The following is a 115,343-nucleotide window of genomic DNA, read 5'->3' on the forward strand; positions in this document are numbered from 1 at the left end:
TTTTGTAAGGTATCAGGCCGATTCGGTCAAGTTTCAGATTTGTTACTTATATCGTTTGAGGTGTTTTCTATGCTATTCATGCAGGTATATCAAAATGCATGCGTTTGATGCGTGGCTTATCTGCTATACAGGTTTTCTCATCCGGAGGAAATTATGAGTGTAAGTACAGTATTTACCGCGGCAGTCAGAGGACTTGGCGTGGAGTTTATCCGTGTGGAGGCGGATATAAGCAATGGACTTCCGGTATTCCATATGGTGGGGTACCTTTCATCGGAAGTAAAAGAAGCGGCGGAGCGAGTGCGGACTGCGATAAAAAATACGGGGATAGAATATCCGCCGAAGAAGACAGTGATCAACCTTTCCCCGGCTACGATACGAAAAAAGGGAGCTTCTTTTGATCTGCCAATCGCGACAGCGGTTCTGACTGCGCTGGGGAAGATACCACAGGAGAGACTAAAAAGTACGCTGCTTATCGGAGAACTGGGACTGGATGGAAGAGTTTTAAAAGTACCGGGTATTCTGCCGATCGTAACAGAGGCGAAAAAGATACAAATAAAGACCTGTATCCTGCCGAAAGAAAATGCGGCGGAAGGCGCTCTTACAGGCGGCGTGGAGATAATCGGGGTAGAGACGCTGGAAGAGGTATATAGATATTTGAAAGGAGAGAAACAACTCCTTCCCTTTACGAAAAGCGCAGAAGATCAAAGAGAATGCCTGGGGCAGGAAATATTGGATTTTGCGGATATACAAGGGCAGGAAGTTGTGAAAAGGGCAGCGCAGATCGCCGTTGCCGGCGGACATAACCTTCTGTTGGTAGGTCCTCCGGGAAGTGGAAAATCTATGACGGCAAAGCGGATATCGACGATCCTGCCGCCTATGTCATTTAAAGAAAGTGTAGAGGTGACGAAGATATATAGCATAGCAGGACTTGTGGATACGGAACGTCCTCTTCTTGAAAAACGGCCTTTCCGCAGTGTGCATCATACGGCCACGAAGGCGGCTCTGACAGGAGGGGGTGTGATCCCCTCGCCGGGAGAGATTAGTCTGTCGCATGGAGGCGTTTTGTTTCTGGATGAGCTTCCTGAATTTAAAAAATCTGTTCTGGAAGTGCTGCGCCAACCTTTGGAGGAGAAGAAGATTGAAATCAACCGTGTGCATGGAAGCTATACCTTTCCAGCGGATTTTATGTTAGTTGCGGCGATGAATCCATGCCCCTGCGGATGTTATCCAGATATGGAACGGTGTACGTGTACACCGGCACAGATACAGAATTATTTAGGCAGGATCAGTCAGCCATTTCTTGACCGTATAGATATATGTGTCGAGGCACCGCGAGTCACGTATGAGGAACTGACTGAAAAAAAGAAGACGGAAACGTCTGCAGACATGAGGCAGAGGATCATAAAAGCAAGAAAGATACAGAAAAAAAGGTTTGCGAGGCAAGGTTTAGGAATTTATACAAACGGCAGCATGGGAATGAAAGAGACAGAACAGTTTTGTCCTTTGGATCAGACGGGACGGGCTATTTTAGAACAAGCATTTGAGACAATGAAACTGACGGCACGTTCTTATCACAAAATACTGAAAGTTGCCCGTACGATCGCGGATATGGAGGCGAATGAAAAGATTTGCGCGAGACATCTGACAGAGGCGATCGGATATCGAACGCTGGATAAAAAATATTGGGGAAGGTGATGGGAAATGATAGAAGCAGGAAGAGAATATGAATATTGGCTGGCACGTATAAAGCATTTATCCAATCAGAAAAAGTGTCTCCTGCACACACAATTTGCGTCGGCAGAGAAGGTATATTATATAGAAGAAACAGAGATAAAAAAAGTGTCGTTTTTAAATGAAAAAGAACAAAATACGGTCATACAGGCGCAAAAAGAAAAGAATTTGAAAGATATGTATGATAGGATAAAAAGCATGGGGATCAGGGTGATCACTTGTTTTATGGACACGTATCCACAAAAGTTAAAAGAAATCACAGATTTTCCATATGTACTGTATGTAAAAGGAAATCTGCCGGATGAAACGAAGAAACAGGCAGCCATTGTAGGAGCGCGCAGGTGTACTCCCTACGGGGAAAAATATGCACTTGAATTTGGAAAAAAATTAGCGGAATATGGTGTGGAGATCATAAGCGGATTGGCCAGAGGAATCGACGGAATGGGGCAAAGAGGCGCTTTGCTTGGCGCAGGAAAGACATTTGCGGTGCTTGGGTCAGGTGTGGATGTCTGTTATCCGAAGGAACATATGGGATTATATGTGGATATTTTAGAGCAGGGAGGAGGAATCATATCGGAACAGCCGCCGGGCACGCCGCCTCTTGCCCATTATTTTCCTATGAGAAACCGGATCATAAGTGGTCTGGCAGACAGCATACTGGTGATCGAAGCAAGAAAACGCAGTGGATCTTTGATCACGGCAGATATGGCGCTGGAGCAGGGAAAGGATATTTATGCGCTTCCGGGCCCTGTAAACAGTCATTTGAGCGAGGGATGCAATCAGCTGATAAGACAGGGAGCAGGTGTCCTTCTGTCGCCGGAAATGCTGTTGGAAGAAATGGGAGTGCAGATGTTATCTGAAAGTAAAAATCTATACAAAAATGAAAAAACGCTTGAAAGTCCGGAAAATATGGTGTATAGTTGTGTCGGTCTGTATCCCAAGAGTATCAGCCGTTTAGTGGAAGAAACGAAACTTGGAAGTGAAGAACTGTTGCAAATACTGGTATCTTTGGAATTGCAGGGCTTTATCAGAGAAATATCGAAAAACTATTATATAAAGATCAAATAGACATAAATTGCCAATGGAGGAGTAGTATTTTATGGCGCATTATCTTGTAATCGTGGAGTCACCGGCGAAGGTAAAGACAATCAAAAAATTTCTGGGGAGCAGTTACACGGTAGATGCCTCTCAGGGACATGTGCGGGATCTGCCCAAAAGCCAGTTAGGCGTGGATGTGGAGCATGATTATGACCCGAAATATATTACCATACGCGGAAAAGGTGATATTCTGGCAAAATTAAGAAAAGAAGCAAAAAAAGCAGACAAGGTATATCTTGCGACTGACCCGGACCGGGAGGGGGAAGCAATCTCATGGCATCTGGCGGCGGCATTGAAGTTAGACTCCAAGAAAATGCGCAGGATCACATTCAATGAAATTACAAAAAATGCCGTGAAAGCATCTTTAAAGCATCCGCGGGACATAGATATGAATCTGGTGGACGCGCAGCAGGCGCGCCGTGTATTAGACCGGATGGTGGGGTATCGGATCAGCCCGCTTCTCTGGGCAAAGGTAAAGAGAGGTTTAAGTGCCGGGAGAGTACAGTCTGTAGCTCTCCGTCTGATCGCGGATCGGGAAGAAGAAATAGATGCGTTTATACCGGAAGAATATTGGAGCCTGGATGCGATTCTTAAGGTAGAAGGAGAAAAACGACCGCTGACGGCAAAGTTCTATGGAACAGAGAAAGAGAAAATAACGATCCATTCAGAAGAAGAGATGGATAAGATCAGGAAAGAATTAGAAAAAGAGCACTTTTCTATTACAAATATCAAGCAAAGTGAAAGGCTGAGAAAAGCGCCTCTTCCATTTACGACAAGTACGCTGCAGCAGGAGGCGGCAAAGGCGTTGAATTTTGGTACGCAAAAGACGATGCGGATCGCGCAGCAGTTGTATGAGGGGATCGATATCAAAGGAAATGGAACAGTGGGCGTTATCACTTATCTGCGTACGGATTCTACCAGGATCGCAGAAGAGGCAGATGCAGCGGCAAGAGAGTATATTGCCGAGACCTATGGAAAAGAATATGTGATAGAACAAACAGGGACAAAGAAGACAGAGAAAAAGATCCAGGATGCTCATGAGGCGATCCGTCCTACAGATATTACGAGAACACCAGCTTCTTTAAAAGAGTCTCTCTCCAGAGATCAGTTTCGTCTGTATCAGCTGATATGGAAGCGGTTTGCGGCAAGCAGGATGCAGCCGGCCCGATACGAGACAACGGCAGTAAAGATCGGCGCCGGGAAATATGTCTTTACAGTAACAACGTCCAAGATCGCGTTCCAGGGATTTCGCTCGGTCTATACAGAGGCAGATGAAGAAAAGGAAGAGAACAATGTACTGGTAGGCGGACTAAAGGAAGACTCTCGCCTGGAAAAGGAGGAGTTTGATGCCAAACAGCACTTTACACAGCCCCCTGCGCATTATACGGAGGCGACGCTTGTCAAGGCTTTAGAGGAACTCGGCATCGGCAGACCGAGTACGTATGCGCCTACGATCTCGACCATCCTGGGCAGACGTTATATTACCAAAGAGGCGAAAAATCTATATATCACAGAAATAGGTGAAGTTGTCAACAGTATTATGAAACGCTCCTTCCCGAGTATAGTGGATGTGAATTTCACAGCGAATATGGAAGGCCTTCTGGATATGGTGGAAGAAGGAAAAGTAGCATGGAAAGATGTCATACGAAACTTTTATCCGGATTTAAATGAGGCCGTTAATACAGCGGAGAAAGAGTTGGAAAGTGTGAAGATTGAAGACGAGGTGACAGATGTCGTTTGCGAGGAATGTGGACGCAATATGGTCATCAAATACGGTCCTCATGGCAAATTCCTGGCTTGTCCCGGTTTTCCTGAATGCCGGAATACGAAGCCATATCTTGAAAAGATCGGAGTTGCGTGTCCTTTATGCGGCAAAGAGGTTGTGATCCGCAAGACGAAGAAAGGACGAAAATATTACGGGTGTGAAAATAATCCGGAGTGTGAATTTATGTCATGGCAGAAGCCATCCAAAGAAAAATGCCCGGAATGTGGAAAATACATGGTGGAAAAGGGAAATAAGTTAGTTTGTTCGGATGAAAAGTGTGGATATGTCCGAGAATTGAAAAAGATTTAATGAATTGTATTGAAAATTCAGAAATTATATGATAACATATGCTTGTCTAGTGAATTGATGGGTTTTGTATATACAATTGGTTTGGAGGAAATGATGAGCGTACAGTTATTAGATAAGACAAGAAAGATTAATAAACTGCTGCACAACAATAATTCTAGTAAGGTGGTTTTTAATGACATATGTGCTGTCCTTACAGAAATTTTAGATTCCAGTGTTCTTGTTGTCAGTAAGAAAGGGAAGATCCTTGGCGTTAGTAAATGCAATACAGTAGACGAGATACACGAATTGATCACAGAGTCAGTCGGCGCGCATATCGACAGTATGCTCAATGAGCGTCTGCTGAATATTCTTTCCACAAAGGAAAATGTCAATCTGGAAACGCTGGGCTTCTCGGCAGAGGCGGCGCAGGGTTATCAGGCGATCGTTACACCGATCAATATTGCGGGGGAACGTCTGGGTACACTGTTTATCTATAAGCAGACGGATATGTATTCTATAGACGATATTATTTTAAGCGAATACGGGACGGCTGTTGTGGGACTTGAGATGCTGCGTTCTGTCAATGAGGAAAGCGCGGAGGAGACGCGGAAAGAACACATTGTACAGTCTGCGATCAGCACGCTTTCTTTTTCGGAGTTGGAGGCGATCATCCATATTTTTGAAGAACTGGACGGAACAGAAGGTATCCTGGTCGCAAGCAAGGTGGCTGACCGGGTAGGAATTACTCGTTCTGTGATCGTCAATGCGCTGCGCAAATTCGAGAGCGCAGGCGTGATCGAATCCCGATCTTCGGGGATGAAAGGAACGTATATAAAAGTTTTGAACGATTATGTATTTACAGAGTTAGAAAAAATTAAAAAAGAACGTATGTGATATACAAGAAAAGAAGGGGTATCAGAATAGACTGATACCCCTTATGTGACAGAAGGAGGGACGAGGATGTACGAAGGAAATCCGGTAGACTTAAAGATGGAAAAGGTGATATCGGCAGATGGAATCTTTGACGAAGTGACACATCAGTGCCGCGTTTTAAGATATGATCTGGAAGAAGACGAGATGTTTTTGGAATTAAAGGAGAAAGACCTGACTGCTATTTCACTGGACGCGAAATATAGATGCTATATTTCAGCGAGAACTGAACTGTTGTACTGCACGGGTGTCGTGAAAGAGAGGTATCAGTCTGAAAACAGAAATATATTGAGATTTAGGATTGAAAATGGATTCTACAGTGTGCATGAAACGGGAAGAGGTTAAATGAATATAAACTAATTATAAAATTTAGAAACTCTGTTGACAAATAGTCAGCAGAGTGCTATTTTATATTCATGAGGTTAGCACTCAGTACAAATGAGTGCTAATAAAAGGCATAAAGCAAAAATTAAGGAGGAATTACTATGAAGTTAGTACCATTGGGTGACAAAATTGTGTTAAAACAGTTAGAAGCAGAAGAAACAACAAAATCAGGCATCGTTTTACCTGGGCAGGCAAAGGAAAAGCCGCAGGAAGCAGAAGTTATAGCTGTAGGACCTGGTGGAATCATAGATGGAAAAGAAGTGACAATGCAGGTGAAAGCAGGGGATAAAGTTATTTATTCCAAATATGCGGGAACAGAAGTAGAGTTGGAAGGCGACAGTTATATTATCGTAAAACAGAATGATATACTTGCGATCGTAGAATAAAGCCTGAAAATTGAAGTGAAAGAATCAATACTGAGAAAATAAAAAAGGAGATGCTTAAAAATGGCAAAGGAAATCAAATATGGAGCTGAAGCCAGAGCAGCGTTGGAAAAAGGTGTAAATCAGCTGGCAGATACAGTAAGTGTAACATTGGGACCAAAAGGAAGAAATGTCGTACTGGATAAATCTTTTGGCGCACCGCTTATTACAAATGACGGTGTAACGATCGCGAAAGAGATCGAACTGGAAGATGGTTTTGAAAATATGGGAGCACAGCTGATCAGAGAAGTTGCTTCTAAGACAAATGACGTAGCAGGTGACGGAACGACAACAGCAACTGTTCTGGCGCAGGCAATGGTAAACGAAGGAATGAAGAACCTGGCAGCAGGCGCAAATCCGATCGTACTGCGCAAAGGTATGAAAAAAGCAACTGACAAAGCTGTAGAGGCGATTGCGGCGATGAGCAGTAAGGTAAAAGACAAAGAGCAGATCGCAAGAGTTGCAGCTGTTTCTTCAGGTGATGAGTCTGTAGGACAGATGGTAGCAGACGCTATGGAAAAAGTTTCTAACGACGGCGTTATCACGATTGAAGAATCCAAGACGATGCATACAGAATTGGATCTGGTAGAAGGTATGCAGTTCGACCGCGGATACATTTCAGCATATATGGCAACAGACATGGAGAAAATGGAAGCCAACTTAGAAGATCCATATATCCTGATCACAGATAAAAAGATTTCCAGTATCCAGGATCTATTGCCTTTGTTGGAACAGGTTGTACAATCAGGCGCGAAACTTCTGATCATTGCAGAGGATATCGAAGGCGAAGCACTTAGTACACTGATCATAAATAAACTGCGTGGAACATTCAACGTAGTTGCTGTAAAGGCACCTGGATATGGAGACAGAAGAAAAGAAATGCTGCAGGATATTGCGATTCTGACAGGCGGCCAGGTGATTTCCGAAGAACTCGGACTTGATCTGAAAGAAACGACAATGGAACAGCTTGGACGTGCAAAATCTGTAAAAGTACAGAAAGAAAATACTGTGATCGTAGACGGATGCGGCGATAAACAAGCGATAGAAGATCGTGTCGCACAGATCAAAAGAGGAATTGAAGAGACAACTTCAGACTTTGACAGAGAAAAATTACAGGAAAGATTGGCTAAACTTGCCGGTGGTGTTGCAGTGATCCGCGTAGGCGCTGCTACAGAGACAGAGATGAAAGAAGCAAAACTGCGAATGGAAGACGCGCTGAACGCAACAAGAGCAGCAGTTGAGGAAGGAATCATCGCAGGAGGCGGTTCCGCTTATATCCATGCGGCAAAAGAAGTGGAAAAGATGGCGGAAGAACTGGATGGAGATGAAAAGACAGGCGCTAAGATCATCTTGAAAGCTTTGGAAGCTCCATTGTATCACATTGTTACAAACGCAGGTCTGGAAGGTTCTGTGGTCATCAATAAGGTAAGAGAAGAAAAACCAGGAATGGGATTTGACGCATATAAAGAAGAATATGTAGATATGGTAAAAGAAGGAATCTTGGATCCGGCGAAGGTTACAAGAAGTGCCCTGCAGAATGCGACAAGCGTTGCGTCTACACTGCTCACAACAGAATCCGTCGTTTCTACGATCAAAGAAGATACACCTGCTATGCCAGCTGGCGGAGCGGGCGGCATGGGAATGATGTAATCTATTTCCCGAAAGCAGATAAGAAAAAGAAAGAGAAAGAGAAGTCTAAAACAGGCTTCTCTTTTTTTGAAATCTGGCAGAATAGCAAGGAAATTTTCTTTTATAAGCAGGGCTTCATAATAGAGTTTAAAAATTCTCAATATCAAATAGAGATACCGTGCGGCAATCTATTGACAATTACTTTGAATTTTTGTACCATATCAGATAAACCAAAGTTGTACATATTTGAGAAAGAGAGGAAGAGAAAACATGGGAAAAATTATCGGAGAAGGTATTACATTTGACGATGTGCTCCTGGTACCGGCATATTCAGAAGTAATTCCAAACGAGGTGGATCTGTCTACAAATCTGACAAAGAAAATAAAATTAAATATCCCAATGATGAGTGCCGGCATGGATACTGTTACAGAACATCGTATGGCGATCGCGATGGCGAGACAGGGCGGGGTCGGCATTATCCATAAAAATATGGCGATCGAGCAGCAGGCAGAAGAAGTGGATAAAGTAAAACGCTCGGAGAACGGTGTTATCACCGACCCATTTTTCCTTTCCCCGGAACATACATTAGGCGATGCAAATGATTTGATGGCAAAATTCCGTATTTCAGGAGTACCGATCACAGAAGGCAGAAAACTGGTTGGAATCATCACAAACCGTGATTTAAAGTTTGAAGAAGATTTTTCAAAGAAGATCAAGGAGTCCATGACATCAGAAGGACTCATTACGGCGCAGGAAGGAATCACGTTGGATGAGGCGAAGAAAATTCTTGCCAAAGCAAGAAAAGAGAAACTTCCGATCGTAGATGCAGAGGGCAATTTAAAAGGCCTGATCACGATAAAGGATATTGAAAAGCAGATCAAATATCCTTTGTCTGCTAAAGATTCTCAAGGGCGTCTGCTCTGCGGAGCTGCTATCGGTATCACGGCAAATTGTCTGGAGCGTGTAAGCGAACTGGTAAAAGCAAAAGTAGATGTGGTTGTCATGGATTCCGCGCATGGACATTCTGCTAATGTGCTGCATACAGTCCGTATGGTGAAGGAAAAGTATCCGGATCTGCAGGTGATTGCAGGAAATGTAGCGACAGGAGAGGCGACAAAAGCCTTGATCGAAGCAGGGGCGGATGCAGTAAAGGTTGGGATCGGACCAGGTTCTATCTGTACGACACGTGTAGTTGCAGGTATCGGCGTACCGCAGATTACGGCTGTTATGGATTGTTACGAGGCAGCAAAAGAATATGGCGTGCCGATCATTGCAGATGGAGGTATCAAATATTCTGGTGACATGACGAAAGCGATCGCAGCGGGCGCGAATGTCTGTATGATGGGAAGTATCTTTGCCGGATGTGATGAAAGTCCGGGAACATTTGAACTTTTCCAAGGCAGAAAGTATAAAGTATACCGTGGAATGGGCTCTATCGCGGCCATGGAAAATGGAAGCAAAGACCGTTATTTCCAGGAAAACGCAAAGAAACTGGTACCTGAAGGCGTAGAAGGACGAGTTGCGTATAAGGGAACAGTGGAAGATACGGTGTTCCAGCTTATGGGTGGGATCCGTTCCGGTATGGGATACTGCGGCGCTCACACGATCGAAGAATTAAAGGAAAGCGGAAAATTTATCAAGATTTCTGCGGCGTCCTTAAAAGAGAGCCATCCACACGACATCCATATTACAAAAGAAGCTCCAAACTACAGTGTGGACGAGTAGGGTAAATAGATAAGAAAAGAAGATAAGGAAAACATGGAAAGGAGAGATCCTGCAGGCGGCACAGAGCCTGCAAGGTCTCTTCTTGCTTGGCGGAGTTTATTTTTTGAAATTAGTTTCGATGGAAGGAAGTTATGGAAAGTGCGGAGATTTTGCTGTGAAGGAGTATACTGCGTGGAAAGACAACGGAAGAAAATAAAGAGAGAATATATCGCAGGTCTCTGAAAAGGAAAATGAATTTAAGAAATTCTTATAAAATCGTGTGTACAAAATGTGCTAATATAGAGGCAGATTAAGCGACTAAGGGGCATACAAATGAAAAGAAAGAAATACAGCAGAAATACATACAGATACAGTAAAAGGAAGAAGCAGTTGTATACGAAGATTGGATTGTGTGTACTGCTTATCCTTACCCTGCTTTCTATCCTGTATGCTTGTATAGGCAAGCAGAATAAAGACAATACAGGTATCCGCGTAGATGCGTCGAAGCCGGAGATCGACGTACAGCTTTTAGATGTCAATGAGTATTCCAGACCGGGAATAGAGTCAGACGGCATTACCGGCATTGTGATTCATTATACTGCCAATCCGGGCTCCACTGCCCAGGAAAACAGAGATTATTTTAATGGATTAAAAGACAGCGGTGAAACATCTGTGAGCAGCAATTTTGTGATCGGGTTGGAAGGGGAGATCATCCAATGTGTCCCCACCTGGGAAGTTGCGTATGCATCCAATGAGAGAAATAGGGATACAGTATCCATAGAATGTTGTCATCCAGATAAGAGCGGGGAATTTACAAAGGAAACGTATCGTTCGACGGTACAGCTTACCGCATGGCTGTGTGAGAAATTCGGGCTTACTGAAAACGAAGTGATCCGGCATTATGATGTGACAGGCAAGAACTGTCCAAAGTACTTTGTGGAAAATGAGAAGGCGTGGGAACTATTCAAAGGAGATGTAAAGGCCGCTATGGAAAGGTCGGAAGAAGGTGCGAAATAGGTAGACGCAAAAGGCAGCTGTGCTCTATATATCTGGGAGCGGATGTTGGTGACGGATGTTAGAGGAATATTTCTTGCTATCACATACAAAAGTTGTTATAATATGTTAGATTGCTAGTTCGTGCCCTGGCGGCAGTAGGAGTTAGCGCAGCAGGCGGACAGCAAATACAGGCGGCTGGTCGTAAGATAAGATCTGCTTTGCCGGAAAAGGAAGAAAGAGATGAATGATTTAGAGATGTACCGGGAGCAGCTGGCGATCTGCGACGATAAGATCATAGATGCTCTGGTCGAGAGAAATGCTGTGATAGAGAAGATCATGGCATATAAGGAAAAATATGGAATGACCGTTTTACAGCCTGCACAGGAAGAAAAGCAGGAAAAACGGCGAAGAGAAAAGCTTGCGGGGAATAAATACCAGGAAGAGATACAGGATGTTTTTAAAAGGATCATGCGCAGCAGCAAAAGGATCCAGGCGAGAAAACTGTTTCATTATAATATCGTTTTGATCGGTTTTATGGGAGCAGGAAAATCCACGGTATCAGATTATCTGAGTACGGTGTTTGCCATGCGCCTGATAGAAATGGATCAGGTGATAGAAGAACAAGAAGAAATGAGTATTTCGGATATTTTTGCCACATATGGTGAAGAATATTTTCGAGGATTGGAGACAAAACTCTTAAAAGAGCTGCAGACAGGAACAAATTGTGTCATTTCCTGTGGGGGCGGGGCCGCCCTGCGTGAGGAAAATGTCAAAGAGATGAAGAAAAATGGCAGGGTGGTTCTTTTGACTGCCAGTCCGCAGACTGTGTATGAACGAGTAAAGGGCTGCGACGACCGTCCTGTGCTTGCCGGCCGCAATAACGTAGAAGCGATCGCGGAGATGATGGAGATGCGGCGGGAAAAATATGAGGCGGCTGCAGACGTAGTCATCCAGACGGATCATAAGACAGTATTGCAGATATGTGAAGAAATCATTACAAAATTGATGGAGTTAGATGAGAAGTAATGTTTGAACGTTTTTTTCCGGATGTGTATATGGAATCGACATATGCCGTCCCATTTGAAAAGTTGTATGAAGAAGGTATAAGAGGAGTCATATTTGATATAGACAATACACTGGTACCGCACGGCGCGCCGGCGGACGAGCGTGCGGAAGATTTGTTCGCGCGGCTGAAAGGCATCGGGTTTTCGACTTGCCTTATATCCAATAATCAAGAGCCTCGTGTAAAGATGTTCAATCAGAACATTGGAACGGATTATATATATAATGCCCATAAGCCGTCCACGAAAAATTATGTCAAGGCTATGGAGATCATGGGAACAGACAGGACAAATACGGTCTTTATCGGAGATCAGTTATTTACAGATGTATGGGGAGCTAAGCGTGCGGGAATACGCAATATCTTGGTGAAACCGCTCCATCCGAAAGAAGAGATACAGATCGTTTTGAAAAGATACCTGGAAAAAGTGGTTTTACATTTTTACGAGAAGAAAATGCGCAGATGAGAATCGCAGAAAGTGCAGAAAACAAAAAAAGCTTGAAAAAAGAAGCAAACTATTATAGAATTATAAACAGTCGATAGTAGGAGAACGCATAGGAATGCGTGGTTGAAGGAGGATTACGAATGATTTCAGCAGGAGATTTTAAAAATGGTGTGACCGTTGAGATAGACGGAAATATTTATCAGATCTTAGAGTTCCAGCATGTAAAGCCTGGAAAAGGAGCGGCGTTCGTTAGAACAAAATTAAAAAATATCATCAGCGGAGGAGCAGTGGAGAAAACTTTCCGCCCGACAGAAAAGTTTCCGAAGGCGCACATTGATAGGAAAGATATGCAGTATCTGTACAACGACGGAGATCTGTATAACTTCATGGATGTAGAGACATATGATCAGATCGCGCTGAACACAGAAGTTGTAGGAGACGCATTGAAATTTGTAAAGGAAAACGAGACAGTAAAGATCTGTTCACATAATGGCAATGTATTTTCTGTAGAGCCGCCATTGTTTGTAGAACTGGCGATCACAGAGACAGAACCTGGATTCAAGGGTGATACGGCGCAGGGGGCTACAAAGCCGGCTGTAGTAGAAACCGGGGCAACTGTTATGGTTCCGCTGTTTTGTGAAACAGGAGATGTCCTGAAGATCGATACACGTACAGGCGAATATCTCTCAAGAGTATAATAGAATATAAAAAGATATATCGACAGCGTCCTGCCAGTGAAAACAAGCAGGGCGTTGTTTTTCGATAGGAGAAATTTTTCACTATGATAGAATAGAAAAATCGGAATACAACAAAATGTTGCACAAAGTAGGATTGTTTTTTGTAAGCATGTCTTTTATAATTAAAATTACCCGTTAGATTCAATTCAAATAAGATGCAAATCATAAGTATCTGTTGGCACAGATCGTGCCGGTTTTCTCAAAGTAAAAAGATGAACGCGCAAAAGGAAAGGAGCAGTATGGAATATCAGGAATTTGTGCGTGCAGTGAAAGAAGAAGTAAACAGAAAATTAGAAGGAGGGATGAAAGCCGTCATTTATAAGGCAGTAAAAAATAATGGAAAAGAAAAGAGTGGTCTTCTGATAGAGACACCGGGGATCAATATTTCTCCTACGATCTATCTGGAAGAGTTCTATGAAGAGTTTGAAGAGGGGGAATCCTTGGAAAAAATCGCGGTGGAGATCGTATATTTTTATGAAAAAGTACGATGTGAACATTCCTGGGATCCTGAAGAGATAAGAACATATGACAGCGTAAAGAAAAAGATTGCGTTTAAACTGATCAATACAGAAAAAAATAAAGAACTCTTAAAGCTGGCGCCGCATATTTCCATGTTAGATCTTTCAATCGTTTTTTACGTGCTTTTGGAGATAACAGAGTATGGCAGCGCGACAATGCTGCTGTATAACGACCACCTGAACAGATGGAACGTAAGTGTGGGCAGGATATGGGAAGACGCGCGGAAAAACGTGCTGACATTACTTCCCGCACAGTTTTTTACTATGCGTAGTATATTGCAGGGAGACATGGAAAAAGAGGAGTGCACAGGAAACCAGAAAGGACAGGATCTGCTGCAGCATGACAGTCTGGAGAGAGACTGCATGTATGTACTTTCGAACCGCGTTCGCAATCTGGGGGCTGCGTGCATCCTGTATCCGAAGATGCTGGAGAGGATAGGAGGGATATTGGAGGAAGATTATTATATCCTGCCAAGCAGCATACATGAAGTGGTGATCGTGCCGGCATCTAAAGGGACACATTCGGAAGAAATGAGCAAAATGGTAAAAGAGATCAATGGAACGCAGGTCCTTGCGGAAGAAATTTTAAGCGATCACGCGTATTTTTATGAATGTTCAAAGAAAAAGCTGAAAGGTTGCTCTTTACAATCTGCTGGAATTATGCTAGGATAATTAAGGTTACTCTGTTGGGATAAAAACATACAGGGTGCTGCTTTTTATACGTCTGTAGCTCAGTGGATAGAGCAATGCCCTCCGGAGGCATGTGCGGCGGTTCGATCCCGCCCAGACGTGTATTTTTTATGTCTGTAAGCGGAAAGAAAAAAAGAAAGCACATGTTGGAAAGGGGCAGAAGGATGAGAGGGTATAAACAAGCATTTCAAAAAGCATTTCCTTACACGATTCCTGTATTGACGGGATATTTGTTTATTGGCATTGCTTTTGGCGTGATGTACGCAGAAAAAGGGTATTCTGCCTTGTGGGCGGTGCTGATGAGCGTGTTGGTATATGCCGGTTCAGGACAATATCTGGCGGTGAATTTTTTTGTGCCGGGCGTTTCTTTTCTACATGTTGCGTTTATGACATTGATGGTAAATATACGACACATATTTTATGGACTCTCTTTGTTAGATACATTCCACCACATGGGAAAGAAGAGGTGGTATATGATTTTTTCTTTGACAGATGAGACATACTCTCTTTTGTGTACGGTTAAGATACCAAAGGAAGTAGAAGAAGATAAGTTTTTGTTTGCCATCGCTCTTTTGGATCAGAGCTACTGGGTGATCGGTTCGGCGATCGGCGGTGTATTAAAAAACGTGCTTCCCTTTAATGCAGAAGGAATTGAGTTTGCTATGACAGCCTTATTCGTGGTGATTTTTATAGAGCAGTGGATGGAGAAGAAAAACAGGATTCCAGCTGCGATTGGAGTGACGGCAGCGTTTGTATGTCTTCAGATCTTTGGAAGCGCAAACTTTGTATTTCCGACCATGCTGCTGTGCATATTGATACTTTTTGTGTCCAGAAAGCAGCTTTCAAAGGAGGCGGGGATATGCCAGTAAATGCGGGAACTTCTATTTTGATCATTCTGGTAGTGTCTGTGACGACATTTTGTACGAGGGTAGTGCCCTTTCTTGTATTTCCGAAAGGAAAGAAGATCCCTGCGGTCGTAGAGTATCTGGGTAAGGTGCTGACGCCTGCGGTGATCGGTATGCTGGTCGTGTATTGTCTGAAAGACACGGCCATAGCAGCTTCGCCGCATGGCATGCCGGAAGCGGCGGCAGTATTGGCTGTGGCAGTGCTGCATATTTGGAAGAGAAATAATTTGTTGAGTATAGGCGTGGGAACAGTGCTGTATATGTTTTTGATACAAGTGGTCTTTTAAGCATAAGTAAAAGGTGATAAAAGAAAAGCGGAGAAGATATACCCGAATAGGAAGTATCTTCTCCACTTTTGTTTATGCACCTGGCAGCGTGCGTTTCTAGCGGAAAATCATATAAGATTAATTTTCTTTTTCATAATGTAGTAGGTGGCAATATACTCCGGTATGGCAGTGATCGTTACTAAAAATACGCCAAGTCCAATACTGGAAAACAGGTAATGGGCGGCGGTGTCTCCGATCAGTACATTGTTGGCATTTGGGAAAAGCCCAAAGAGTATCATGAAGATAAAAGAAAACATCTGTATAACAAAGGTGAGCACAAAATAGGCAATAATAGAACAGAGGATCCTGTGCCCGGGGAAAAGCTGTCCGATCGCAACAGATACATAGATCATAATGACAGAGGCGACCGTGCTGAATAGTGTAAACAGACATAGATATAACGCAAAGGAGGAAAGCGGCATGCCAAGTGCCTCTGTCATCTCCGGCGCGATCTGTACATATAAGGAAGTTACATTATTACCCGTCACAAGAATAATCAGCCCCAAAAAACATAAAAGAATATCTGCGATGCACCAGATGGTACCGGAGATGATCTTGCTCCACAGCTGCACAAGCGGTGTAGCAGGCAAAGTCCAGGTGAGATAACCTTCATCTGTAAACAGATTTTTATAAAATCGGACAGTAATAACTGCGCAGGTGGCGAAAGATGCCCCCACGAGCAAAAGCGTAAAGAATGTGATAAAGATTGCCAGTGAAGCGCCCAGGGCTTCAGTGGGGGCGTTAAAATCCACCCCGTTCAGTATAAAGCGTCCCAGGATACACGCGAACAACAAAATGGCGTGTACAATAAGGATGATTTTGTAACCATATTTTAAATCGTATTTTACAAGTTTCCCTAGCATCTGAATACCTCCCGGAATAATGCGTCGACCGATTTTCCTCTCTGTGAGCGTATTTCATCGACAGTGGCATTTAAAGCAAGCTGACCACACTGTAAAAATACAACTCTGTCTAATACGTTCTCAATGTCCGAAATGAGATGAGTAGAGATCAGTATGGTGGCGTTTTCGTTATAATTAGTCAAAATCGTCTGGAGGATATAATCTCTTGCGGCAGGATCTACACCTCCGATGGGCTCATCCAGGATATATAGATCGGCGTCACGGCTCATGACGAGGACGAGCTGTACTTTTTCCTTTGTGCCTTTAGAAAGAGAACGTAGTCGGGTGTGTGTGTCGATCCCCAGATCTTTCAGCATAGAGGCTGCGCGCGCGGGGTTAAAATTGTCGTAAAAATCGACATAATATGCGAGAATGTCGTCTACTCGCATGTGTGTGTTTAAATAATTTCTTTCCGGAAGATAGGAGACGATCTTTTTTGTCTCTACGCCCGGAGACATGCCGTTGATCATGATGGTTCCGTTCGTAGGAGTTAAAAGTCCGTTTGCTAACTTGATCAGTGTTGTTTTGCCGCTTCCGTTGGGCCCGAGCAGCCCTACGATCTGCCCTCTCTCCAATGTTAGATCCAGATTAGAGAGCGCGAAAAAATTGCCGTATTTTTTTGTCAGACCCTGGCACTCTAAAATTGGTTTCATTGTTTCTCCCCCTTTAATGCATCCTGTATCATATGAAGCGTTTCTTCGTCCCCAAAACCCAGTTGGTGCATTTTCTCGAAAAATTGTCGGATATGTTCTGCTGCAAGCTGCATTTTCATTTTTTTGAGCATAACTTCATCTTCTGTGATAAACCGCCCGCTTGTTCTCTGGGAATATACAAGACCGCTGCGTTCTAGTTCTGAAAGGGCTTTCTGCATAGTGTTGGGATTCACAGCGGCGTCTAAAGCCAGATCGCGGACAGAAGGAATTTTGTCGCCGGGTTTATAAATCCCGGAAATGATATCTTGTTGGATGCGTTCCATCAATTGTAGATAAATAGGACGGTCATCATCTAAATCCCATGGCATCTGCGTCACCTCGTTTTCTTACTATCTGTACTATACATATAGTACAATCATACAATGAAAGGGGGGGGGCTGTCAACAGATATTTACACAAATTATGCCGTTTGTTCATTCCTTTTCATGAGCGTTTATAATATGCTGTTTGAGCTGCGGATCAAAAATCCCGTTTTTTAGCATTTCTATTTCATATTTATACGGAGCGTAAGCTTTTTTTGCATGGATCTCTGAAGGGATATACGGCGTTTCCAGGATCTTTGGAATGTCTGTAAAATCTTTATGGTGTACGATATAATGCAGGGCATCAAATCCAATCTGCCCAAATCCGATATTTTCATGGCGGTCTTTGCGGGCACCGGGCACATTTTTACTGTCATTTATATGAAAGACAGCAATCTGTTCTTTTCCCAGTATATGGTCAAAATCAGAGATTACATCATCAAAATGCCGGATGATATCGTAGCCGCTGTCGCTTGTGTGGCAGGTATCAAAGCAGACACGGAGCTTTTCGTTATATGTTACACCTTCATAGATAGCGGCTAGTTCTTCAAAGGTACGTCCTATCTCAGAGCCCTTGCCCGCCATTGTTTCCAGAGCGATACAGCAGTCGGTTTCCCTGGTGAGCACCTCGTTGAGTCCTTTGATGATCTGGGCGGTTCCGACCTCTGCGCCTTCTCCGACATGGGAACCGGGGTGCAGGATGAGCAGATGGCTTTTACAGGCGATGGTACGCTGGATCTCTTTGTCCAGAAATTCTACGGCAAGCGAAAAAGTCTCTGGTTTTACTGCGTTGCCCAGATTGATGATATAAGGCGCGTGTACGAGGATCTCGTCTATTCCATGCTCTTGCATATATGCCCAGGCAGGGTCTATATTTAGTTCTTGGATTTCTTTTCTTCTTGTATTTTGAGGAGCGCCGGTATAGAACATAAACGTATTGGCACCATAGGAGACAGCCTCTCTGGCAGAACCAAGCAGCATATCCTTTCCACTCATTCCTACATGTGAACCTATTTTCATGTATTGTATTCCTTTCTTTCTATAATAATACAGTCATTATAAAATGACAGAATGAAAATGGCAATATTGAAAATGATTGGCTTGCCGTTACAAAGGAGACATGTTAGAATAACATGGTATAAAAGCAGCGGTAAAAGACGCGGCTGCGGGAAGTTGGAAAGAACGGAGAGTGGAAGAAAATTGAAGACACTGTTGGAAAAGATTACGATAGAAGTGCGGGAAGCGTTTCAAACAGCGGGATATGATGAAAAGTTTGCGAAAGTGACGCTGTCAAATCGTCCGGATCTGTGCGAATACCAGTGCAACGGAGCGATGGCAGCTGCTAAGACATATAAAAAAGCCCCTGCTATGATAGCAAAAGACGTAGTGGAAGCGTTACATGACAGCGCCTGTTTTGAGACAGCAGAAGCAGTCAATCCAGGATTTATCAATCTGAAAGTAAAGAAAGAATTTGTCACTGGATTTTTAAATGAAATGGCAGAGGATGAAATGCTGGGCGTCTCAAAATGTGAGAACCAAAGAACGGTCATGATAGATTACGGCGGACCGAATGTCGCAAAACCGCTTCATGTGGGACATCTGCGTTCAGCGATCATAGGAGAGAGTATTAAAAGGATCATCCGATATAAAGGCAACACCGTGATCGGGGACATTCATCTGGGCGATTGGGGCTACCAGATGGGACTGATCATAACAGAACTGAAAAAACGTAAACCGGATCTTCCGTATTTTGACGAGTCTTTCGAGGGGGACTATCCAAAGGAAGCACCGTTTACGATCACGGAGTTAGAAGAAATCTATCCGACCGCCAGTGCCTATGCAAAAGAGCATGAGGACTATCGGGAGGAGGCACTTAAGGCAACCTATCTGCTGCAGAATGGGCACAGAGGATATCGGGCGGTATGGGAACATATCATGCATGTGTCTGTGACAGATCTGAAGAAGAATTATCAAAACCTGCATGTAGAATTTGACCTTTGGAAAGGAGAGGCAGATGCGCAGAAATATATCCCGCCTATGGTCGAGATGCTCAAAGAAGGCGGTTATGCGCACTATGATGAAGGCGCTCTTGTGGTAGATGTGCAGGAGGAGTCGGATAAGAAGGAAGTCCCCCCTTGTATGATCTTAAAATCAGACGGGGCAGCTCTATATGATACGACCGATCTTGCCACTTTGGTAGAAAGGGAGAAGCTCTATCAGCCGGACGAGGTCATCTATGTGGTAGATAAACGGCAGGAGATGCATTTTATCCAGGTGTTCCGCTGTGCAAAAAAGACAGGGATCGTAAAAGAAGAGACAGCACTTAAATTTTTAGGATTTGGGACGATGAACGGCAAAGACGGAAAGCCGTTCAAAACGAGAGAAGGCGGCGTAATGCGCTTGGAGAACCTGATACGAGAGATCAATGAAGAAATGTATAAAAAAATCATGGATAATCGTACAGTATCCGAAGAGGAGGCAAAGCGCACGGCGCAGATCGTCGGGCTGGCGGCGATCAAATATGGTGATCTGTCCAACCAGGCGGGAAAGGATTATATCTTTGATGTAGACAGATTTACCTCTTTTGAAGGCAATACAGGTCCTTATATTTTATACACGATCGTGCGCATCAAATCTATCTTGACAAAATACGCAGAGGACAAAAATGTGCTGGAAGGACTGCGGATTGGTACAGCGCAGAATGCCTGTGAGAAGGCATTGATGTTGGAAGCGGCTAAGTTTAACGATGTGATCGATACGGTTTATGAGGAGACCGCTCCCCATAAGATTTGTGCATATATCTATGATCTGGCGAATGCGTTTAATAAGTTTTATCATGAAACGAAGATCCTGTCAGAAGAAGATGAACAGAAGAAGGAGAGTTATATCGCGCTTCTTGTGCTGACGAGGAAGATATTGGAGACGAGTATTGATCTGCTTGGTTTTACAGCGCCGGAAAGGATGTAATATAGAAAATGACAGAAAAGTTATTTTATATAGACAGCCATATGAAGAACTTCACAGCCAGGGTAGAGGCGTGCATAAAGGACAAAGAAAAGTACTGGGTCGTTTTAGACAGGACAGCATTTTTCCCGGAAGGCGGAGGGCAGTATGCGGATACAGGCACCCTGGACGGGATGGAAGTGCTGGATGTAAAAGAGAAAGATGGAAAGATCTTTCATCTGCTTAAAAGTCCTCTTGTACTGGGCAGCAGTGTGAAGGGAGAGATACGCTGGAAAGAGCGTTTTACCAAAATGCAGCAGCATACAGGGGAGCATATCGTCTCCGGACTGATACATGGGAAGTTTGGTTATAATAATGTGGGATTTCATTTGGGCAGTGAAGACTGTACAATGGATTTCGATGGGGAGATCACCCGAGAAGAACTGCGTGAGATCGAATGGGAAGCGAATCATGCTGTGGTACAGAATCTGGAGGTAGTGGTCAGCTATCCGTCCAAAGAGGAATTGGAAGTATTGGCATACAGGAGCAAGATTGAGATCGCAGGACAAGTCAGGATCGTGACGATCCCGGGATATGACGTATGCGCCTGCTGTGCGCCGCATGTGAAAAAGACGGGAGAAATTGGTGTGATCAAACTGACAAACGTGCAGCGCTATAAAGGCGGCGTTCGGATAAGAATGTTGTGTGGTTTTCGTGCGTTGGAAGATTACGATAAAAAAGAAGACTACGCAAAAGAAATTTCAGCGGAACTTTGCGCGAAAGAAAGTACGATCGTCGAGGCAGTCCGGCATTTGAAAGAAGAATACGCAGGGGAAAAAATGCGGAGCGCAGATCTGGAGAGAAAGTGGCTTGCTTACCGGGCAAAGGAAATCCCGCAGGAGGAAGATGCGGTATGCGTGTTTGAAGAACACTTGGGAGGGGATGCACTCAGAATGCTGATGAATCTGCTTTTGGAACAGGAACGGATCTGCTGCGTGGTATTTGGAGGCAATGATACAGATGGGTATCGGTATGTCATGGGAAGCAGAAGTATAGATGTCCGGCCTCTGGCAAAAGAGATGAACGGATACTTTTCCGGAAAAGGCGGCGGAAAGCCGGAAATGGTACAGGGGACTGTCCTGGGAAAAGCGGAAGAACTGCAGGCATGGATTCTTGAGAAAGCGAGGAATATAAAGCCATGAACCGTATTTATAGGAAAAGTCCTTTTTGGAGTGTGTGCGGACCGTTTTTAATCTTTATGGGGATCGAGATGGCGGTGCAGACGATCGTGGAAATGATCGTTATGATCCCGTATATGGCAAAATTGCTTGCAGAGGAGATGAGAGCAGGCGGCCAGGCTGTCCCTGCGGAGGAAACAGCAGCAGTCTTAAACCAAGTGCTGACGGTAATGGCAGAACATCAGGTAGAAATAGCGGCGCTGTGTGCATTGTGTACACTTCCGATGACGATTTTTTTGTTCCGCAAAGACCGAAAACTGGAGCAGACGTATCAGATCCCGGTAAATAAGAAGGCTAAGTGGAATGCATATCCGCAGCTGATCGTCCTTGGGGCTGCTTTTAGTATAGGGTTTACTTGTCTGTCTGCAATGGCTGAAATCGCTTTCTACAGTGAGTCGTATCAAGAATCACAAGCAATCGCCTATGCGGCGGGCTTTCCGGCGCAGATCGTATGCTTGGGGATTTTAGCACCGTTGGCGGAAGAAATGATGTTTAGAGGGATCCTGTTTAAACGCTATAGAGAAAATAATCGTTTTTTCAGAGCTGCCGTTTATTCTGCCTTGTTGTTTGGATTGATCCACAGTAATACGATACAGATGATCTATGGGTTTGTGACAGGAATGTTTCTGGCATATGTCTGTGAAAAATATGGTTCCATATGGGCGCCGATCTGTCTTCATAGTATGATGAACATAGCCTCTCTTGTATTGACAAAACTAGGTGTCTTTAACTGGCTGGCGACAGAGCCCATGAAAATGGCATTTGCCGTAATCTTCAGCGCGTTTGTTGCTTCAGTCGTATTTGTGCGGATCCAGAAGATGGAAGAAAAACCGGAACAGCAGGAACCCCCTGCACAAGATAAGATCACACCGGACATGTTCCGGTAGCGGGAAAATGTCTATAAGAATTCTGTTAGTAGACAGTTGGAATGTATTTTGTAAAATATTACAAAAATGTTAAAAAGGTATTGCGATTGTGAGCGGGGTTTAGTATAATGCATAATATGTAATGGAGAATGTTTCATAGTTTCCACAAAATTTGCAGAGTTTTATGCTTTAGATAGTAATTAAAAAGCAGGAATAAGGGGTAAATTATGTTTTTTTCATAAACTGTGTTGAAAAATGCGGTTGAATATTGTATGATGAAACATATATGTGGGGACATAGATAAAATATATAAGGATTGGTGTGAAAATGAAATTAAAGAAGGTACATAGTGCAGCGCTTGCCGCATTCCTGACTTGTTCCCTGGTCGTAACACCTGTATTTGCAGAACCTGGGAGCAAAGAGAGTCTGGAGAGTCAGAAAGCGGCAGCGGAGAGTGAATTAAGTAGCTTGCAAACACAATTGAATACTTTGATACAGAAGGCAAATGAGTTGGAGTTAGACCTGATCGCAAAGGGCGAGGAAATCGCGCAGGCGGAGCAGGATTTGGAAGCTGCTCAGGAGAAGGAAGAAGAGCAGTATAATGCTATGAAACTCAGGATCAAATATATGTATGAATCCGGCGACGGACAGGCGGCGGAAAGAGTGCTCACATCAGGAAGCATTTCTGAATTGCTGACGCAGGCGGAATATGCGGAGAAGGTACATTCCTATGATCGCGATCAGCTGGAAGAATATGAGGCGACTGTACAGGAAGTAGAGAATCTGCAGAGCACACTGGAAACCGAGATGGCGAATCTGCAGAGTCTGGAGAGCGACTATCAGGCGCAGCAGGAAGAGTTAAATACAACGATCTCATCCAAAAGCGCAGAAGTGGAAAATATAGACTCCATGATCCAGGAAGCGGCGAGAAAAGCAGCCGAGGAAGCAGCGGCTAAGCAGGCGGCTGAAGAAGCGGAGAAAAATAATAACAATAATACCGGCGGCGGAGATACGGTGACAGACGATCCGTCGACTCCTGATAACGGCGGAGGCGGAAATGACTGGAATCCTCCAAGCTATGATGCAAATACGGGAAATGCTGTTGTAGATCGTGCATACGGCAAACTCGGTGCAGCATATGCATGGGGAGCTACAGGACCCGACGCATTTGACTGTTCCGGTTTCGTGAGTTATTGTCTGACTGGCGTTTATGGAAGGCTGGGGAATACATTTACATTTCTTGGATGGCCGCAAGTGAGCGATCCACAGCCGGGAGATGTTTGTGTGAATGCAGAGCATTGTGGTATCTATATTGGCGGAGGACAGATGATTCATGCGGCTACAGATGATGTTGGCGTTATTATCGGTCCTGTGCAGTCCGGAATGGTTTATGTTCGCTACTAAAGAAAAATTGATATAGAGTACAAAAGAAAAGAACCTCTGCAGGTACGAGTGTACCGCAGAGGTTTTTAACATTCAGGCGGGAACGATCTCCAGCCAATATCCGTCCGGGTCAGAGATGAAATAGATCCCCATTTTTGGATTTTCAAAGCAGATACATCCCATTTCTTTATGTTTTTTATATGCGGCGTCAAAATCTTCTGTGCAAAAAGCAAGGTGGATCTCGTTATCGCCCAGATTATAAGGACGATTCATATCTCTAAGCCAGGTGAGTTCCAATAGATGAGGTGTCTTTCCGTCTCCGAGATATACCAGTTTAAAACTTTTATCTTCTGCTTCTTTGATACGTGTCACCGTAAGCCCCAGCGCTTCTTCATAAAAGGCCAAAGATTTTTCCAGATCATAGACGTTTAGATTATTGTGTGCAAATGTAAATTTCATAGGCTGCCTCCTTGTATTTTTGAGGTAAGACGATCGCTTACCATATGTACAGAATAACATACAGGGATCAAAAGAGAAAGAGGCAGAAAAAAAGAGTAGAAAATGCGGGGAAAATGATGGGAAATACCTTGCATTCCCCATTTTTCTATGCTATACTACCAATGTTGCAAAAAAACACGTATGTGGATGCTTTTTGAAGGTGCCTAAGATCAGTTATACACAGAGGCAGGAAAATGTTTTCTGTAGTTTTGATCCGGTCTCAAAGCTGTAAAAACATGCGGAAGTAGAAAACCAATGGAGGAAAGAAACATGAGCGTTATTTCAATGAAACAACTTTTGGAAGCTGGTGTACATTTTGGACATCAGACAAGAAGATGGAACCCTAAGATGGCTCCATATATTTACACAGAAAGAAATGGTATCTATATCATCGATCTGCAGAAATCTGTAGGCATGGTAGATGACGCGTATAGAGCAGTTGCTGATATTGCGGCAGAAGGCGGTACGATCCTTTTTGTCGGAACAAAGAAACAGGCACAGGATGCGATCAAGACAGAAGCTGAACGCTGTGGAATGTTCTATGTAAACGAGAGATGGTTAGGCGGTATGCTGACAAACTTTAAGACGATCCAGAGCAGAGTTATGCGTCTGAAAGAAATCGAGAGAATGTCTGAAGACGGAACATTTGATGTCCTTCCAAAGAAAGAAGTTATTGCTCTTAAGAAAGAATGGGCAAAGCTTGAAAAGAACCTGGGTGGTATCAAAGAGATGAAGAGAGTGCCGGACGCTATCTTTATCGTGGATCCGAAGAAAGAAAGAATCTGCGTACAGGAAGCACATACACTGGGAATTCCGTTGATCGGAATCTGTGATACAAACTGTGATCCGGAAGAATTGGATTATGTAATTCCGGGAAATGATGATGCGATCAGAGCAGTGAAGCTGATCGTCTCAAAGATGGCAGACGCAGTCATCGAGGCAAATCAGGGAGAAGCCGGCGCAGAGGAAATGTATTACGAAGAAGCTGAAGAAGCAGCAGTAGAAACAGAAGAAGCTGAAGAAACTGTGGAAGCTTAATAATTTGAACGGGAATGCTTCAGCCTGATAAACAGGTTGGAGCATTTTTTAAAGAAGTAAGAAAATCATGAAACGGAGGAAATAAAAATGGCAATTACAGCAGGAATGGTAAAAGAGTTAAGAGAAATGACCGGCGCGGGAATGATGGACTGTAAGAAGGCTCTTACAGAGACAAATGGAGATATGGATGCGGCAGTGGAATTCTTAAGAAAGAATGGACAGGCAAAGGCAGAGAAAAAAGCCGGAAGAATCGCGGCAGAAGGTATTGTTAAGACAGTCGTAAAAGATGACAAGGTAGCTGCGATCGTAGAAGTGAATTCAGAGACAGACTTTGTGGCAAAGAATGAAGAATTCCAGAATTTTGTAGAAGCAGTCGTAAACCAGGCAGCAGATTCAGACGCAGCGGATATGGATGCATTTATGTCAGAAGCATGGGCAGCAGATCCTTCTAAGACCGTAAAAGATGCTTTGGTAGAGAAGGTAGCTGTTATCGGTGAAAACTTAAATATCAGAAGATTTGAAAAAGTAGTTGCTGACAACGGCTGTGTCGTATCTTATATCCACGGCGGCGGACGTATCGGTGTCTTAGTTGAAGCAGATACAGATGTGGTAAATGATGAGATCAAAAATTGTCTGAAGAATGTAGCCATGCAGGTAGCGGCTATGTATCCGAAATATGTATCCCGTGACGAAGTGTCTCAGGAATATATGGAACATGAGAAAGAGATTCTTCTCGCAGCTGCAAAGAAGGAAAATGAAGAGAGCAGCAAGCCGAAGCCGGACAACATCATTGAAAAGATGATCGTAGGACGTCTGAACAAAGAATTAAAAGAAATCTGTCTGTTAGACCAGGTATATGTACAGGACAGTGATCTGACTGTTGCAAAATATGTAGAAAAAGTTGCAAAAGAAAATAACGCAAATGTGACAGTGAAGAAGTTTGTACGTTTCGAGACAGGAGAAGGCCTGGAAAAGAAACAGGAGAATTTTGCAGAAGAAGTAGCTGCGCAGATGGGAAACTAATTTATCATTCGGAAGACTGATAAAAAGCGAATTAAATAGCGTATTTAAGCGGTTTCTGGCTATTTTGACAAGTGTTATAAACTACTGTAAAATCTTACAAAATATCGTGCTGTTTTGGGTACAGATTGGGTAGGGTATTGGGTAAAGAAATTTACCCAACCTCTTAACGAGGAACTTAGCTGTTGTTAAAAAAGGGAACGCTGTGAGTGATTGAGGGCATATTGTGTAAGTACAATATGTCCTTAAATTATTTTTGAGAAAAGTAATGCTAAAGACTAGGAAATGTGATAGAATGGCAGAAATAAACAAACTGGGATTTGAAGTTGCGGAGGTGCCTCTAAAATGAAATAATACGGCTTCAAAAGAAGAAAAGGCAAAATATGATGAAAGAAAATTATGGAGGCTCCGATCATGAATAAAAAAAGAGTAAAACGAGCGTTGTGGATAGCAATTCCCCTTGCTGTCGTGATAATGGGAATAAGTTATCAGAGATATGTGAGAAACCATACTTTCCGTCTTTCAGGTGAAGGGAGAAGGAAACATGAACAGATACAGCCGGTTCATAAAACCGTAAAAGTTACGGGTACCTCTGATACAGATGTTGTATTTACAGATATAGAAAGCCAAGAAACATATACAATAGGATACATTACTCCTGGGAGCGGAGGTACGATCCAGCTCGAACGGGGAAAATGGTATACCGTAGAAGGCGATGGGAAACTTACAGTGAGGCCAGTCAATGTGCGCATAGAATAAGAAATTTTTATGTATGGTACAAGGGCAGGATGAACCAAGTATGATAAGAATGTATATAAAAGGAAGAAAATAGACGGATGAGAAAGGTTACTTTATTTATTGCCATGAGCCTTGACGGCTATATCGCGGATTCGCAGGGAAAGGTAGAGTGGCTGGAAGGACAGAGCGAAGATATAGAAAATGTAGATTCCTATTCAGAATTTATAAAAGAAATAGATACTGTGATCATGGGGTGGAATACCTATCACCAGATGGTGACAGAACTTTCACCTGACCAGTGGGTATATGAAGATCTTACTACTTATGTGATCACGCATAGAGTAGGAGATTCTACAGAAAAGATACGCTTTGCAGATACAAAACCGGCTGTATTAGTGAAAAGACTCAGGCAGGAAAATGGAAAAGGAATCTGGATATGTGGCGGTGCAAATGTGGTACAGCAATTGGTGGAAGAAGATATGATAGATTGCTATTATATCACTGTGCTTCCTACGCTTTTAGGTTCCGGCATTCGCTTGTTCGGAAAGAGCAGGAAAGAGAGAAAATTAAAATTAGTGAACATTCGCTCCTATAATGGAATGACAGAATTAGTTTACATACGTAGATAAAAACATAGGGTGTCTTATATTTTTAATGGATACGAATAAAAGTGGCAATGAGAAATGTTCTCATTATATGTCTTGACATATGCTGTCTATCGAAATATACTGACTATATAAGTTAGTTATATCTAACTTAAAAAGAGGGGAAAGCAAGACAAGCAGATCAGATACCCGGACGTATTGATATTGTCTATAAATTTTTTAGGAGGAATAAAATGAGCAGAATAGCAGTTGTATATTGGAGTGGAACGGGAAACACGGAGGCAATGGCGTTGGCGGTTTTGTCAGGGATTCAGAATACAGGGGCAGAAGGTGTATTATATTCCTGCGATGAATTCCATGTGGATATGTTAAAAGAATACGCCGGAGTGGCTTTTGGCTGCCCGGCTATGGGAGATGAGGTCTTGGAAGAAAGTGAGTTTGAACCCCTGTTTGACTCCTGCGTGGGTTCTCTTGTCGGAAAGAAAATCGCGCTGTTCGGTTCTTATGGATGGGGAGATGGAGAATGGATGAGAAGTTGGGAAGAGAGATGCAGGAAGGAGGGGATCCGGCTGGTAAGTAAGGGAGTGATCTGTAATGAAATGCCGGATGACGAAGGTCTGGCGAAGTGTGAAAAACTGGGAGAAAAATTGGCGGGATCATAAGAAAAGTGGATATGGTCATTGCGGGCTGCGGGATAGATGTTTTTTCATATAGAGTAAAAACCAGGTGAATAAGACGACGCCTTTTAGTATGCTGGAAATAGTGATCGCCCACCATATCCCATTCAGTCCAAGAGGGGTCATAATAAGCAAAAGTGCAAGGGGAATACGTGCCGCAGTCAATAAGATGCCTTCTACAGCAGGGGGGATGGTACGGCCCAATCCGTTGAAAGCGCCGGCTGTCGTGATCTCCATACACATGAAAAGCTGGGATACAGCCAAGATCTTCAAGTAATCTACGCCCATAGGGAGAAGTTCCTTTTCTGTAATAAAGATACGGAATATTGGCTCCGGAAAAACAAATAATACAAAAGTCGTAAAAACACCCCACAAAAGGACCACAGCCATGGCACAGCGGTATCCTTTCCGGACACGAGATGTATTTTTGGCGCCATGATTCTGTGCTACAAAAGAATTTACAGCAGCGGCAAAACCTTCGGATGTCATCCAGGAGATCGACTCGATCTGCGAGCCTACCTTTTGGACTGCGATAGCGGCGTCTCCGAAGCCAGAGATGATGCGGGCGATCACCATGGAAATACCGGAGAAGAGCATACTCTGTACAGCAGTGGGAAGACCAAGGCGTACCAGTTCTCGTATGATTGGAAGATCAGGGCGCTTTAGGATATGTACATGCGGAAAAAGAGAGTTATCTTTTAGGCAGGACAAAAGAAACATAGCAGTTACGATCATTTGAGCCAGTACCGTTGCAATAGCCGCGCCCGCAACGCCCATCTCAGGAAAAGGCCCGATACCAAAGAGCAGGACCGGATCTAGGACAATATTCATCACCAGACCTGCGGCAGTCGCCAGGAAAGAAGTTTTGCTGTTGCCCAGAGCCGTAAAGATTCCTGTAAAAGCCTGATTCAAAAAAGAAAATAGGACCAGACCGCAGGTGATCATAAGATAGATTTCTGCATTTTTGATGACAGCAGGGCTGTTGAGGCGGAAAAAACCAATCAGTGCTCTCTGAAAAAGGATAGAGAAGATCCCGTATAAAACACCGAGAAAAGCAGTCAGCTGCAAGGCGTTTTTTGCGTAGCATGCGGCAAGGCTAAGGCGGCCTTCTCCGATAGAATGTCCGACTTTTATCTGTCCGCCTATGCGGGAGAGCGTGGCGATACCATTGGCAAACCACATATACATACCTGCTGCTCCGACTGCGGCGACTGCATTGCTGCTGATCCTTCCGATCCAGATCATATCTGTCATATTGTAAGCCATCTGTACGAGAGAAGTCGCCATGATGGGAAAGGCAAGTTTTGTAAGAGAAGGAAGAATATCTCCTTCTAGAAGGTTAATATTTTTACTCATAGATACCGAGCCCTTTCTAACTATTTTCTGTTATAAAAGCAGAAGTTTTGTAAATGCAGGATGCATATACAATGTGTTTTCAAACACAGAAACCACACTTACAATAACATAACATAATTTACATAAACTGTATAGCTGCTGGAAGACATACTTTTTATGAAAGTTACTTGTAAGGAAGCGGTGTATAGACTATAACATTTTTATACTGTACATGAAAGACGAAAAAAAGAAGGGTAAAACGTTAGCAAGATTTTAAGAGAAGAAAAAATCTTTACAAATACCGCTGCTTTTTGTATAATAAATCACGTTGTAAGTAGAAACAGAGGATATGCTTTTCCATTGAAAGGCATATCTTTTTTTGAGAACGGAGGCAGATATGACAAATGATATGACAGTCGGAAACCCAGCAAAATTAATCGTGCGTTTTATGATACCGATGTGTCTGGGCAACATATTTCAGCAGTTATATAATCTGGCTGATTCTATCATAGCAGGACAATTTATCGGTGTGGATGCATTGGCGGCGATAGGAGGGACGGCATCTCTCATGTTTTTCGTGACAGGCTGGCTCAATGGCCTGGCGAGTGGTTTTGCTATTCTGGTGGCGCAGAGTTTTGGTGCGAAAAAGCCGGAACAGATGCGGCATTTTGTGGCAATATCTCTTTGTCTGATGGGCGTGTTCGCAGTCATCATGACGATTGGATTCGAAATAGCGAATATACCGCTTTTACAGCTGATGCATTCTCCGGATGAGCTGATTGGAGATATCGGTGCTTATATGGGTGTGATCTATGCAGGATTGTGTGTGACTGCTGCGTATAATTTTCTGGCGGCTGTGCTGCGTGCTTTGGGAGATTCAAAATCACCCTTGTACTTTCTGATGATCTCTGCGGCTGTCAATGTGGCGCTGGACATTCTATTTATTGCGAAGTTTCACATGGGTGTGGAAGGATGTGCCTATGCAACGGTGATCGCACAGGGGATTTCTGCTGTCTTGTGTCTGGTTTATATCATGAAGAAATTTCCGATCCTGCATTTGGAACGGGAAAATTTTCGCTTTTCTGCATCCAGTATAAAGAAATTGTTAGGACTGGGGATACCGATGGGATTGCAGTTCTCGATCACAGCCATTGGGACGATCATTGTGCAGGGGGCAGTCAATGTATATGGCGCGGTATATATAGCAGGATTCTCAGCTGCAAGTAAATTGCAGAATATCATTTCCACTGTATTTGTATCATTTGGCGCGACGGTTGCTACTTTTGTGGGACAAAACAGAGGAGCGGGAAAGATGGAACGTGTTCGACGGGGGGTACGGTGTACGCAATGGATGATACTGGGATGGAGCCTGGTGATGATGCTCTGCGTGTATTCGCTTGGCAAATATATGGTGCTTTTATTCATAGACAGTTCCGAAACAGAGGTGATACAGGCGGCGGTAACGTATTTTAAAGTGGCAGCATGGTGCTACCCATTTTTGGGCTGTATTTTTCTGTACCGAAATACACTGCAGGGAATGGGATATGGATTGGTTCCCATGTTGGGAGGCGTATTTGAATTGGCTGCCAGAGCAGGGATTGTCCTGCTTGTTTCGGGGCGATCCGGTTTTGCAGGTGTCTGCCTGTCGGATCCGGCGGCGTGGATTGCGGCTTTGATTCCGCTTGTACCATTTTATTTTTATGTGATGAAGAAAAAATTTAAAACGAGTAATTAAAGAGAACCTCTGGATCAGCCGGCAAGCTGTTCCAGAGGTTTTATCGTATAGCCTAGTTTTTCCCATTTTGTAAGGAGTTCGTCGAGTATCTGGGCGTTGGTTGCAGAAGTGCTGTGCAGAAGAACGATCGCGCCCGGATGTATCCGGTTTAGAAGTTTGTCGAAGGCTTCTTCTTTTGATGGCTGATCGTCTTGGCGCCAGTCTACGTATGCAAGACTCCAAAAGAAGGTTTTGTAGCCGAGCTCCTGCGCCATCCGCAGGTTTGCCTCATTATATTTTCCGCCGGGAGGACGATAATATTTTGTCATTTTCTTACCGGTTACATTTTCATAGGCTTCTTCTACACTTTCCAGTTCTTTTTTGAAAGTATCCATAGTAGAAATTGAAGACATATCAGGATGATGATAGGTATGGTTTCCTACCATATGCCCTTCTGCGACCATGCGCTTGATCAATTCCGGCTCGGATTCGATATATGTGCCGACGACAAAAAAAGCAGCCTGCACGTCATGTTTTTTTAGAGTGTCTAAGATTGGTTCAGTATTCCCATTTTCATAACCAGCGTCAAAAGTCAGATAGAGCACTTTTTCATCGGTATCCTGTGCGTAATACGCGTCATATTGCTTTAATTCTTCAAAAGAGGCATTGGCAGCAGGCGGCTGTCCTTCTTCCTGAAAACTTAACCCCCAGTTTCCCTCTGCAGAAGCAGGGATTACATTTGAAGAGGCAGGAAGAACGATGGGCGAAGTCAGTTTTCCGAGGGCAGTGCCGGCAAAAAAAGCGGCGGCAAAAAGAAGTAGAATACCGACTGATCGTCTGATCAAACGGCGTGATGGAAAAGAAATATGCATAGGATACCTTAGATCCGGCATTTTTATGTCCGGGATACTGTTTTTTATACTCTATGTATAAAGATACGTATTTATGCATGGCTGCGGACAGTTGTTCTATAGACAATCAGAAAAAAGAATGGTAAAGTGAGAAAGGATAACCAGAAGTTTTAAAGAGCAGGAGAAGGGATAAAATGAAAAGATCGATTTTATTTTTTGATATTGACGGTACGATTTTGAGTGAAAAAACGCATGAGATCCCACAAAGTGCTATGGAAGCGCTGCATAGTGCAAAGAAAAAGGGACATTTGCTGTTTATTAATACAGGAAGGACGCTGTGCGGTATTCCGCCGGAGCTGAGGCGGTTCCCCTTTGACGGTTATCTCTGTGGATGCGGGACCTGCCTTTTATACGGAGACGAAGTATTGTTTGCTCATCCGCTTCCCAAAGAACGAGGACGAAAGATTATAAAGAAGATGTTTGACTGTAATGTAGAGGGAATCGCGGAAGGGACGGAGGATAATTATCTTCCTGAACGTATTTCGCGTTTTGAACCGTTGGAAAGCACCAGACGGTATTTCCACCGGGCAGGGATCGGGCAGGAACAATATATGGAAACGGGAGATTTTGAATACGACAAGCTGTTTGTCTATGCAGATGAGAAAAGCAAAACAGAAGAGTTTTTTGCTTTTATTGCGGAGGACATGGAGGTTCTGGAACGCGGCAGATACGCATATGAGATCATACAGAAAGATTTTTCTAAAGCGACCGCCTGTGCATATATGCTGAAGAAATTTCAGATAGATAAGGAACATGCCTATGTATTCGGGGACAGCAGCAATGATCTGTCCATGTTTGCATATGCCGGACATGCGGTGGCGATGGGAGCGCACGATCCGGTTCTGGATATACATACAGAATTTGTGACGAAAAATGTAGAGGACGATGGACTTTACCATGCGTTAAAACAGTATGGCCTGATAGAATAAACGAGAAAGCTGCCAGTGATATGGTGGGGACTTTGCTGGAAAACCGCTGTTTAGGAGAAAAAGCCCCCACAGACGCTCATCTAAAGAAATCTTTTGGCCAGGCGGTCATGAGGTTCTGTACCCATTGTATAATCTAAAGTTTTGTCAAGCCAGATCTCTTCGGAGGCGATGGCTTGGTCTACCAGCATCATAAGGCCGGTGATGATCTGCAGTCCCGCCTGCTGTGCAAGGCGGAGAAATTCAGTTATGAACGGATTATAGATAATGTCCGCGGCGACGGAAAAATATTGGAATACAGAAGAAGGGACAGGACTGACTCCGGTTTTTGGATACATGCCGACCGGGGTAGTATTTATCAGAATGTCTCCGGCGGGGATTTTGTCCAAATCGCAGGTCTGGATATAGGGAAATTGGTCTTTTAGTGCTTGCTTTGCCTGTTCGTTTCTGGCAGCGATTGTGATTTTAGAAGCTCCTTCTATATGCATGGCATAGATCAATGCCCTGGAGGCGCCTCCGGATCCTAAGAGGACGACTTTTTGCCCTTTGATGGATACGCCGGCCTTATGAAACATGCTGGCAGCGCCCAGATAATCTGTGTTGTAGCCATAGAACATGCCGTTCTTTTGCATGACCGTATTGATGGCGCCGATCTGCTCGGCATGGGGATCTACCACATCGACCATATGATACAGAGTCTCTTTGTAAGGAATCGTGACATTGATCCCGGTGATCTGGTGTTCTTTCATTTCTTCTAAAATATGGACAACGTCTTCTTTTGAACGTTCTAAGACGGTATAGACGGCATCGATCCCCTGCTGGCGGAAAAAATCTGCATGTAGTTCAGGGGAGAGGGTATGGGGAAGATGTTCTCCTAAAATTCCAAAACGTAACATTTAAAGTCCTCCTGCTTTCTGAAAAAATTGTGTATCTGTGGGGTAAATATAGCTGTTCCCGATCTCATGCAGTAAGATTAAGTGCAGATTGCCGTTTAAATTCTTCTTATCTAATTGCATGGCATCTGTCAGTGTTTCTGCAGGCAGAGAACATGCATGCGGCAGTCCGTATATATCGAGTACTTCCCGGATAGAAGCAGCGCAGCCGGGGGCAGTCAGCCCTTGTTCTTCTGCTATACGGCAGATTTGATACATGCCGATGGCGACAGCTTCTCCGTGACTTTCTCTTTTGTAGTGATAATACTGTTCGATGGTATGGGCAAGGGTATGTCCAAAGTTTAAAAGCATCCGTTCCCCGGTGTCGAATTGGTCTGCTTCCACTACGATTCTTTTGATGTCTACACAGCGATGAATGATTGACACCAGCTGTGGGGTGAGTTCTGCAAAAGAAGAACAGGACCGCAGCGTCTGAAACAGGGCGGCATCTTTGATACATCCATATTTGATGACCTCTCCCATCCCGTCACTGATAAAGTGTGGGGGAAGCGTCTTAAGAACCGTAGGATCGATCAGTACCATTTTAGGGTGGTAAAAAGCGCCTACCAGATTTTTTCCCTGCGGGAGATCAACGGCGGTTTTTCCGCCTACAGAGGAGTCTACTTGCGCAAGTAAAGTAGTAGGGATCTGCACAAATTTTATGCCGCGCAGATAACTTGCCGCTGCAAAACCAGCCAGATCGCCAATCACGCCGCCTCCCAAGGCGATCACAAGATCGCTGCGGGAGAGTTTTGCGTTCAGCAGGGCAGAATAGATCGAAGGAAGAGTCTGAAAACTTTTCGTAGGTTCTCCATGCGGGAGTACAAGAGAGTGGCATTCATAATCGGACAGGGAAGCAAGAAGTGCCTTTCCATAGAGTGGAAAGACATTGTCATCCGAGATGATCATAATCTTTTCTCCGCCGAAAATTTTTGCGATATGCGTTCCTGCATGTGTAAGAATACCGTCTTCTATCAGGATAGGATAACTGTTTTTCCCCAAATTGACTGTTAATTCCATAGTGATCTCCTTTGCTTTTTATTGTCTGTATCCGAAAAGCCCCTGCGCCGTCAGATGGCGGGCAGGGGGACATATTATACGATTTTTCCGACAACCTGTGCGATTTGTTTGATTTGTTTGAGAAGGCTGTCATATTTGGCAGGTTTTAATGACTGTGCGCCGTCACAGAGCGCATTTTCAGGGTCATTATGTACTTCTATCATCAGACCGTCTGCCCCGGCTGCTACAGCAGCCTTTGCCATCGGTTCTACAAGCCACCACTTTCCGCCGGCATGGCTTGGATCAATGACAACAGGCAGATGGGTTTTTTTGCGCAGGACGGGAATACTTTGCAGATCGAGCGTGTTTCTGGTAAATGTTTCAAAAGTACGGATGCCGCGTTCACACAAGATGACATTTTCGTTTCCAGATGCCATGATGTATTCCGCAGACATGATCCATTCTTCATAAGTCGCATTTAATCCTCGCTTGAGGAGAATCGGGCGTTTTACCTGTCCCAGTTGTTTGAGAAGATCAAAATTCTGCATGTTTCTGGCGCCGATCTGGATCAAATCCACCTTTTCGTTGAAAATATCCAGATATTCTGCGGACATTAATTCTGTGACAATGGGCAGTCCGGTCTCTTCTTTTACAGCGCAGAGAATTTCCAGCCCTTTGAGTCCGAGACCCTGGAAAGAATAGGGGCTTGTTCTGGGCTTAAAAGCGCCGCCCCTTAAGAGATTAGCGCCGGCAGCCTTGGCTTCTTTAGCAATGGAAAGTACTTGTTCAAAAGTTTCCACAGAGCAGGGCCCGGCGATCAGTCCCATATGTCCGCCACCTATTTTTACCCCGGATACGTCTATGACGGAGTCTTCTGGATGAAAAGCGCGGTTGGCAAGTTTATAGGGTTCCTGCACATGCATGACTTTGTCTACGCAGGAATCGACCTCAAAGAGCCGTGAGTCGATCAAAGTGGTATCTCCGATACAGCCGATGATCGTCATCTCTGTACCGCGGACGATATGGGTATCCAGTCCTCTTTTTTTGATCTGGTGTTCTACCCGGTTGATATTTTCTTCACTGGTGTGTGGTTTTAATACGATAATCATTGTTTGTTCCCTCCGGCTTTGTATCAAAATGCTATTTTATCGGGCGCAGACCGCCGGCTTATAAGGCTTAAGCCGCAACGCGTCCGAAAAGGTATGTGATTTAGTAGTTTAACTTCATGCTGTAAAATTTTATCTGTTTAAAGTGTGAAATCATACATATCATAGATCAAATATGTTAAAATGTCAATGTTTTTCTGGTATTTTTATTGATAATCTGTTGTATGCGTGATACGCTTTAGAAAATGTCTAAATTAAGAAACAGGAGCAGCAGAATGGAAAATATAAAATTAAGCAGTGACAAAAAGAAAGTGATCATCTTGGATCAGACCCAACTGCCAAATCAAACGGAATATTTGGAGATAGATACTTTAGAAGATATGTATGATGCGATATTTCATCTGAAGGTACGGGGAGCGCCGGCTATCGGTATCTTTGCGGCATACGGCATATATTGCCTGAGTCAGAAAATAGTAGATCAAGAATACGATGCATTTTATGAAGCCTTTACTGGATATATGAAATATCTGGAAAGTTCTCGTCCTACTGCGGTGAATCTGAGTTGGGCATTGGAAAGGATGAGGCGGGTCGTGACAGAAAACAGTCAATGCTCGACTGTGCAGATTGTAGAGCTGCTTGGAGAAGAAAGCAGGAAGATCCAGGCGGAAGATATAAAGATGTGCAGAACTATCGCCGGTTATGGTCTGACTTTGCTCGAAGAAGGGGACGGAATATTGACGCACTGCAATGCCGGTCCTCTGGCGACATCCCAATATGGAACAGCATTGGGACCCATTTTGCTGGGAAAAGAAAAAGGTATGCATTTCCGGGTGTTTGTAGATGAGACAAGACCCCTTCTGCAGGGAGCCAGACTGACGGCCTATGAACTGCAGCAGGCGGGCGTAGATACTACATTAATCTGCGATAATATGGCTTCCAGCGTGATGCAGAAAAAATGGGTGCAGGCCTGTTTCGTAGGCTGTGACCGTATCGCGATGAATGGAGATACGGCCAATAAAATAGGGACAAGCGGGGTGGCGATTTTGGCAAAATACTATGGGATTCCCTTTTATGTACTTGGACCTACTTCTACCATAGATATAGAATGTCGCTGCGGAGACGATATAGAGATCGAATTAAGAGACGAAGAGGAAATAAAAAGGAAATATTATGAAAAACCAATGGCTCCGGAAAATGTAAAATGCTACAATCCCGCATTTGATGTTACCGATCACACGTTGATCACAGGAATCATTACAGAATATGGTATTTGCAGAGCGCCATATGAAGAAAGTCTAAGAAAGATCATGGAGAAAAAAGGAAAAGACAGAACACAACGTGATTTTGCAAAAAGAATATAGGGGGATGGAGATACAGTTTGAAGATCATAAAACAAATTGGAATTATTTTTTTTTGTCTGCTGACAGTTTCCCTGCTTCCTAAGTCGGTGACTACACCTATCGCAGTCAGTATTGCGCAGCCCCATGGCGGGATCGTTCCGGTAACGGTGATAGCGGTTATTTTTACGGGGATTTTGGGAAGCGTTTTGGCGCCCGTTTTTATGCGGGTATTTAAAGTTTCAGATCCGGTTGCCGCAGGAGTGGCTATTGGGACAAGCAGCCATGCGATAGGTACTGCGAAAGCAATTGAATTAGGAGAGGTGGAAGGCGCTATGAGTGGGCTTGTTATTGGTATCTGCGGGATCATCACGGTTTTGTTTTCTATATGGATCTTATAGGATGTATTGGCGGATCATGAAGGAGAAACATGAAGAAAAAGAAGGTTAGAAAAGATACAAATCATACATTAAGACGGGCACAGCATTTTCCGGTCATCCTGATCGCGGAAGGATTGCTTACAGGGGCAGTAGGCGGACTGATCGTCCTGTTGTACAGAATGGCGCTTGAGTATGCAGCACAAGGTCTTGATAAAGCCATTGAAATGGCAGGCAGAACACCGCTGTATATGGCAGGCTGGTTTGCCGTGCTGCTTGTGCTGGCAGTTCTTACAGGGCGTCTCATTAAGTGGGAGCCGATGATCTCCGGAAGTGGGATTCCCCAGGTAGAAGGGGAGATACAGGGGAAACTTACGCAGAATTGGAAGAAAGTACTGCCGGCAAAATTCATAGGGGGATTTTTGTGTTTATTGGGCGGACTTTCTCTCGGACGTGAAGGACCTTCTATTCAGTTGGGCGCTATGGCAGGAAAGGGGATTTCAGATATTTTAGACAGGGGAAGGACAGAAGAAAAATATCTGATGACATGTGGAGCAAGCGCAGGACTTTCGGCGGCGTTTCATGCACCGCTGGCGGGTATGATGTTCGCATTGGAGGAGGTACATAAAGGGTTTACTGTTTCCATTCTGATTTCTGTTATGACAGCCTCTGTTACGGCAGATTATATGGTTTCTCATATTATTGGATTAGAGCCGGTGTTTACTTTTCAGCTGGAAAATGTCCTGCCGCAGAAGTATTACTGGTTGTTGTTATTGCTTGGAGTGATCTTAGGCGCGGCGGGAGTTTTTTATAACTGGGGCATGTTAAAAGCGCAGGAATTATATAAAAAAGCTGCATGCCTGACAGCGACAGGAAGACTTGTGATCGCCTTTTTATCAGCAGGGCTGCTGGCAGTTGTTATGCCATCTGTGCTGGGGAGCGGACATGGTCTGATCGAAGATCTGACAGCAGGGAAAATCTTGCTTGGAACAGCCGTCTTGACACTGGTAATAAAATTTTTGTTTTCAGCGGTCAGTTTTGGTTCCGGCGCGCCCGGAGGGATTTTCTTTCCGCTCCTGATATTGGGGGCTTTTATCGGTGGTATTTTTGCCATGGCAGCGGAGTCTTTTTTGGGATTGGACGTAGGTTATATGAATAATTTTGTTCTGCTGGCAATGGCGGGGTTCTTTACAGCAGTCGTGCGTGCGCCCCTCACTGGCATTATCCTGCTTTTTGAGATGTCGGGGTCCGTAAATCAGATGCTGTCTCTTGCGATTGTATCTGTCAGTGCATATATTGCGGCGACATTGCTGAAATCGCCGCCTATTTATGACAGTCTTCTGGAACGGATATTAGAGGGGCCAAATCAGGTACATGAGAGGGACAAGAAAGTAAACCAGCAGAAAGTGCTTTCCGATTTTGTCATTATGAGTGGTTCCTGTGTAGAAAAGAGGATGGTACGGGAGATAGAGTGGCCGGATAATTGTCTGCTCGTAGCGCTTTTAAGAGACGGAAAAGAGCGGATACCACGAGGCAAAACGATCCTTTTGGCAGGAGATAAGATTACAGTGATGACAGATGAACGCTCGTCAGGATATGTACATGACAAAATGGAAAAGTTATGTTATACTTCAATTTAGGTAACAGCAGTGTGCCGCAGTGAGAAGATAGAATCAAAGGAGCCGGAAAAATGAAAAGAGTATTGCTGAAATTAAGCGGGGAGGCGCTTGCCGGAGAGAAGAAGACCGGATTTGATGAGGAAACTTGTCTGGGTGTTGCCCGTCAGGTAAAAAAGCTTGTAGAGGAAGGGATCCAGGTCGCAGTCGTGACAGGAGGAGGAAACTTCTGGAGAGGAAGGACAAGTGAGACGATCGATCGGACGAAAGCAGATCAGATCGGGATGCTTGCGACCGTTATGAATTGTATATATGTTTCTGATATTTTCAGATTCGCGGGTATGAAGACAGAGGTGTTTACCCCATTTATCTGTGGAGCATTCACATCTGTATTTTCAAAAGACGCGGCACTGGAGGCCATGGAGAGCGGTAAGGTTATTTTCCTTGCGGGTGGAACAGGACATCCATATTTTTCCACAGATACAGCGGCAGTTCTGGGAGCGATCGTAATAGAGGCGGACACTATGCTTCTGGCAAAAGCGATTGACGGAATCTATGATAGCGATCCGAAACTTAACCCGGAGGCGAAGAAATATACGGAGATTACCATTCAGGAGATGATCGATAAGAAACTGATGGCGATCGATATGACTGCGTCTATTTTATGCATGGAAAATAAAATGTCCATGCTTGTGTTTGGGCTTGGTGAGGAAAACAGTATCGTAAATACAATAAATGGGAACTTTAATGGAACCAAGGTAACAGTATAGGAGGACTTGTGAAATGAATGAAAAATTAAACGTGTATGATGAAAAGATGACAAAAAGTGTGAATAACTTAAACGGAGAACTGGCAACGATCCGTGCCGGACGTGCCAATCCGCATGTGCTGGATAAACTGAGCGTGGAATATTATGGAGCGCCGACTCCGATCCAGCAGGTAGCCAACGTATCTGTTCCGGAGGCTCGGATGATTCAGATACAGCCTTGGGAAAAAAGTATGTTAAAAGAGATAGAGAAAGCGATCTTGACTTCTGATATCGGTATCAATCCAACAAATGACGGATCCTGTATCCGTCTGGTATTTCCGGAACTGACAGAGGAACGAAGAAAAGAACTAGTAAAAGATGTGAAGAAAAAAGGAGAAGCGGCAAAGGTGGCTGTCCGTAATATCAGAAGAGATGGAAATGATGCCTTTAAGAAATTAAAAGGCAGTGAAGTTTCTGAGGATGAGATTAAGGATTTGGAAGACGAACTGCAGAAGCTGACAGACAAATATATTGCGAAGATCGATAAGGCAGTGGAGACAAAATCACAGGAAGTGCTTACTGTATAACGATTATATATGGAAGAAGAGGGGCTTGAGTACAATCTACTTGCAGTCCCTTTTTTTACGAATCATCCGATTTGGGAGGAAATGATCATGAATGTACCACAACATGTGGCGATTATTTTAGATGGAAACGGCCGGTGGGCAAAGGCAAAGAAAATGCCGAGAAATTATGGACACGCTCAGGGAAGCAAGAATGTGGAGAAGATCTGTGAGGAAGCGTGGCGCATGGGAATCAAATATCTGACGGTATACGCGTTTTCCACAGAAAATTGGAAACGTCCACAAAGTGAAGTAGACGCTTTGATGACGCTTTTGCGCAATTATATGAAAACATGTCTGAAAACCGCGGAAAAGAATGATATGAAGATCCGGGTGATCGGAGATATTGAACCGTTAGATGACGATATAAAGGGAAGAATACGTGAGCTGGAAGAGGCAAGTAAAAATAACGGCGGACTTAATTTTACGATCGCGCTCAATTATGGCAGTCGTGACGAGATGACACGGGCAATCCAAAAACTGGCGAAGGACTGTGCAGAAGGTAAAATGGATCCGGAGAAGATTGATGAAAATCTGTATGAGTCGTATCTGGATACACACGGTATTCCAGATCCGGATCTGCTGATACGTACAAGCGGAGAGCAGCGTCTGTCCAATTTTCTGTTGTGGCAGTTGGCTTATACAGAATTCTATTTTACGGATATTCCCTGGCCGGATTTTACAAAACAGGAATTGGAAAAGGCAATTGAACAGTATAATAGCAGAGACAGGCGATTTGGGGGAATAAAGGAGGAACAGGATGTTTAAGACACGATTGTTAAGTGGAATACTATTGGTGATCATTGCGCTCATTACGGTGATTTCCGGAGGCGAGATCTTGTTCGGGGTCGTGCTGGCGATCAGTTTGATCGGCATGACGGAAATATACCGGGTATTTCAGATACAAAAAGAACCGCTGGGGCTATGTGGCTATGTGTTTGCAATCCTGTATTATGCCGCATTGTATGTAAAGCCGTTTATGAAGGGACATGCGGCAGATATATTTTTATTACTGTTCGTAGCATTGCTCATCTGTTTAATGGCAGTAATGGTATTTACTTATCCGAAATATAGGACAGAACAGGTGATGGCGGCATTTTTTGGTGTGTTTTATCTCTCCGTTATGCTGTCCTTTATTTACCAGACTAGGATACTGCCGGGCGGTGTATTCACCGTATGGCTTATCTTTATCTGCGCATGGGGGTGCGATACCTGTGCATATTGTGTTGGCATGCTGATCGGCAGACATAAGATGGCGCCTATCTTAAGTCCGAAAAAATCTGTAGAAGGCGGCGTTGGCGGTATAGTAGGAGCAGCACTCATTGGCGTAGTGTATGGACTTTTGGTCAATCGTTTCGGCGGCGCGGAGGTGAATGTTATCTCCTATGCTGTCATAGGAGCCGCAGGGGGGGCTGTCTCTCAGATCGGAGATTTAGCAGCCTCTGCGATCAAGAGAAAGCACAACATTAAAGATTATGGGAAACTGATACCGGGACATGGCGGTATTTTAGACCGGTTTGACAGTGTGATTTTTACGGCCCCGATCATTTATTGTCTGGCCGTCCTTTTGTAGGAGGTATAAACAGATGAAGAAAATAGCAGTTTTAGGTTCTACAGGTTCCATTGGAACACAGACACTGGAAGTGGCGGAATATAATGGAGACATTGAGGTGTGCGCACTGGCAGCAGGTTCCAATATTTCCCTGTTGGAAAAACAGATACGGACGTTTCGTCCTAAGCTGGCTGCCGTATGGAATGAAAAGAAGGCGAAAGAACTAAAAGAGAAAGTTAAAGATCTGGATGTGCGTATTGTATCCGGAATGGATGGACTGCTGGAAACAGCGGCGATGCCGGATACAGAGATCCTGGTGACGGCGATTGTAGGCATGATTGGAATTCTGCCTACGATAGAAGCAATCAAAGCAGGAAAGGACATTGCGCTGGCAAATAAGGAGACCTTGGTGACGGCAGGGCATATTATCATGCCGCTTGCCAGAGAACACGGTGTATCTATTCTTCCGGTAGACAGTGAGCACAGTGCTATTTTCCAGTCTTTGCAGGGAAATCGTAAAAAAGAATTGGAGAAGATCTTGCTGACAGCTTCGGGAGGACCGTTTAGAGGAAAAAAGAGAGAAGAACTTGTGGATATACAGGTAGAAGACGCTTTGAAGCATCCGAACTGGGAAATGGGAAGAAAGATCACGATCGACTCATCTACTATGGTAAATAAAGGATTGGAAGTGATAGAGGCAAAATGGCTGTTTGACGTACAGGTGGAGAAAATACAAGTCGTTGTGCAGCCGCAAAGTATTATTCACTCGATGGTAGAGTATACAGACGGGGCAGTGATCGCTCAGCTGGGAACGCCGGATATGAAGCTTCCTATCCAGTATGCTTTGTATTATCCCGAGAGAAGATACCTTCCAGGAGACAGGCTGGATTTCAAAACACTGGCACAGATCACATTTGAAGAACCGGATATGGAAACGTTCTATGGATTGAAACTTGCTTATGAAGCGGGGAGAAAGGGCGGCTCCCTTCCTACTGTGTTTAATGCGGCGAATGAGAAGGCTGTCGCGCTGTTTTTAGAACGTAAGATCCAGTATCTTCAGATACCAGAGATCATCGCGGCGTGCATGGAACAGCATAAAAATATAGAGTCACCGACAGTAGAAGAAATACTAAATACGGAAAAAGAAACATATGAATTTATTAAAAATAGGTGGTAGTTTATGGGAATTATTATAGCAATACTCTTGTTCAGCGGGATCATCATTATCCATGAACTGGGACATTTTCTGCTTGCAAAGGCAAATAAGATCCGTGTAGATGAATTTTCGTTGGGACTGGGACCGACCTTATTTGGCAAGGAATTTCATGGCACTAAATTTTCTTTGAAGCTGCTTCCGTTTGGCGGCGCCTGCATGATGGGGGAAGATGATGTGGATGATCTGTCAGAAGGCAGTTTTAACAGTAAATCCGTCTGGGCGCGTATGTCCGTTATTGTCGCAGGACCGGTATTCAATCTGATCTTGGCATGGATCCTGTGTACGATCGTGGTGGCATGGGTGGGATATATGCCGCCTGTTGTGGACTCTGTAGAACCTGGATATGCCGCTTATGAAGCGGGAATACAGCAGGGGGATGTCATCAAGGAGATCAATGGAAAGAATATTCATCTCTGGAATGAGATCAGTCTCTACAATATGACACATGCACAGGAGGAAGAAGCAGAAATCGTCTATGAAAGAGATGGAAAAGAATATACAGTGACTTTAGAACTTCGCCAGCTTGCGGAAGATATGTATAAGAAGTTAGGCGTGACGAACAGCGGCGAATCTGTGCGTCCAGGTTTTTTTGGTGCCGTGCAGTATGGGGCGTATACGGTAAAGTACTGGGTGGATTATACAGTGGACTGTCTTCGAATGCTTGTCACAGGACAGGTAGGTATGCGTGAACTTTCTGGTCCTGTTGGGATTGTAGATTTTGTGGATACTACGTATCAGCAGTCCGTGGATGCAGGTTTGAAAATAGTCATATTGAATCTGATGAATATCGGGATTTTAGTGACTGCAAATTTAGGCATCATGAATCTCCTTCCTATTCCGGCCTTGGACGGTGGAAGGCTTGTATTTCTGATCGTGGAGGCGATACGGGGAAAAAGAGTACCGCCGGACAAAGAGGGAATGGTGCATTTTGCCGGTTTTGCTCTTTTGATGCTATTAATGGTGTTTGTGATGTTCAATGATATAAGAAATCTTTTTATTTAAAATAGAGTTTTTAGTTCCGAAAGCAGACAGCGCCGCATATAGTTAGGAGAGAGCCTTGTTGTGAGGAATGACATGAGTCAGATAAAAATGATGCAGAATGAAAATGCGGCTGGAGGAAAAGGACGTCTGCAGATCAATGTTACATCGCAGATAACGGCATATCCTGTCTCCGGAGCAAGAATTTCTATTTCTTATACGGGAGTTCCGGGAAATACGCTGGAACAGCTTGAAACGGACTTATCCGGGCAGACAGAAACGATCGAGCTTGACGCGCCCCCGGCAGAGTACAGCCTGAATGAGAACAGTGATATACAGCCGTATGCGGAATACACACTGAATGTCAGTGCTCCTGGTTTTGAACCGGTAAGTATTTCAGGGGCAGAAATACTAGCTGATGTGAAGGCGATTCAGAATGTACAGTTGAAGCCAAGCGCAGAGGGAACGGAAGAAGAAAATATATTTGTGATACCGGCACATACACTGTATGCAGAATATCCGCCCAAAATTGCGGAAGAGGAGATCAAACCGGTCAATGAAACAGGGGAGATCGTATTGAGCAGAGTGGTGATCCCGGAGTATATCGTCGTGCATGACGGCTCGCCAAGAGACAGTACGGCGAAAAATTATTATGTCAGATACAAGGATTATATCAAGAATGTGGCATCCAGTGAGATTTACGCTACTTGGCCTGCCGATACGATCAGGGCAAATGTGCTTGCGATCATGTCCTTTACGTTGAACCGTGTCTATACGGAATGGTACCGGAATAAAGGGTATGATTTTACAATTACATCTTCCACGGCATTCGATCATAAATGGATACCGGAACGAAATATCTATGACACAATCTCGGTCATTGTAGATGAATTGTTTTCCAATTATCTTTCCCGTCCAAATGTACGGCAGCCTATTTTGACACAGTACTGCGACGGACGTAAAGTCACATGTCCGAATTGGATGACACAATGGGGATCGAAATCTTTGGGAGACCAGGGATATTCAGCCATCGAGATACTTCGATATTTTTATGGGGACAATATGTATATCAATATGGCAGAGGAGATTTCGGGGATTCCCTCTTCATGGCCGGGATATACGCTGGAAATTGGAACAAACGGAGACAAGGTACGCCAGATGCAGGAGCAGTTAAATGCAATCGCCAGAGCATATCCAGCGCTTCCGAAGATCAGTGCCGATGGAATATATGGACCGGCTACAGAAGAAGCAGTGAGAAAATTTCAAGAAGTATTTGAACTTCCGGTCACAGGAAAAGTGGACTATGCAACCTGGTATAAAATATCAGGTATATATGTAGGGGTGTCCAGAATTGCTGAATTAGTATAAAAATGCAGGAGCAGAGATTGCGCAGGAGCAGAAATTTCTGCTCCTGTAAATCATTCTGCGAGAGAATACATCATAAGAAAATTTTCACGTTCAAATTTATCCATATGTACAAAATCTGTAAAATCTACATCAACAAAGTACATTGGCTGTCCGCAGCAGATCGCATGTGCTTTATTATTGGTATAATGATATTTTTTGCATTTTATGCAATAAAAGACATGCATCATAATCAGTCACCCCTCTCTTATATCAAAATGATATCATAAATATGCATTTATGTGGGGATAAAATGCAATTTTGAGTATAGCGTATCGTTAAGAAACGTATATATGAAAAGGATGAGTCAGGAAATATCCGAATTGTGTAAAATTGAGGGAAAGGCGGCGTATGAAAAGAAGACGGACAGAAAGAAAATGGGGAAAAAAGAGAGTCCTGATCGGAATATTAGTGCTCTTATCTGCCGGTATAGCAGTATGGAATATAGGTGGCCTTGCGCCTGTTTCTAAGAGGGCGCATAAGATCAACCTCTGGAGTACTGTAAGAGGAGAAAAAGAGATACAGCGGTGTATAACAGAAACGAATATGGACAGGCAGAAGACGGCGGATCAGCATTATGGAGCAAAAGGATTCTATTATCAGAAATTAACAGCAGCGGAACAGGATATGTACTATGCGCTTTGGCAGGGAGTAAAAGAGGAACTTGCATATATCGAGCTTCCTACATCTGATGGAGAACTAGCAGCAAAGGTCTATGAGTACCTATTGTATGACAGACCGGAATTATTCTGGTGCGACGGTACCTCCAAGATGACGATTTATGAAACAACGCTTCAATTTTATCCTGGTTATCACTGTACAGGAGAGCAGAAAAAAGAAAGAGAAGCGCAGATACAGACGGCGTCAAAGGCATGTTTAGACGCTTTTGTGCAGGGGATGACAGAATATGAACAGATACGTTATATTTTTGATTATCTGGTGAAAACAGTAGAATATGATTCAAAGGCTCCGGACAACCAGAATATATACAGCGCTCTGGTGAACAAGAAATCCGTGTGTGCCGGCTATGCGCGGGCAGCGCAGTACTTGCTGCAGCAGGCAGGAATGGAGTGTATCTATGTGGTGGGCGACATTGTGGAACAAGGAGCACATGCATGGAATATCGTGAACTGTGAGGGAAAATATTATCAGATGGATGTAACATTTGGAGATCCTGTATTTCTGGCGGTGGAAGAAAACATGTCCGTTCCACAGGAGATCGTGAACTATGATTATCTTTGCTGTACAGATGAAGTGATCATACAGACACATAGGGCAGATGAAAGCATGGGATATCCTGTCTGCAGTTCGGATGACCTGCATTATTATAGGATGGAAGGCATGTATTATGAGACATTTGACGCGGAGGAAATACGCAGCAAAATGCGTGAGAGTTTCTATCTGGGAGAGACGTCTTTTACTTGTAAATTCTCCGATCATGCTCTGTATCTGGAGGCATGCAGTACACTGATCGGAGAAGTGCTGCCTGCTGTCTGTGCAGAGATTGCAGAGTATCATGGTGTGAGCAGTGTGCGGTATACATATGTGGAGGATGAGGATATGAATAAGATCATGGTTTTCTGGGAATTGTGAAAAATGAAATTGTAGTATTGAAATATGAATTTAAATGTAGTATAATCTTTACAATTTGAGAAAGTGGGCGCTCTGGATGAAAAGACTCCAAGAGTGCCTTTGTTATGCGCAAATCAAACAGTAAAATTTACGAAGGGATAAGGTGGACAGATGAAGGCATTTCTGATATTAGAAGACGGAACTGTGTTTACGGGGACTAGCATTGGTTCGACAAAAGATATGATCAGCGAAATCGTATTTAATACCTCCATGACAGGATATTTAGAGGTATTGACTGACCCTTCTTATGCGGGACAGGCAGTGGTCATGACCTATCCGTTGATTGGAAACTATGGGATCACGCCGGACATGGAATCTAAAAAGGCATGGCCGGATGGGTATATTGTGAGAGAATTGTCCCGTATGCCGAGCAATTTCCGGTGTGAGGGAACGATCCAAGATTTCTTAAAAGAGCAGGATATTCCGGGGATTGCGGGGGTGGATACGCGTGCCCTTACAAAGATTCTCAGGGAAAAGGGAACCATGAATGGGATGATCACTACGAATACAGATTACGATCTGGGAGAAATTCTTCCTAAATTAAAGGAATATAAGGTGGGAGATGTGGTCTCTAAAGCAACTTGTTCTGAAAAATATGTCCTTGAAGGAAACGGCAAAAAGGTGGCACTTCTGGATCTGGGGGCAAAAAATAATATTGCCAAATCTCTGCATCAACGCGGCTGCGAAGTGACTGTATATCCGGCACACACAACGGCGGAAGAAATTCTTTCATCTTATCCTGACGGAATCATGTTGTCCAACGGACCTGGAGACCCGGCAGACTGTACTTCCATTATAAAAGAAATTAAAAAATTGTATGACAGTGATATTCCAATCTTTGCGATCTGCTTGGGACATCAGCTTATGGCTCTTGCAACGGGGGCAACTACACATAAATTAAAATACGGGCACAGGGGAGGCAATCATCCGGTCAAAGATCTGCAGACAAACCGTGTCTATATTTCCTCACAGAATCATGGCTATGTGGTGGATACCGAAAGTGTAGATGCAAATGTTGCGGTTCCGGCGTTTGTCAATGTAAATGATGGTACGAACGAAGGGCTTTCTTATGTTGGAAAGAAGATATTTACTGTGCAGTTTCATCCGGAGGCGTGTCCGGGACCACAGGATTCTGGTTACTTGTTTGATCGGTTCATAGATATGATGGGAGGGACGAAATAATGCCAAGAGATAAGAGTATCAAAAAAGTTTTAGTGATCGGTTCCGGGCCGATCGTGATCGGGCAGGCTGCAGAATTTGATTATGCAGGGACACAGGCATGTCGTTCCTTGAAAGAAGAAGGAATCGAAGTCGTGCTTTTAAATTCGAATCCGGCTACGATCATGACAGATAAGGATATTGCGGACCGTGTTTATATAGAACCACTGACGGTAGAGGTTGTTGAGCAGCTTATTTTAAAGGAAGAGCCAGATAGCGTGCTTCCCACTCTGGGAGGACAAGCGGGACTAAATCTGGCGATGGAATTAGAAGAAGCTGGTTTTTTAAGAGAACATGGTGTACGGCTGATCGGAACGACTTCAGAAACCATCAAAAAAGCGGAAGATCGTCTGGAATTCAAGGCTACGATGGAGAAGATAGGAGAGCCGGTGGCAGCCTCTCTGGTCGTAGAAAATGTGGAAGACGGTCTTTCATTTGCCAATAAGATTGGGTATCCGGTAGTACTGCGTCCGGCATATACGCTTGGCGGAAGCGGCGGCGGTATTGCCCATGACAGTGAGCAGCTGGTGGAAATCCTGGAAAATGGACTTCGTCTTTCTCGTGTGGGCCAGGTGCTAGTGGAACGCTGTATCGCAGGGTGGAAGGAAATCGAGTATGAGGTCATGCGGGATGGAAACGGCAACTGCATTACCGTTTGTAATATGGAAAATATCGATCCTGTCGGTGTACATACAGGGGACAGCATCGTCGTAGCGCCTTCCCAGACATTAGGCGATAAAGAGTATCAGATGCTGCGTACCTCTGCTTTGAACATCATCAGCGAATTGAATATCACTGGAGGATGTAATGTACAGTATGCATTGCATCCAGAGACGTTTGAATACTGTGTGATCGAGGTCAATCCGCGTGTGAGCCGTTCTTCTGCGCTGGCATCGAAAGCCACTGGGTACCCGATTGCAAAAGTAGCGGCGAAGATTGCTCTGGGCTATACATTGGATGAGATTAAAAATGCGATCACACAGAAGACATATGCCAGCTTTGAGCCTATGTTAGATTACTGTGTAGTAAAATTACCCAGACTTCCGTTTGATAAATTTATCAGCGCTAAGAGAACGCTGACGACGCAGATGAAAGCTACAGGAGAAGTTATGAGTATCTGCGATAATTTCGAGGGCGCGCTGATGAAGGCGATCCGTTCTCTGGAGCAGCACGTGGATAGCCTGCTGTCTTATGATTTTACAGGATTGACAGAGGACGAACTGCTAGAGCAGCTTACGATCGTTGATGATATGCGGATGTGGAGGATCGCAGAGGCAGTGCGGCGAGGAATAAGCTATGAGACGATACACAGCATTACCTTGATAGATGAGTGGTTTATTGATAAATTTGCCCGCATCGTGGAGATGGAAAATGCGTTAAAGACGCAGCCGTTGACTGTGGAACTTTTAAAAGAGGCTAAGCGGATGGAGTTTCCGGATAACGTGATCGCCCGCCTGACTGGAACCGACGAGAGAGCGATCCATGATATGCGTCATGCGAACTATATCGTGGCAGCATATAAAATGGTAGATACCTGCGCGGCAGAATTTGCGGCAGAGACGCCATATTATTACTCTGTATATGGCAGTGAGAGTGAAGTGGAAAAGACACAGGATAGAAAGAAAGTACTTGTTCTTGGTTCTGGTCCTATACGGATCGGTCAGGGAATCGAGTTCGACTTTTGTTCCGTACATTGTACATGGGCATTTTCCAAAGAAGGTTATGAAACGATCATTGTAAATAATAACCCGGAAACGGTGAGCACAGATTTTGATATTGCAGACAAGCTGTATTTTGAGCCTCTGACACCGGAAGATGTGGAGAGCATTGTAGATATCGAGAAACCGGACGGCGCGGTGGTACAGTTCGGTGGACAGACGGCGATCAAGCTGACAGAAGCGCTGATGAAGATGGGCGTGCCGATTTTAGGGACATCAGCAGAGAATGTTGATAAGGCAGAAGATAGAGAATTATTTGATGAAATCCTGGAAGAATGTGAGATTCCACGTCCCACGGGAGGAACAGTCTTTACCGCGGAGGAAGCCAAAGAAGTAGCGAACAGGCTGGGGTATCCGGTTTTGGTAAGACCTTCTTATGTACTGGGCGGACAGGGTATGCAGATCGCTATAAATGACCATGACATAGATGAGTTTATCGGGATTATCAATCGGATCGCACAAGATCATCCGATCCTTGTAGATAAATATCTGCAGGGAAAAGAAATCGAAGTAGACGCAGTGTGTGACGGAGAGGATATCCTGATACCGGGTATCATGGAGCATATTGAGCGTGCAGGCATCCATTCGGGCGACAGTATCTCGGTATATCCAGCGCAGAGTCTGACGAAAAAAGCGAAAGAAAAAATCGCCGAGTATACGAGAAGGCTGGCAAAGTCGCTTCATGTGGTAGGCCTTATCAATATCCAGTTTATCGTCTGCGGCGAGGAGGACGTCTATGTGATCGAAGTAAATCCTCGCTCCAGCCGTACAGTTCCGTATATCAGTAAGGTGACAGGTATCCCGATCGTTCCGCTGGCATCGAAAGTGATCATTGGAAATAAGATAAAGGAATTGGGATATACACCGGGACTGCAGCCGGAAGCAGAGTATGTAGCTGTGAAAATGCCGGTATTTTCCTTTGAGAAGATCCGAGGCGCAGATATTAGTCTGGGACCTGAGATGAAATCCACAGGAGAATGTCTTGGTATTGCGAAAACTTTTGACGAGGCTCTTTATAAGGCGTTTTTAGGAGCCGGTATCAAACTTCCGAAATTTAAGAATATGATCATGACCGTACGTGACGAGGATCAGCCGGAAGCTGTAGAGATCGGACGCAGGTTTGCGGCGATCGGGTATCATATTTTTGCTACGAGCGGTACGGCGCGTGCTTTAAATGCCGCAGGTGTGAAAGCAACGCCGGTGCGCAAGATCGAGCAGGAATCTCCGAACTTGATGGATCTGATTCTGGGGCATAAGATCGACCTTGTAATTGATATCCCCGCACAGGGAGCAGAGCATGCAAGAGATGGCTTCATCATCCGCCGCAATGCCATTGAGACAGGGGTGAATGTATTGACAGCGATTGATACGGCGCAGGCTTTGATCACCAGTCTGGAGAATACAGACATCAAGAAACTGACATTGATCGATATTGCCACGGTGCAGTAAAAAAAGACAGATAGATTTTTCAAGGATACCGTTTTGTTATGTATAAAAGCTCTGACAGCCAGGTTTATGCCTGATTCTGTCAGAGTTTTTCGTATAGATTAAAAAGGAGAAAATATAGATGGGATTTCAAATTTATGAATGGCTGGAGATGTATGCAGAGGCAGTAGATAGGACTTTTGGATACAGAGTATGGTTTTTAGGAGTGCAGGGAAGTTATGCACGAGGAGAAGGAACGCAGGACAGTGATATAGATGTTGTACTGGTATTAGATAAACTGCTTGCCGCTGACCTTCGCATTTATAGAAACATGCTGGATGAACTGCCGTATAGAGAAAAAACATGTGGTTTTATTTCCGGCAGACAAGAACTGGAGAATTGGACGAAAGCAGATTTGTTTCAGTTTTGCCATGACACCGTGCCGTTAAAGGGAAGCCTTGAAAATATACTGTCTGCAGTGACAGAGAACGATATAAGAGAGGCAGTACATATGGGAGCGTGTAATATTTATCATGGCGCATGCCATAATATTGTCCATGAACGGCAGAAAGAAATCACACAGTCTTTATATAAGTCGGCAGTTTTTGTATTACAGGCAAAATATTTTCTGGAAAGTCAGGTGTATATCAGTAAAAGAGCGGAATTATTTGTAAAACTGTCGGGGAAAGACCGGGAGATCCTATATATAGCCATGCAGATGAAAAAGGAACTGGATGGACAGAAAGGAACATTGGATGAAGCCGACCAAAAACTGATCGATTGGGCGTCGGATATAATATACAAAATGAATAATATGAAAATAAATAAGTCATAATATACAGGTATTTAGCTGAAAAAGTGCTTTTAGATCACGATAAAATGCAAGAAATGATTGACGAAATTTCATTTTGGCGATACAATAACATGCAGTGAGATAAAATGCACAAAGAAAATGGAGGAGTACGAAATGACAGCATATAAAGCATTGAGCCGGGAAGAATTAAAACAAGTCAAGGAGGAACTAGAGCAGCAGTTTGCAGAAGTAAGGGCGAGAGGACTTAAAATGGATATGTCCAGAGGAAAACCATCGGCAGAACAACTGGAACTTTCTGTGGGAATGCTTGATACGGTAAACAGCAAAAGCTCCCTGCTTTGTGAGAATGGAATGGATGCAAGAAATTATGGGATATTGGATGGGATACCGGAGGCGAAGAAACTGTTTGCGGATATAATGGAAACAGAGCCGGAGAATGTGATCGTATTTGGTAATTCCAGCCTGAATATCATGTATGATACGGTGGCACGTTCTATGCTGCACGGCGTGATGGGCTGTACTCCTTGGTGCAAGCTGGATAAAGTGAAATTCTTATGTCCTGTTCCAGGATATGACAGACATTTTGGGATTACGGAACATTTTGGGATTGAAATGATCAATATTCCCATGCGCGAGGATGGACCGGATATGGATATGGTAGAGGACCTTGTCAATACGGATGCTTCTGTAAAAGGGATCTGGTGTGTGCCAAAATATTCCAATCCACAGGGAATCACATATAGTGGTGAAACAGTCCGCCGTTTCGCACATTTGCAGCCGGCAGCAGAGGATTTCAGAATTTACTGGGACAATGCGTATTGTGTGCATCATCTATATGAAGATAAACAAGATCAGATTTTGGAAATATTAGAAGAATGTAAAAAAGCAGGTAGTCCGGATATGGTATATAAGTTTTCCTCTACATCCAAGATCAGTTTTCCGGGCGCGGGAATTGCAGCGTTGGCGGCATCGGAAGCTAACCTAAAAGATGTGAAAAATACAATGAAAATGCAGACTATAGGGCATGACAAGATCAATCAACTCCGACACGTGAGATTTTTCAAAGATTTGGATGGTATCCATGCACATATGAAAAAGCATGCAGAGATCATCCGTCCGAAATTTGAGGCTGTCCTTTCGGCTTTAGAAAGAGAACTGGGGGATCTTGAGATTGGAAGGTGGATTGCGCCAAGAGGCGGGTATTTTATCTCCTTTGAGGCAATGGATGGCTGCGCCAAAGCAATCGTGGCAAAAGCCAAGGAAGCAGGACTTGTGATGACCGAAGCAGGTGCAACGTATCCGTATGGGAAAGATCCCCATGACAGCAATATTCGGATCGCGCCGACCTATCCAACGTTGGAAGAATTAAAAGAGGCAGCAGAAATTTTTGTGCTGAGTGTAAAATTAGTAAGTGCAGAAAAATTGTTGAAAGAAAGTATATAGCATGCTATTTAAAAAAGCAAGATAATCCAAGCATGAGAAAAGGAGATGCATCTTCAATGGTTAAATATAGTGAAGAGACATCTCCTTTTTCATGCTTATTTAAATTTTACTGCTGTGCCATAGGCCATCACTTCCGCAGCTCCCTGGGCGATAGAACTGGAGGCGAAGCGCATGGCAACGACGGCGTCGGCAGGAAAACGTTCTGCATCCTCTATCATACGTTCATAGGCGATATCCCGTGCTTGATTCATCATGTCTACATAAGATTTCATCTCGCCGCCGACCAGGTTTTTAAAAGAACTACCTATATCTCGGCCGATATTTTTACATTGGATCGTACTTCCTTTTACCAGTCCTAGTACCTCAAAATTCTGACCCGGTATTGTTTCAGTGGTTACTACTAACATGATGATAGCCCTCCTTATCCAAATAAAAATGTGTCTGTTACATAATAATATAATTATTATAGCATGGTTTTGTGTTCTGGAAAATGATATTTCTGCTGTTTTTATTATGGCAGGGTCCCGTTTCTACCATAAACCGAGTATATGCTGCATGCACAAACTTACAAAAGTGATCCCGATCCAACAGCAGAAACCGGTAAAAATTGGTTTTGCGCCGGTACGGACAAGCTGGATGATATTTGTATGCAATCCGATCGCTGCCATGGCCATGACGATCAGAAATTTGCTTAGTTCTTTTAGAGGGGCAGTCACTTCATAGGGGAGCTGGAATATGGTAGTGACCACGCTGGCGAGTATAAAAAAGAGAACAAAGAACGGAAAAGATTTTTTCAGGCTAAAAGTAGAATCTTTTCTGTTTTTTTCTTTTCGGCCTCGCCAGAGAGCAAGAGTCAATGTGATAGGAATGATCGCCAGTGTCCGTGTCATTTTGACGATTGCGGCAGCTTCTAGTGTGTGGCTTGCGTGTATGCCGTCCCAGGCGGCGGCAGCGGCTGTGACAGAGGAAGTATCATTGATCGCGGTTCCAGCGAATAAACCGAATCCTTCATTGCTGAGCCCAAGAAGACCTCCCAGCGTGGGAAATAGGAGAGCGGCAAGGACATTGAAAAGAAAAATAACAGAGATAGACTGTGCTACGTCTTCGTCAGAAGCATCAATGACCGGAGCGGTAGCGGCGATAGCGCTTCCTCCGCAGACAGAAGAACCGACGCCTACAAGGATCGCGCTGTCCGGTGTTAATTTTAATACCTTATAGAGAAAAAAGGCAATGAGTAGAGAAACAGAGATTGTAGAAAGGATAATAGGGAGTGACTGTCTGCCTTTTGCCAGTATTTCTGTCAGATTCATGCCGAAACCTAAAAAAACGACAGCTGCCTGTAAGATTTTTTTAGATGTATAGTGGATCCCCGGAGCAAATTTTTCTTTTTGCGGCATGAATAAAGTAAGGATCATTCCAATCAAGATAGAAAATACAGGCCCTCCTACGACAGGAAAACGTTGACCTAAAAACCAGGCTGGGAACGAGATGAATAGACAAAGAAGCAGACCTGCACCATTTTTTTTAATAAAGTTCATACTATATTCCTCCATAGATGATGATAAAAATTTCAGCAACAGGCGAGGCAGGGGTATACGCAAGATTGCTGTTGAAAAAAGCATACCATAAAGAGAATATAAAATATAATTATATATCTTTATTTTATAATAAATATATGTTATGATAAATGCAGGGAGTAATTACTATAAAGCTGATAAGGTCAGCATATATAGGGTGCGGGCTGTTCTGATCGGAATATCCCGCATCTTGTTTCAATAGGACGCTATATACCTGTTTGGGCATCCCGCAATTTGGGCCTTACAGGCTGACGGGCTATGCCCGATAAGGTATAGGATAGAAATATAAGAGGGGTCTATATGCTTGATTTTCGTATGGAAACATTTTTAAAAGTCTGCCACTGCATGAATTTTACAAGGGCAGCAGAAGAACTTCACATTACACAGCCGGCAGTTTCACAGCATATCCACTATCTGGAGAAATACTACCATACGAAATTATTTCTCTATGAAGGGAAAAAACTGCGTTTGACGAATGCGGGCGAACTGCTTAGAAATGCATCTATGACAATGAAACATGATGAGCTTTCTCTCCAGAATGAAATGAGAAAGGAAGGGGAAGAATTAAAAGAGATACGCTTTGGGGCGACACGTACGGTAGGAGATGCATTGATGGGGAAGATACTGGCAAAGTATCTGGCCTCGTATCCGGATGCGAAGATACACATGGAAGTGGAAAATACGAATATGCTGCTGAACAGATTGGATGAAGGGCAGATTGATTTTGCGATCGTGGAAGGGTTTTTTAAGAAAAGAGAATATGATTTTATGCATTATTCAACAGAAGCATATATTGCTGTCTGTGGGCAGAGGTATGCGTTTGTAAAGAAACCGGAAAAAATAGAAGATTTATTCGGAGAACGTCTTCTGCTGCGGGAATCGGGTTCCGGTACAAGAGAAGTACTGGAGCGGTTTTTGAGTTCACAGAATTTTAGCCTGGATGATTTTAAGAAATGTGTGGAAGCAGGAAGCCTGCAGACCATTAAAGAGTTGACAAAAGCAGGATGTGGTATTACATTTTTATATGAAGTTGCTGTAAAAGATGAACTGGAAAAGGGCGAGATACAAAAGATCGATCTGCCGGATTTTCAGGTGTCTCATGACTTTACGTTTCTCTGGCGTCGGGGGAGTATTTATGCAGAGCGCTACAGAGAGATATTTCAGAGATTTTCGATATGAAGAACGCAGTATACGCAAGATTATAAAAAAGGAAGTGATGTAGGTGTTACAGGTAGAGCATTTATCTTATGATATAGTAGAAGAAGGACGGCAGTCGGAGATTTTATCCGACGTTAGTTTTACCGTTCAGGATGGAGAGATGCTGGTCATTACGGGACCAAATGGAGGCGGCAAATCTACGCTGGCAAAAGTGTTGATGGGAATCAACAAAGAAACTGCAGGAAAGATTTATCTGGATGGGCAGGATATTACAGCTCTTTCAATAGATGAGCGAGCAAAAGCGGGGATCGGCTTTGCCTTTCAGCAGCCTCCCCGCTTTAAAGGGATGACTGTGAGGCGGCTTTTATCTCTTGCCGCGGGCCGGACATTGGATGAAAAGACTTGCTGTGAACTGTTGAGCAGTGTAGGGTTGTGTGCGAGAGAATATATAGACAGAGAAGCAGATGCTACATTGTCGGGCGGAGAAATGAAACGGATTGAAATTGCTACGGTTCTTGCGAAGCGCCATGCGCTTTGTATTTTTGATGAGCCGGAAGCCGGGATCGATCTGTGGAGTTTTTCTATGCTGATCAAACGTTTTGAACAGATCCACAGAGAAAAAAAGGAAAGTCTTATTTTAATCTCTCATCAGGAGCGGATCATTGAGATGGCGGATCGTATTATGGTGATTGCGGATGGAAAGAAAAAAAGCATCGGTACGGCACAAGAAATCATGCCGGAGTTATTTGGACATGCAATGGACGCCTGTGAATGTCGTAAGCAAAAAGGAGGGGAACTCTATGGAGCTTGATAAAGTGACGCAGGATGTGCTGGATGTGATAGATTCCTATGGATTTAAACAGAAGGGCGCATATAATTTAAGGTTAAACGGGATGGCTGTATGTCACGGTGACAGCAGACACATCCATATAGTGAAAAAGGAAGATCGACCAGGTATTGATATCCATATCAGCGGCGAGGCAAAAAACGAGCAGGTACACATTCCGGTTGTTATGTCAAAGGAAGGTGTAGATGTTGTATATAATGATTTCTATATAGAAGATGGAGCGGATGTCACCATTATCGCCGGATGTGGGATTCATGGAGAAGGATGCAGCGAGACGAGGCATGACGGTATCCATACTTTCCATGTAGGGGAAAACGCCAATGTAAAATATATAGAGAACCACTATGCACAAGGAGACGGCACGGGGAAAAAAGTGTTGAATCCAGTTACAAAAATATACGTAGGTGAGAACTCTGTGTTTACACTTGAGACTTCACAGATTAAGGGCGTTGATTCTACAGAAAGAGAAAATTATATTGAACTGGCAGAAAACGCTAAGCTTTTTGTGACGGAGAAGCTGATGACACATGAAGAACAGACAGCAATCTCGAATATGGATGTGCAGCTGATGGGAGAAAATAGTTCTGCCAGGATTGTGTCACGTTCTGTTGCAAAAGGGAAATCCAGACAGGTGTTCCATCCGAAAGCAATCGGAAACAATCTCTGCCATGCACATGTGCAGTGTGATTCTATCATCATGGATGAAGCAGAGATCAGTTCCATTCCGGAGATTAACGCAAGGCATGTGGATGCGCAGATCGTACATGAAGCGGCAATTGGAAGGATCAATGATGAACAGCTGATCAAACTGCGGACATTCGGACTCAACGAGGAAGAGGCAGAGGCAGTGATCATCGAAAATTTCTTGAAATAAAAAAAGGGGGATGACAGACGGTATGTTCTAACAACCGTGGTCATTCCCTTTTTGTTATGTTTTGAAAGTTTTTCCTGAGAGTGTCAGACAGAGGGTGTCTTACACACGTCGATCCAGTCTGCGGCTTCTGCAAATTTTTCTAATTCTTCACAGGTCACTTCTACTGCGGAATTTGCGCTCCCCGCAGCGGGGAATACGGTGGAAAAGCGCTTTAGGGACACGTCCAGATACGTCGTGACTGAGGAGGGATTTCCAAAAGGACATACTCCCCCGACGGCGTGTCCAGTGTAGGTTTCGACATCTTCAGGAGATAACATTTTAGCTTTCATGCTAAAGAAATGTTTAAATTTACTATTGTCTATTTTTGTGTCTCCTGCAGTTACAATAAGGATGGCAGTATCTCTTTCCTTAGTATAGAAAGAAAGTGTTTTGGCAATACGTGCAGGTTCTACACCGGCGGCTTGTGCCGCAAGATCAACAGTTGCACTGGAAGATGAAAACTCAATAATTTCTTTAGATATATTTTTGTTTTTAAAATAATCTTTAACAATCTGAACAGACATTGTGATCTCCTTTATTTTTCCTGTTATTTATGATATAGGATACCAAGTTTACTATTGTGTATTATAACAGAAGTATCTTTACAGTAAAAGAGGATTGTGGTAAGATATGGGCGGATATCTGACAAAGAGTTTTCTCAGGCGGGGAGCGCCGTTTGGGTTTTTACTGTACCGGCGTACGAGGTACGAAAATAACCTGCGAGGGAATCCGTGTTCCGGAGTGAGAGGATACCAAGGAGTATCGACCGTTATTTCAGGAGGTTAACATGAAAAACATCAATGTAAAAAAGCTTGCTTTGGCAGGCATTCTTGTAGCTGTCGGTATTGTCTGTTCTCCGCTGTCTATTCCGGTGGGCGCGTCAAAATGTGCTCCAGTCCAGCATTTTATCAATATATTGGGCGGCGTCTTTTTAGGACCGGGGTATGCGGTAGGGATGGCGTTTGTAACGAGTCTTTTGCGTAATTTGATGGGAACCGGGACACTGCTGGCATTTCCGGGATCCATGTGTGGAGCGTTTCTCTGTGGTATGTTATATAAGTATGGGAAACATCTGCCTTATGCATATGTAGGTGAACTGTTCGGTACATCAGTGATCGGAGGGATTTTAAGTTATCCGGTTGCAGCGTTTCTGATGGGAAGCGACAGCGCTGTTTTTGGTTTCGTGATTCCATTTTTTATTTCTAGTTTTGGCGGCACGATACTGGCAGTTGTTCTCGTTACTGTGATGAAAAGAATGAAAGTGTTGGATATATATCTGGGAAATTTGAATTATCAATAGAAATAACAGGGGAGCTTGCGCAGCAGGCAGGCTGAGAGTAGACGAACGTGTCTAGACCCGTGACCTGATTTGGATAATGCCAACGTAGGGAATATATAAACGCATTCGCAGCGGGTATACCTCATTGGTATACCCGCTTTTATCGAATAAGAAGCATAGGAGGATTTATCATATGATAAAAAAGTGCATGCAGCAAGTGAGAAAAACTGCTCCTTTGGTACATAATATTACAAATTATGTTACTGTAAATGATGTGGCGAATATATTGCTGGCCTGTGGAGGAAGTCCGATCATGTCGGATGAAGCAGAAGATGTGGAGGACATTACATCTATCTGCGGCGGACTTAATATCAATATTGGAACTTTGCACAAAACAAGTATAGAAGGAATGTTTAAGGCAGGAAGAAAGGCAAATGTATTGGGGCATCCTGTCCTGCTGGATCCGGTGGGGGCAGGCGCCAGTGCGCTTAGAACGAATACGGCGCTGAGATTGCTGAAGGAAATCCAACTGACCGCTATCCGTGGAAATATGTCGGAGATCAGGACGCTGGCAAATGGAAGCGGGACGACAAAGGGGGTAGATGCGGACATAGCAGATATCGTGAAAGAAGAGAATCTGAAAGAAGCGGTTGCTTTTGTGAAAAAATTTGCGGATGAAACGAAGACGATCATTGCTGTCACAGGGGCCATTGATCTTGTATCAGACGGAAAACAATGTTATGTGATACGAAATGGACGTCCGGAGATGGGGAAGGTTACCGGAACCGGATGTCAGTTATCCGGCATGATGACAGCATATCTGACAGCGAATCCGGAGAATCATCTGGAAGCTGCGGCAGCAGCAGTCTGTGCAATGGGACTTGCCGGGGAGATCGGGTTTAGTTATATGTGCAAAGGAGATGGAAATGCGACATATCGCAGCCGTATCATCGATGCAGTTTATAATATGACAGGAGAAGAATTAGAAAGAGGTGCAAAGTATGAGGTGCTCTAAAAAAGATCTACTTCTTTATGCGGTGACAGACAGAAGATGGCTGCATGGAAAGAGACTTTGTGAACAAGTGGAAGAAGCCTTAAAAGGAGGCGCGACATTTATACAGCTCAGGGAAAAAAATCTGGAGGAAGCCGCATTTTTAAAAGAGGCAGAAACGATAAAAGAACTTTGCAGCCAGTACAAAGTCCCGTTTGTGATCAATGATAATGTAGAAATCGCAAAAGCGGTTGACGCAGATGGAGTGCACGTGGGTCAAAGTGATATGGAAGCGCTGCATGCACGAGAAATACTGGGTGAGGATAAGATCATCGGTGTATCGGCGCAGACAGTAGAGCAAGCTGTAAAAGCAGAAAAAAATGGCGCAGATTATTTGGGAGTAGGAGCAGTATTTGCTACAGGTTCTAAGGCAGACGCAAAAGAAGTCGATCATGAGACGCTAAAAGAAATCTGTGCGGCAGTAAATATTCCGGTGATCGCGATCGGTGGGATTGGCGAAGCAAACGTTATGAGACTAAAAGGAAGTGGAATCTGCGGTATAGCAGTCATCAGTGCTGTCTTTGCACAGTCAGATATACAAAATGCAGCAAAGAGACTGCGTGATCTGACAAAAGAAATGCTAGGTGAAAGATAAAGAAAATGATAAAAGGTATCGTATTTGATGTGGATGGAACGCTTTTAAATTCCATGCCTGTTTGGGAAAACTTAGGAGAATTATATTTGAAGAGTTTAGGGATAGCGGCAGAAAAAGATCTTAGAAATATCCTCTTTGAGATGAGTTTGGAGGAAGGCGCTGCATATCTGATCAAAACATATGGACTCGCGCTTACGGAAACGGAGGTGGTAAGTGGCCTGAACAGACGGGTAGAAGAGTTTTACAGAGAGAAAGTTCCTCTGAAAGAAGGCGTAAGACAATATCTGGATGAATTTAAAGCGAGAAAAATACCCATGACGATCGCGACATCCGGAGATAGGCAAAATGCAGAAGCAGCATTAAAAAGATTAGGAGTTTTTTCTTATTTTCAAGGGATTTTTACATGTGCAGAGATTGGAAGCAGTAAATCGCAGCCGGATATTTATCTGGCCGCAGCGCTGCAGATGGATACAGAACCTGAAAATACATGGGTATTTGAAGATGCGTATCACGCTGTCCTAACGGCGAAGAAGGCAGGTTTTAAGACAGTTGCCGTATATGACAAGGCAAATGACAGAAATCTTGCAAGAATATGGAATACGGCGGATATTTATTTGGCCGCATATACGGATTTCGCGTTGGTTTATAAAAGAATGGCTGGAGAATGAAAGAAAAGAGAGGAAAAGTACGATGAAAACTGCATTGACGATCGCTGGAAGCGACTGCAGCGGAGGAGCCGGAATACAGGCTGATATTAAAACAATGATGGCAAATGGGGTATTCGCTATGAGTGCTGTGACAGCCTTGACTGCGCAGAATACAACTGGGGTGGCAGGGATCATGGAGGTGACTCCCGGGTTTTTGAAGGAACAATTAGACTGTATATTTAACGATATACGCCCGGATGCCGTAAAAATTGGAATGGTATCGTCCGGTGAGCTGATACGGGCAATAGCAGAAAAGTTAAAAGAGTATCATGCTGTACATATCGTAGTCGATCCGGTAATGGTGGCGACGAGCGGGGCAAAATTGATCAGTGACGATGCGATAGATATATTGAAAGAAGAACTGTTAGGGATTGCGGATATACTGACTCCGAATATCCCAGAGGCAGAAGTGCTGGCAGAAATGTCGATAAGAACAGAAGAAGATATGATAAAAGCAGCAGAAAAAATCGGATGGTATTACCATTGCGCAGTGCTTTTAAAAGGTGGACATCAGTTAAACGACGCCAATGATCTGCTGTATCGGGAAGCAACATACAGATGGTTTTACGGGAAACGAATCTCGAATCCGAACACTCATGGGACAGGATGTACTTTATCCAGCGCAATTGCCTCAAATCTGGCAAAAGGCTTTTCTATGGATATATCGGTAGAACGCGCGAAAAGTTATATTTCAGGAGCGTTGGGAGCTATGTTGGATCTGGGGGCAGGCAGCGGACCTATGGATCATGCTTTTGCTATTACCGGAGAATATGTAAAAGAAGCAGAAAAATACAGGCAGTAAAAGTAAGAAAAAGATTGTATATTGCCGAAATATTCGATATTATGTATATAATGCCAATTTATAAATGGTATGTCCGAATTCTATAAAAGAAGAGAGAGAGGGTTTTTCATGGACAGTTCAATTTTTATTGGAACATGGTGGTCGTTGGTACCGCCGCTGCTGGCAATATTGCTTGCTTTTATAACAAAGGAGGTATATAGTTCACTCTTCATAGGGGTTGCTGTGGGCGCATTGCTGTATGCAGGCTTTGATCCCTGGAATGCATTTGTATCTTTCTTTGACATCATGAAGGAGAGTATGAATTTAAATATTTTGATATTTGATGTATTGCTCGGTATGATCATCGTACTGATGGCGAAATCAGGCGGCTCGGCGGCATATGGAAGGTGGGCAGGGAAAAAGATCAAGAGCAAAAAAAGCTCGCTGCTTGCGACGACTGGATTGGGCATATTAATATTTGTGGACGATTATTTTAATTGTCTGACAGTAGGTTCAGTCATGCGTCCTGTGACAGATCGTTATAAAGTTTCTAGAGCAAAGCTTGCCTATATTATCGATGCAACGGCAGCTCCGGTTTGTATCATCGCTCCAATCTCCAGCTGGGCGGCAGCGGTGAACTCTTATGTACCTGAAGATGCGGGGATTACTGGTTTTCAACTTTTTTTGCGCACGATTCCGTATAATTTATATGCAATTCTGACAATTGCGATGGTATTGTTTATCATTATTTCGGGTTTTGATTTTGGATTGATGAAAAAGCACGAAAGAAATGCGGCCAAAGGAGACTTGTTTACAAGCGGCGGAGAAGAATTTGATAAAATTGAAGAAGAATCTGGCTCTAAGCAGGGGAAAGTGATCGATCTTATACTTCCGGTCGCAGTTCTGATCGTGTCTGCGATAGGAGCAATGATCTATACTGGCTTTCTGGGCGGAGCAACGGATCTGATCACGGCTTTTTCTGGTTGTGATGCAGAGACAAGTCTTATTTTTGCGACAATGGTGACAGTATTGTTTATGTTTCTTTTGTATATGCCGCGAAAAGTAATCACATTTAAAGGCTTTATGGATAGTTTTGTAGAAGGGTTTAAACTGATGATACCTGCGGTTGCGATCTTGATTTTTGCCTGGTCCTTAAAAGGGATGGGAGATGCTTTGGGAATTGCAGATTTCGTGGGAGAAGTTGTAGGAAAGAATGCACAGGCAAGTATTTTTATACCGGTGATCATGTTTGCTGTGGCGATTTTTTTAGCATTTTCAACGGGAACTTCCTGGGGAACATTCGCGATCCTAGTGCCGATCGTCGTTGCCATGTTCTCATCTGCTTCGAATATGGAGATGATGGTCATTGCAGTTTCAGCTGTACTTGCCGGAGCAGTATGCGGAGATCATGTTTCACCAATATCTGATACGACCGTTATGTCTTCGGCAGGAGCGCAGAGCAATCATATCAACCATGTTTCTACACAGATGCAGTATGCAGCGGTCGTGGCAGGTGTGTGTGTAGCAGGGTATATCATTGCAGGGATAGTTAAAGTATGGTGGATAACGCTTGGTGCCAGCTTTATTCTATTGCTTGCAGTCTTGTTTGGCATGAAGATGTTTTTAGAACGTTCCAAGAAGGAACAGAAGGTGGAAGAAAATGCTTAGGATAGATGTGCCGTATATAGATCAGAGCAAAAGGTATCCAACCGGCTGTGAAAGTGTTTCTGCGACTATGCTTTTACAGTTCTTGGGCATAGAGATTACGGTGGATGAGTTTATCCAGAAGTATCTTGCATGCAGGGAGTTTCAATCTGTAGACGGGGAACTTTATGGACCGGATCCATATAAATATTTTTGTGGCAGCCCATATGATGAAGACTCTCTTGGCTGTTATGCTCCGGTCATCTGCCAGGCACTAAAGAAAGCGCTGCAGGATGCACATGAAAGGAAAATGTGTGGGGAACGGAAATGGATTGTGCTGGATGAAACGGGGCAATCTATGGAGTATCTCACAGATACTTATCTGGATAAAGGAATTCCGGTTATTTTATGGGCGTGTATCAATATGAGAGAGCCTATTGTGGGTCCACAGTGGAAACTTCTCGATTCAAAAGAAAGATTTACCTGGGTGTCAAATGAACACTGTATGCTTTTGACCGGATATGATGAAAAAGGATACTATTTTAATGATCCCTATGAAAATAATGGAGTTGTCTACTATGAAAAAGAACTTACAAACAATAGATATATAGCACAAAAAATGCAGGCGATAGGGATAAGGGAGATATAGATTCCAATCCACAGTACCGCTTAAACTCGTTGATGTTTCGTTCTGTTAGACAATTGTGGAATGAAAACAGACAGTACTATGTGTACATGAAAGTATGACACATGGCACTGTCTGTTTTTTCTCGCGGCGTACTGTTTTGTCAGAACTATAATAATTGTATCCCGTTCTCCAGAGCCTGTTTTGCTGTTTCCTCAGGCCAGATCGAGGATTGTACTTCTCCGATATGCGCTTTTCTTAAATAGTACATGCAGATGCGGGACTGACCGATACCTCCCCCAACTGTATAAGGCAGTTCCCCGTTTAAAAGCGCCTTCTGGAAGGGGAGGGAAGCACGTTCTTCGCAGTCTGCAAGCTTCAGCTGCTTTTTAAGAGCCCCTTCGTCTACCCGAATGCCCATGGAAGAAAGCTCTAATCCGATATCGAGTACCGGATAATATACGATAATATCTCCATTTAATTCCCAGTCATCATAGTCCGGCGCGCGGCCGTCGTGCTTTTTACCGGAAGCAAGTTCTTTGCCGATCTGTGAAATAAACACAGCCCCTTTTGCTTTAGCGATACGATATTCCCTTTCTTTGGGAGCTGCTTCAGGGAACATATCTTCTAATTCCTGAGAAGTGATAAAGAAAATATCATCTGGGAGCCATGGCTCAATATAGTTGTAACGTCGGGAAATAAATTCCTCTGTATCCTTGAGAGCACTGTATACTTTTCGGACAGTGTATTCTAGGGTTTCCATATTTCTTTCTTCTTTGGAAATGATCTTTTCCCAGTCCCACTGGTCTACATAGAGAGAATGGATATTGTCTGTATCTTCATCTCGGCGGATGGCGCTCATATCTGTGTATAGGCCTTCACCGGAGTGAAAGTCATAGTGTTTTAATGCATACCGTTTCCACTTGGCGAGAGAATGTACGATTTCGGCAGCAGTATCGTTCTGTTCCTTAATGCCAAATGAAACGGGACGTTCTACACCATTGAGATTATCATTCATTCCTGATTCTGGCCTGACAAACAGAGGTGCAGAGACTCTGGTCAAATGAAGGGATTTCGCAAGCGCCCGTTCGAAATGGTCTTTGATTTCTTTGATCGCCACTTCCGTTTCACGAATTGTGAGTGGGGAGCGGTAGCTGTTAGGGATCTTAAGTTGTTCCATAATAGTAGCTCCTTTGATTTATTATCTTTACCTATTTTAATGTCAGAAGCCTTGTAAGTCAACCGGAGGAATGGAAGGAATTAAAATTTGTTAAAATGAAGTATATAAAAAAGGAGTAATTAACAGAAAAAATATATATTATATTGATAATAACAGATAATACTGAAAAATATAAAAATTAGACTAAAAATACATTGACAAAATGAAAAATATATAGTATTATTTATCTAACAAATCAAAGAGAGATTTATTCATCCGGCTGATAAATAAAAAATGGAAGCGGACATGGAGAAATTATCATAATGACGAGAAAGTTATGAGAGAAGCAAAATCCATGAGAGAAGCAAAATTGTATATTTATCTAGCAGGAAATTTAAAGAACAGGAGGTACGGACCACCAGCAACGTAAATCAAAAACAGAGACTATCATAAAGATAGAAAAAGAGGTAAAAACAATGATAGAAATATCTATATAAAAGTGGGTGTTAATCAAGATCGGTTGATTAGCATCCATTTTTATGCAGAATAATTCTTGTCTAATAAGAAGAAAATTGATAGAATGATTTCGAAGGGGAAGAAGTGTATAAATAAAAATAAGGGACAAAGGAGTATAAAATGATTTGGAGTACGATGGTGGACAAAATAAAAAATATAGCTGTGGAGATCTTTACACAGGAGGCTGAAGAAAGTCTCCTGCTATCTCAGAATATACTGCTTTTGGCAGTGCTCATAGCAGTGGGAGTTCTCTGGTGTTTTCTGGGGTTAAAATGGATACGTTTATGGTCAGCTTTGATAGGAATGGCGGCAGGGCTGCTGGGAGGAATTTTTGCGGCAGATATGCTTGGTATGGATGCGCTGGTGTCGCTTGTGGCAGGAGCGGTATGCGGCATGCTCTTACTTGTGTTGTGCGCGCGGTTTTATAGGTTTGGTGTGTTCGTCTGTATAGGAAGTATCGGAGCGGTAAGTACTGCATTCTTCCTTCATCTGCAGGGATGGATCTTGCCGGTCATTTGTGCGGCTGTAGGGCTTGTTTTGGCGCTTATATCCATAAAATTTACAACGATCATGGGGATTCTCGTCACAGCATTTTTCGGAGCTATTACAGCGGAGTCTGCTATAGCGTTTTTACTGCCCATACAGGGAACTGTTCTAGAGATTGTGATAGGAGTGTTCCTGGGAGCTATAGGGGTACTTGTTCAGCTTCTTCTTGAATCAAAAAAGAGGAAAAAACAAAGTTTGAAAAAGGCGGCTGAGATCCGCAATACACATTCTACAGAAAATGAAGTGGAAAAGGCAAGAGCGATGATGGAAAACTTGGATCAAATTTCCAAAGAAGATGAAAAAGCGATAGAATAAAAGTTTATCTATAAAGAGTGAAGTCCATTTTATGACACACCTTTTTTGGTATGCTGAATGCATAGCAAAGAGAGGTGTGATTTTTATGTATATTAGAAAATCTGTAATCTGTGGAGTTATTATTTTTATAGGAGTGCTGTTTTTATCGGTTTTATCTATTTTATATTGCTTTACAGAGATCAACATTCCGGGAGTTCTTTATATTTTGGCATGGGGACTGTGTATTTTTCTTATGGTAAAAAGTGTGTCAAAGATAGAAGGACACGTGTAGAAGAATAGTTCAGTTTGGAAAAGCCGTGAAAAGTCAGTGTCTTAAGTTGCCAGCAGTTTTAGAAAGTTGTATAATCAAAGTAAACAACCGGATACTAGATAAGGCAAAGGAGGCTTATTGATGAAGATTGATATGCACTGCCATGTAAAAGAAGGTTCAATAGACAGTAAAGTGAGTTTAGATGAATATATAACGATTTTGAAGCAAAAAGGGTTTCAGGGAATGGTAATCACAGACCATAATACCTATAAGGGCTATCGATACTGGAAAAACACGATGAAGGGAAAAATGCATACAGATTTTGTCGTGCTTAAGGGCATAGAATATGATACCAGAGATGCCGGACATTTTCTTGTGATCATGCCGGAAGGAGTGAAAATGCGGGTTCTGGAAATGCGGGGAATGCCGCTTGCGACACTGATCGATCTTGTACACCGGAATGGAGGAGTACTGGGACCGGCTCATCCATACGGTGAAAAATATATGAGTTTTATGAACACAAAGAGATTTTATAAATCTCCTGAGATCGTAAAGCGATTCGATTTTGTGGAGGCATATAATTGCTGTGAGCCGAAAGCATCAAATGAAGGCGCTGCGAAACTGGCAGCCAAGTATTCGAAAGTAACTGTGGGGGGAAGTGATTCTCATAAGGCGGACTGTGTGGGGCGTGCTTATACGATTCTGCCGGAACCTGTTACCTGCGAGACGGAATTGATCTCTATGATCCATAAGAAGACACATTTCGAAGTAGGGGGAATTCCCTACGAAAAGACGACGAAAGAGAAAATAGGAAAAGTAAATAAATTATTAGTATATTCATTCTGGCTGTATAATAAGGGCGGTGAACTGGTAAAGCGACACGGACGCAATGGAAAGATGGAGGAAGAAAATCCATTTGATCCTATTGATCCTATCGAGTTGTACTATCGTTCTTGAACAAAAGAGAACTTTTTAGAGCGTTTGAGTATTTCAAGAGATTCTGTATCAGACAAAGATACAGAATCTCTGTTTTTTACCGAAAGTCTATCTTTTTGAGGAAAAGTGCTTTTGCATCGCAGGGGCGTCCTGGAATTTTACGCCCTTTTAAAATTGCTTCTGCAGTTTCTATACTTTGTCTGCCGGTTCCTATGTCTAACAGAGTGCCTATGATAAGGAGCGGCATGTGAGGAAGAAAATCAGTAGCAGTTAAAGACAGAGAGAGGAAATCTGCAGTTTGTTCTATTTGTATATCCAATAGTTCTTGTTCTGTCTTTTTCTTTGAGCGGCCGGATGAGAAGTATTGAAAATCTTGTCTGCCTATGAGAGAGGAAGCCGCTTCCTGCATTCGTTCGATATCTGGAGCAGGAAAAAGATGAAGAGAATACTTCTGCGTAAAAATGTCCTGGACGGCCGCTGTACATATATGATAGAGATAAGTACGGGTTTTTGCGTTTAAATCGGCGCGAAATCGTTCCTGCATCCGGCAGGCGCGGCGTATAGCTATATCTTGAGGGAGATATGTGTTTAAATATTGCGTAAGGTCTTGCATAGAGATATCATAGGTGGTCAAAAAGGAGGCTTCCTGTGCAAGTGCGTGGACACCGGGTTCGGTTTTAGAAGCACAGTTTAAGATAGGGCTTTCTCCGGTCAGACGGCGCAGTACCTCAGAAATCTTATAAGAGATGGTGCGAAAGGCTTTGTCCTTTGCAGGACGCTGCCAGCCAAGATATCTCGTTCCATCATATTCTATAGTAAGAAGGATGTTTTGCATGATGTATCTTCCTTTCGGTTATGTGCGAAAAACGTATAAATCTATTTTTATTTTACAGGATGTATTTGGTGAAGTACAGAGTTGATTTTTAGAATAAGTACCGTTTATAATCTATGTATAATGTCTGTATATAGTTGCCTATAGGCTGGTCAGAATAAAAATAGGATAGAAGATAGCAAGATTCTTGATAGAAAGGACAGAGGTATATTATGGTAGAACAAAGAAGTGTAGAAGAGTCAAAAGTAGAGACAGTACGTCTGATACGTCCTAATCATCTTAATGCGGCAGGAAGGCTGTTCGGAGGCATGTTGATGCAGTGGCTGGATGAGATCGCGGGTCTTGTGGCGATGCGGCATACAAGGACAAATGTGATCACAGCATCTGTAGATAATCTGCGTTTTATACATGGGGCGTACAATGGTGAAATGATCGTTATCATAGGAAAAGTCACATATGTGGGGAATACGTCTATGGAAGTACGCGTGGACACCTATGTAGAAAACGAAAAGGATGGGCTGAGGCGTCCGATAAACAGAGCATATTTTACAATGGTTGCTATAGATGAAAATGATAAGCCAACGAGAGTGCCACGTCTTGTGTTAAGCGGAGAAGAAGAAAAAGCAGAGTGGGATGCGGCAGAAAAAAGAAGAGAAATGAGAAAAAAAAGAAAACAGGAAGGATTTTGAAACTTGCAGGGATTGTACCCGAGGCAGTCGTATTGACGGTATTTCTCATATCTTATCTCGTTTTAGCAGGAGTTTCCAGGCAAAGAAAGAGAACATTTTGTTGAGGATATTTTTTATTTTATGCTCTTGACATGAATAAAAAACAGGTATAAAATGTTGGAAGTCAAACAGTTTGATTTCGTACAGTTTGATATAAAACATAATAGCAGTATATAAGACCTGCATATAGGAGAAAAAATGAAGAAGAAATATATGGGGATGGAGATAAGATCCCTGGACAATCTGATCAAACGATTTATTGACAACAGTATCAATAAGGAGCGTCTTGTCCAAGTGACAGGATCTAATGGATGGATCATAGGCTATTTGTGGGACAACAGGAACAAAGATACATATCAGAAAGATCTGGAAGCTGAGTTTCATGTGACACGTTCTACTGCGTCAAAAGTTGTGAATCTGATGGTTGAAAAAGGGCTGATCGTACGAAAGAGTGTGCAGACAGATGCACGTCTGAAGAAGCTGGTATTGACAGAAAAAGCAATGGAAATGGCAGAAGAGATGGAAAAGCGACACGAGCAGATAGAAAAGCAGATCGTCAGAGGTTTTTCGGAAGAAGAGCTGAAGCAGTTCTATTTGTATCTGGAAAGGCTGAAGAAAAATGTAGAACAGGAGGAGCAGGCGTGGTAAACATTTTAGCAAAAAGTATACGAGAGTATAAAAAAGAGTCGATCCAGGCACCGGTCCTGGTTGCCCTGGAAGTCATTATGGAAGTGGTGATCCCACTGTTAATGGCAAATCTGATCGACTATGGAATTGAGAAAGGAAATATGGGATATATATGGAAGATGGGTCTGGCGCTTTTAGTGGCAGCTTTTTTATCCCTGTTTTTTGGAGTGGCAGCAGGAAAAGCAGCGGCATATGCATCTGCCGGATTTGCAAAAAATCTGCGGAAGGATATGTACTATAATGTACAGAATTTTTCCTTTTCGAATATTGATAAGTTTTCTACTTCCAGTCTCGTTACACGCCTGACGACAGATGTGACAAATGTCCAGAATGCGTACCAGATGGTGATACGGATGGCGATCCGTTCTCCCTTTATGCTGATTTTTTCTTTATTTTGTGCGTTTAAGGTGGATGCGCAACTTTCCCTTATTTTTGTGGGATGTATCCCGGTCCTTGGAATTGGACTCTATGTGATCATGACACGTGTACATCCGATTTTTAAAAGGGTGTTTAAAACATACGACAGACTAAATAATGTGGTGCAGGAGAACTTAAGAGGCATACGAGTCGTCAAATCTTTTGTAAGAGAGGAACATGAACGGGAAAAGTTCGGAACAATCTCTATGGAGATATATAAGGATTTTTCTAAGGCAGAGAAAATGCTCGCATTTAATACACCTCTTATGCAGTTTTGTGTATATGTATCGCTGCTGCTGTTATCCTGGTTTGGTGCGAAAGCAATCGTGGCAAGCGGCGGCAACCCGGAAACAGGATTAAGTACAGGAGAACTGATGAGTCTGATCACATATACGATGCAGATTTTGATGAGCCTGATGATGCTTTCGATGGTCTTCGTCATGATTGTTATGTCGAAAGCATCGGCAGAGAGGATCGCCGAGGTGCTGACAGAAGAGAGTAATCTGAAAAATGGGGAGGATCCAGTGACGGAAGTACCGGACGGGTCAATCGAATTTACTCATGTTTCCTTTAGTTATTCCAATAAAGCACATAAAAAATGTCTAGATGATATACATTTAAAAATTGCATCCGGGGAGATGATTGGGATCATTGGCGGTACAGGAACTTCCAAATCCACGCTCGTACAGTTGATCCCTCGTCTGTATGATGTGACAGAAGGGACATTAAAAGTGGGAGGAAATGATGTAAAATCGTATGATCTAGAAGTACTTAGGGATAATGTGGCTATGGTTTTGCAGAAAAACGAATTGTTCTCCGGCACGATCAAAGAGAATCTTAGATGGGGAAATGAACATGCCACGGAGGAAGAACTGATACATGCGTGCAAACTTTCCCAGGCAGATGATTTTATTTCACGCTTTCCGGATGGATATGATACGTATATTGAACAGGGCGGCGCAAATGTTTCCGGAGGACAGAAGCAGAGGCTGTGTATAGCAAGAGCACTGTTGAAAAAGCCCAAAATATTGATCTTAGATGATTCGACCAGCGCAGTAGATACAAAAACCGATGCGATGATAAGAAAGGCATTTTTAGAAGAAATTCCGCACACGACAAAAATCATGATTGCCCAGAGGATTTCGTCTGTGCAGGATGCGGATAGGATCATCGTGATGGATAACGGGAAGATCAGCGGTGTTGGCACGCATGAAGAATTGCTGCGGAGCAACGCGATTTACCGTGAAGTATATGAATCTCAGCAGAAGGGAGACAGCAAAGATGAAGGAAACTAAGAGGCAGCAGCTGGATTTAAAAACATTGAAACGCCTGATGTCTTACTTAAAAGAATATAAAAAACGTTTTATATTTGTACTGATCTGTATTGCTTTAAATGCGGGAGCGATGGTGGTAGCGTCTCTGTTTTTGCAGGTGTTGATAGATGAGTATATTATGCCGCTCTTATCTTCAGCTGATCCGGAATTTTCATCCCTTTTTCGTGTGATCGTATTTTTGGCGGGGATCTATCTGGTCGGCATATTAGCGTCCCTATTTTACAGCCGGACGATGGCGGTCATATCACAGGGAATCTTGAGAAAAATCAGGGACGAAATGTTTTCCCATATGCAGACATTGCCGATCAAATATTTTGATACGCATCCGCATGGGGATGTGATGAGCCATTATACCAATGATACAGATACTTTACGCCAGATGATCTCGCAGAGTATACCCCAGCTATTTTCTTCTGTGATTACTATCGTGGCTGTATTTTTTGCAATGCTTTCGATTAGTTTCTGGCTGACTTTATTTGTCCTGGCGGCGATTGTTGTGATCATGAAAGTGGTTTCCGGCATTGCAGGAAAGAGCGGGAAATATTTTATCCGTCAGCAGGAAGCGATTGGAGATGTGAATGGATATATCGAAGAGATGATCAATGGACAGAAGGTCGTAAAAGTATTTTGCTACGAAGAAAAGGCGAAAGAAAAATTTAATATTAAAAATGAAGAACTCTGCGAGCAGTCATCCAAGGCATTTACGTATGCGAATATTCTGATGCCGGCAATGAATAATCTAGGATATGTGCTGTATGTTCTTGTTGCGATCGTCGGAGGAGCGATGGGCATCGCAGGAATCACCAATGTCAGTCTGACTGGTTTTGGTGTGCTTACACTTGGAATGATCGCGTCTTTTTTACAGTTGTCACGCAGTTTTATCCAGCCTCTCGGACAGGTATCACAGCAGTTGAGCGCCATTGTTATGGCGCTGGCGGGGGCGAAGCGTATCTTTGCGCTGATCGACGAAGAGAGCGAACAGGATGAAGGATATGTAACCCTGGTAAATGCGCAGTATAAAGACGGAGTTCTGACAGAAGCAGAGAAACGCACAGGCATATGGGCATGGAAACATCCACACGAGGACGGAACAGTGACGTATACAGAATTAAAAGGCGAAGTACGGATGTTTGATGTGGATTTTGGCTATGAAGAAAACAAAATGGTACTGCATAATGTTACATTGTATGCCAAGCCAGGGCAGAAAGTGGCGTTTGTGGGAGCTACAGGAGCGGGAAAGACGACGATCACAAATCTGATCAATCGCTTTTATGATATTGCGGACGGAAAAATCCGCTATGATGGCATTAACATTAATAAGATCAAGAAAGCAGATCTAAGACGGTCGCTTGGCATTGTATTGCAGGACGTAAATTTATTCACAGGGACCGTTATGGAAAATCTGCGGTACGGGAAACTGGATGCGACAGACGAAGAATGTATTGCAGCGGCTAAGCTGGCGAATGCGGATGGATTTATTCAGATGCTGCCAGATGGGTACGATACGATGCTGTCGGGAGATGGGAGCGGACTCTCCCAGGGGCAGCGGCAGCTCCTCTCCATCGCCCGTGCGGCAGTTGCGGATCCCCCGGTAATGATACTGGATGAGGCGACATCTTCTATTGATACACGCACAGAAGTAATCGTACAAAAAGGCATGGATTCACTGATGAAAGGGAGAACGGTCTTTGTGATCGCGCACAGACTGTCTACGATCCAGAATGCAGATGTGATCATGGTCCTGGAGTTGGGAAGGATCATTGAAAGGGGAAGCCATGAAGAACTGATGGCCAAAAAAGGAAAATACTATCAATTATATACGGGTGTTTTTGAATTGTCTTGATAAAAGAAAATGTCCGATAAGTCCTCTGGTACATGGAATAGAAAATTTTTATGTACCGGGGGTCTTTTTTATGGTATTATAATAGTTAAGCAATTTTGTGCCAAAGCTGCACAACAAGAAACAAAAAGAGAAATGAGGATAAACAATGATCAACAAATTAGTGGAAAAAATCAGAAAGACAAAGGCGCCAATCGTAGTCGGCCTGGATCCTATGTTAAATTATATCCCAGATCACATACAGGAGGCGGCATTTTCAGAATTTGGAGAGACGCTTGAAGGAGCTGCGGAAGCAGTCTGGCAGTTTAATAAAGAAATCATTGATAAGACTTATGACTTGATACCGGCAGTGAAACCACAGATCGCAATGTACGAGCAGTTTGGGATTCCGGGGCTTGAGGTGTTTAAAAGAACCGTGGATTATTGCAAGGCAAAAGATCTTGTAGTGATCGGAGATATAAAAAGAGGGGATATTGGTTCTACGTCCATGGCTTATGCAAAAGGACATATCGGAAAAGTCAGTATAAGAGGGAAGGAATATACACCATTTGGAGAAGACTTTGTCACTGTGAATCCGTATCTTGGATCTGACGGGATATCTCCGTTTATAGATGTATGCAAAGAAGAAAGAAGAGGACTTTTTATACTGGTGAAAACGTCCAATCCTTCCAGCGGTGAGTTCCAGGACCGTCTGATAGACGGGCGTCCTCTCTATGAACTGGTGGGCGAGAAAGTCGCGGAATGGGGCGAAGAATGTATGGGGGAAGAGTACAGTTATATCGGAGCGGTTGTAGGAGCGACCTATCCGGAGATGGGAAAAGTACTTAGGAAGATCATGCCGAAGTCCTACATACTTGTGCCTGGCTATGGCGCTCAGGGAGGCCAGGGAAAGGATCTGGTCCATTTCTTTAATGAAGACGGGCTTGGTGCGATCGTAAATTCTTCCCGTGGCATCATTGCAGCCTATAAACAGGAAGCCTATGCAAAATATGGTGCGAAGAATTTCGGGGACGCTTCACGGGCGGCTGTAGAAGCAATGGTGAGTGATATTAACGGTGCGTTAGAAGCGGCAAAATAGAAAAAACAAAACGGTAAAGAGAAGCTTGGCAGATTTGATATGAGCTGCTAGGCTTCTTTTTACAGGTATGATGGCTTTGGAACCCACAGGCGGAGATTTGGTTCTAGTAGATTTTACCCCGGGACAGTGTGTACATTATGGATGTGGACCAATGGGGGACGCTGCTGGAGGAAAGACGTATAATGGAGTGAAAGAACGTCCGGGACTGATCAAAAGGCTGATCGTATATTCTCCTTATCCGGATTATACAAGTGCATTATGGTTTTGCAAACCAGAGCAATTGATTTGGGCAGAAACCTGGGAAGAAGTCATGGCGGTGATTTCAGATAATGGTGCGGAAACAACAGCAGGAATTTTTTCTGATGCAACTTTGCAGTTTATAGAGCAGCAATAAAAAATAGAATAAAGGCAGCAATCTGTTAAGCAGAGAGCTGCCTTTTGTTATGCAAAGTTAGAATAGTCCTTGGATTGAAATCAAGGAAGATATATGATAGAATTGAAAAGAAATTAAAATTATGATCTTTCTGATTTTATCATGGTTACAATGCACGTGTTACGGCGTTTATGAAATGGTATAGCAGGGGAGAAATATAGAAAACAAGGGCAAGAAAAGCCTATAATTATGGAGGTCTTAGAAGATATGGAAGCGTACAAGCAGGAATTTATTGAATTTATGGTGGAAAGCCAGGTATTGAAATTCGGTGAATTTACTTTGAAAAGCGGGAGAAAATCGCCGTTTTTTATGAACGCAGGAGGATATGTGACAGGTTCACAGCTGAAGCGTCTGGGAGAATATTACGCAAAGGCGATCCATGACCGGTATGGAGATGATTTCGACGTACTGTTTGGACCGGCATATAAGGGCATTCCGATCAGTGTAGTGACAGCGGTCGCTTATAGTGAGTTATATGGAAAGGAAATACGGTATTGTTCGGACCGGAAGGAGGAAAAAGATCACGGCGCAGATAAAGGAAGTTTTCTCGGCAGCAGTCTAAAAGACGGAGACAGAGTCGTCATGATCGAGGATGTTACGACTTCTGGAAAATCTATGGAGGAGACTGTGCCAAAAGTAAGAGGAGCCGCGGATGTAGAAATCGTAGGTCTCATGGTTTCTCTGAACCGGATGGAAGTAGGAAAAGGCGGGAAAAAGAGTGCCCTTGAAGAAGTAAAGGAACTCTATGGTTTTGACACAAATGCGATTGTGACCATGGCGGAAGTCGTAGAACACCTTTATAATAAGCCATGCGGCGGAAAAATTGTCATTGATGATACATTAAAAGCGGCTATAGATTCATATTATGAAATATATGGAGTAAAATAAGGAGGCAGGTTTATGGAGAAAGCATACCGTACAATGCGCAGTACAGGAGCAGGAAATATTGCGCTGGGGATTATTGTTATGGTTACAGGTATAGCGGCAGGGATCCTGGCGATCATAAACGGAGCACGCCTGCTGAGAGATAAAAAGAAGATCACATTTTAGATATTGCCGTTATAAAGGGGGGTGTTTGCGCATCCCCTTCACTATTCGAACAGGCAGGTTAAGGCAGGGTATCTGCTGCGGCATGATCTGAAAGTGTGAGAGGGAGTTATATTTTTGAGTAGGAAACAAGTAAAAAGAATCAGAGCACTTGGCAAGATACTGTTTTTATTGTATCTTCTATTTTTATTGTATTTTCTGATCTTCTCGGATTGGTACGGGAGAACAGGCATATTAAAAGAATACAGCTATAATTTGGTATTGTTTAAAGAAATAAAGCGATTCATCCTGTATAGGGAAACCTTAGGCACATTTGCGGTATTTACTAATTTGTGCGGGAATATACTGATTTTTGTTCCATATGGTTTTTTTATCTCGGTCGCAAGTACGTCCAGAGGATTTTTCAAGACGTTTGTGTATAGCCTGGGACTGAGTTTTTGCGTAGAAATGTTTCAGCTTTTTTCAAAAGTCGGAAGTTTTGATGTGGATGATCTTTTTTTGAATACAGTAGGTGGTGTGGCAGGATATATCCTATTTGTGATCTGCAATAGAATAAGGAGAAAGCATAATGTTCGGAAACGAAAAAAACGTTAAAGACAGAAAGCGCGAGAAGGAATACAAAAAGCGCGGAACAAGAAAATATGGACAGGCAAAGTTAAAACATTCCAGAATGGGAAGACATTCCTGTGTCTATGGTCTTCTGGGAATATTGGTCCTGGCGGTATGTGTTTTTACGGCTTTTTGGATGCATGGAAAAGCAGTCGGTTTTATCGGGGGCTTTGGAATTTTATCGATTGTTCTGGGTATCCTTGGAGTAAGGGCAGGAATAAAAGGACTGCGGGAAAGAGAGAAAAATTATAGTACCTGTAAAATAGGAATTGTGGGGAATACAGTACTGTTGATTTTTCTGCTTGCTATATTTATAGGAGGATTAAAGTAAATGGAATGGTTTAAACGGCAGAAAGAAAGAAATGCGGAGTATAAAGAACGGCACCAGCTGTCTGTAGAACGTCTGGAAGGTGTGGCAACAGAAAAGGCGGTGGGTGAAAAATATCGGCAGTACTTTCAGATTGTATCCGCTTTTTTAGTGAATCTGGAAACGATTCGTCAGAAGGTGGAAAGCGGCGTGTTCGCAAGGCTGGAAACAACGGATATGCAAGAGATAAATCATGCGTTGTATGCGGATATTATAGGAAGTGCGTATGAGAGCAGCTATGCAGACCCGGCATACGCTTCCCATATGTTGGGCAAAGAGATGGGGCCGCTTATGAGCTGTCTGTATGCAGAATACCGAGCGGGTATCCCTTACGTATTTGAGAACAGAGTGGACTATCTGACGATTTTAAACGAGCTGTTTTTAGAGGTGTACCATTGCTTTGAAGAGGAAGAAGAACCGTCATATGATACGATAAAAGATATTTTATACTGGTATGCCAGCGACTACTGTGATGTGTTTTTGAAAGAAAGAATTGAAGAACAGCTTTATCCGGAGAATTCTTTTGCGGCAGAATGGATAGAAAAAGCAGATTTAGAAACAGACCGCTATTTATATTGCTTCGGGGAATATATTACGGACAATGAAGTAAAGACGGCGCAACATCTGCGTACATTGCCTGAAGAAACCATCCGGAAAATGGCAGATGCCTTTACAGAAGGATATAGGATAGGATTTATCAATACGGGGAAAGATCTATCTAAAAAAGCGGTGGTAAATATCCGATATACGTTGGGCTTTGAAAGAGTGGTAAGATATGCGGTTAGAAATTTTGCGAAGATGGGACTAAAACCGGTGATCTACCGGGCAGCTTCCAGTGTGGTCACAAAAAAAGAACAGTACAAGATAGGGTATTATGGCGGGAACGCAAATCAGCAGTACGATTACGATCACCGGATGGATCAGGCTCTGTTTATGGATAAACGGTATATAGAGCGCAGGCTGGATGTGTTGAAGGACACATACGAAAAAAACAAGGAACAGGCTGCAAAGTTTGCCGGGCCGGCAGTGATGGAGATATTCGGGGAAACGCCGTTTTCGCCTCTTGTAAAGAAAGAAGCACCTGCCTACAGTGAGAAACAACGCAGCCTTATCCTGACCTATGACAGTAAATCTGGACAGATCACCAATCAGTATATCAAGGGAGAGGAACGCAGTTTTACGATCATTGCCTATCCGGTTCCGGAGATCGGCGAGAAATATGAAGAAATCTTTGATGAGATTATTCGGATCAATACGTTGGATGCAGCTCTTTATGAAAGAGTACAGCAAACTATGATCGATGCGTTGGATGAAGGGGAATATGTCCGAGTCATTGGTAAGGGGGAGAACCAGACAGATATATGTGTGCAGCTGTATCCGCTCAAAGATAAGGAAAAAGAGACTATATTTGAAAATTGTGTGGCAGATGTCAATATTCCGGTAGGAGAGGTGTTTACCTCACCAGTACTGGAAGGGACAGACGGAACACTGCATGTAAGTAAAGTGTATTTAAACGGATTATTGTATAAAGATTTAAAGCTGACCTTTACAAAGGGGATGATCACGGAGTATACATGCGGAAATTTTGACACAGTGGAGGAAAATAAGAAGTACATTTATGACAACATCCTTCATAGCCATGAGAGCCTTCCTCTGGGAGAGTTTGCGATCGGCACGAATACCACAGCCTATGTGGCAGCAAAAAAGTATGGGATTGAAGAAAAAATGCCGATCCTGATCGCTGAAAAAACGGGGCCTCATTTTGCAGTGGGAGATACCTGTTATAGCTGGAGTGAGGACATACGTGTCTATAATCCAAACGGCAAAGAGATCGTAGCAAAAGATAATGCGGTTTCTATTTTGCGCAGGGAAAATGTGCAAAAAGCATATTTTCAGTGTCATACAGATATAACCATACCTTATGAAGAGTTAGAAGAAATAAGTGTAGTGACAAAAACGGGTAAAACGATTATACTATTAAAGGATGGACGGTTTGTGCTGAAAGGAACAGAGATCCTCAATGAACCGTTTGATAAGGAAATATAATAAGTATAAATACCCGCACTTGTAAAAATGGGTAAGAAAGGTGGTAACCAAATGCCAAAAGTAGGAATTGTAATGGGCAGCGACTCAGATCTGAAAGTGATGAGCAAAGCGGCTTCCATGCTTGAAAAACTGGGGATCGACTATGAAATGACGATCATCTCCGCACATCGTATGCCGGATGTATTTTTTGACTGGGCAAAAGGGGCAGAAGCGAAGGGGATGAAAGTGATCATTGCCGGAGCAGGTATGGCAGCACATCTTCCGGGAATGTGTGCGGCACTTTTTCCAATGCCGGTGATCGGTGTACCAATGTCGGGAAAGAATTTAGACGGTGTGGACGCACTATATTCCATTGTACAGATGCCGCCAGGAATCCCGGTTGCGACGGTTGCCATTGATGGAGGGATGAATGCGGCTATCCTTGCGGCAAAGATCCTTGCTACAGCGGATGGAGAGATTTTAGATAAGTTAAAAGCATATTCTCAGGAAATGAAAGAGACAGTACAGGGGAAAGCAGATAAACTAAAAGAACTTGGATATGAAGAATATCTGAACAGAAAATAGGAGAAAAGTGGTATGGACTATAAAAATGCAGGTGTGGATATAGAAGCTGGATATAGATCAGTGGAATTGATGAAAAAGCATGTACAGGAGACAATGCGCCCGGAAGTATTGACAAATTTGGGGGGATTTTCCGGTGCCTTTTCTATGGAAAAGTTTAAGGATATGGAGAAACCTACTCTTGTATCCGGTACAGACGGTGTGGGAACAAAATTAAAGCTGGCATTTATTCTGGACAAACATGACACGATCGGTATCGACTGTGTTGCGATGTGCGTCAATGACATCGCATGCGCGGGAGGAGAACCTTTATTTTTCTTAGATTATATTGCATGTGGGAAGAATGAGCCAGAGAAGATCGCTACGATCGTGAGCGGAGTCGCAGAAGGCTGTAAACAGTCGGAGGCGGCTTTGATCGGCGGTGAAACGGCGGAAATGCCGGGATTTTATCCGGAAGATGAGTACGATCTGGCTGGCTTTGCAGTGGGTGTAGTAGATGAAAAGGACTTGATCACAGGGAAGGACTTAAAGCCGGGTGATGTACTCATTGGGATGGCATCTTCTGGTGTTCACAGCAACGGTTTTTCACTTGTAAGAAGAGTATTCAATATGAAAAGAGAGGCTCTGGATACATACTATGATAGTTTGGGCTGTACATTGGGTGAGGCTTTGCTCGCACCTACGAAGATTTATGTAAAAGCGCTCAAGAGCATAAAAGAAGCCGGTGTGACAATCAAGGCATGTAGTCATATCACAGGCGGCGGATTCTATGAGAATGTTCCTCGTATGCTGAAAGAAGGAACACATGCGGTCATCAAAAAGGACAGCTATCCGATCCCGCCGATCTTCAAGATGTTGTCAGTAGACGGAGATATTGAGGAACATATGATGTACAATACATTTAATATGGGACTTGGTATGATACTAGCGGTGGATGAGGCAGATGCAGAGAAAACAATGGCGGCGATCAAAGAAGCCGGCGAAGCGCCTTATATTGTCGGACAGATAGAGGCAGGAGAAAAAGGAGTTACCTTATGTTAAGAATTGTTGTGCTGGTGTCCGGCGGCGGGACGAATCTGCAGGCGATCATCGATGGTGTGAAAAAGCAGACGATTTCAAATACGGAAATTGCGTGTGTCATCAGTAATAACAGGAATGCATATGCTTTGGAACGGGCAAAAGGTAGTGGGATCCCACATGTATGTGTCTCTCCAAAAGACTATCCTTCAAGAGAAATCTTTAATAGAGAACTTCTAAAGACAGTGGACAGCTTCTCGCCAGATCTGATCGTATTGGCAGGTTTTCTGGTCGTGATCCCACCGGAAATGACACGCAAATATGCAAACCGCATGATCAATATCCATCCGTCTTTGATCCCTTCTTTCTGCGGCACAGGGTTCTATGGACTTAAAGTACATGAGGCAGCCCTCGCGCGCGGTGTAAAAGTTGTAGGAGCAACGGTGCATTTCGTAGATGAGGGGACAGATACAGGTCCGATCCTTCTGCAAAAGGCAGTAGAAGTACTGCCGGGAGATACACCAGAGTCTCTGCAGCGCAGAGTGATGGAAGAAGCGGAATGGAAGATACTTCCCCGTGCGATCGATTTGATCGCAAACGGTAAGGTAAAAGTGGAAAATAATAAAACAGTGATCATATAAATAAGAGGAGAATACCAATGAAAGTATTGATTGTTGGAAGCGGTGGAAGAGAGCATGCGATCGCGTACTCTGTATCAAAGAGTACAAAGGCGGAGCAGATCTATTGTGCTCCGGGAAACGCAGGGATCGCTTCGTATGCACAGTGTGTAGATATCGGCGCTATGGAGTTTGAGAAGCTTGTGTCTTTTGCGAAAGAAAAGGAAATAGACCTTTGTATCGTAGGAATGGATGATCCTCTGGTAGGCGGACTGGTAGACCAGATGGAAGAGGCGGGGATCCGTACATTTGGTCCAAGAAAAAACGCGGCGATCCTGGAAGGATCCAAAGCATTTTCCAAAGACCTGATGAAGAAGTATCATATTCCGACGGCCGCTTATGAGAATTTTACAGATGCAGATAAGGCGCTTGCCTATCTGGAGACAGCAAAGTTTCCTATCGTGTTAAAAGCAGACGGACTCGCGCTGGGAAAGGGCGTATTGATCTGTCAGAACTTAGAAGAAGCAAAAGAAGGCGTGAAGACGATCATGCTGGATAAGAAATTTGGGACTGCTGGAAATGAGATGGTCATCGAGGAATTTATGACAGGCAGAGAAGTATCGGTGCTTTCTTTTGTGGATGGAAAAACGATCAAGACAATGACCTCGGCGCAGGATCATAAACGTGCCGGGGATGGCGATACCGGTTTAAACACCGGGGGGATGGGGACTTTTTCACCAAGTCCGTTCTATACAAAAGAAGTAGAAGAATTTTGCGAGAAATATATCTACCAGCCAACCGTGGACGCTATGGCGGCAGAAGGACGTCCCTTTAAAGGTGTCATCTTTTTCGGACTTATGCTGACAGAAGATGGTCCAAAGGTATTAGAATATAATGCGCGTTTTGGAGATCCGGAGGCGCAGGTCGTACTTCCGAGAATGAAAAATGATATGATCGATGTGGTCGAGGCATGTATAGACGGTACATTGGATAAGATCGAACTGCAGTTTGAAGATAATGCCGCTGTATGTGTTGTCCTTGCATCTGACGGGTATCCGGTAAAATATGAGAAAGGTTTCCCGATAGAAGGTCTGGAGAAATTCAACGACGAGGAAGGATATTATTGCTTCCATGCAGGAACGAAAAAAGAAAATGACAAGATCGTTACGAATGGAGGCCGTGTGCTTGGAGTGACCGCAAAAGGGAAAGACTTAAAAGAGGCGCGCGCGAATGCATATAAAGCAACAGAGTGGATACAGTTTGATAATAAATATATGAGACATGATATCGGTAAGGCGATCGACGAGGCGTAAAGGAAACTCGTGTGCTTTAGTGTGGCATGGACTACCCGGGATATAAGAAGGCAAAAATGTGATTTTGTCACAGACTTTTCTTAATATTGTGATATACTATGAGCATAACAAAGATAATCATTTCATACAGATTATCGGAAACTGAAAATAAAATTCCTTGCTATACGAGGAGACAGGAGGATTAAAATATGGCAGTAGTAAAATTAACAGAGCAAAATTTTGAACAGGAAGTAATGCAGTCTGATAAACCGGTATTGATTGATTTTTATGCGGATTGGTGTGGCCCATGTCAGATGATGGGACCGGTCGTAGAAGAAATCTCCAATGAAGTGACGGACGCGAAAGTATGCAAAGTGAATATCGATGAAGAGATGGCGATCGCGCAGAAATATGGAGTTATGAGTATCCCGACATTTGTTGTGATCAAGAATGGAGAAGTGACGGCAAGAGATATGGGTGCAAAACCGAAGAGCGCAGTACTTGCGATGCTGAAATAATATACACATCCGGTATGTGCCGGAGGACTCTCATATAAAGACAACAGAACAGTGGAAAATGTGAAAGCTGCGAAAGAAACAGAGCGGCAAGAGGCATATAGGATTCTATATTCTATGTCCCCCTTGCCGCTTGTCTTTATATTTTTGCAGGTTCTGTGGTATAATGAACATATTGTTTCCCGGCATACAGGAAAACAGTGGTACAGTCATACTGCCATGATACGAAGGTAGATCTGGCATAAGGGTAAACAGGAGGTTTTCATGTCGTTACAGTTTATTTTTGGAAACGCAGGCAGCGGTAAATCCCATTTTTTATATGAATATATTGTAAAGGAATCGATTCGCCATCCGGATAAAAAGTATTTGGTGCTTGTACCGGAACAATTTACTATGCAGACGCAGAAAGATTTATGCCTGGCGCATCCCCGGGGCGGTATTATGAACATTGATGTTTTAAGTTTCGCACGGCTGGCGCACAGAGTGTTTGAAGAGACCGGAGCAGGAAAGGCAAAAATGCTGGATGACGAGGGGAAGAATCTGCTTCTTCGGAAAATTGCAGGCAATTATGAGTCAGAGTTGAAAGTGCTGAAAGGAAATCTGAAAAAAGCAGGATATATCAGCGAGGTGAAGTCTGTTATTTCAGAATTTACACAGTATGGAGTGGATTTTGCCGTGCTGGATTCTCTACTGGAAACATTGGATGAGAACAGTTATCTGTATTATAAGCTGCAGGATATCCGTAAGGTATATGAGGGGTTTGAAACATATCTTGCTGATAAATATATAACAAAAGAAGAATTGCTCGATGTTTTAAGCGGCATCGCAGGGAGATCAGAGCTATTAAAGGACAGTGTGATCGCACTTGATGGATTTACCGGGTTTACGCCTGTGCAGAATCGTCTGCTGGGAGAACTTCTTGTCGTATGCGAAAAGCTGCTTGTCACAGTGGAGATGGATGAGCGGGAGGATCCTTTTGTGTATCACCACCCGTATCAGCTATTTGCGCTGAGTAAACAGATGGTTGTTTCTCTTACAGAGATTGCGCATAAGAAAAGAGTGCAGATAGATGATCCAGTCACACTTTATGAAAAGCCAGTGTACCGCTTTCGGGAAAACCCTGTGCTTGGCTTTCTGGAGTCAGAACTATTTCGGTATTCTAGGCGACAGTACGAGGGAGAACAGGACAACATACGGCTTCATGTAACGAGAGATCCAAGGGAAGAAGCAGAATTTGTGGCGTCGGAAGTAAGAAGACTTGTGCGACAAAACGGATACCGTTATCGGGAAGCAGCTGTCATCTGCAGTGACATGGAAGTATATGCGGCGCATTTGGAGAAAGCGTTTAAGACATATGGGATCCCTGTCTTTATGGATCATAAGAAGAGTATTCTTCAAAATGCGTTTGTGGAGTATCTTAGAAGTCTGCTCTCCATGATAGAGCAGAACTTTACATATGAGAGTGTATTTCGTTTTCTTAGAACAGATCTGACAGATTTTACAAAGGAAGATATAGACGTATTAGAGAATTATGTGCTTGCGCTAGGCATAAAGGGCTGGAAGAAATGGCAGGAAGTCTGGGCAAGGAAGACGGAGAAGGTACAAGATGAAGAATTAAATGTGTTGAACCATCTGCGGGTGCAGTTTGTCGAGCGGCTGACCAGTCTGGTATTTATCCTAAAGCAGAGAAGCAAGACGGTAAAGGATGTGACACAGGCGGTCTACAGCTTTCTGGTACAGGAGGATATGCAGGATAGATTAAGCCGGATGGAGCAGATATTCCAAGAGGAAGGAAAACTGGCGCTCTCAAAAGAATATTCTCAGGTGTACAGGATCGTGCTGGAATTATTTGATAAATTTGTAGAGCTGTTGGGAGAAGAGAAAATCTCCTTAAAGGAATACAGTGAACTATTAGATGCAGGACTGGAAGAGGCGAAAGTGGGGGTGATCCCGCCGAGTCTGGATCAGGTAGTGATCGGAGATGTAGAGAGAACAAGGCTGAAAAATATAAAAGTCCTGTTCTTTATGGGAGCCAATGACACGCTGCTTCCGGGAAATTTAAACAGCGGCGGATTGCTGAGTCAGAGAGACAGAGAACGGTTTCAAAAGGAAAAGATTGTTTTGTCGCCGGGCGCCAAGGAAAAGACTTATGTACAAAAATTTTATCTATATATGAATCTGACAAAACCGACGGAAAGTTTGATCCTTTCTTACAGCAAGGTATCAGCAGAGGGAAAACCTTTGCGTCCCGCATATTTAGTGCAGGATTTGCGAAGGTTATTTCCGGCTCTGTGCATAGAAGAGGAAGAAGAACAAATAAGAGAAAAAGAACTTACGGAAAAGACAGGGCGTACCTATCTGGCAAGAGGACTACGGGAAAGAAAGTCAGGAGTCAGCGACCGGTGGAAAGAATTGTATACATGGTATGCAGGCATAGAGGAAGAAAAAGACAATCTGAAAAATCTTCTGACCGCGGCTTTTTATAAAAAGGAAAACGAAGCGGTGACCAAAGAGCAGGCTCGGCTTTTGTTTGGGGAGAGGGCACATTCCAGTGTGACTCGTCTGGAAAAATTTGTCTCTTGTGCGTATGCGCATTTTCTTTCCTATGGACTGCGTCTTTCTGAGCGGGAGGAATACCGGTTTGAGTCGTTGGACTGGGGGAATATCGCACATCGGTCTATGGAGCGCTTTTCCAGAAAGGCGGAAGAAGAAAAGGTAAAATGGCAGGAAATGAAAGAGGAGACAAGGAACCGTCTGATCGAGCAGAGTGTAGAAGAAAGTATTTTGGACTATGGGAATACGGTGCTGTATAGCTCTGCCAGGAATGAATATTTGATCACTCGCATAAAGAAGCTGATACAGCGCTCGGTCTGGGCGCTTACAAAGCAGATGGAATGTGGAGACTTTGTGCCAAGCGGGTATGAACTGAACTTTGGAAGCGGTAAAATAGATCGGATCGATACTTGTGCGGATAAAGAATGTGTGTATGTAAGGGTGACGGACTACAAGACAGGCATGAAAAGCTTTGATATTACGGCATTCTGCCATGGTTTGCAGCTGCAGCTTCCGGTGTATTTAAATGCGGCGCTTGCTATAGAAAAGCAGAAGAATCCAGATAAAGAAGTAGTTCCGGCCGGTATTTTTTATTACCGGATGCAGGATCCGATCGTGGAAAAAGAGATGGATGAGGAGAAACTGGAAGAAAAGTTTTTAAAAGAACTGAAACTGGACGGGATCGTTAATGCAGACGAGAGCGTCTTAGACCACATGGAACATAATTTGAGCGGAACATCCAGGTACCTTCCGATCGGAAAGAATAAAGACGGAAGCCTGAGTAAAAATTCTAAAGTATTCACGCCGGAGGAATTTTCGTTATTTTTGGAATATGCCGATAGTTTGAGGCAAAAGATCGAGAGACAGATGCAGGAAGGAAATGCAGGAATAGCCCCCTATATGCTGGGTGCGGAGACAGGCTGTGATTATTGTGCTTATCATGACATATGTGGTTTTGATGTGCGCCTGGATGGCTGTGAATATAATAGAATGGAGAAATATGATAAAGAAGAAGCACTGAAAAAGATGGAGCAGGAAAGGCGGGCGGAAAGATGAGCGTCAAGTGGACATCCCAACAGCAGAAGGTGATCGACCTAAAACACCGCAACATCCTCGTCTCTGCCGCGGCGGGATCAGGAAAGACGGCGGTTTTGGTAGAACGTATCATAAAGATGCTGACAGATAAAGAAGATCCGACAGATGTAGATAGACTTCTGATCGTGACATTTACAGAGGCGGCTGCGGCGGAGATGAAGGAACGGATCCGGGGTGCGATTGAAAAAGAGCTGAATGAGCATCCGGAAAATACGCGTCTGCAGAGGCAGGCAACACTGATCCACAGTGCCCATATCACAACGATCCACAGCTTTTGTCTGTCTGTCATACGAGAGCATTTTCATGTGATAGATCTGGATCCCGGTTTTCGGATCGTGGAGGAAGGGGAGCTGAAGCTTTTAAAGCAGGATGTGTTGGATACCTTGTTGGAAGAAGAATATGTGAAAGGAGAACAGGCATTTCTGGAGTTTACAGAGAGATACAGCAGTGGGAGAAACGACAGAAAAATAGAAGAGATTATCTTAAAACTATATGAGTATTCCTTGAGTTATCCGCAAAAGGAGAAGTGGCTTAAGAGCTGCGAGACGGTTTATGAGATAAAGGAGGACGGAACGGAGGCAGAAATCTTTCAAAAGGCCCATCAGCAAGCTGCGAGATATCTTGCAGACCTCCTTGCGGTAGTAAGAGATACTCTTCAGATATGCGAGGAAGCAGATGGTCCATATATGTATGGGCCGGCGCTGGAAAGCGATATAGAATGGTTAGAGGCGGTACAAAAGGAGGATACGTTTGCCGGGATGAGCGCGAAAATCTCAGAGATCATGTGGAAGCGCTTATCCCCGAAAAAAGATGAAAGTGTAGCAGACGAGAAAAAAGAGCTGGTAAAAAAGATACGGGAACGTGTAAAAAAACAGATCCATGTTTTAAAAGAAACATATTTTTACGAACCGATGGAAACACAAATCGCAGATATGCGCAGCGCCAGGCCGTCCATACAGGTACTGCTGCATTTGGTGAACCGGTTTGGAGAGGCCTTCTCAGAGGCAAAAAGAAAACGGAATATGATTGATTTCCATGATATGGAACAGTTTGCCCTTTCTATTTTGACAGAGGAAAGAGAAGGGGTGCTCGTTCCGTCTGTCACGGCGTTGGAATATCAGGAACAGTTCGTGGAAGTCATGATCGATGAATACCAGGACAGTAATCTGCTGCAGGAGGCAATTTTAACCAGTGTATCCCGCGTGAGACAGGGAGCGTACAATATTTTTATGGTAGGAGACGTAAAGCAGAGCATATACCGTTTCCGACTTTCAAGGCCGGAGCTGTTCATGGAGAAATACGATACGTACAGTACAAAAGAGGCAAAAGAGCAGCGGATCGATCTGCATAAAAATTTTCGGAGCCGTACGGAAGTGCTGGATAGTGTCAACTTTTTGTTCGGACAGATCATGTGCAAAGAGATGGGAGGCGTAGCTTATGATGAAAGCGCCGCTCTGTATCCGGGGGCGGTCTACGAGCCGCAGCTAGATGAAGAAGGACATACGCTTTATCAGACAGAGCTGCTTTTGTTGGATAAAAAAGACGAAGCAATCCCGGGGGGGGATGAAAAAGAAAAAGAAGCTTATGTGATCGCGGCAAAGATCAAGGAATTGATAAGAGAAGGCAAAGTGTTGGATAAGCAGACGGGAGAATACAGGCGGCCTAAGTACAAAGATATTGTGATCTTGACACGGAGCGTGAAAGGATGGGCAAAAGAATTTGCCGATATACTGATGAAAGAAGGGATTCCGGCATATTGCGCCAGCCGGGAAGGATATTTTGAAACGTATGAGGTGAGTGTATTGCTGGATTATCTGAAAATATTGGATAATTTCCAACAGGATATTCCGCTTACGGCAGTTTTGACTTCTCCCTTTGGCAGGCTGAATGCAAGAGAACTGGCGTATATAAAAACCGCGTATCCGGATTTCACTTTTCCGGAGGCGGTATCTGCCTGGATGAGAGAGTTGGATTGTCATGCGAAGAAAGGAATGGAAATTTATAACTTATGTGAGAAATTAAAAAAATTCTTTGAAAATTATAATGTGTTCCGAGATGTGGTTCCGTATACGCCTATCCACGAATTGTTGTGGGAGATTATGGAAGAGACAGGATATGGGCTTTTTATGGAGGCGGCGCCGGGAGGCGGACAGAGAACGGCAAATCTGCATATGCTGATAGAAAAAGCAGTGGCATTTGAAAAGACGAGCTATAAAGGACTGTTTAATTTCGTGCGCTACATCGAGCAGTTAAAAAAGTATGACATAGATTACGGAGAGGCGAGTATAGAGGATGAACAGTCAGACACGGTACGGATCATGAGCATACATAAAAGTAAAGGACTGGAGTTCCCAATCGTTTTTGCGGCGGGTATGGGGAAAAAGTTTAATACGCAGGATACGTCTGGAAGTATCGTAATCCATCCGAAGTGGGGAGTAGGGATAGATACGATCGATCTAGAGAAGCGGACAAAGATCCCTTCTTTTTTGAAAAAGGTCATACAAAGAGAAGTACAGATTGAAAATCTGGGGGAAGAACTGCGTGTATTGTATGTGGCTATGACAAGGGCAAAAGAAAAATTGGTCTTGACAGGAAGCTTACAGGACGCGGACGAGCAGATGCAAGAAGCGAAACACAGAGCAGTTCTGGAACAGAGAAATGGAGAACCGTTGTCCTTTCTTACCTTGGCAGAGGCGAAAAATTATCTGGATTGGATATTGCCGGCTGTATCCTGGAAAGAGCAGGAGACTTGCTTCCTTCTGGAGTATGTGACAGGGGAAGATTTCCTCGTACAAGGGCGGACAGAGGAAGAAGCCGAAGGATTGGCGTTGGATGTGTTGGAAAATTGGGATGCAGGAAATGTATATGTACCGGAGTACAGAGAGGAACTCATACAGCAGCTTGCTTTTGTCTATCCTTATGAAAAAGAAGGAAAACTGAAATTAAAATTCACCGTTTCAGAACTGAAAAAAAGAGAGATGGCGGAGGAAGAAGACGGAGAAGCAGTATATGCGCCGAAGGATGTGGTGCCTCTGATCCCGGAGTTTTTAAAAGAGGAAGAGGAATTAAAAGGCGCTTCTCGCGGAAGTGCGTATCATAAACTTTTGGAATTATTAGATTTTTCGGCTGCGTATAATGAAGATACGCTTAAGAGGCAGATCGGACAATTACAAAGAGAAGGAATACTTACAGAAGATATGGTGTCTTGTATTCGAACAGAGGATATTTTATGCTTTTTAGAAAGTAAGAGCGCAAAGAGAATGTCACAGGCGGCGAAAAACAAAAAACTCTATAAAGAACAGCCCTTTGTTCTGGGTGTAGATGCAGGAGAAATATATCCTGAGGAAGAGACAAAAGAGACGATTCTTGTACAAGGGATCATCGATGTCTATTTTGAGGAAGAGGACGGTCTTGTGGTGCTGGATTATAAGACCGATCAGGTACATGCGGCGGAAGAACTGAGAGAAAAATATCATGCGCAGCTTATGTATTATGCCAAGGCTTTAGAGCAGCTGTTGAAAAAGCCAGTAAAGGAAAAGATCATTTATTCATTTACATTGCAAGAGGAGATACAGGTATGAGAGGCGTGATACTTTTCTTGGCGGCGGTAAATCTATTGGCTTTTCTGTTGTACGGAGAAGACAAAAGAAGGGCGAGAAAGAGAAAATTTCGGATCCGGGAAAGAACCTTACTTTTAGCCGCATGTGCCGGAGGTGCAGCAGGAAGTCTTGCAGGGATGCTTTTCTTCCGGCATAAAATACGCAAACCAGGCTTCTTTTTGACAGTTTTGCTTTTCTTCTTATTACAATGGAGCGTGCTTCTGTATATCAGTTGGAAATATTTCTGAATTTTGTACCAAACATATGGAGTTGGGATTAAGTTTTATAGAAAAGGTTGACATATAATATTATACGGTGCATTATATTGGATAATAATAGCTTTTGCGATAGCAGCATTATGTGTGCAGAAGTTTTATATTTAAGTCTGTGCAGGAAGCGGAGGAAGGAGGCGCCGATATGGTTTTTAATACAGGAGCAGCACTGCTGGATGCAGTTGTATTGGCAGTCGTATCCCAGGAAGCACAGGGAACATACGGATACAAGATCACACAGGATGTAAGAAAGGTGATAGATGTGTCGGAGTCCACGCTATATCCGGTTTTGAGACGCCTTTTAAAAGACGGCTGCCTGATCAGTGATGACAGGCAGTTTGATGGGAGAAACAGAAGGTATTACAGTATAACAGACCATGGAAAAGAGAAACTTCAGATGTACAAAGAAGAATGGAAGATATATTCTGATAAGGTGAACGCTATATTTTTAGGAGGGATTTGATATGGGAATAAAAAAACTGTACCGCTCCGGAACAAATAAAATGCTCTGCGGTGTATGTGGTGGAATCGGCGAATATTTTAATATAGACGCTACGCTGGTCAGACTCTTGTTTGTGATTTTTGGCTGTACCGGCTCAGGCGTGCTGGCGTATATCGTCGCCGCCATTATTATTCCACAAGAACCTTAAGCTGCGAAAAGCTCCATGCAAAATGTGCTGTTTTGAATGGAGCTTTCTTTTTCAGGCAATACTTTAGCAAAAAGAAGAAGGAAGGATTGTCATGACAAAGAAAAAAGAAAAACCGATCGATCTAAAAAATTTAGAACCAGAAGAAAAGATCAAATATGAAATCGCAGAGGAACTAGGATTATTAGATAAAGTGCTGGCAAATGGATGGAAATCTCTGACGTCAAAAGAAACAGGAAGGATAGGAGGTCTTGTGACGAAGAAAAAAAGAGAGGTAAAATTCTGATCTGCATCAAATGGATGAAAAGAGAGAATGGAGCAGTTTTGAAAGATTGTTTGACATTCTCTCTTTTCCTTGTTTAAATAACAATATTAATGAAGAAAAAGTGAAAGAATAAAAATCTCAAGTATACCGGACAAACCAAGCAGCAAGGTCGCGATCGTCTGTGTCCGATAGCCTTTTTCTGGCGTCATTTGACCCAGCCCATTAGTTCCATGGCAATGGCAGGATGTTTTTTGCCGACAAGGTGTATGACCATATCTGCAAGTTTTAGCGCTGCACCGGTTTTTTCAAGGATATTTCCGATAAGCTCGCCGAAAATGATAACGATACCGATGCTAGTAAATGTACCAGAAAAACCTGTGCCTATGACAGTGGCAAGCCCGGATGTCACGGTTCCGTCTTCTGCTGTCTGGTCCAACAGGGGGATACCTGCTATCATCCCAAGGAGCAGAGAGATCCCCATGATTACAAGGAAGGGATGAATCTTGAATTTTGAAATTGCTGTGATCATAACTACGATTGAAAGAATGAAGGCAATAATAAGTAGATAACCAGTCATAAAAGACTCCTCCTTTGTAGAAAAAATATTTTAGCAGATAAAATCCACTTAAGAATAATTCTATTTTAGCAGGAAGCATTACGGAAAGTTTAATATAAAATAAAACATATGTTCTCAAGCGGAACACCTTTGAACCTTCTGAAAGAAATCTTTACAAAAGAATACATATCTGCTAAAATATTACGACTGGGGAGAAAGTTCATAGGTGATAAGAATGAAAGAGACAATCAATATATTTGATGTGTATATGCAAAATTTTACTGCGAAAGAAGCGATGAAGCAGGTTATTGCGTATCTGGAGACGGAATCCCTTCATACGATTGAGATCGTGACAATGGATATGCTGCTGAAGGAGCAGGAAAATGTACAGTGGAAAGACATGGTCAAAAAGCTGGATATGGTACTCCCCGGGGAACGGGAGATCCTTGAGGCGGCAGGTGTGCAGGATAAGAACAGCATACGGGATGCAGAGGAGCATATATTTTTGAAACTGTTTCTGAAATATTTGCAGAAGAACAGGAAGAAAATTTTTCTGCTGGCAGACAAAGAAGAACAGATACAGTCTCTGTCCGAGGAGATACGGCATTATCACAGAGGGATCGTGATCACAGGAGGCGCTGCGCTCGTACCGGATGAAGGACAGGAAGAAAAGGTGATCAATGAGATCAACGGAACAGAAACAGACTGCCTTGTTTCCATATTTTCTTCTCCGTGGCAGGAGCAGTTCATCGCAGAAAAGAAAGCGCTTCTAAACGTAAGGTTATGGATAGGCTGCGGTCCGCTTCTTATGCAGAATTATACAGAAAAGAAGATAGGCAGAAAAGTGAAGACATTCTTTTTGAAAAAGTTGTTTCGCTATAGAGTAGAAAAACAAAAGAAGGAAAAGAGACTTCTTTGAGCAGCTTTTTGTTGAACTTGTATATGCATAGAAATATGAATTTTTTGTAAAAATTATAATGAAATGCATAAAAATAATAGATTTACTCTTTCTTTTTTTGGTGTTTTGCCTTAATATAATATTTGTATATGTGCGCATATATTTTTTAGGGGAAAACAATTTTGTGAAAAATGCACATGGAATTAGGTGGACGAGTGGAGGAAAAAAGTATGATTTCGAATCAGATACTTCAAAACACAATTGAGGGATTAAAAGGTATTTCCAGAATTGATTTCTGCGTGTTGGACACAGAAGGGAAAATACTCGCCGCTACATTTGAGGAAGGTCAGAGATTTGAGGATGCGGTGCTGTCATTTGTGGAATCTCCAGCAGATAGCCAGGTTATCCAGGGCTGCCAGTTTTTTAAGATTTTTGATGAACAGCAGTTGGAATACGTACTTCTGGCAGACGGTGAGAGCGAAGATGTCTACATGTTAGGAAAGATTGCGGCATTTCAGATACAAAGCCTTTTGGTGGCGTATAAAGAAAGATTTGACAAAGATAATTTTATCAAGAATCTTTTGTTGGATAATCTTCTTCTGGTCGATATTTACAACAGGGCAAAAAAATTACATATTGACACAGAAGTAAAACGTGTTATCTTTATTATTGAGACATCGCACGAAAAGGACAGTGCGGCACTGGACAATGTCAGAAATCTTCTGGGCGGAAAGTCAAAAGATTTTATTACGGCAGTGGATGAGAAAAATATCATTGTTGTAAAAGAACTTTCTGAGAAAGACGGAAGCAGAGAACTGGATAAGATGGCGCGGGATATGCTGGAGACGCTTAAGACAGAGGGAGGCGATGAGCGGATACACATTGCATACGGAACCGTGGTAAATGATATCAAGGAAGTTTCCAAGTCTTATAAAGAGGCAAAACTGGCGTTGGATGTAGGGAAGATATTCTTTGATGAAAAAGATATTGTCGCATATAGTACGCTTGGAATCGGACGTTTGATATACCAGCTTCCGATCCCGTTGTGCAAGATGTTCATAAAAGAGATTTTCGAGGGGAAATCTCCGGACGATTTTGATGAGGAGACATTGACGACTATCAACAAGTTTTTTGAGAATAGCCTAAATGTATCAGAAACGTCCAGACAGCTTTATATTCACAGAAATACTCTTGTATACCGCCTGGATAAGCTACAGAAGAGTACAGGGCTTGATCTGCGCATATTTGAGGATGCGATCACTTTTAAGATAGCTCTTATGGTAGTGAAATATATGAAGTATATGGAGTCACTGGAGTACTAAGGAGTATGGATAATTAGGAGGAGCATATGATTGAATTAAGAAATGTAACGAAGGAATACTCTAAGGGAAATGCCGCCTTAAATGGAGTATCCGTCAAGATCGAACAGGGAGAGTTCGTATTCATTGTGGGGGACAGCGGTTCCGGAAAATCTACCTTGATCCGTTTGATCATGAAGGAACTGGATCCTACAGAAGGCACTATTATCGTGAACGGACAAAACCTGAATCGTATGAAACATCGTCACATTGCTAAATACAGAAGAGGCTTAGGGGTTGTCTTTCAAGACTTTCGTCTTTTGAAAGACAGAAATATCTATGAAAATATCGCTTTTGCACTGCGTGTTACGGAGACACCTACCAGGGTGATCAAGAGAAAGGTGCCGGCTGCGCTGTCGCTTGTGGGACTTGCGCAAAAGTATAAGTCCTTTCCGAAAGAGCTGTCAGGGGGAGAACAGCAGCGTGTTGCTATCGCAAGAGCGATCGTAAATGAACCTGCTATTTTGTTGGCGGACGAGCCCACCGGAAACTTGGATCCGACGAACTCTTGGGAGATCATGAGTCTTTTGAAGGAAGCAAATGAACGTGGGACTACAGTTCTTGTTGTAACGCATAACCAGGAGATTGTAAATGAGATGAACGAACGGGTTATCACGATGAAACAGGGCGTGATCGTTAGTGATGAACAAAAAGGTGGGTATATAGATGAGGATTAGTACATTTGGATACGTAGGAAAACAAGGGGTTAAGAATATCTGGAGAAATAAGATGTTCTCGCTTGCGTCTGTTGCGACGATGTCAGCTTGTATTTTTTTGTTTGGATTGTTTTTTTCGATTATTCTGAATTTTCAGTATATCATAAAAATGGCGGAGGAAGGTGTCGCCATTACAGTCTTCTTTGAAGAAGATGCGACTCAGGCACAGATTGATGATGTAGGAGAAGCGCTGCGCGGCAGAGAGGATGTTTCGGAAGTAAAATATGTCTCAGCAGATGAAGCATGGGAAAATTACAAGAAAGAGTATTTTAAAGATAAACCAGAATTGGCGGAAGGATTTAAAGATGACAACCCGCTTGCGGATTCTGACAACTATGAAGTATATATGAAAACATCAGAGGATGCCAAAAATCTGACGGCGAGAAGTAAGTCTCTTGCTTCTACACAGCAGGATCTTGTGAAGTTCGCAGAGAGTCTGGATGGTGTCAGGGATGTAAATAAATCGGATGTAGTGGCAAATACATTGACCAGTGTAAACAAGTTGGTAGGATATGTATCTATAGCGATCATCGCAATCTTATTTGGCGTTTCTATCTTCCTGATCAGCAATACAGTCACAATGGGTATTACGGTCAGAAAAGAAGAAATCGCGATCATGAAATATATCGGGGCAAAAGATTTTGTTGTCCGGTCACCTTTTGTTATCGAAGGCTTGATCATGGGGTTCTTTGGTGCGGTCATTCCATTGCTGCTTTTGTATATGCTGTATGAGAAAGCAGTGCTGTATATTATGGAGAAGTTTAGTATTCTACAGAATATCATTAATTTTCTTCCGGTGTCAGATGTATATAGATATCTGCTGCCGATCGGACTTGTCCTTGGTATAGGTATTGGATTTATCGGAAGTTTCTTCACAGTGCGCAAGCATTTGAAAGTATAGGGGGCTTATATGGGACGAAAGAGGAGTATAATAAGCGGGGTACTTGTTTTGACAATGAGCATGACGATGGCGCTGCAGGTACATGCGACTACCATCGAGGATGCACAGAAAAAAGGGGAAGAATTAGAACAGCAAAAAAGCGCGGCGGAAGCAGAGAAAAATGCTCTTACGGCACAGCTCAATGAGATCATCACGGACATGAATGAGACACAGACAGAAATGACAAAGAAGGAAAGTGAGATCGAGAAAGCTGAAAATGATCTGATCGCGGCGAAAGTAGATGAGAATCAGCAGTATCAGAGCATGAAGAAACGGATTCAGTTCATGTACGAGAACGGAGATACGAAGATCCTGGAGGTCATGATGGAAAGCAAGACCTTAGGAGAATTCTTAAATAAAGCAGAGTATGCGTCAAAATTGTCTGACTACGACCGGGAAAAGCTGGAAGATTTCCAGGATGTAGTAGAAGAGGTAGAGAAGAAGGAACAGACGCTGCAGACAGAGTATGACGAGCTGAGTACACTGCAGACAGATCTGATGGCGAAGCAGACAGAGGTACAGGCACTGTTGGACAGTAATGATCTTCTGCTGGCAGATCTGGAGACACAGATCGGTGATAATGCGGCGGATCTAGAGAAGCTGATCGCAGAAGCGGAGGAAGCAAAGAGGATCCAGCAGGAGCAGGCGGCTGCCCAGCAACAGGGCGGTGGAGGACCTTCCTATACGGAGCCAAGCGGTGGGAATGTGGTGAGCGGAAACGGCTATTTTACCCACCCTTGTCCGGGAATGTCTTATCAGTCCAGTTATTTTGGAGAGATCCGGGAATTTGAAGTCGGCGGTCATAAAGGACATGATTATGCGGCAGCCGAGGGAACACCTACATATGCGGCGGCAGCAGGTACCGTTCTGATTGCAGAATTTAGTCTCAGTGCTGGAAACTGGGTCGTTATCGATCATGGGAATGGTCTGACTACTAAATATATGCACCACAGTGCGTTGTGTGTTACGGCAGGCCAGTATGTGGAAAAAGGACAGCAGATCGGTTTTGTCGGTTCTACAGGACAATCTACGGGACCACATCTTCATTTTCAAGTAGAAGAAAATGGAATCGCTGTTAATCCGGATAAATATTTGTAACTTACAAAGAGAAAGGGATTGGGGAAGGACAAAGCAGAGAGAGTACTCTGCTTTGTCTTTTGCTACTTAGAGGGACAGAAAGATAAAAGACGATATAAGTAAATTTTGCAAGAAGGCAGGATGAGAAAATGAAAGAAAACAGAAAGTTTTTAAAAGGCATGCTTGCCGGCGCGGCGGCCATGCTGCTAGCGGTTGGCTTCATATGGGGCATAGGCAGTATAATGCCGAAGGTGATAACGGGACAAGGAAAAGCTCAGACTTCTCTTTTAGATGATAAAAAGGAAGTCAGCCAGAAACTGGAAAAAATAGGAAAATGGATAGACGGGTATTATCTGTATGGGGATAAGATAGACGGCGATGCCCTGGTAGATGGGATTTACTCTGGGTATGCACAGGCTTTGGGAGATCCTTATACAGAATATTATAATGAGCAGGAGACAAAGGAACTTTTAGAAACGACTTCCGGCAAATTTTTCGGAGTAGGCGCTGCGCTTACGCAGAATCTGACTACGGGGGAGGTCGTGATCGTGAGTGTTTATGCAGAGTCACCAGCTGCTGACGCTGGACTCAAGGAAGGGGATGTCCTGTACCGGGTAGATGAGCATACGATAGTAGATGAGAGCCTGACCGAGATCGTATCCTGGATTAAAGGAAAACAAGGAACAGAAGTAGATCTGTATGTGCGAAGAGACGGTGAGGAACTGAAACTGACTGCCGTGCGTGACGAGATCGAGGCGCAGACAGTGGAATACGAGATGAAAGATGGGCAGATCGGGTATATAGCGGTCAGCGAATTTGACGAGGTGACCTATGAACAATTCAAGGGAGCGCTTCAGGATTTAGAAGAACAAGGTATGCAGGGGCTGGTGATAGATCTGCGCAGCAATCCCGGTGGAAATATGGACACAGTGACAGATATGCTTAAATTGATACTGCCGGAGGGGACGATTGTTTCCACAAAAGATAAATATGGGAATGAAGAAAAAATCACCTGTGACGGGGAACATAAATTTACCAAGCCACTGGCCGTACTTGTGAATCAGTATAGCGCGAGCGCGTCTGAAATTTTCACGGGAGCCGTGCAGGATTATAAGATCGGGACGATTGTGGGGACGACGACCTATGGAAAAGGTGTCGTGCAGCAGCTGATCGATCTGGAAGACGGAACGTATTTAAAATTAACGATCGCAGAATACTATACACCAAGTGGAAGAAGTATCAACGGAACCGGGATCACACCGGATATAGAGGTGGAATATGAGGCGGACGCAGAGAATCCGGATGCAGATAACCAGTTGGAGAAAGCGCTGGAAACAGTGCGTTCGGAAATAGAATAGGCGCAGAATAAAAAGAAGACCGGAGAGAAAGAAGAATATATGATAAGAGAGTATAGGCAGAACGATACAGAAAGTATTATGCGAATATGGCTGGAAGGAAATAGGGAAGCCCATGCGTTTATACCTGCAGAATATTGGCATTCCCATTATGCGCAGACAAAAAAGGCTTTGACCGAGGCAGATCTGTTTCTCTATGAAAAGGAGCAGCAGATCTGTGGATTTGCAGGAATGACAGGAGAATATCTTGCGGGAATATTTGTCAGGAAAGACTGCCGCTGTGCTGGTATTGGAAAAAAATTATTGGATAAGATAAAACAGAAATATCCTTCCGTGACTCTGCATGTGTACCAGAAGAACAGGCGTGCTCAAGAATTCTATCTAAGAGAAGGGTTCCGGATCATTTTGGAAGAAATAGATGAGGAGACAAAAGAAGCAGAATACAAGATGAATTGGGGGAAAAATAAGAGTTAAAGGAGAGTATACAGATGGGATGAAAAAAGAGAGAGCGAAAAAAATGATCATAGATATAGGCTTTGATATCGCAGGAAGTATTTTTTACGCACTGGGCATTTATACATTTGCTAAGACAGCAGATTTTGCACCCGGCGGTGTGTCCGGACTTGCGCTGATCATCCACCATTTATGGGGACTTCCTATCGGATTGACAACACTTGCCATTAATATCCCACTGATCATGTTAAGTTTCCGTATTGTAGGGAAGCAATTTTTGTTTAAGACGGCACGTAGTATGATCTTTTGCACGATTTTTTTGGATGTCATATTTCCGTACACGCCGTCTTATGTGGGGACGCCTTTTTTGGCGGCTTTGTATTCAGGTGTATGCTTAGGCGTGGGAATGGCTCTGTTCTATATGCGGGGGTCTTCATCAGGAGGGATCGACTTTCTTACCATGTCGATCAAGGCGCTGAAACCGCACTTTTCTCTCGGCGCAGTGACGATGGCGATCGATCTTTTCATTATTCTGCTCGGCTGGCCGGTATTCGGAAATATAGATTCTGTTCTGTATGGACTTGCGGCGACATTTGTGACTTCTGTCGTGCTTGACAAAATACTATATGGCATGGGAGCAGGAAGGCTGCTGATCATCATTACAGATCACGGGCAGGAAGTGGCAGAGAAGATCGGAGATCGTATTGAGAGAGGAGCCACCGCCATACAGGCGAGAGGAACCTACACAGAAGCGCATAAAGAAGTCCTTTTGTGTGCATGTTCTGCTTCACAGGCGTATATAGCAAAGAATACAGCACATGAAGCGGATCCGGCCGCTTTTGTGATGGTGACGGAGACAAGTGAAGTGTTCGGAGAAGGATTTATGGAATATAAATAGAAATTCATTTGGAATAGCTGCCGTATAAAAGTTTATAAAAATTTTATTAGCACTCTTATTTAAAGAGTGCTAATTTTGTATTGACTTTTAAAATCTGCTGTATTAGAATATCTCTTAGATGTTGAATGTACCCTCTCTTATTTGCTGTATAGTTTGCCGAGAGAGGAAAAAATGTAGAAAGAGGAGTGTTATCTATGGCAACAAAAAAAGGTAATTTATCGATTGACAGTGAGAATATATTTCCTATTATAAAAAAATGGGTATATTCCGATCATGATATCTTTTTCCGTGAGATGGTATCAAACGGATGTGACGCGATCACGAAGTTAAAGAAACTGGATATGATGGGGGAATATGAACTTCCGGAAGAGTATAAGGCAAAGATCCAGGTGATCGTAAATCCGGAGGAAAAAACGCTGAAATTTATTGATAACGGTCTTGGTATGACAGCGGACGAAGTGGAAGAGTACATTACCCAGATCGCATTTTCCGGCGCTACACAATTCTTGGAGAAATATAAGGATAAAACTACAGAAGATGAGATGATAGGACATTTCGGACTGGGCTTTTATTCTGCGTTTATGGTGGCAGATGAGGTGCAGATCGATACATTGTCTTATAAAGAAGGAGCAGTCCCTGTACATTGGGCAAGCCAGGGCGGCACAGAATACGAGATGCAGGATGGAAATAAGACGACGGTGGGCACAGAGATCACTCTGTTCTTAAATGAAGATAGTCTGGAATTTGCAAATGAATACAGAGCACGGGAAGTGCTTGAGAAATATTGTTCATTCATGCCGGTAGAAATTTTCCTTTCCAAGGCGAATGCAGAACCACAGTATGATACTATAGATGAAGAGGATGTATTGGATACAGATACGGTGGTTGAACATATCACGGAAGAACCGAAAGAGGGAGAAGAAGGCGAGCCAAAGAAGAAGGCAAAAATCGTAAGACGTCCTGTCTCGATCAGTGATATACATCCTCTCTGGGGGAAAAATCCAAGCGCATGTACGAAAGAAGAATATATTGAATTTTATCGAAAAGTATTCATGGATTATAAAGAGCCTTTGTTCTGGATCCATCTGAATATGGATTATCCGTTCAATTTGAAAGGGATCCTGTATTTTCCGAAGATCAATATGGAGTACGAATCTATTGAAGGAACGATCAAGCTATACAATAACCAGGTATTTATCGCAGACAATATCAAGGAAGTGATTCCGGAGTTTCTGATGGTGCTAAAGGGTGTGATCGATTGTCCGGATCTGCCTCTGAACGTATCCAGAAGTGCATTGCAAAATGACGGCTTTGTAAACAAAGTGGCGGATTATATTTCCAAAAAAGTGGCGGATAAACTGACCGGAATGTTTAAAACAGACAGAGAAAGCTATGAGAAATATTGGGATGATATCAGTCCGTTTATCAAATTCGGCTGCCTGAAAGATGAAAAATTCGGGGAGAAGATGAAAGATTCTATGCTTTATAAGAATCTGGAGCACAAGTATCTGACACTAGAGGACGTTATCAAAGAAAATGGCGGCTCCCAGGAAGAACAAGACGAAAATACAGATAAAGCAGAACAGGAAAAACAGGAAACTGAAGCAGGACAGGATACAGATACCCAGGAGGCGGAGAAGGAAGAAAAGAAGACGAATATCTATTATGTAACGGATGAGGTGCAGCAGAGTCAGTATATCAATATGTTTAAGGCACAGGGACAGGATGCGGTGATCCTGACACATAATATCGATTCTGCCTTTGTAAGCTATCTGGAACAAAAACATCAGGATATTCATTTCTTACGGATAGACGCGGATGTACACGAATCTATGAAAGATGAAGTGGCGGAAGAAGAAAAGGAAGAATTTAAAAAGACAACAGACAGTCTGGTGGAGATCTTCAGAAAAGAGTTGAATAATGATAAACTAGATGTTAAAGTAGAGAAACTAAAAGACGAGCAGGTGGCTTCCATGGCAGTTCTCTCGGAAGAAAGCAGAAGAATGGAAGAGATGATGAAAATGTATGGAATGAGCGGTATGGATATGAGTGCATTGGGAAGCAAAGCAACCTTGATCCTAAACGCAAACCATCCGCTTGTAAAATTCCTTGTGGAGCATAAACGCAGTAAAAATGTGCCAATCATCTGCAAACAACTCTATGATCTGGCAATGCTTGCACATAAACCTTTGAGTCCGGAAGAAATGACGGCATTTGTGCAGAGAAGCAATGAGATTATGCTGCTTCTGACAAAATAAGAAAAAGCGGTACGTAAATGAAAAAAGCGGGTAAGCGAAAGGGCGGGCTTACCCGTTTTTTAGACTGTGCGTGATAAGATTGCTTTGGCGAGTGAAAGTGTTTAGATTTCCGGTTCAAAAGCAATTTTTTTCTGTATAAAAAACTTTTGTACATTTTTATCCCAGACATGTTCCAGAGATTTATCCATTGTGAAAATATGGAGAGAAGTTCCTGTTACACAGCTTAGAGAAGCACCTTCGTATTTAAGATTCAGATAGAGTCCTTGAACAGATTCCGGCTGAAAATCTAACTGGTTTTGTTCGATCAGACGAGCGATGTTTTTAGGAGACAGACAGAAAATAAATTGAAAGCTCAAAGGAGTTCGTTTGCCTTTGATAATAGAAAAGCAATATTCACGTATATCGCTCCAGGAAGAATATTGTGGAAGATCTTCCGCGGCATCGAAAAAATTTTTTTGCATATATCCATCGATCGTAAATGTGTTGAAAGTAACGATTTTGCCTTCGATAAAGAGAAAATGATCAAATGTATCAGATAAGAGCAGATGACGCATAAATTCTTTGGTGTGTGTCAGTTTTAAAGAAATCATAGAAACCTCCCGAATCAAGCTTTTGCACATAAGATTTTGTTGAAGCTGTATTTATAAGTATAACACATTCGGGCAAAGCCAGAAAGAGAGCGAAAACAAAAAATAGAGCAAAGAAGAAAGTGTGGATATAAAAGAGGCTGCCGAAATTACCATCGGCAGCCCTTGCTTGTTAAGGCCAGATTCCTCTGAGATTTTTTGCGTCTACCACACGTTTTACAGCGATCAGATATGCACCGGTACGTAGTGTAGTCTCTTTTTCTTTAGAAATATCCCATACAGCTTTAAATGCCTGATCCATGATGGCTTTTAACTGTTCGTTTACGTGTTCTTCACTCCAGCTGACAGATTGGATATTCTGTACCCATTCGAAATAAGATACAACAACACCACCGGCATTTGCCAGGATGTCCGGCACGAGTACGATACCTTTCTTTTGCAGGATCTCATCCGCCTCTATAGAAGTCGGTCCGTTAGCCGCTTCCACAATGACTTTTGCACGGATGCGGTCAGCATTGTCTTTATGGATCTGATTTTCTAATGCGGCAGGGACAAGAAGCGTTGTTTCTAACTCTAATAATTCTTCATTTGTGATGTGTTTTACATTCTCCTTTTCGTAGCCTTCCAGAAGATTGCCGCGTTTTGCGTTTATGTATTCGAGAATATCCGGAATATCCAGTCCATCTTCACAGTAAAGTCCTCCAGATACATCACTTACCCCCAGGATTTTCATACCGGCCATGTGCAGAAGTTTAGCAGAAACACTTCCTACATTTCCCATACCCTGTACAACAGCAGTCGTGCCGCTGATCGGTATCTGCAAGGCACGCAGTACATTTAAAGAGGTGATCATAACTCCGCGGCCGGTTGCTTCACTTCTTCCCAATGCACCTCCTAATTCCAGTGGTTTGCCAGTTACGACGCCAGGTACACAGTGCCCTTTGAGCATGCTGTATGTATCCATGATCCATCCCATGACTGTGGCATTGGTTCCTACATCAGGAGCCGGAATATCTTGCTCTGGTCCGATGATCGGAGCAATCATCGCCGTAAAACGACGGGTCAGACGACGGAGCTCCTCTTCTGATAAAGTAGTAGGATCACAGACGATCCCGCCTTTACCGCCCCCATAAGGGATGTTGACAACTGCGCACTTAAAAGTCATCCATGCAGCCAGAGCTTTTACTTCGTCTTCATTTACATTTTGATGATACCGTATCCCGCCTTTTGCAGGTCCTCTGGATGTAGAGTGTTGGACACGGTATCCTTCAAAAACACGGACGCTGCCGTCGTCCATGCAGACAGGAACAGAAACTTTTAACTCACGTTCCGGATACAGGACAGCTTCATAATCGCTGTGTGAATAGCCTAAAATAGCAGCTGCTTTATTCACTGTTGAAACGACATTGTCATAAGGATTATATTTGTCAGTACTCATTATATTTTCCTTCTTTCTTAGAATTTGAAATAAAAAGAAATATGCAATATATTGCATAGAAACAAAACAACCACAAAATTCCTATAAACCTATTTTTTTATGTATACCCAAAGCAGGGTGAAGAAATAGAGGCACTTTGGGTATACAGTTCATAAAATTCAAATATAGGAAGTAAGCGTATACTATTAGAATTTCAAGAGCGGCGTAATATCTGCCAGTTTACAATTGGGAGCCAAGTCGCAGGCGCGCATAAGGAAATTCAGTTTATCGATACGTTCTCCGGAACGTGGAGCGCCGTTTTTGATAAAGCCTACCTGAAGTCCTACAGCGAGGTCCATGACTACATCACCGATCACGCCGCCGGCTCTGCCGGAAGGGGTGGCAATCAGCTGATGTGCTTTGGCAAATTCATACGTATGCAAAGCTTCTGTGATCGTTCCGACCTGGTTGGGTTTTAAAATGAAACCATCCAGGGCATCTAGATCATACGCTCGTTTGAGTCTGTTTAAGTTTGTGACGATAAAATCATCTCCCAGAAGATTGGTACGAGTGATTACTTTATGTGCTTTCGGATAAGATTCCCAATCTTCCTCATCCAATAGATCTTCGATAAAGACAAAATTAAATTTTTCTGTCAATCCTTTTACATAATCTATCAAAACATCCGCAGAAACACGTTCTCCTTTCAAAAGGTATGTATTGGTTTCTCTGTCATACATTTCGCTGGAAGCACAGTCGAATGCAAAGCCAATCTTTCCGGTATATCCGCAGTTTTCAATTGCTTCGGACATCAGATTTAAGTTTACTTCCGGATCTTCGCTTGGGGAAGCGTATCCATAGGAGGGCGCTACGACTGGTTTGTGTCCCAAATATTTTGTAAGTACTTTTTCTAATTCCTGGAATGTATTGATCCCCATCTCTACAGATTCATAAATACTGGATGCTCCGTAGGGCATGATGATAAATTCATTAAAAGGCTGCGTCAAGTTTTCATAATGCCCGCCATTGATCACATTAAAACTTGGAACGGGTACAGTTTGTATATTTCCGCCGGCTATATATTCATATAAGGTCTGATGGGAAGCCTCGGCGGCAGCTCTGAAAAGAGCGATAGAGGTAGAATAAATCGCATTTCCTCCCAGATTCTTTTTCTCGGGTGTACCGTCTAAGTCGATCATGATCTGATCCAGTTCCTCCTGATGGCTGACATCTTTTCCGATCAGTGCCGGTGCAAGGATCGTATTTACATTGTCTACTGCCTTATGTACACTTAATCCATGATATTCTGCCGGATCATTGTCCCGCAGTACACAGGATTCGAACATGCCTACAGAAGAACCGGTAGGAGCACAGCCTCTCCCCAAAAAACCGTCTTCTGTTACAACGTCTACTTCTACCATAGGGCGGCATTTACAGTCTACGATCTGACGTGCATGGACAGATTTGATTTTAGAATTCATAGGTCAGTCCTCCAATTTTGGAATATATAGAACATTAAAATCACAAAGGTTCGTACCGGTATTTCCGGTAAATACGGCATCTCCCATTTCAGAAAGGGCTTCATAGCATGCATGACCTCTCAAAGCGCCAAATACATCTACACCTTTTTCCAGCGCCGTTTTATAACTGGCGGAGTCACAGATGCCTCCGGCTACAGGTGTGGTGCCGTCTGTTCCTTCAGAGTCGATGGAAAGCATGCAGGCGCCTTTTGTTTTAGCCGCCAAGATGGAGAAGCTAAGTGTCAGTTCCTGTCCAGGACCGCCGTGTCCGGTGATGAGACTGTTGTCCAGGATCTGTGTCGTTGTCTCTCCAGAGCTTAAAATAACACAAGGTGCTTTGATCGGATTACCATATGCCTGTACTTCTCTGGCAATCGAGGCAAAGAAAGAACCGGCATCTTTGCTTTCACCCTCCAGGAAGGAAGTCAGAATGATAGCTGGAATCCCCATTTCTTCTGCAATCTCTTTGGCATAGATACAGGAATCCGGCAGTGTGTTTAGCAGAAAATAAGTATTGTCTGGGAAAGCTTTCGGTGTTTCGCCTTCCGGTCCTACGTTCATCAGATAGTCAACTACACTCTTGGGAAGCCGATCTGCTACATCATAATCCTTGATGACTCTGCGGGCATCCTCCAGTGTGGTTTTATCTGGCCCCATAGGTGTGCTTGCGTATTTTTCATAAGGAATACCGATATCCTTTGTGGCGGGATTGCCGACTGCGTCGCTGATACCAAAACCGATCAGTTCAGCGCCTACCTTCTGGATACGTTTTGCCAGCATACCGCCGTTCATTGCGGAAATGTGACGGCGGATCGCGTTGACTTCATAAATACCGGCGCCGGATTTTAACATGACATCCGTTGTTTTGATTTCATCGTCCAGTGTAATACCTTCGATAGGGCAGCTCATAAGTGCAGAACTTCCGCCGCTGATCACTACGATGAAAAGGTCATCGGGACCGGCGTGATCCACTAAATCGAGAATCTTTAAGCAAGCCTCATAACCGGCTTGATTTGGAAGAGGATGTCCGCCCACATAGACATCGGTGTTTTGAAAATGATCGGTTTCTTCTGCGACCTTTACAATAGCGATCCCCTTTGTCAACTTATCGCCGAGGATCTCATCTACAGCCATAGCCATGTGGTTGCAGGCTTTTCCTGCTCCTAATAGATATACATGTTTCTTTTTTGATAAGTCCCATGATTTTGTTCCGATATGCAATATATCGCCATCTAGATGCATGATACTTTTAATTCTCTTATAGGCATCCAAACGTTCCAGTGTCTTGTTTGTGATATCCAGTACGACTTTTCTGGAATCAGCGTCTCCATGGGAAACCAGGGCATCGTAATTTTTGATCTTACTCATAGTAATAATCCCCTTTACTTCCTTAATTGATAATAAATCGTATTAAACAGAACATTAAAAGAAAAATGAAAAACAAAATGTATTAAAATGTACTTTTAATAATAATGTGATATATTGAATATGTCAATATATAAATGATAAAAATGAAATAAATAGTGAAAAGTACTAAAAACGAAAGTGAAATATTGTGACAATATCTAAAAAAGCATTAAATATATCGAAAATATTGACATATGCAATATATTATAATAGTATAAATGTATTAAATAAAACATTAAGAACAGAAAAATGAAGTGTGCAAAAATGTAGGAGTGTAAAGGATGCAGTATGTGAAGTAAAGTGATGAAAGGAGAAGAAAAATGGCACATAAAACAGAGTTTCTTTATTTATCAGAAAAGGATACGATTGAAGCAGGTGTTCTTGATGCAGAGAAATGTATTGACAATGCGGAAGAGGTCTTTACCTTATTAAGTAAGGGTGATTATCTGATGGGGGGCAGCAATCACAATAGTCATGGAATGGGGATTGTATTCCCAAAAGAAAGTCCTTTCCCGAACATGCCGGTAGCAGGTCCGGACAGAAGATTTGTGGCGATGCCTGCTTACCTGGGGGGCAGATTTGATGTGTGTGGTAATAAGTGGTACGGTTCCAATGCAGCCAATCCGAAAAAAGGACTTCCAAGATCTGTTCTGACTGTTACATTAAATGACAAAGATACGGGAGAACCGCTTGCTTTTATGTCTGCCAACTTACTGAGTGCGGCTCGTACAGGCGCTGTTCCGGGTGTAGCTGCAAGACATCTTGCAAGAAAAGATTCTGAAGTGATCACAGTTTTAGGATGCGGTCAGATCAACCGTTCCTGCTTACGTTCCATCGCTACGCAGCTTCCTAATCTGAAAAAAGTGATTTGCTATGACATTTTCGAGGCTGCTGCAGAGAAATTCCTGGAGTGGGAGAAAGAAGAACTGGGCTATGAAGGAGAAGTTGTTCTGGATCTTGAAGCTGCTGTATGTCAGGCAGATGTGATCACAGTAGCTGCTTCCAGATTAAAACCATTGTATGTAAAGGATGAGTGGATGAAAGAAGGAGTGACTCTGTTGATCACTGGTCCTATGCAGACAGATGATTCTTTCTGGATGAATACCAATTTGATCTATGACAATGTACGCCTTCATGAAGCTTATGTACAGGAAGCGGTAGAGTCTGGAGATATTGCCGGATATTATAGAGGTGTGATCGGCGGACCGATCTATACGCTGATCGATGCCGGCAAGATGCCCCCTCTGGCAGAATCAACCAGTATAGGTGATGTGATCCAGGGAACCAAACCGGGCAGAACAAATGATAAGGAGAGAGTTTCCTTTGTTGCCTGTGGTATGGCTACTTTTGATGTGGGTCTGGGCTATGACTTATATCATACCGCTTTGGAAAAAGGCATTGGTACCAAATTGACTCTGTGGGATGATCCTTATCAAAAATAAAGAGAGGGGGAAAGTAAAGTGTCGCTATCTTTATTGATAATGATTATATGCTTTCTATTGCTTATGGTGATCGGGCTGCCGATCGCTTACAACTTAATCGTAACAACGTTAGTGTATACACTTGTAGCAGGTTTTGATCCTATCCAGATGGCGATCAAGATGTATGGTGGAATGAATAGCTTTTCCTTTTTGGCTGTTCCGTTCTTTGTATTGACCGGTCAGCTTATGCTCAGAGGAGGCTTGCTGGAATCTTTGATCAAATTTGTCAATGCCTGGTTTGGAAGATTTAAAGGAGCAATCGCGATCGTAACGATCGGAGCTTCCTTACTTATGGGGTCGATCGTCGGTCTGGCTGTAGCATCCGCTGCATCTCTGGGCGCATTCTTGATCCCAATGATGAAAAAAGAAGGCTATTCAGCGCCCTTTTCAGCAGCTGTAATGTCCTCCGCTTCCTTGTTGGGGCCTATCATGCCGCCAAGCGTATTGATGATCCTGTATTGTACGGCAGTAGGCAAAACCTCTATTACGGGAATCTTTATGGCAGCTGTAACACCGGCTATCTTAATAGCGGTCTTGCAGTGTGCAGTTGCGCATCGTGTGGCGAAAAAGAGGGATTATCCTTCTTATGGAAAGACTACATGGGCGGAGAAGGGGAGAGCGACCGGAAAAGCGATTCCGGCGCTGCTGCTTCCAGTGATCATCTTAGGCGGTATTTTCAGTGGAGTATTCTCTATCACAGAGGCATCCGGCGTGGCAGTTATTTACAGTGCGCTGCTTGCGTTCTTCGTAAATAGAAGTGTGAAATTAAAGGATATTCCGGATATGATCATTGAGGCTGCCTCTACATCTGGTCTGGTACTGATCTTGGCCGGAGCCGGTACGGCGATGGCGTGGGGTATAGCCAATGAACGAGTGATGGCTATGCTGAGCGCTCCGTTATCTTCCATGCCGACATGGTTGTTCTTATTGTTAGTAAATATCCTTATGCTTATCTGCGGTATGTTTATGGATGATTATGCGTCAACGGTAATCTTGGCGCCGATCATTTCCCCTATCGCATGGGCTATGGGCATCAATCCGTTACATATCGGCGTTGTATTTTGTGTAAACCTTGTAGTTGGTCTGGCAACTCCACCATTCGGCATTACTTTGTTTGTAACGAGTCCGGTGGCGGGATGTAAGCTGGAAGAAACTGTCCGGGAAGCTATACCGTTTCTTGCTGTGACTATCGGTGTGCTGCTTCTGATCACGTTTGTGCCGCAAGTAGCATTATGGCTGCCGAATTTACTGGGCTATACCGGATAATTGTATCTTAAATAGTAGAAGGGAGAAAAACTATGAAAAAAGGTGTGAGAATTATATTGGCGGCAACGCTTGTGCTGAGTATGACAGCAGGGGCTATGGGATGCGGCATGAAACGTACGAACAGCTCCGGTGGCACTGCAGGCGGCGGGGCGGCGGAAGAAGACATAAGCGGCAGCTATGTGATCCGTATTGCCTGTGAAAATTCAGAGACTTATCCTGCTACACTCGGGCTGCAGGTTATGAAGGAATATGTGGAAAAACAAACGGATGGTAATGTAGAAGTAAATATCTATGCAGGCGGACAGCTTGGTGGAGAAGAAGAGACGCTGGAGCAGGTATCACAGGGGTCTTTGGAAATGGCAGTTGCTTCTTTTGCGCCGGTTGTATCCTATGATCCGGAATTCGAAGTGATGGATATCCCGTTTGTATATAATACCTATAATGAAGCATGGATGGTATTGGACAGCCATATTGGAACAGATATGCTGAATTCTTTGAAGGATTACGGTATGATCGGTCTGGCATTTATGGAGAATGGTTTCCGTCAGGTGACAAGTAATAAATCTCCGGTTGCTGCTATGGGTGACTTGTCCGGCTTAAAGATCCGTACGATGCAGAATAATAACCACATCGGCTTCTTCCAGGCTATGGGCGCTAATCCTACGCCGGTCGCATTCTCCGAACTGTATATGGCACTGTCTCAGAATACAGTAGACGCGCAGGAGAACCCAATCGCCAATGTAACAGACAAAAAACTCTACGAAGTACAGAAGTATCTTTCACTGACAAACCATATTTACGATGCAATGCCATTGGTATGTAACCTGGACTTCTTTGAAAGCCTGCCCGGAAAATATCAGGGGATCGTGCAGACCGGCGCTGTTCTGGGAATGGAATACAGTCGTTTCTGCAATGCAGAAAGAGAGGATCTGATCTTAGAAGAACTAGAAGGCTATGGCATGGAAGTCAATGAAGTGGATGAGGCAGCACATGAAGAAATGAAATCTGTTGCACAGCCTGCAGCGATTGAGTCTGTTGCCAATGATATAGGGCAAGAGAAGGTAGATGCTTATCTGGCAGAGGTAGAAAAAGTGCTTGGGGAAATCAGTGATTATTAAGCAGGGAGAAGGTAGAATATGATCGAAGTATTAGATAAAATAGTCAGAGGGCTGTATAAAGTGTTAAAAGTCGCTTTGTGTGTGGTTTTGATCGCTATGGTCGGCATTCTTGCGGCACATGTTATCGCCCGCTATGTTTTGAATAGTTCCTTGACATGGTCAGAAGAACTTATGAAGATTTTGCTTGTATGGTTTGGACTTTTAAGCGTGTCTGTTCTTGCTGCAAGGAGAGAGCACGTATCGATCGTAGTGTTTAAGGATCATATGCCGAAAAAGGTATCTGCGGTTTTGACAAAACTGACACAGGTCATTACAGTACTTGTCTGTATCGTCGTGATCTATATAGGGATCCAGTATGTACTTACTGCGGGACACCGTCCGACTCCGGCTCTGCGGATGCCCTATGGCTACGCATATGCGGCTATCCCAGTTTCCTTTTTCTTCGTAACGATTTTTGAATTCCGTAATTTGATCGTAGACTTGACGGGAAAAGGAAATTATGCTGCTATCGATAAACCAAAAGAAGACCTGACAGGAGGCAAAGAGGTAACACTGGATTAGGAATCTTGTAGATCTGAAATTCAGTATGGATTTTAAGAGGGTGCTGTGTTGTTTCATGTACAGTACCCTCTTCTTTAATTAGGAGGAGAAGATGGTATTAAAAAAAGAAAAGGGTGGATGGATATATGAAGATCAGTGTCTGCATATGCAGTGTACCATACCTGCAGCTTGTGAAGTAAGCATGCTGCAGACACCGGATATACCTGAATTACGTGAGCAGGAGAAAATAGAACAGGAGATCCGCAGCCCCGGTTCTGGGAAAACATTGACGGAACTTGTCAAAGAAAAAAAAGCAAAAACAGTCAGCATTCTGGTGTCAGATGCCACTCGTGCTGTTCCTACGGCAAAACTGGCATTTGCGGTGGTGAAAGAATTACAAGAGAACCAGATTGCTTTGCAGGATATTACTTTTTTTGTGGCGATCGGAGTACATAGACCGGCTACAGAAGCAGAGTGTCAGGAAATCCTGGGGAAACTGCATGGAAAAGTGAAGATTGAAAACCATACGCCTTTTGATAAGGAAAACTTGTTGTATCTGGGGGATACCAAAAGAGGCACCCCTATTTATGTAAATCAAAGAGCCTATGAATGCGATCTGCATATCCAGATAGGAAAAGTGGAGCCTCATGAATTTGCAGGTTTTTCTGGAGGAAGGAAATCTGTTTTGCCAGGAATTGCCGGTGAGGAAACGATACAGATCAACCACAGACCGGAGATGATCCTGGATCCGAAAGCAGGGATAGGAATATTAGAGGGGAATCCTGTACATGAGGATATGCTGGAAGCTGCCGAAATGTTTCGGATTGATTTTTCCGTAAACTGTATTTTGAATAATACCCTGCAATTGTCCGCCGTCTATGCTGGTACTCTCAAAGAATGTCATGAACAGGCAGTGCAGTATGTGAAAGAAATATTGGGAGTCCCTTTCAAAAAGCCGGATATCTTCATAACCACACCGGGACTTCCTTTGGATATCGATTTTTATCAGGCAGTCAAAGCGCTCATCGCATTGACGGAAGTATTGGAAGAGAGTACGACGGTGATCTTGTACTGTGGATGTAAAGAAGGCATCAATTCGCCGGATATGCTTTCTGCATTCTGTTCTGACGAATCTTTGGAAAATGTGGTAGCCTATACAGAAGAACACTATAAGATACAGATGGATCATGTTCTTCTTCTTTCAAAAATATTAAGAAAACATGTCCGTATCTTTGTTGTATGTCCGAATATAAAGAAGGAAGATGTGGAAGAAATGTTTATGTTTCCTTTTGACAGTCTTCAGGAGGCGGTGGATGAGGCGATCCGCTCAAGCGAAAGAAAAGATCCGGATATCCTGATCTATCCAAGACCACAGACGGGTCTGCCTGAGAAAACAGACTAGGGGTATGTAGAAAAAAGAAGCGCGATGCAGGCGCTTCTTTTATACGATCAATTTATAACCCTAAATAGAATCCCTGATTGAGTATAGATTCTGTTTTTTGTAATACACGCTGCGATTCATCAAAGTTTTTCTGTGTCAAAGCAGTGATCAGATAGTTGGAAAGGCTAAGAGGCGCTGCGTAGGAATTTTTGTAAGTGAGGCTGGAGATAGAACAGGGAAGGATGATATCTCCGTAGTCCTGGACAGCGCTGTAATTATGGCTGGTGAATAGGATGATTTTTACTCCTTCATTTTTTAACCAGGAAAGGATGGTCGTACTTAGTTTAGAATAGCGCGGAAATAAGTAGGCGACGCAGACATCTCCTTCCTTGGCGCTTACGATTTCTTCTGGATAGAGCATACCGACGGACTGGATCAAGTGGACATTTTCCCGGATCTCACTTAAACGCGACGCCAGATAATAGGAGATAGAAAAGGAACTCCGCATGCCGAGTACGTATACATTAGGTGCTTTAGAAATGAGGTTGATAACAGCCTGCAGATCTTCATTTTTCTGTGTGGCTAATGTATGCTGTATATTGTGGATATCATTTTGAAAAGAAGCAGAAAGCAGTGTGTTGTCCGGATAAAACGTCTGACTGGACAAACGTTCTGGCAGCCCTACTTTTGTCTGAATGTTGTTCTGGATGTCTTTTTGCATTTCGCTATAGCCGGAATAGCCCAAAGTTCTGGAGAAACGGATAATGGTAGTTGTGCTGACATTAATCTTTT

110 protein-coding genes, 1 tRNA gene, 1 pseudogene and 1 riboswitch (1 of these 113 cut by a window edge) are annotated in these 115,343 nt (G+C 43.3%); of the genes and pseudogenes, 91 read left to right on the plus strand and 21 right to left on the minus strand.

Going from position 1 to position 115,343, the window contains the following annotated elements:
• Nucleotides 1-111: 111 nt before the first annotated feature.
• The 16 genes from WKT01_RS03935 (at nt 112) to WKT01_RS04010 (ending at nt 15,589) form a co-directional block, all read left to right on the plus strand.
• Complete coding sequence (locus WKT01_RS03935) at nt 112-1,695, plus strand: YifB family Mg chelatase-like AAA ATPase (protein WP_270395209.1); 1,584 nt, start codon at nt 112-114, stop codon at nt 1,693-1,695.
• A gap of 6 nt (nt 1,696-1,701) precedes the next feature.
• Nucleotides 1,702-2,799, plus strand: coding sequence for a DNA-processing protein DprA (dprA, locus tag WKT01_RS03940; protein WP_059068268.1), 1,098 nt, complete (start codon nt 1,702-1,704; stop codon nt 2,797-2,799).
• Between the two features lie 31 nt (nt 2,800-2,830).
• Nucleotides 2,831-4,903 carry a type I DNA topoisomerase gene (topA, locus tag WKT01_RS03945; RefSeq protein ID WP_059068270.1) on the plus strand — a complete coding sequence of 691 codons (2,073 nt, stop codon included), beginning with the start codon at nt 2,831-2,833 and terminating at the stop codon, nt 4,901-4,903.
• 93 nt (nt 4,904-4,996) lie between these two features.
• On the plus strand, nt 4,997-5,776 hold the full coding sequence (gene codY, locus WKT01_RS03950) for a GTP-sensing pleiotropic transcriptional regulator CodY (protein WP_059068272.1): 780 nt from the start codon (nt 4,997-4,999) through the stop codon (nt 5,774-5,776).
• Between the two features lie 66 nt (nt 5,777-5,842).
• Nucleotides 5,843-6,157 carry a hypothetical protein gene (locus tag WKT01_RS03955; RefSeq protein ID WP_059068274.1) on the plus strand — a complete coding sequence of 105 codons (315 nt, stop codon included), beginning with the start codon at nt 5,843-5,845 and terminating at the stop codon, nt 6,155-6,157.
• A 140-nt stretch (nt 6,158-6,297) separates the two neighbouring features.
• Complete coding sequence (locus WKT01_RS03960) at nt 6,298-6,582, plus strand: co-chaperone GroES (protein WP_059068276.1); 285 nt, start codon at nt 6,298-6,300, stop codon at nt 6,580-6,582.
• 60 nt (nt 6,583-6,642) lie between these two features.
• Entirely contained in the window at nt 6,643-8,268 is a 1,626-nt protein-coding gene (gene groL / locus WKT01_RS03965) for a chaperonin GroEL (protein WP_059068278.1), read from the plus strand.
• A gap of 249 nt (nt 8,269-8,517) precedes the next feature.
• The gene (gene guaB, locus WKT01_RS03970) at nt 8,518-9,972 is read left to right on the plus strand and encodes an IMP dehydrogenase (RefSeq protein ID WP_059068280.1); all 1,455 of its coding nucleotides are present in this window, start codon (nt 8,518-8,520) and stop codon (nt 9,970-9,972) included.
• 312 nt (nt 9,973-10,284) lie between these two features.
• Complete coding sequence (locus tag WKT01_RS03975) at nt 10,285-10,968, plus strand: peptidoglycan recognition protein family protein (RefSeq protein WP_340311484.1); 684 nt, start codon at nt 10,285-10,287, stop codon at nt 10,966-10,968.
• 219 nt (nt 10,969-11,187) lie between these two features.
• Nucleotides 11,188-11,973 carry a shikimate kinase gene (locus tag WKT01_RS03980; RefSeq protein WP_117975166.1) on the plus strand — a complete coding sequence of 262 codons (786 nt, stop codon included), beginning with the start codon at nt 11,188-11,190 and terminating at the stop codon, nt 11,971-11,973.
• Nucleotides 11,973-12,473 carry a YqeG family HAD IIIA-type phosphatase gene (locus tag WKT01_RS03985; protein ID WP_059068288.1) on the plus strand — a complete coding sequence of 167 codons (501 nt, stop codon included), beginning with the start codon at nt 11,973-11,975 and terminating at the stop codon, nt 12,471-12,473. The genes WKT01_RS03980 and WKT01_RS03985 overlap by 1 nt, the downstream gene beginning before the upstream one ends.
• Nucleotides 12,474-12,592: 119 nt before the next feature.
• Nucleotides 12,593-13,150: an elongation factor P gene (gene efp / locus WKT01_RS03990; RefSeq protein WP_059068290.1), complete on the plus strand. Its 558-nt coding sequence runs from the start codon at nt 12,593-12,595 to the stop codon at nt 13,148-13,150.
• 278 nt (nt 13,151-13,428) lie between these two features.
• Nucleotides 13,429-14,379, plus strand: coding sequence for a DUF5688 family protein (locus tag WKT01_RS03995; protein ID WP_340311485.1), 951 nt, complete (start codon nt 13,429-13,431; stop codon nt 14,377-14,379).
• 48 nt (nt 14,380-14,427) lie between these two features.
• A tRNA-Arg gene (locus tag WKT01_RS04000) sits at nt 14,428-14,499 on the plus strand.
• Between the two features lie 62 nt (nt 14,500-14,561).
• Nucleotides 14,562-15,266 (plus strand): AzlC family ABC transporter permease, encoded by a 705-nt coding sequence (locus WKT01_RS04005; protein WP_340311486.1) that lies wholly within the window; start codon nt 14,562-14,564, stop codon nt 15,264-15,266.
• A complete protein-coding gene (locus WKT01_RS04010) occupies nt 15,257-15,589 on the plus strand; it encodes a branched-chain amino acid transporter permease (protein WP_340311487.1) in 333 nt (110 codons plus the stop codon). Before WKT01_RS04005 ends, WKT01_RS04010 begins: the two co-directional genes overlap by 10 nt.
• Before the next feature lie 107 nt (nt 15,590-15,696).
• Here WKT01_RS04010 and WKT01_RS04015 read toward each other — a convergent pair whose 3' ends face one another.
• From WKT01_RS04015 to WKT01_RS04030, 4 genes are all read right to left on the minus strand, one after another.
• A complete protein-coding gene (locus tag WKT01_RS04015) occupies nt 15,697-16,491 on the minus strand; it encodes a hypothetical protein (RefSeq protein WP_340311488.1) in 795 nt (264 codons plus the stop codon).
• Nucleotides 16,485-17,183 carry an ABC transporter ATP-binding protein gene (locus WKT01_RS04020; protein WP_059068299.1) on the minus strand — a complete coding sequence of 233 codons (699 nt, stop codon included), beginning with the start codon at nt 17,181-17,183 and terminating at the stop codon, nt 16,485-16,487. The genes WKT01_RS04015 and WKT01_RS04020 overlap by 7 nt, the downstream gene beginning before the upstream one ends.
• Nucleotides 17,180-17,551: a GntR family transcriptional regulator gene (locus WKT01_RS04025; protein WP_059068301.1), complete on the minus strand. Its 372-nt coding sequence runs from the start codon at nt 17,549-17,551 to the stop codon at nt 17,180-17,182. The genes WKT01_RS04020 and WKT01_RS04025 overlap by 4 nt, the downstream gene beginning before the upstream one ends.
• A 105-nt stretch (nt 17,552-17,656) precedes the next feature.
• Nucleotides 17,657-18,565 (minus strand): deoxyribonuclease IV, encoded by a 909-nt coding sequence (locus WKT01_RS04030; protein WP_059068303.1) that lies wholly within the window; start codon nt 18,563-18,565, stop codon nt 17,657-17,659.
• 180 nt (nt 18,566-18,745) lie between these two features.
• Here WKT01_RS04030 and argS point away from each other — a divergent pair, with 180 nt between their 5' ends.
• The 4 genes from argS to WKT01_RS04050 all read left to right on the plus strand — a co-directional run bounded on the left by argS (nt 18,746) and on the right by WKT01_RS04050 (nt 23,996).
• Entirely contained in the window at nt 18,746-20,512 is a 1,767-nt protein-coding gene (gene argS / locus WKT01_RS04035; protein WP_117975634.1) for an arginine--tRNA ligase, read from the plus strand.
• A gap of 8 nt (nt 20,513-20,520) precedes the next feature.
• Complete coding sequence (locus WKT01_RS04040; RefSeq protein WP_340311489.1) at nt 20,521-21,690, plus strand: alanyl-tRNA editing protein; 1,170 nt, start codon at nt 20,521-20,523, stop codon at nt 21,688-21,690.
• Nucleotides 21,687-22,613: a CPBP family intramembrane glutamic endopeptidase gene (locus WKT01_RS04045; protein WP_059068307.1), complete on the plus strand. Its 927-nt coding sequence runs from the start codon at nt 21,687-21,689 to the stop codon at nt 22,611-22,613. The genes WKT01_RS04040 and WKT01_RS04045 overlap by 4 nt, the downstream gene beginning before the upstream one ends.
• Nucleotides 22,614-22,919: 306 nt before the next feature.
• Nucleotides 22,920-23,996, plus strand: coding sequence for a coiled-coil domain-containing protein (locus WKT01_RS04050; protein WP_340311490.1), 1,077 nt, complete (start codon nt 22,920-22,922; stop codon nt 23,994-23,996).
• Nucleotides 23,997-24,068: 72 nt separating this feature from the next.
• Here the strand turns inward: WKT01_RS04050 and WKT01_RS04055 are convergent, their stop codons facing one another.
• Entirely contained in the window at nt 24,069-24,434 is a 366-nt protein-coding gene (locus WKT01_RS04055) for a VOC family protein (protein WP_340311491.1), read from the minus strand.
• Between the two features lie 309 nt (nt 24,435-24,743).
• On the opposite strand from WKT01_RS04055, the gene rpsB reads away from it, so the two are divergent.
• From rpsB to WKT01_RS04080, 5 genes are all read left to right on the plus strand, one after another.
• Nucleotides 24,744-25,511, plus strand: a complete 768-nt coding sequence (rpsB, locus tag WKT01_RS04060) for a 30S ribosomal protein S2 (protein WP_059068313.1) — start codon at nt 24,744-24,746, stop codon at nt 25,509-25,511.
• Nucleotides 25,512-25,598: 87 nt separating this feature from the next.
• On the plus strand, nt 25,599-26,534 hold the full coding sequence (gene tsf, locus WKT01_RS04065; protein WP_282923993.1) for a translation elongation factor Ts: 936 nt from the start codon (nt 25,599-25,601) through the stop codon (nt 26,532-26,534).
• 411 nt (nt 26,535-26,945) lie between these two features.
• Nucleotides 26,946-27,290: a hypothetical protein gene (locus WKT01_RS04070; protein WP_282923992.1), complete on the plus strand. Its 345-nt coding sequence runs from the start codon at nt 26,946-26,948 to the stop codon at nt 27,288-27,290.
• A 77-nt stretch (nt 27,291-27,367) separates the two neighbouring features.
• On the plus strand, nt 27,368-27,898 hold the full coding sequence (locus tag WKT01_RS04075; protein ID WP_340311492.1) for a dihydrofolate reductase family protein: 531 nt from the start codon (nt 27,368-27,370) through the stop codon (nt 27,896-27,898).
• Between the two features lie 209 nt (nt 27,899-28,107).
• Nucleotides 28,108-28,536, plus strand: a complete 429-nt coding sequence (locus WKT01_RS04080; RefSeq protein WP_059068320.1) for a flavodoxin — start codon at nt 28,108-28,110, stop codon at nt 28,534-28,536.
• Between the two features lie 15 nt (nt 28,537-28,551).
• Here the strand turns inward: WKT01_RS04080 and WKT01_RS04085 are convergent, their stop codons facing one another.
• Nucleotides 28,552-29,907 carry an MATE family efflux transporter gene (locus WKT01_RS04085; RefSeq protein WP_340311493.1) on the minus strand — a complete coding sequence of 452 codons (1,356 nt, stop codon included), beginning with the start codon at nt 29,905-29,907 and terminating at the stop codon, nt 28,552-28,554.
• Between the two features lie 376 nt (nt 29,908-30,283).
• Here WKT01_RS04085 and WKT01_RS04090 point away from each other — a divergent pair, with 376 nt between their 5' ends.
• The gene (locus WKT01_RS04090) at nt 30,284-31,621 is read left to right on the plus strand and encodes an MATE family efflux transporter (RefSeq protein WP_059068324.1); all 1,338 of its coding nucleotides are present in this window, start codon (nt 30,284-30,286) and stop codon (nt 31,619-31,621) included.
• Nucleotides 31,622-31,635: 14 nt separating this feature from the next.
• Here the strand turns inward: WKT01_RS04090 and pdaA are convergent, their stop codons facing one another.
• The gene (gene pdaA, locus WKT01_RS04095; protein WP_340311535.1) at nt 31,636-32,472 is read right to left on the minus strand and encodes a delta-lactam-biosynthetic de-N-acetylase; all 837 of its coding nucleotides are present in this window, start codon (nt 32,470-32,472) and stop codon (nt 31,636-31,638) included.
• A 173-nt stretch (nt 32,473-32,645) separates the two neighbouring features.
• Between pdaA and WKT01_RS04100 the strand changes: the two genes are divergently transcribed.
• Nucleotides 32,646-33,440 (plus strand): HAD family hydrolase, encoded by a 795-nt coding sequence (locus WKT01_RS04100; RefSeq protein WP_340311494.1) that lies wholly within the window; start codon nt 32,646-32,648, stop codon nt 33,438-33,440.
• 80 nt (nt 33,441-33,520) lie between these two features.
• Here WKT01_RS04100 and WKT01_RS04105 read toward each other — a convergent pair whose 3' ends face one another.
• The 3 genes from WKT01_RS04105 to aroF form a co-directional block, all read right to left on the minus strand.
• On the minus strand, nt 33,521-34,333 hold the full coding sequence (locus WKT01_RS04105; RefSeq protein ID WP_340311495.1) for a shikimate dehydrogenase family protein: 813 nt from the start codon (nt 34,331-34,333) through the stop codon (nt 33,521-33,523).
• Complete coding sequence (gene aroB / locus WKT01_RS04110) at nt 34,334-35,389, minus strand: 3-dehydroquinate synthase (protein ID WP_059068330.1); 1,056 nt, start codon at nt 35,387-35,389, stop codon at nt 34,334-34,336.
• A 74-nt stretch (nt 35,390-35,463) separates the two neighbouring features.
• The gene (gene aroF, locus WKT01_RS04115) at nt 35,464-36,477 is read right to left on the minus strand and encodes a 3-deoxy-7-phosphoheptulonate synthase (protein WP_059068332.1); all 1,014 of its coding nucleotides are present in this window, start codon (nt 36,475-36,477) and stop codon (nt 35,464-35,466) included.
• A gap of 272 nt (nt 36,478-36,749) precedes the next feature.
• Here aroF and mtnA point away from each other — a divergent pair, with 272 nt between their 5' ends.
• From mtnA to WKT01_RS04190, 15 genes are all read left to right on the plus strand, one after another.
• Nucleotides 36,750-37,835 carry an S-methyl-5-thioribose-1-phosphate isomerase gene (gene mtnA, locus WKT01_RS04120; protein ID WP_282923985.1) on the plus strand — a complete coding sequence of 362 codons (1,086 nt, stop codon included), beginning with the start codon at nt 36,750-36,752 and terminating at the stop codon, nt 37,833-37,835.
• A gap of 17 nt (nt 37,836-37,852) precedes the next feature.
• A complete protein-coding gene (locus tag WKT01_RS04125) occupies nt 37,853-38,212 on the plus strand; it encodes an LrgB family protein (protein ID WP_340311496.1) in 360 nt (119 codons plus the stop codon).
• A gap of 29 nt (nt 38,213-38,241) precedes the next feature.
• Nucleotides 38,242-39,828 carry a ClC family H(+)/Cl(-) exchange transporter gene (locus WKT01_RS04130; protein ID WP_059068335.1) on the plus strand — a complete coding sequence of 529 codons (1,587 nt, stop codon included), beginning with the start codon at nt 38,242-38,244 and terminating at the stop codon, nt 39,826-39,828.
• Nucleotides 39,829-39,878: 50 nt separating this feature from the next.
• Nucleotides 39,879-40,574: a UMP kinase gene (gene pyrH / locus WKT01_RS04135; RefSeq protein ID WP_059068337.1), complete on the plus strand. Its 696-nt coding sequence runs from the start codon at nt 39,879-39,881 to the stop codon at nt 40,572-40,574.
• Between the two features lie 13 nt (nt 40,575-40,587).
• On the plus strand, nt 40,588-41,139 hold the full coding sequence (gene frr / locus WKT01_RS04140) for a ribosome recycling factor (RefSeq protein WP_059068339.1): 552 nt from the start codon (nt 40,588-40,590) through the stop codon (nt 41,137-41,139).
• Nucleotides 41,140-41,226: 87 nt separating this feature from the next.
• Nucleotides 41,227-41,943 (plus strand): isoprenyl transferase, encoded by a 717-nt coding sequence (locus WKT01_RS04145; RefSeq protein ID WP_059070345.1) that lies wholly within the window; start codon nt 41,227-41,229, stop codon nt 41,941-41,943.
• The gene (locus tag WKT01_RS04150; protein WP_282923983.1) at nt 41,936-42,748 is read left to right on the plus strand and encodes a phosphatidate cytidylyltransferase; all 813 of its coding nucleotides are present in this window, start codon (nt 41,936-41,938) and stop codon (nt 42,746-42,748) included. Before WKT01_RS04145 ends, WKT01_RS04150 begins: the two co-directional genes overlap by 8 nt.
• A gap of 13 nt (nt 42,749-42,761) precedes the next feature.
• Complete coding sequence (locus WKT01_RS04155; protein ID WP_059068343.1) at nt 42,762-43,904, plus strand: 1-deoxy-D-xylulose-5-phosphate reductoisomerase; 1,143 nt, start codon at nt 42,762-42,764, stop codon at nt 43,902-43,904.
• A gap of 3 nt (nt 43,905-43,907) precedes the next feature.
• The gene (gene rseP, locus WKT01_RS04160; RefSeq protein ID WP_059068345.1) at nt 43,908-44,945 is read left to right on the plus strand and encodes an RIP metalloprotease RseP; all 1,038 of its coding nucleotides are present in this window, start codon (nt 43,908-43,910) and stop codon (nt 44,943-44,945) included.
• 72 nt (nt 44,946-45,017) lie between these two features.
• Nucleotides 45,018-46,289 carry a peptidoglycan-binding protein gene (locus WKT01_RS04165; RefSeq protein WP_340311497.1) on the plus strand — a complete coding sequence of 424 codons (1,272 nt, stop codon included), beginning with the start codon at nt 45,018-45,020 and terminating at the stop codon, nt 46,287-46,289.
• Between the two features lie 387 nt (nt 46,290-46,676).
• On the plus strand, nt 46,677-47,918 hold the full coding sequence (locus WKT01_RS04170; protein WP_340311498.1) for a transglutaminase domain-containing protein: 1,242 nt from the start codon (nt 46,677-46,679) through the stop codon (nt 47,916-47,918).
• A gap of 150 nt (nt 47,919-48,068) precedes the next feature.
• The gene (locus WKT01_RS04175) at nt 48,069-49,139 is read left to right on the plus strand and encodes a carbamoyl phosphate synthase small subunit (RefSeq protein ID WP_059068434.1); all 1,071 of its coding nucleotides are present in this window, start codon (nt 48,069-48,071) and stop codon (nt 49,137-49,139) included.
• Complete coding sequence (gene carB, locus WKT01_RS04180; protein WP_340311499.1) at nt 49,139-52,342, plus strand: carbamoyl-phosphate synthase large subunit; 3,204 nt, start codon at nt 49,139-49,141, stop codon at nt 52,340-52,342. Before WKT01_RS04175 ends, carB begins: the two co-directional genes overlap by 1 nt.
• Nucleotides 52,343-52,460: 118 nt before the next feature.
• Nucleotides 52,461-53,153 carry a nucleotidyltransferase domain-containing protein gene (locus WKT01_RS04185; protein WP_059068437.1) on the plus strand — a complete coding sequence of 231 codons (693 nt, stop codon included), beginning with the start codon at nt 52,461-52,463 and terminating at the stop codon, nt 53,151-53,153.
• Between the two features lie 132 nt (nt 53,154-53,285).
• On the plus strand, nt 53,286-54,575 hold the full coding sequence (locus tag WKT01_RS04190; RefSeq protein ID WP_340311500.1) for an aminotransferase: 1,290 nt from the start codon (nt 53,286-53,288) through the stop codon (nt 54,573-54,575).
• Nucleotides 54,576-54,670: 95 nt separating this feature from the next.
• Here WKT01_RS04190 and WKT01_RS04195 read toward each other — a convergent pair whose 3' ends face one another.
• Both WKT01_RS04195 and WKT01_RS04200 read right to left on the minus strand, forming a co-directional pair.
• Nucleotides 54,671-54,982 (minus strand): heavy metal-binding domain-containing protein, encoded by a 312-nt coding sequence (locus tag WKT01_RS04195; protein ID WP_340311501.1) that lies wholly within the window; start codon nt 54,980-54,982, stop codon nt 54,671-54,673.
• 123 nt (nt 54,983-55,105) lie between these two features.
• Complete coding sequence (locus WKT01_RS04200) at nt 55,106-56,113, minus strand: YeiH family protein (protein ID WP_059068443.1); 1,008 nt, start codon at nt 56,111-56,113, stop codon at nt 55,106-55,108.
• Nucleotides 56,114-56,452: 339 nt separating this feature from the next.
• On the opposite strand from WKT01_RS04200, the gene WKT01_RS04205 reads away from it, so the two are divergent.
• The 3 genes from WKT01_RS04205 to WKT01_RS04215 are packed head-to-tail and all read left to right on the plus strand — an operon-like array spanning nt 56,453 to nt 59,031.
• Nucleotides 56,453-57,331: a LysR family transcriptional regulator gene (locus WKT01_RS04205; protein WP_340311502.1), complete on the plus strand. Its 879-nt coding sequence runs from the start codon at nt 56,453-56,455 to the stop codon at nt 57,329-57,331.
• Between the two features lie 43 nt (nt 57,332-57,374).
• Nucleotides 57,375-58,121, plus strand: coding sequence for an ABC transporter ATP-binding protein (locus WKT01_RS04210; RefSeq protein WP_340311503.1), 747 nt, complete (start codon nt 57,375-57,377; stop codon nt 58,119-58,121).
• Nucleotides 58,111-59,031, plus strand: a complete 921-nt coding sequence (locus tag WKT01_RS04215) for a SufB/SufD family protein (protein WP_340311504.1) — start codon at nt 58,111-58,113, stop codon at nt 59,029-59,031. Before WKT01_RS04210 ends, WKT01_RS04215 begins: the two co-directional genes overlap by 11 nt.
• 83 nt (nt 59,032-59,114) lie before the next feature.
• On the opposite strand, the gene WKT01_RS04220 is transcribed toward WKT01_RS04215, so the two are convergent.
• Entirely contained in the window at nt 59,115-59,594 is a 480-nt protein-coding gene (locus tag WKT01_RS04220) for a YbaK/EbsC family protein (RefSeq protein ID WP_059068449.1), read from the minus strand.
• Nucleotides 59,595-59,857: 263 nt separating this feature from the next.
• Between WKT01_RS04220 and thiW the strand changes: the two genes are divergently transcribed.
• The 7 genes from thiW to WKT01_RS04255 all read left to right on the plus strand — a co-directional run bounded on the left by thiW (nt 59,858) and on the right by WKT01_RS04255 (nt 65,776).
• Complete coding sequence (gene thiW, locus WKT01_RS04225) at nt 59,858-60,370, plus strand: energy coupling factor transporter S component ThiW (protein ID WP_059068451.1); 513 nt, start codon at nt 59,858-59,860, stop codon at nt 60,368-60,370.
• A riboswitch (TPP riboswitch) is annotated at nt 60,368-60,479 on the plus strand. Its footprint overlaps the gene before it by 3 nt.
• Before the next feature lie 63 nt (nt 60,480-60,542).
• Nucleotides 60,543-61,364 carry a hydroxyethylthiazole kinase gene (gene thiM, locus WKT01_RS04230; protein ID WP_340311505.1) on the plus strand — a complete coding sequence of 274 codons (822 nt, stop codon included), beginning with the start codon at nt 60,543-60,545 and terminating at the stop codon, nt 61,362-61,364.
• Nucleotides 61,351-61,995: a thiamine phosphate synthase gene (gene thiE / locus WKT01_RS04235; RefSeq protein ID WP_340311506.1), complete on the plus strand. Its 645-nt coding sequence runs from the start codon at nt 61,351-61,353 to the stop codon at nt 61,993-61,995. Before thiM ends, thiE begins: the two co-directional genes overlap by 14 nt.
• Before the next feature lie 5 nt (nt 61,996-62,000).
• Nucleotides 62,001-62,663 carry an HAD family hydrolase gene (locus WKT01_RS04240; protein ID WP_117975868.1) on the plus strand — a complete coding sequence of 221 codons (663 nt, stop codon included), beginning with the start codon at nt 62,001-62,003 and terminating at the stop codon, nt 62,661-62,663.
• Between the two features lie 22 nt (nt 62,664-62,685).
• On the plus strand, nt 62,686-63,504 hold the full coding sequence (thiD, locus tag WKT01_RS04245; RefSeq protein ID WP_117975869.1) for a bifunctional hydroxymethylpyrimidine kinase/phosphomethylpyrimidine kinase: 819 nt from the start codon (nt 62,686-62,688) through the stop codon (nt 63,502-63,504).
• A gap of 108 nt (nt 63,505-63,612) precedes the next feature.
• A complete protein-coding gene (locus WKT01_RS04250) occupies nt 63,613-65,151 on the plus strand; it encodes a Na+/H+ antiporter NhaC family protein (protein WP_117975870.1) in 1,539 nt (512 codons plus the stop codon).
• A complete protein-coding gene (locus WKT01_RS04255; protein ID WP_117975871.1) occupies nt 65,144-65,776 on the plus strand; it encodes a C39 family peptidase in 633 nt (210 codons plus the stop codon). Before WKT01_RS04250 ends, WKT01_RS04255 begins: the two co-directional genes overlap by 8 nt.
• Nucleotides 65,777-65,921: 145 nt before the next feature.
• Here WKT01_RS04255 and asnA read toward each other — a convergent pair whose 3' ends face one another.
• Nucleotides 65,922-66,932 (minus strand): aspartate--ammonia ligase, encoded by a 1,011-nt coding sequence (asnA, locus tag WKT01_RS04260; protein ID WP_059068465.1) that lies wholly within the window; start codon nt 66,930-66,932, stop codon nt 65,922-65,924.
• A gap of 615 nt (nt 66,933-67,547) precedes the next feature.
• On the opposite strand from asnA, the gene WKT01_RS04265 reads away from it, so the two are divergent.
• The 3 genes from WKT01_RS04265 (at nt 67,548) to WKT01_RS04275 (ending at nt 69,495) form a co-directional block, all read left to right on the plus strand.
• Nucleotides 67,548-68,288 carry a hypothetical protein gene (locus WKT01_RS04265; protein ID WP_117975872.1) on the plus strand — a complete coding sequence of 247 codons (741 nt, stop codon included), beginning with the start codon at nt 67,548-67,550 and terminating at the stop codon, nt 68,286-68,288.
• A gap of 85 nt (nt 68,289-68,373) precedes the next feature.
• Nucleotides 68,374-68,559, plus strand: coding sequence for a hypothetical protein (locus WKT01_RS04270; RefSeq protein ID WP_147337210.1), 186 nt, complete (start codon nt 68,374-68,376; stop codon nt 68,557-68,559).
• A 120-nt stretch (nt 68,560-68,679) separates the two neighbouring features.
• The gene (locus WKT01_RS04275) at nt 68,680-69,495 is read left to right on the plus strand and encodes a PHP-associated domain-containing protein (protein WP_059068472.1); all 816 of its coding nucleotides are present in this window, start codon (nt 68,680-68,682) and stop codon (nt 69,493-69,495) included.
• Between the two features lie 76 nt (nt 69,496-69,571).
• On the opposite strand, the gene WKT01_RS04280 is transcribed toward WKT01_RS04275, so the two are convergent.
• Complete coding sequence (locus WKT01_RS04280; protein WP_117975873.1) at nt 69,572-70,309, minus strand: tRNA pseudouridine synthase A; 738 nt, start codon at nt 70,307-70,309, stop codon at nt 69,572-69,574.
• 209 nt (nt 70,310-70,518) lie between these two features.
• Between WKT01_RS04280 and WKT01_RS04285 the strand changes: the two genes are divergently transcribed.
• From WKT01_RS04285 to WKT01_RS04390, 22 genes are all read left to right on the plus strand, one after another.
• Nucleotides 70,519-70,995, plus strand: coding sequence for an acyl-CoA thioesterase (locus tag WKT01_RS04285; RefSeq protein ID WP_059068476.1), 477 nt, complete (start codon nt 70,519-70,521; stop codon nt 70,993-70,995).
• A gap of 237 nt (nt 70,996-71,232) precedes the next feature.
• On the plus strand, nt 71,233-71,682 hold the full coding sequence (locus tag WKT01_RS04290) for a MarR family winged helix-turn-helix transcriptional regulator (protein ID WP_117975204.1): 450 nt from the start codon (nt 71,233-71,235) through the stop codon (nt 71,680-71,682).
• Nucleotides 71,676-73,433, plus strand: a complete 1,758-nt coding sequence (locus WKT01_RS04295; protein WP_117975205.1) for an ABC transporter ATP-binding protein — start codon at nt 71,676-71,678, stop codon at nt 73,431-73,433. The genes WKT01_RS04290 and WKT01_RS04295 overlap by 7 nt, the downstream gene beginning before the upstream one ends.
• Nucleotides 73,420-75,315 (plus strand): ABC transporter ATP-binding protein, encoded by a 1,896-nt coding sequence (locus WKT01_RS04300; RefSeq protein WP_059068481.1) that lies wholly within the window; start codon nt 73,420-73,422, stop codon nt 75,313-75,315. Before WKT01_RS04295 ends, WKT01_RS04300 begins: the two co-directional genes overlap by 14 nt.
• Nucleotides 75,316-75,460: 145 nt before the next feature.
• On the plus strand, nt 75,461-76,390 hold the full coding sequence (gene pyrF, locus WKT01_RS04305) for an orotidine-5'-phosphate decarboxylase (RefSeq protein WP_117975206.1): 930 nt from the start codon (nt 75,461-75,463) through the stop codon (nt 76,388-76,390).
• 97 nt (nt 76,391-76,487) lie between these two features.
• Entirely contained in the window at nt 76,488-76,784 is a 297-nt protein-coding gene (locus WKT01_RS04310) for a hypothetical protein (protein ID WP_270395687.1), read from the plus strand.
• Nucleotides 76,785-77,030: 246 nt separating this feature from the next.
• Nucleotides 77,031-77,711 (plus strand): orotate phosphoribosyltransferase, encoded by a 681-nt coding sequence (gene pyrE, locus WKT01_RS04315; protein WP_059068516.1) that lies wholly within the window; start codon nt 77,031-77,033, stop codon nt 77,709-77,711.
• 12 nt (nt 77,712-77,723) lie between these two features.
• Nucleotides 77,724-77,873: a hypothetical protein gene (locus tag WKT01_RS04320; RefSeq protein WP_059068518.1), complete on the plus strand. Its 150-nt coding sequence runs from the start codon at nt 77,724-77,726 to the stop codon at nt 77,871-77,873.
• A 114-nt stretch (nt 77,874-77,987) separates the two neighbouring features.
• Nucleotides 77,988-78,464: a VanZ family protein gene (locus WKT01_RS04325; RefSeq protein ID WP_340311507.1), complete on the plus strand. Its 477-nt coding sequence runs from the start codon at nt 77,988-77,990 to the stop codon at nt 78,462-78,464.
• On the plus strand, nt 78,439-78,810 hold the full coding sequence (locus WKT01_RS04330) for a hypothetical protein (protein ID WP_340311508.1): 372 nt from the start codon (nt 78,439-78,441) through the stop codon (nt 78,808-78,810). Before WKT01_RS04325 ends, WKT01_RS04330 begins: the two co-directional genes overlap by 26 nt.
• Entirely contained in the window at nt 78,811-80,892 is a 2,082-nt protein-coding gene (locus WKT01_RS04335) for an aminopeptidase (RefSeq protein WP_340311509.1), read from the plus strand. It abuts the gene before it with no gap.
• A 51-nt stretch (nt 80,893-80,943) separates the two neighbouring features.
• Complete coding sequence (gene purE / locus WKT01_RS04340; protein WP_059068527.1) at nt 80,944-81,456, plus strand: 5-(carboxyamino)imidazole ribonucleotide mutase; 513 nt, start codon at nt 80,944-80,946, stop codon at nt 81,454-81,456.
• 12 nt (nt 81,457-81,468) lie between these two features.
• Nucleotides 81,469-82,494, plus strand: a complete 1,026-nt coding sequence (gene purM, locus WKT01_RS04345) for a phosphoribosylformylglycinamidine cyclo-ligase (protein WP_340311510.1) — start codon at nt 81,469-81,471, stop codon at nt 82,492-82,494.
• Complete coding sequence (purN, locus tag WKT01_RS04350) at nt 82,488-83,111, plus strand: phosphoribosylglycinamide formyltransferase (RefSeq protein ID WP_340311511.1); 624 nt, start codon at nt 82,488-82,490, stop codon at nt 83,109-83,111. The genes purM and purN overlap by 7 nt, the downstream gene beginning before the upstream one ends.
• A 17-nt stretch (nt 83,112-83,128) precedes the next feature.
• Nucleotides 83,129-84,400, plus strand: coding sequence for a phosphoribosylamine--glycine ligase (purD, locus tag WKT01_RS04355; protein ID WP_340311512.1), 1,272 nt, complete (start codon nt 83,129-83,131; stop codon nt 84,398-84,400).
• Nucleotides 84,401-84,588: 188 nt separating this feature from the next.
• Nucleotides 84,589-84,897 (plus strand): thioredoxin, encoded by a 309-nt coding sequence (gene trxA, locus WKT01_RS04360; protein WP_059068535.1) that lies wholly within the window; start codon nt 84,589-84,591, stop codon nt 84,895-84,897.
• A gap of 261 nt (nt 84,898-85,158) precedes the next feature.
• Complete coding sequence (gene addB, locus WKT01_RS04365) at nt 85,159-88,503, plus strand: helicase-exonuclease AddAB subunit AddB (protein WP_340311513.1); 3,345 nt, start codon at nt 85,159-85,161, stop codon at nt 88,501-88,503.
• Nucleotides 88,500-92,123 (plus strand): helicase-exonuclease AddAB subunit AddA, encoded by a 3,624-nt coding sequence (gene addA / locus WKT01_RS04370; protein ID WP_340311514.1) that lies wholly within the window; start codon nt 88,500-88,502, stop codon nt 92,121-92,123. Before addB ends, addA begins: the two co-directional genes overlap by 4 nt.
• Nucleotides 92,120-92,389: a DUF1294 domain-containing protein gene (locus tag WKT01_RS04375; protein ID WP_340311515.1), complete on the plus strand. Its 270-nt coding sequence runs from the start codon at nt 92,120-92,122 to the stop codon at nt 92,387-92,389. The genes addA and WKT01_RS04375 overlap by 4 nt, the downstream gene beginning before the upstream one ends.
• A 169-nt stretch (nt 92,390-92,558) precedes the next feature.
• On the plus strand, nt 92,559-92,876 hold the full coding sequence (locus tag WKT01_RS04380; protein ID WP_059068544.1) for a PadR family transcriptional regulator: 318 nt from the start codon (nt 92,559-92,561) through the stop codon (nt 92,874-92,876).
• Nucleotide 92,877: 1 nt separating this feature from the next.
• Nucleotides 92,878-93,063 carry a PspC domain-containing protein gene (locus WKT01_RS04385; RefSeq protein ID WP_340311516.1) on the plus strand — a complete coding sequence of 62 codons (186 nt, stop codon included), beginning with the start codon at nt 92,878-92,880 and terminating at the stop codon, nt 93,061-93,063.
• Between the two features lie 91 nt (nt 93,064-93,154).
• The gene (locus WKT01_RS04390) at nt 93,155-93,346 is read left to right on the plus strand and encodes a small, acid-soluble spore protein, alpha/beta type (protein WP_340311517.1); all 192 of its coding nucleotides are present in this window, start codon (nt 93,155-93,157) and stop codon (nt 93,344-93,346) included.
• Nucleotides 93,347-93,536: 190 nt separating this feature from the next.
• Here the strand turns inward: WKT01_RS04390 and WKT01_RS04395 are convergent.
• Nucleotides 93,537-93,902 (minus strand): annotated as a pseudogene (locus WKT01_RS04395) (GntT/GntP/DsdX family permease); the annotation flags it as partial.
• A gap of 214 nt (nt 93,903-94,116) precedes the next feature.
• Between WKT01_RS04395 and WKT01_RS04400 the strand changes: the two are divergent.
• The 9 genes from WKT01_RS04400 (at nt 94,117) to htpG (ending at nt 103,834) form a co-directional block, all read left to right on the plus strand.
• Entirely contained in the window at nt 94,117-94,800 is a 684-nt protein-coding gene (locus WKT01_RS04400) for a WecB/TagA/CpsF family glycosyltransferase (protein ID WP_340311518.1), read from the plus strand.
• A 209-nt stretch (nt 94,801-95,009) separates the two neighbouring features.
• On the plus strand, nt 95,010-96,101 hold the full coding sequence (locus tag WKT01_RS04405) for a PucR family transcriptional regulator (RefSeq protein ID WP_059068553.1): 1,092 nt from the start codon (nt 95,010-95,012) through the stop codon (nt 96,099-96,101).
• A 26-nt stretch (nt 96,102-96,127) separates the two neighbouring features.
• Complete coding sequence (gene ftsE / locus WKT01_RS04410) at nt 96,128-96,814, plus strand: cell division ATP-binding protein FtsE (RefSeq protein WP_059068555.1); 687 nt, start codon at nt 96,128-96,130, stop codon at nt 96,812-96,814.
• Nucleotides 96,804-97,754 carry a permease-like cell division protein FtsX gene (gene ftsX / locus WKT01_RS04415; RefSeq protein ID WP_117975213.1) on the plus strand — a complete coding sequence of 317 codons (951 nt, stop codon included), beginning with the start codon at nt 96,804-96,806 and terminating at the stop codon, nt 97,752-97,754. The genes ftsE and ftsX overlap by 11 nt, the downstream gene beginning before the upstream one ends.
• A 9-nt stretch (nt 97,755-97,763) precedes the next feature.
• Nucleotides 97,764-98,891, plus strand: coding sequence for a murein hydrolase activator EnvC family protein (locus tag WKT01_RS04420; protein ID WP_340311519.1), 1,128 nt, complete (start codon nt 97,764-97,766; stop codon nt 98,889-98,891).
• Nucleotides 98,892-99,019: 128 nt separating this feature from the next.
• Complete coding sequence (locus tag WKT01_RS04425; protein WP_340311520.1) at nt 99,020-100,228, plus strand: S41 family peptidase; 1,209 nt, start codon at nt 99,020-99,022, stop codon at nt 100,226-100,228.
• Between the two features lie 39 nt (nt 100,229-100,267).
• Nucleotides 100,268-100,699: an N-acetyltransferase gene (locus WKT01_RS04430; RefSeq protein ID WP_340311521.1), complete on the plus strand. Its 432-nt coding sequence runs from the start codon at nt 100,268-100,270 to the stop codon at nt 100,697-100,699.
• 19 nt (nt 100,700-100,718) lie between these two features.
• Nucleotides 100,719-101,576, plus strand: coding sequence for a YitT family protein (locus tag WKT01_RS04435; RefSeq protein ID WP_340311522.1), 858 nt, complete (start codon nt 100,719-100,721; stop codon nt 101,574-101,576).
• A gap of 194 nt (nt 101,577-101,770) precedes the next feature.
• The gene (htpG, locus tag WKT01_RS04440; protein ID WP_340311523.1) at nt 101,771-103,834 is read left to right on the plus strand and encodes a molecular chaperone HtpG; all 2,064 of its coding nucleotides are present in this window, start codon (nt 101,771-101,773) and stop codon (nt 103,832-103,834) included.
• 101 nt (nt 103,835-103,935) lie between these two features.
• Here the strand turns inward: htpG and WKT01_RS04445 are convergent, their stop codons facing one another.
• The 4 genes from WKT01_RS04445 to WKT01_RS04460 form a co-directional block, all read right to left on the minus strand.
• On the minus strand, nt 103,936-104,424 hold the full coding sequence (locus WKT01_RS04445; protein ID WP_059068569.1) for a DUF5721 family protein: 489 nt from the start codon (nt 104,422-104,424) through the stop codon (nt 103,936-103,938).
• A 169-nt stretch (nt 104,425-104,593) separates the two neighbouring features.
• Nucleotides 104,594-105,859, minus strand: a complete 1,266-nt coding sequence (locus tag WKT01_RS04450; RefSeq protein WP_340311524.1) for a Glu/Leu/Phe/Val family dehydrogenase — start codon at nt 105,857-105,859, stop codon at nt 104,594-104,596.
• Between the two features lie 185 nt (nt 105,860-106,044).
• Nucleotides 106,045-107,319 carry a phosphopyruvate hydratase gene (eno, locus tag WKT01_RS04455; protein ID WP_340311525.1) on the minus strand — a complete coding sequence of 425 codons (1,275 nt, stop codon included), beginning with the start codon at nt 107,317-107,319 and terminating at the stop codon, nt 106,045-106,047.
• Nucleotides 107,320-107,322: 3 nt separating this feature from the next.
• Nucleotides 107,323-108,726 (minus strand): glycerate kinase type-2 family protein, encoded by a 1,404-nt coding sequence (locus tag WKT01_RS04460; protein WP_059068577.1) that lies wholly within the window; start codon nt 108,724-108,726, stop codon nt 107,323-107,325.
• 359 nt (nt 108,727-109,085) lie between these two features.
• Here WKT01_RS04460 and WKT01_RS04465 point away from each other — a divergent pair, with 359 nt between their 5' ends.
• From WKT01_RS04465 to larA, 5 genes are all read left to right on the plus strand, one after another.
• On the plus strand, nt 109,086-110,207 hold the full coding sequence (locus WKT01_RS04465) for a tyramine oxidase subunit B (RefSeq protein ID WP_059068578.1): 1,122 nt from the start codon (nt 109,086-109,088) through the stop codon (nt 110,205-110,207).
• Nucleotides 110,208-110,225: 18 nt separating this feature from the next.
• Nucleotides 110,226-111,512, plus strand: coding sequence for a TRAP transporter large permease (locus tag WKT01_RS04470; protein WP_340311526.1), 1,287 nt, complete (start codon nt 110,226-110,228; stop codon nt 111,510-111,512).
• A gap of 32 nt (nt 111,513-111,544) precedes the next feature.
• A complete protein-coding gene (locus WKT01_RS04475; protein WP_340311527.1) occupies nt 111,545-112,630 on the plus strand; it encodes a DctP family TRAP transporter solute-binding subunit in 1,086 nt (361 codons plus the stop codon).
• A gap of 18 nt (nt 112,631-112,648) precedes the next feature.
• Entirely contained in the window at nt 112,649-113,191 is a 543-nt protein-coding gene (locus WKT01_RS04480; RefSeq protein ID WP_340311528.1) for a TRAP transporter small permease, read from the plus strand.
• A 91-nt stretch (nt 113,192-113,282) separates the two neighbouring features.
• The gene (gene larA / locus WKT01_RS04485) at nt 113,283-114,572 is read left to right on the plus strand and encodes a nickel-dependent lactate racemase (RefSeq protein WP_340311529.1); all 1,290 of its coding nucleotides are present in this window, start codon (nt 113,283-113,285) and stop codon (nt 114,570-114,572) included.
• Nucleotides 114,573-114,624: 52 nt separating this feature from the next.
• Here the strand turns inward: larA and WKT01_RS04490 are convergent, their stop codons facing one another.
• Nucleotides 114,625-115,343, minus strand: the 3' portion of a protein-coding gene (locus tag WKT01_RS04490) for a MurR/RpiR family transcriptional regulator (protein WP_059068586.1). Its footprint extends 127 nt past the window's final position; the window shows 719 of its 846 coding nt (coding positions 128-846); its start codon lies off the right edge, out of view — the gene reads right to left on this strand; it ends in the stop codon at nt 114,625-114,627.

Source organism: Mediterraneibacter sp. ICN-202921 (genome assembly GCF_037890075.1).
GTDB lineage: Bacteria > Bacillota > Clostridia > Lachnospirales > Lachnospiraceae > Mediterraneibacter > Mediterraneibacter massiliensis.

Bases quoted from the DNA above. Each gene is read 5' to 3' on its own strand.
- WKT01_RS04090 (WP_059068324.1), top strand. From the start codon at position 30,284: ATGACAAATGATATGACAGTCGGAAACCCAGCAAAATTAATCGTGCGT.
- aroF (WP_059068332.1), bottom strand. From the start codon at position 36,477: ATGATTATCGTATTAAAACCACACACCAGTGAAGAAAATATCAACCGG.
- WKT01_RS04265 (WP_117975872.1), top strand. From the start codon at position 67,548: ATGATTTGGAGTACGATGGTGGACAAAATAAAAAATATAGCTGTGGAG.
- WKT01_RS04170 (WP_340311498.1), top strand. From the start codon at position 46,677: ATGAAAAGAAGACGGACAGAAAGAAAATGGGGAAAAAAGAGAGTCCTG.
- WKT01_RS04085 (WP_340311493.1), bottom strand. From the start codon at position 29,907: ATGAGTAAAAATATTAACCTTCTAGAAGGAGATATTCTTCCTTCTCTT.
- guaB (WP_059068280.1), top strand. From the start codon at position 8,518: ATGGGAAAAATTATCGGAGAAGGTATTACATTTGACGATGTGCTCCTG.
- WKT01_RS03955 (WP_059068274.1), top strand. From the start codon at position 5,843: ATGTACGAAGGAAATCCGGTAGACTTAAAGATGGAAAAGGTGATATCG.
- WKT01_RS04200 (WP_059068443.1), bottom strand. From the start codon at position 56,113: ATGAACTTTATTAAAAAAAATGGTGCAGGTCTGCTTCTTTGTCTATTC.
- WKT01_RS04335 (WP_340311509.1), top strand. From the start codon at position 78,811: ATGGAATGGTTTAAACGGCAGAAAGAAAGAAATGCGGAGTATAAAGAA.
- dprA (WP_059068268.1), top strand. From the start codon at position 1,702: ATGATAGAAGCAGGAAGAGAATATGAATATTGGCTGGCACGTATAAAG.
- purM (WP_340311510.1), top strand. From the start codon at position 81,469: ATGGACTATAAAAATGCAGGTGTGGATATAGAAGCTGGATATAGATCA.
- addA (WP_340311514.1), top strand. From the start codon at position 88,500: ATGAGCGTCAAGTGGACATCCCAACAGCAGAAGGTGATCGACCTAAAA.
- WKT01_RS04405 (WP_059068553.1), top strand. From the start codon at position 95,010: ATGATTTCGAATCAGATACTTCAAAACACAATTGAGGGATTAAAAGGT.
- WKT01_RS04450 (WP_340311524.1), bottom strand. From the start codon at position 105,859: ATGAGTACTGACAAATATAATCCTTATGACAATGTCGTTTCAACAGTG.
- efp (WP_059068290.1), top strand. From the start codon at position 12,593: ATGATTTCAGCAGGAGATTTTAAAAATGGTGTGACCGTTGAGATAGAC.
- WKT01_RS04420 (WP_340311519.1), top strand. From the start codon at position 97,764: ATGGGACGAAAGAGGAGTATAATAAGCGGGGTACTTGTTTTGACAATG.
- thiW (WP_059068451.1), top strand. From the start codon at position 59,858: ATGAAAAACATCAATGTAAAAAAGCTTGCTTTGGCAGGCATTCTTGTA.
- purD (WP_340311512.1), top strand. From the start codon at position 83,129: ATGAAAGTATTGATTGTTGGAAGCGGTGGAAGAGAGCATGCGATCGCG.
- WKT01_RS03975 (WP_340311484.1), top strand. From the start codon at position 10,285: ATGAAAAGAAAGAAATACAGCAGAAATACATACAGATACAGTAAAAGG.
- addB (WP_340311513.1), top strand. From the start codon at position 85,159: ATGTCGTTACAGTTTATTTTTGGAAACGCAGGCAGCGGTAAATCCCAT.
- rseP (WP_059068345.1), top strand. From the start codon at position 43,908: ATGGGAATTATTATAGCAATACTCTTGTTCAGCGGGATCATCATTATC.
- topA (WP_059068270.1), top strand. From the start codon at position 2,831: ATGGCGCATTATCTTGTAATCGTGGAGTCACCGGCGAAGGTAAAGACA.
- pyrH (WP_059068337.1), top strand. From the start codon at position 39,879: ATGAAAAGAGTATTGCTGAAATTAAGCGGGGAGGCGCTTGCCGGAGAG.
- WKT01_RS04240 (WP_117975868.1), top strand. From the start codon at position 62,001: ATGATAAAAGGTATCGTATTTGATGTGGATGGAACGCTTTTAAATTCC.
- WKT01_RS04480 (WP_340311528.1), top strand. From the start codon at position 112,649: ATGATCGAAGTATTAGATAAAATAGTCAGAGGGCTGTATAAAGTGTTA.
- WKT01_RS03980 (WP_117975166.1), top strand. From the start codon at position 11,188: ATGAATGATTTAGAGATGTACCGGGAGCAGCTGGCGATCTGCGACGAT.
- WKT01_RS04330 (WP_340311508.1), top strand. From the start codon at position 78,439: ATGTTCGGAAACGAAAAAAACGTTAAAGACAGAAAGCGCGAGAAGGAA.
- WKT01_RS04050 (WP_340311490.1), top strand. From the start codon at position 22,920: ATGAAATTAAAGAAGGTACATAGTGCAGCGCTTGCCGCATTCCTGACT.
- WKT01_RS04445 (WP_059068569.1), bottom strand. From the start codon at position 104,424: ATGATTTCTTTAAAACTGACACACACCAAAGAATTTATGCGTCATCTG.
- WKT01_RS04275 (WP_059068472.1), top strand. From the start codon at position 68,680: ATGAAGATTGATATGCACTGCCATGTAAAAGAAGGTTCAATAGACAGT.
- ftsE (WP_059068555.1), top strand. From the start codon at position 96,128: ATGATTGAATTAAGAAATGTAACGAAGGAATACTCTAAGGGAAATGCC.
- WKT01_RS04025 (WP_059068301.1), bottom strand. From the start codon at position 17,551: ATGCCATGGGATTTAGATGATGACCGTCCTATTTATCTACAATTGATG.
- WKT01_RS03960 (WP_059068276.1), top strand. From the start codon at position 6,298: ATGAAGTTAGTACCATTGGGTGACAAAATTGTGTTAAAACAGTTAGAA.
- WKT01_RS04190 (WP_340311500.1), top strand. From the start codon at position 53,286: ATGACAGCATATAAAGCATTGAGCCGGGAAGAATTAAAACAAGTCAAG.
- WKT01_RS04175 (WP_059068434.1), top strand. From the start codon at position 48,069: ATGAAGGCATTTCTGATATTAGAAGACGGAACTGTGTTTACGGGGACT.
- WKT01_RS04290 (WP_117975204.1), top strand. From the start codon at position 71,233: ATGAAGAAGAAATATATGGGGATGGAGATAAGATCCCTGGACAATCTG.
- WKT01_RS04215 (WP_340311504.1), top strand. From the start codon at position 58,111: ATGGAGCTTGATAAAGTGACGCAGGATGTGCTGGATGTGATAGATTCC.
- codY (WP_059068272.1), top strand. From the start codon at position 4,997: ATGAGCGTACAGTTATTAGATAAGACAAGAAAGATTAATAAACTGCTG.
- WKT01_RS04105 (WP_340311495.1), bottom strand. From the start codon at position 34,333: ATGTTACGTTTTGGAATTTTAGGAGAACATCTTCCCCATACCCTCTCC.
- thiM (WP_340311505.1), top strand. From the start codon at position 60,543: ATGATAAAAAAGTGCATGCAGCAAGTGAGAAAAACTGCTCCTTTGGTA.
- WKT01_RS03995 (WP_340311485.1), top strand. From the start codon at position 13,429: ATGGAATATCAGGAATTTGTGCGTGCAGTGAAAGAAGAAGTAAACAGA.
- WKT01_RS04320 (WP_059068518.1), top strand. From the start codon at position 77,724: ATGGAGAAAGCATACCGTACAATGCGCAGTACAGGAGCAGGAAATATT.
- eno (WP_340311525.1), bottom strand. From the start codon at position 107,319: ATGAATTCTAAAATCAAATCTGTCCATGCACGTCAGATCGTAGACTGT.
- WKT01_RS04005 (WP_340311486.1), top strand. From the start codon at position 14,562: ATGAGAGGGTATAAACAAGCATTTCAAAAAGCATTTCCTTACACGATT.
- WKT01_RS04195 (WP_340311501.1), bottom strand. From the start codon at position 54,982: ATGTTAGTAGTAACCACTGAAACAATACCGGGTCAGAATTTTGAGGTA.
- WKT01_RS04100 (WP_340311494.1), top strand. From the start codon at position 32,646: ATGAAAAGATCGATTTTATTTTTTGATATTGACGGTACGATTTTGAGT.
- mtnA (WP_282923985.1), top strand. From the start codon at position 36,750: ATGGAAAATATAAAATTAAGCAGTGACAAAAAGAAAGTGATCATCTTG.
- WKT01_RS04075 (WP_340311492.1), top strand. From the start codon at position 27,368: ATGAGAAAGGTTACTTTATTTATTGCCATGAGCCTTGACGGCTATATC.
- tsf (WP_282923993.1), top strand. From the start codon at position 25,599: ATGGCAATTACAGCAGGAATGGTAAAAGAGTTAAGAGAAATGACCGGC.
- WKT01_RS04045 (WP_059068307.1), top strand. From the start codon at position 21,687: ATGAACCGTATTTATAGGAAAAGTCCTTTTTGGAGTGTGTGCGGACCG.
- WKT01_RS04185 (WP_059068437.1), top strand. From the start codon at position 52,461: ATGGGATTTCAAATTTATGAATGGCTGGAGATGTATGCAGAGGCAGTA.
- pdaA (WP_340311535.1), bottom strand. From the start codon at position 32,472: ATGCATATTTCTTTTCCATCACGCCGTTTGATCAGACGATCAGTCGGT.
- htpG (WP_340311523.1), top strand. From the start codon at position 101,771: ATGGCAACAAAAAAAGGTAATTTATCGATTGACAGTGAGAATATATTT.
- WKT01_RS04010 (WP_340311487.1), top strand. From the start codon at position 15,257: ATGCCAGTAAATGCGGGAACTTCTATTTTGATCATTCTGGTAGTGTCT.
- rpsB (WP_059068313.1), top strand. From the start codon at position 24,744: ATGAGCGTTATTTCAATGAAACAACTTTTGGAAGCTGGTGTACATTTT.
- WKT01_RS04385 (WP_340311516.1), top strand. From the start codon at position 92,878: ATGGGAATAAAAAAACTGTACCGCTCCGGAACAAATAAAATGCTCTGC.
- WKT01_RS04145 (WP_059070345.1), top strand. From the start codon at position 41,227: ATGAATGTACCACAACATGTGGCGATTATTTTAGATGGAAACGGCCGG.
- WKT01_RS04285 (WP_059068476.1), top strand. From the start codon at position 70,519: ATGGTAGAACAAAGAAGTGTAGAAGAGTCAAAAGTAGAGACAGTACGT.
- WKT01_RS04205 (WP_340311502.1), top strand. From the start codon at position 56,453: ATGCTTGATTTTCGTATGGAAACATTTTTAAAAGTCTGCCACTGCATG.
- WKT01_RS04465 (WP_059068578.1), top strand. From the start codon at position 109,086: ATGGCACATAAAACAGAGTTTCTTTATTTATCAGAAAAGGATACGATT.
- WKT01_RS04030 (WP_059068303.1), bottom strand. From the start codon at position 18,565: ATGAAAATAGGTTCACATGTAGGAATGAGTGGAAAGGATATGCTGCTT.
- WKT01_RS04220 (WP_059068449.1), bottom strand. From the start codon at position 59,594: ATGTCTGTTCAGATTGTTAAAGATTATTTTAAAAACAAAAATATATCT.
- pyrE (WP_059068516.1), top strand. From the start codon at position 77,031: ATGGAAGCGTACAAGCAGGAATTTATTGAATTTATGGTGGAAAGCCAG.
- WKT01_RS04460 (WP_059068577.1), bottom strand. From the start codon at position 108,726: ATGAGTAAGATCAAAAATTACGATGCCCTGGTTTCCCATGGAGACGCT.
- larA (WP_340311529.1), top strand. From the start codon at position 113,283: ATGGTATTAAAAAAAGAAAAGGGTGGATGGATATATGAAGATCAGTGT.
- WKT01_RS04400 (WP_340311518.1), top strand. From the start codon at position 94,117: ATGAAAGAGACAATCAATATATTTGATGTGTATATGCAAAATTTTACT.
- WKT01_RS04375 (WP_340311515.1), top strand. From the start codon at position 92,120: ATGAGAGGCGTGATACTTTTCTTGGCGGCGGTAAATCTATTGGCTTTT.
- asnA (WP_059068465.1), bottom strand. From the start codon at position 66,932: ATGGAACAACTTAAGATCCCTAACAGCTACCGCTCCCCACTCACAATT.
- WKT01_RS04435 (WP_340311522.1), top strand. From the start codon at position 100,719: ATGAAAAAAGAGAGAGCGAAAAAAATGATCATAGATATAGGCTTTGAT.
- WKT01_RS04070 (WP_282923992.1), top strand. From the start codon at position 26,946: ATGAATAAAAAAAGAGTAAAACGAGCGTTGTGGATAGCAATTCCCCTT.
- groL (WP_059068278.1), top strand. From the start codon at position 6,643: ATGGCAAAGGAAATCAAATATGGAGCTGAAGCCAGAGCAGCGTTGGAA.
- WKT01_RS04080 (WP_059068320.1), top strand. From the start codon at position 28,108: ATGAGCAGAATAGCAGTTGTATATTGGAGTGGAACGGGAAACACGGAG.
- WKT01_RS04155 (WP_059068343.1), top strand. From the start codon at position 42,762: ATGAAGAAAATAGCAGTTTTAGGTTCTACAGGTTCCATTGGAACACAG.
- WKT01_RS04390 (WP_340311517.1), top strand. From the start codon at position 93,155: ATGACAAAGAAAAAAGAAAAACCGATCGATCTAAAAAATTTAGAACCA.
- WKT01_RS04280 (WP_117975873.1), bottom strand. From the start codon at position 70,309: ATGCAAAACATCCTTCTTACTATAGAATATGATGGAACGAGATATCTT.
- purE (WP_059068527.1), top strand. From the start codon at position 80,944: ATGCCAAAAGTAGGAATTGTAATGGGCAGCGACTCAGATCTGAAAGTG.
- WKT01_RS04015 (WP_340311488.1), bottom strand. From the start codon at position 16,491: ATGCTAGGGAAACTTGTAAAATACGATTTAAAATATGGTTACAAAATC.
- thiD (WP_117975869.1), top strand. From the start codon at position 62,686: ATGAAAACTGCATTGACGATCGCTGGAAGCGACTGCAGCGGAGGAGCC.
- WKT01_RS04040 (WP_340311489.1), top strand. From the start codon at position 20,521: ATGACAGAAAAGTTATTTTATATAGACAGCCATATGAAGAACTTCACA.
- WKT01_RS04475 (WP_340311527.1), top strand. From the start codon at position 111,545: ATGAAAAAAGGTGTGAGAATTATATTGGCGGCAACGCTTGTGCTGAGT.
- WKT01_RS04255 (WP_117975871.1), top strand. From the start codon at position 65,144: ATGCTTAGGATAGATGTGCCGTATATAGATCAGAGCAAAAGGTATCCA.
- WKT01_RS04430 (WP_340311521.1), top strand. From the start codon at position 100,268: ATGATAAGAGAGTATAGGCAGAACGATACAGAAAGTATTATGCGAATA.
- thiE (WP_340311506.1), top strand. From the start codon at position 61,351: ATGAGGTGCTCTAAAAAAGATCTACTTCTTTATGCGGTGACAGACAGA.
- WKT01_RS04130 (WP_059068335.1), top strand. From the start codon at position 38,242: ATGAAGAAAAAGAAGGTTAGAAAAGATACAAATCATACATTAAGACGG.
- purN (WP_340311511.1), top strand. From the start codon at position 82,488: ATGTTAAGAATTGTTGTGCTGGTGTCCGGCGGCGGGACGAATCTGCAG.
- trxA (WP_059068535.1), top strand. From the start codon at position 84,589: ATGGCAGTAGTAAAATTAACAGAGCAAAATTTTGAACAGGAAGTAATG.
- WKT01_RS04380 (WP_059068544.1), top strand. From the start codon at position 92,559: ATGGTTTTTAATACAGGAGCAGCACTGCTGGATGCAGTTGTATTGGCA.
- WKT01_RS04270 (WP_147337210.1), top strand. From the start codon at position 68,374: ATGTATATTAGAAAATCTGTAATCTGTGGAGTTATTATTTTTATAGGA.
- WKT01_RS04055 (WP_340311491.1), bottom strand. From the start codon at position 24,434: ATGAAATTTACATTTGCACACAATAATCTAAACGTCTATGATCTGGAA.
- WKT01_RS04020 (WP_059068299.1), bottom strand. From the start codon at position 17,183: ATGAAACCAATTTTAGAGTGCCAGGGTCTGACAAAAAAATACGGCAAT.
- WKT01_RS04150 (WP_282923983.1), top strand. From the start codon at position 41,936: ATGTTTAAGACACGATTGTTAAGTGGAATACTATTGGTGATCATTGCG.
- pyrF (WP_117975206.1), top strand. From the start codon at position 75,461: ATGATCAACAAATTAGTGGAAAAAATCAGAAAGACAAAGGCGCCAATC.
- WKT01_RS04300 (WP_059068481.1), top strand. From the start codon at position 73,420: ATGAAGGAAACTAAGAGGCAGCAGCTGGATTTAAAAACATTGAAACGC.
- WKT01_RS04165 (WP_340311497.1), top strand. From the start codon at position 45,018: ATGAGTCAGATAAAAATGATGCAGAATGAAAATGCGGCTGGAGGAAAA.
- ftsX (WP_117975213.1), top strand. From the start codon at position 96,804: ATGAGGATTAGTACATTTGGATACGTAGGAAAACAAGGGGTTAAGAAT.
- frr (WP_059068339.1), top strand. From the start codon at position 40,588: ATGAATGAAAAATTAAACGTGTATGATGAAAAGATGACAAAAAGTGTG.
- WKT01_RS03985 (WP_059068288.1), top strand. From the start codon at position 11,973: ATGTTTGAACGTTTTTTTCCGGATGTGTATATGGAATCGACATATGCC.
- WKT01_RS04425 (WP_340311520.1), top strand. From the start codon at position 99,020: ATGAAAGAAAACAGAAAGTTTTTAAAAGGCATGCTTGCCGGCGCGGCG.
- WKT01_RS04250 (WP_117975870.1), top strand. From the start codon at position 63,613: ATGGACAGTTCAATTTTTATTGGAACATGGTGGTCGTTGGTACCGCCG.
- carB (WP_340311499.1), top strand. From the start codon at position 49,139: ATGCCAAGAGATAAGAGTATCAAAAAAGTTTTAGTGATCGGTTCCGGG.
- aroB (WP_059068330.1), bottom strand. From the start codon at position 35,389: ATGGAATTAACAGTCAATTTGGGGAAAAACAGTTATCCTATCCTGATA.